95 protein-coding genes, 5 tRNA genes, 1 pseudogene and 1 riboswitch are annotated in these 101,551 nt (G+C 63.5%); of the genes and pseudogenes, 52 read left to right on the top strand and 49 right to left on the bottom strand.

What is annotated here, in order from left to right:
- The 3 genes from garD to VE092_RS20345 all read left to right on the top strand — a co-directional run.
- A partial coding sequence (gene garD / locus VE092_RS20355; protein ID WP_324879787.1) for a galactarate dehydratase occupies window positions 1-1,171 on the top strand: 1,171 nt, incomplete at its 5' end.
- 75 nt (window positions 1,172-1,246) lie between these two features.
- A complete protein-coding gene (locus tag VE092_RS20350; protein ID WP_324879786.1) occupies window positions 1,247-2,347 on the top strand; it encodes a lactonase family protein in 1,101 nt (366 codons plus the stop codon).
- Between the two features lie 276 nt (window positions 2,348-2,623).
- Window positions 2,624-4,381 (top strand): methyl-accepting chemotaxis protein, encoded by a 1,758-nt coding sequence (locus VE092_RS20345; protein ID WP_324879785.1) that lies wholly within the window; start codon window positions 2,624-2,626, stop codon window positions 4,379-4,381.
- 188 nt (window positions 4,382-4,569) lie between these two features.
- Here VE092_RS20345 and kdgD read toward each other — a convergent pair whose 3' ends face one another.
- Both kdgD and VE092_RS20335 read right to left on the bottom strand, forming a co-directional pair.
- A complete protein-coding gene (kdgD, locus tag VE092_RS20340) occupies window positions 4,570-5,490 on the bottom strand; it encodes a 5-dehydro-4-deoxyglucarate dehydratase (RefSeq protein ID WP_324879784.1) in 921 nt (306 codons plus the stop codon).
- A gap of 277 nt (window positions 5,491-5,767) precedes the next feature.
- Window positions 5,768-6,538, bottom strand: a complete 771-nt coding sequence (locus tag VE092_RS20335; protein ID WP_324879783.1) for a FadR/GntR family transcriptional regulator — start codon at window positions 6,536-6,538, stop codon at window positions 5,768-5,770.
- Between the two features lie 340 nt (window positions 6,539-6,878).
- On the opposite strand from VE092_RS20335, the gene iscR reads away from it, so the two are divergent.
- The 9 genes from iscR (at window position 6,879) to iscX (ending at window position 13,337) form a co-directional block, all read left to right on the top strand.
- Window positions 6,879-7,373, top strand: coding sequence for a Fe-S cluster assembly transcriptional regulator IscR (iscR, locus tag VE092_RS20330; protein WP_324879782.1), 495 nt, complete (start codon window positions 6,879-6,881; stop codon window positions 7,371-7,373).
- 16 nt (window positions 7,374-7,389) lie between these two features.
- Window positions 7,390-8,643: an IscS subfamily cysteine desulfurase gene (locus tag VE092_RS20325; protein WP_324879781.1), complete on the top strand. Its 1,254-nt coding sequence runs from the start codon at window positions 7,390-7,392 to the stop codon at window positions 8,641-8,643.
- A 79-nt stretch (window positions 8,644-8,722) separates the two neighbouring features.
- A complete protein-coding gene (gene iscU, locus VE092_RS20320) occupies window positions 8,723-9,121 on the top strand; it encodes a Fe-S cluster assembly scaffold IscU (RefSeq protein WP_008330359.1) in 399 nt (132 codons plus the stop codon).
- 60 nt (window positions 9,122-9,181) lie between these two features.
- Window positions 9,182-9,505: an iron-sulfur cluster assembly protein IscA gene (gene iscA, locus VE092_RS20315; protein ID WP_006712826.1), complete on the top strand. Its 324-nt coding sequence runs from the start codon at window positions 9,182-9,184 to the stop codon at window positions 9,503-9,505.
- A 170-nt stretch (window positions 9,506-9,675) separates the two neighbouring features.
- Entirely contained in the window at window positions 9,676-10,191 is a 516-nt protein-coding gene (gene hscB, locus VE092_RS20310; RefSeq protein WP_324879780.1) for a Fe-S protein assembly co-chaperone HscB, read from the top strand.
- A gap of 16 nt (window positions 10,192-10,207) precedes the next feature.
- Window positions 10,208-10,834 (top strand): LysE family translocator, encoded by a 627-nt coding sequence (locus VE092_RS20305; RefSeq protein ID WP_324879779.1) that lies wholly within the window; start codon window positions 10,208-10,210, stop codon window positions 10,832-10,834.
- 25 nt (window positions 10,835-10,859) lie between these two features.
- The gene (hscA, locus tag VE092_RS20300; protein ID WP_006712822.1) at window positions 10,860-12,725 is read left to right on the top strand and encodes a Fe-S protein assembly chaperone HscA; all 1,866 of its coding nucleotides are present in this window, start codon (window positions 10,860-10,862) and stop codon (window positions 12,723-12,725) included.
- Between the two features lie 44 nt (window positions 12,726-12,769).
- Entirely contained in the window at window positions 12,770-13,108 is a 339-nt protein-coding gene (fdx, locus tag VE092_RS20295) for an ISC system 2Fe-2S type ferredoxin (protein WP_006712821.1), read from the top strand.
- Between the two features lie 34 nt (window positions 13,109-13,142).
- A complete protein-coding gene (gene iscX / locus VE092_RS20290; RefSeq protein WP_077236448.1) occupies window positions 13,143-13,337 on the top strand; it encodes a Fe-S cluster assembly protein IscX in 195 nt (64 codons plus the stop codon).
- Between the two features lie 74 nt (window positions 13,338-13,411).
- On the opposite strand, the gene VE092_RS20285 is transcribed toward iscX, so the two are convergent.
- Both VE092_RS20285 and VE092_RS20280 read right to left on the bottom strand, forming a co-directional pair.
- Window positions 13,412-14,731, bottom strand: a complete 1,320-nt coding sequence (locus VE092_RS20285) for a DUF1501 domain-containing protein (protein ID WP_324879778.1) — start codon at window positions 14,729-14,731, stop codon at window positions 13,412-13,414.
- 19 nt (window positions 14,732-14,750) lie between these two features.
- Window positions 14,751-16,268 (bottom strand): DUF1800 domain-containing protein, encoded by a 1,518-nt coding sequence (locus tag VE092_RS20280; RefSeq protein ID WP_324879777.1) that lies wholly within the window; start codon window positions 16,266-16,268, stop codon window positions 14,751-14,753.
- A 450-nt stretch (window positions 16,269-16,718) separates the two neighbouring features.
- Between VE092_RS20280 and VE092_RS20275 the strand changes: the two genes are divergently transcribed.
- Together VE092_RS20275 and VE092_RS20270 are read left to right on the top strand one after the other, a co-directional pair.
- Window positions 16,719-17,444: a response regulator transcription factor gene (locus VE092_RS20275; protein ID WP_324879776.1), complete on the top strand. Its 726-nt coding sequence runs from the start codon at window positions 16,719-16,721 to the stop codon at window positions 17,442-17,444.
- A 20-nt stretch (window positions 17,445-17,464) separates the two neighbouring features.
- Window positions 17,465-18,169 carry an Hpt domain-containing response regulator gene (locus VE092_RS20270; protein WP_324879775.1) on the top strand — a complete coding sequence of 235 codons (705 nt, stop codon included), beginning with the start codon at window positions 17,465-17,467 and terminating at the stop codon, window positions 18,167-18,169.
- A gap of 17 nt (window positions 18,170-18,186) precedes the next feature.
- Here VE092_RS20270 and VE092_RS20265 read toward each other — a convergent pair whose 3' ends face one another.
- Entirely contained in the window at window positions 18,187-18,648 is a 462-nt protein-coding gene (locus VE092_RS20265; RefSeq protein WP_324879774.1) for a rhodanese-like domain-containing protein, read from the bottom strand.
- Window positions 18,649-19,147: 499 nt separating this feature from the next.
- On the opposite strand from VE092_RS20265, the gene glnA reads away from it, so the two are divergent.
- The 3 genes from glnA (at window position 19,148) to ntrC (ending at window position 23,440) form a co-directional block, all read left to right on the top strand.
- Window positions 19,148-20,563 carry a type I glutamate--ammonia ligase gene (gene glnA / locus VE092_RS20260; RefSeq protein WP_034331334.1) on the top strand — a complete coding sequence of 472 codons (1,416 nt, stop codon included), beginning with the start codon at window positions 19,148-19,150 and terminating at the stop codon, window positions 20,561-20,563.
- Window positions 20,564-20,730: 167 nt separating this feature from the next.
- Window positions 20,731-21,804: a nitrogen regulation protein NR(II) gene (gene glnL, locus VE092_RS20255; protein ID WP_324879773.1), complete on the top strand. Its 1,074-nt coding sequence runs from the start codon at window positions 20,731-20,733 to the stop codon at window positions 21,802-21,804.
- Window positions 21,805-21,940: 136 nt separating this feature from the next.
- A complete protein-coding gene (ntrC, locus tag VE092_RS20250; RefSeq protein ID WP_324879772.1) occupies window positions 21,941-23,440 on the top strand; it encodes a nitrogen regulation protein NR(I) in 1,500 nt (499 codons plus the stop codon).
- 207 nt (window positions 23,441-23,647) lie between these two features.
- On the opposite strand, the gene VE092_RS20245 is transcribed toward ntrC, so the two are convergent.
- The gene (locus tag VE092_RS20245) at window positions 23,648-24,931 is read right to left on the bottom strand and encodes an MFS transporter (RefSeq protein ID WP_324879771.1); all 1,284 of its coding nucleotides are present in this window, start codon (window positions 24,929-24,931) and stop codon (window positions 23,648-23,650) included.
- A 252-nt stretch (window positions 24,932-25,183) separates the two neighbouring features.
- A complete protein-coding gene (gene prpR / locus VE092_RS20240; RefSeq protein WP_324879770.1) occupies window positions 25,184-26,842 on the bottom strand; it encodes a propionate catabolism operon regulatory protein PrpR in 1,659 nt (552 codons plus the stop codon).
- Window positions 26,843-27,174: 332 nt separating this feature from the next.
- On the opposite strand from prpR, the gene prpB reads away from it, so the two are divergent.
- The 6 genes from prpB (at window position 27,175) to VE092_RS20210 (ending at window position 33,004) form a co-directional block, all read left to right on the top strand.
- On the top strand, window positions 27,175-28,065 hold the full coding sequence (gene prpB, locus VE092_RS20235) for a methylisocitrate lyase (RefSeq protein WP_006712799.1): 891 nt from the start codon (window positions 27,175-27,177) through the stop codon (window positions 28,063-28,065).
- 48 nt (window positions 28,066-28,113) lie between these two features.
- Complete coding sequence (gene prpC, locus VE092_RS20230; protein ID WP_324879769.1) at window positions 28,114-29,268, top strand: bifunctional 2-methylcitrate synthase/citrate synthase; 1,155 nt, start codon at window positions 28,114-28,116, stop codon at window positions 29,266-29,268.
- Between the two features lie 216 nt (window positions 29,269-29,484).
- A complete protein-coding gene (locus VE092_RS20225; RefSeq protein ID WP_324879768.1) occupies window positions 29,485-29,913 on the top strand; it encodes a hypothetical protein in 429 nt (142 codons plus the stop codon).
- 322 nt (window positions 29,914-30,235) lie between these two features.
- A complete protein-coding gene (locus VE092_RS20220; protein ID WP_324879767.1) occupies window positions 30,236-32,122 on the top strand; it encodes a propionate--CoA ligase in 1,887 nt (628 codons plus the stop codon).
- 106 nt (window positions 32,123-32,228) lie between these two features.
- Window positions 32,229-32,732, top strand: a complete 504-nt coding sequence (locus VE092_RS20215) for an arsinothricin resistance N-acetyltransferase ArsN1 family B (RefSeq protein ID WP_324879766.1) — start codon at window positions 32,229-32,231, stop codon at window positions 32,730-32,732.
- Complete coding sequence (locus VE092_RS20210) at window positions 32,732-33,004, top strand: hypothetical protein (RefSeq protein ID WP_006712789.1); 273 nt, start codon at window positions 32,732-32,734, stop codon at window positions 33,002-33,004. The genes VE092_RS20215 and VE092_RS20210 overlap by 1 nt, the downstream gene beginning before the upstream one ends.
- A gap of 38 nt (window positions 33,005-33,042) precedes the next feature.
- On the opposite strand, the gene xth is transcribed toward VE092_RS20210, so the two are convergent.
- The 5 genes from xth to VE092_RS20185 form a co-directional block, all read right to left on the bottom strand.
- Window positions 33,043-33,810, bottom strand: a complete 768-nt coding sequence (xth, locus tag VE092_RS20205) for an exodeoxyribonuclease III (protein WP_013235065.1) — start codon at window positions 33,808-33,810, stop codon at window positions 33,043-33,045.
- A gap of 281 nt (window positions 33,811-34,091) precedes the next feature.
- Window positions 34,092-34,664, bottom strand: a complete 573-nt coding sequence (locus tag VE092_RS20200) for an FxDxF family PEP-CTERM protein (protein WP_324879765.1) — start codon at window positions 34,662-34,664, stop codon at window positions 34,092-34,094.
- Between the two features lie 446 nt (window positions 34,665-35,110).
- Window positions 35,111-35,878, bottom strand: a complete 768-nt coding sequence (locus VE092_RS20195; RefSeq protein ID WP_324879764.1) for a MipA/OmpV family protein — start codon at window positions 35,876-35,878, stop codon at window positions 35,111-35,113.
- Between the two features lie 216 nt (window positions 35,879-36,094).
- Window positions 36,095-37,207 (bottom strand): alkene reductase, encoded by a 1,113-nt coding sequence (locus VE092_RS20190; RefSeq protein WP_324879763.1) that lies wholly within the window; start codon window positions 37,205-37,207, stop codon window positions 36,095-36,097.
- A 261-nt stretch (window positions 37,208-37,468) separates the two neighbouring features.
- Window positions 37,469-38,989 carry a leucyl aminopeptidase gene (locus tag VE092_RS20185; protein WP_324879762.1) on the bottom strand — a complete coding sequence of 507 codons (1,521 nt, stop codon included), beginning with the start codon at window positions 38,987-38,989 and terminating at the stop codon, window positions 37,469-37,471.
- 154 nt (window positions 38,990-39,143) lie between these two features.
- Between VE092_RS20185 and lptF the strand changes: the two genes are divergently transcribed.
- From lptF to VE092_RS20170, 3 genes are read left to right on the top strand one after another with little or no spacing between them, the layout of a single operon-like run.
- The gene (gene lptF, locus VE092_RS20180; protein WP_324879761.1) at window positions 39,144-40,274 is read left to right on the top strand and encodes an LPS export ABC transporter permease LptF; all 1,131 of its coding nucleotides are present in this window, start codon (window positions 39,144-39,146) and stop codon (window positions 40,272-40,274) included.
- Window position 40,275: 1 nt separating this feature from the next.
- A complete protein-coding gene (lptG, locus tag VE092_RS20175; protein WP_324879760.1) occupies window positions 40,276-41,406 on the top strand; it encodes an LPS export ABC transporter permease LptG in 1,131 nt (376 codons plus the stop codon).
- Window positions 41,407-41,434: 28 nt separating this feature from the next.
- Window positions 41,435-41,806 (top strand): CbiX/SirB N-terminal domain-containing protein, encoded by a 372-nt coding sequence (locus VE092_RS20170; protein WP_324879759.1) that lies wholly within the window; start codon window positions 41,435-41,437, stop codon window positions 41,804-41,806.
- Window positions 41,807-41,900: 94 nt separating this feature from the next.
- On the opposite strand, the gene VE092_RS20165 is transcribed toward VE092_RS20170, so the two are convergent.
- The 8 genes from VE092_RS20165 to VE092_RS20130 form a co-directional block, all read right to left on the bottom strand.
- Complete coding sequence (locus VE092_RS20165; RefSeq protein ID WP_324879758.1) at window positions 41,901-42,272, bottom strand: tRNA-binding protein; 372 nt, start codon at window positions 42,270-42,272, stop codon at window positions 41,901-41,903.
- Between the two features lie 7 nt (window positions 42,273-42,279).
- A complete protein-coding gene (gene cobA / locus VE092_RS20160; protein WP_324879757.1) occupies window positions 42,280-43,041 on the bottom strand; it encodes a uroporphyrinogen-III C-methyltransferase in 762 nt (253 codons plus the stop codon).
- 38 nt (window positions 43,042-43,079) lie between these two features.
- Window positions 43,080-44,411, bottom strand: coding sequence for a sulfate adenylyltransferase subunit 1 (locus VE092_RS20155; protein ID WP_324879756.1), 1,332 nt, complete (start codon window positions 44,409-44,411; stop codon window positions 43,080-43,082).
- Complete coding sequence (cysD, locus tag VE092_RS20150; RefSeq protein WP_006465662.1) at window positions 44,411-45,346, bottom strand: sulfate adenylyltransferase subunit CysD; 936 nt, start codon at window positions 45,344-45,346, stop codon at window positions 44,411-44,413. Before cysD ends, VE092_RS20155 begins: the two co-directional genes overlap by 1 nt.
- 61 nt (window positions 45,347-45,407) lie before the next feature.
- Window positions 45,408-46,139 carry a phosphoadenylyl-sulfate reductase gene (locus VE092_RS20145; RefSeq protein WP_324879755.1) on the bottom strand — a complete coding sequence of 244 codons (732 nt, stop codon included), beginning with the start codon at window positions 46,137-46,139 and terminating at the stop codon, window positions 45,408-45,410.
- A 30-nt stretch (window positions 46,140-46,169) separates the two neighbouring features.
- Window positions 46,170-46,697, bottom strand: a complete 528-nt coding sequence (locus VE092_RS20140) for a DUF934 domain-containing protein (RefSeq protein WP_006465660.1) — start codon at window positions 46,695-46,697, stop codon at window positions 46,170-46,172.
- Window positions 46,690-48,387, bottom strand: a complete 1,698-nt coding sequence (locus VE092_RS20135; RefSeq protein WP_324879754.1) for a nitrite/sulfite reductase — start codon at window positions 48,385-48,387, stop codon at window positions 46,690-46,692. The genes VE092_RS20140 and VE092_RS20135 overlap by 8 nt, the downstream gene beginning before the upstream one ends.
- 67 nt (window positions 48,388-48,454) lie before the next feature.
- Complete coding sequence (locus tag VE092_RS20130; protein ID WP_006465658.1) at window positions 48,455-49,228, bottom strand: sulfite exporter TauE/SafE family protein; 774 nt, start codon at window positions 49,226-49,228, stop codon at window positions 48,455-48,457.
- A 178-nt stretch (window positions 49,229-49,406) separates the two neighbouring features.
- Between VE092_RS20130 and VE092_RS20125 the strand changes: the two genes are divergently transcribed.
- A complete protein-coding gene (locus VE092_RS20125) occupies window positions 49,407-50,348 on the top strand; it encodes a CysB family HTH-type transcriptional regulator (RefSeq protein WP_324879753.1) in 942 nt (313 codons plus the stop codon).
- 82 nt (window positions 50,349-50,430) lie between these two features.
- On the opposite strand, the gene VE092_RS20120 is transcribed toward VE092_RS20125, so the two are convergent.
- Together VE092_RS20120 and VE092_RS20115 are read right to left on the bottom strand one after the other, a co-directional pair.
- Window positions 50,431-52,332, bottom strand: coding sequence for a chemotaxis protein CheA (locus VE092_RS20120; protein WP_324879752.1), 1,902 nt, complete (start codon window positions 52,330-52,332; stop codon window positions 50,431-50,433).
- Window positions 52,332-53,078, bottom strand: coding sequence for a protein phosphatase CheZ (locus tag VE092_RS20115; RefSeq protein ID WP_324879751.1), 747 nt, complete (start codon window positions 53,076-53,078; stop codon window positions 52,332-52,334). Before VE092_RS20115 ends, VE092_RS20120 begins: the two co-directional genes overlap by 1 nt.
- A 502-nt stretch (window positions 53,079-53,580) precedes the next feature.
- Window positions 53,581-53,862: riboswitch (cobalamin riboswitch) on the top strand.
- Between the two features lie 81 nt (window positions 53,863-53,943).
- Between VE092_RS20115 and VE092_RS20110 the strand changes: the two genes are divergently transcribed.
- The 5 genes from VE092_RS20110 (at window position 53,944) to VE092_RS20090 (ending at window position 59,446) form a co-directional block, all read left to right on the top strand.
- Window positions 53,944-55,920: a TonB-dependent receptor gene (locus tag VE092_RS20110; protein WP_324879750.1), complete on the top strand. Its 1,977-nt coding sequence runs from the start codon at window positions 53,944-53,946 to the stop codon at window positions 55,918-55,920.
- Window positions 55,921-55,966: 46 nt separating this feature from the next.
- On the top strand, window positions 55,967-56,950 hold the full coding sequence (locus VE092_RS20105) for an iron ABC transporter permease (protein ID WP_324879749.1): 984 nt from the start codon (window positions 55,967-55,969) through the stop codon (window positions 56,948-56,950).
- Window positions 56,947-57,729, top strand: coding sequence for an ABC transporter ATP-binding protein (locus tag VE092_RS20100; RefSeq protein WP_324879748.1), 783 nt, complete (start codon window positions 56,947-56,949; stop codon window positions 57,727-57,729). Before VE092_RS20105 ends, VE092_RS20100 begins: the two co-directional genes overlap by 4 nt.
- A gap of 213 nt (window positions 57,730-57,942) precedes the next feature.
- On the top strand, window positions 57,943-58,527 hold the full coding sequence (locus VE092_RS20095; protein WP_324879747.1) for an outer membrane beta-barrel protein: 585 nt from the start codon (window positions 57,943-57,945) through the stop codon (window positions 58,525-58,527).
- Window positions 58,528-58,819: 292 nt separating this feature from the next.
- Window positions 58,820-59,446, top strand: a complete 627-nt coding sequence (locus VE092_RS20090; RefSeq protein ID WP_324879746.1) for a porin family protein — start codon at window positions 58,820-58,822, stop codon at window positions 59,444-59,446.
- Between the two features lie 44 nt (window positions 59,447-59,490).
- On the opposite strand, the gene VE092_RS20085 is transcribed toward VE092_RS20090, so the two are convergent.
- The 4 genes from VE092_RS20085 to VE092_RS20070 form a co-directional block, all read right to left on the bottom strand.
- A complete protein-coding gene (locus VE092_RS20085) occupies window positions 59,491-60,372 on the bottom strand; it encodes a helical backbone metal receptor (protein ID WP_324879745.1) in 882 nt (293 codons plus the stop codon).
- A 3-nt stretch (window positions 60,373-60,375) separates the two neighbouring features.
- Window positions 60,376-61,215 carry a pantoate--beta-alanine ligase gene (panC, locus tag VE092_RS20080; protein WP_077238172.1) on the bottom strand — a complete coding sequence of 280 codons (840 nt, stop codon included), beginning with the start codon at window positions 61,213-61,215 and terminating at the stop codon, window positions 60,376-60,378.
- Between the two features lie 78 nt (window positions 61,216-61,293).
- Window positions 61,294-62,190, bottom strand: a complete 897-nt coding sequence (locus VE092_RS20075) for a segregation and condensation protein A (protein ID WP_006465478.1) — start codon at window positions 62,188-62,190, stop codon at window positions 61,294-61,296.
- Window positions 62,191-62,199: 9 nt separating this feature from the next.
- Window positions 62,200-62,403 (bottom strand): DUF3460 family protein, encoded by a 204-nt coding sequence (locus VE092_RS20070; protein WP_006465475.1) that lies wholly within the window; start codon window positions 62,401-62,403, stop codon window positions 62,200-62,202.
- A 71-nt stretch (window positions 62,404-62,474) separates the two neighbouring features.
- On the opposite strand from VE092_RS20070, the gene bamE reads away from it, so the two are divergent.
- Window positions 62,475-63,002 carry an outer membrane protein assembly factor BamE domain-containing protein gene (gene bamE, locus VE092_RS20065; protein WP_006465473.1) on the top strand — a complete coding sequence of 176 codons (528 nt, stop codon included), beginning with the start codon at window positions 62,475-62,477 and terminating at the stop codon, window positions 63,000-63,002.
- A 6-nt stretch (window positions 63,003-63,008) separates the two neighbouring features.
- On the opposite strand, the gene VE092_RS20060 is transcribed toward bamE, so the two are convergent.
- The 7 genes from VE092_RS20060 to metG form a co-directional block, all read right to left on the bottom strand.
- Entirely contained in the window at window positions 63,009-63,839 is an 831-nt protein-coding gene (locus VE092_RS20060) for a carbohydrate ABC transporter permease (protein ID WP_324879744.1), read from the bottom strand.
- The gene (locus VE092_RS20055) at window positions 63,836-64,711 is read right to left on the bottom strand and encodes a sugar ABC transporter permease (RefSeq protein ID WP_324879743.1); all 876 of its coding nucleotides are present in this window, start codon (window positions 64,709-64,711) and stop codon (window positions 63,836-63,838) included. The genes VE092_RS20060 and VE092_RS20055 overlap by 4 nt, the downstream gene beginning before the upstream one ends.
- A 24-nt stretch (window positions 64,712-64,735) precedes the next feature.
- Entirely contained in the window at window positions 64,736-66,028 is a 1,293-nt protein-coding gene (locus tag VE092_RS20050) for an ABC transporter substrate-binding protein (RefSeq protein WP_324879742.1), read from the bottom strand.
- A 53-nt stretch (window positions 66,029-66,081) separates the two neighbouring features.
- Window positions 66,082-67,122 carry an ABC transporter ATP-binding protein gene (locus tag VE092_RS20045; RefSeq protein ID WP_324879741.1) on the bottom strand — a complete coding sequence of 347 codons (1,041 nt, stop codon included), beginning with the start codon at window positions 67,120-67,122 and terminating at the stop codon, window positions 66,082-66,084.
- Window positions 67,123-67,163: 41 nt separating this feature from the next.
- On the bottom strand, window positions 67,164-68,147 hold the full coding sequence (locus VE092_RS20040; RefSeq protein WP_006465468.1) for a sugar-binding transcriptional regulator: 984 nt from the start codon (window positions 68,145-68,147) through the stop codon (window positions 67,164-67,166).
- A gap of 269 nt (window positions 68,148-68,416) precedes the next feature.
- Window positions 68,417-68,896: a GNAT family N-acetyltransferase gene (locus tag VE092_RS20035; RefSeq protein ID WP_006465467.1), complete on the bottom strand. Its 480-nt coding sequence runs from the start codon at window positions 68,894-68,896 to the stop codon at window positions 68,417-68,419.
- A 42-nt stretch (window positions 68,897-68,938) separates the two neighbouring features.
- Entirely contained in the window at window positions 68,939-71,002 is a 2,064-nt protein-coding gene (metG, locus tag VE092_RS20030; RefSeq protein ID WP_039877121.1) for a methionine--tRNA ligase, read from the bottom strand.
- A gap of 218 nt (window positions 71,003-71,220) precedes the next feature.
- Here metG and apbC point away from each other — a divergent pair, with 218 nt between their 5' ends.
- From apbC to VE092_RS19995, 7 genes are all read left to right on the top strand, one after another.
- Window positions 71,221-72,309 carry an iron-sulfur cluster carrier protein ApbC gene (apbC, locus tag VE092_RS20025; RefSeq protein ID WP_324879740.1) on the top strand — a complete coding sequence of 363 codons (1,089 nt, stop codon included), beginning with the start codon at window positions 71,221-71,223 and terminating at the stop codon, window positions 72,307-72,309.
- Window positions 72,310-72,453: 144 nt separating this feature from the next.
- Entirely contained in the window at window positions 72,454-73,854 is a 1,401-nt protein-coding gene (gene gltX, locus VE092_RS20020) for a glutamate--tRNA ligase (RefSeq protein ID WP_077238180.1), read from the top strand.
- A 73-nt stretch (window positions 73,855-73,927) separates the two neighbouring features.
- Window positions 73,928-74,003, top strand: a tRNA-Ala gene (locus VE092_RS20015).
- Between the two features lie 73 nt (window positions 74,004-74,076).
- Window positions 74,077-74,152 (top strand) — tRNA-Glu (locus VE092_RS20010).
- 56 nt (window positions 74,153-74,208) lie between these two features.
- Window positions 74,209-74,284, top strand: a tRNA-Glu gene (locus VE092_RS20005).
- 109 nt (window positions 74,285-74,393) lie between these two features.
- Window positions 74,394-74,469: transfer RNA gene (locus VE092_RS20000), tRNA-Ala, on the top strand.
- A gap of 73 nt (window positions 74,470-74,542) precedes the next feature.
- Window positions 74,543-74,618 (top strand) — tRNA-Glu (locus VE092_RS19995).
- A 242-nt stretch (window positions 74,619-74,860) separates the two neighbouring features.
- Here VE092_RS19995 and VE092_RS19990 read toward each other — a convergent pair.
- Both VE092_RS19990 and VE092_RS19985 read right to left on the bottom strand, forming a co-directional pair.
- Window positions 74,861-76,738, bottom strand: coding sequence for a TRAP transporter large permease subunit (locus tag VE092_RS19990; RefSeq protein WP_324879739.1), 1,878 nt, complete (start codon window positions 76,736-76,738; stop codon window positions 74,861-74,863).
- Window positions 76,735-77,760 (bottom strand): TRAP transporter substrate-binding protein, encoded by a 1,026-nt coding sequence (locus VE092_RS19985; protein WP_180668250.1) that lies wholly within the window; start codon window positions 77,758-77,760, stop codon window positions 76,735-76,737. Before VE092_RS19985 ends, VE092_RS19990 begins: the two co-directional genes overlap by 4 nt.
- Window positions 77,761-77,989: 229 nt before the next feature.
- Between VE092_RS19985 and VE092_RS19980 the strand changes: the two genes are divergently transcribed.
- The 5 genes from VE092_RS19980 (at window position 77,990) to VE092_RS19960 (ending at window position 82,652) form a co-directional block, all read left to right on the top strand.
- Window positions 77,990-78,910 (top strand): LysR substrate-binding domain-containing protein, encoded by a 921-nt coding sequence (locus VE092_RS19980; RefSeq protein ID WP_324879738.1) that lies wholly within the window; start codon window positions 77,990-77,992, stop codon window positions 78,908-78,910.
- Between the two features lie 214 nt (window positions 78,911-79,124).
- Entirely contained in the window at window positions 79,125-80,474 is a 1,350-nt protein-coding gene (locus VE092_RS19975) for a flagellar biosynthesis protein FlgA (protein WP_324879737.1), read from the top strand.
- Between the two features lie 11 nt (window positions 80,475-80,485).
- Window positions 80,486-80,809, top strand: coding sequence for a putative quinol monooxygenase (locus VE092_RS19970; RefSeq protein ID WP_324879736.1), 324 nt, complete (start codon window positions 80,486-80,488; stop codon window positions 80,807-80,809).
- Window positions 80,806-81,723 (top strand): NAD(P)-dependent oxidoreductase, encoded by a 918-nt coding sequence (locus VE092_RS19965; protein WP_324879735.1) that lies wholly within the window; start codon window positions 80,806-80,808, stop codon window positions 81,721-81,723. Before VE092_RS19970 ends, VE092_RS19965 begins: the two co-directional genes overlap by 4 nt.
- Window positions 81,724-81,857: 134 nt before the next feature.
- Window positions 81,858-82,652, top strand: a complete 795-nt coding sequence (locus VE092_RS19960) for an enoyl-CoA hydratase-related protein (protein WP_324879734.1) — start codon at window positions 81,858-81,860, stop codon at window positions 82,650-82,652.
- A gap of 30 nt (window positions 82,653-82,682) precedes the next feature.
- Here the strand turns inward: VE092_RS19960 and VE092_RS19955 are convergent, their stop codons facing one another.
- The 5 genes and pseudogenes from VE092_RS19955 to VE092_RS19935 form a co-directional block, all read right to left on the bottom strand.
- Window positions 82,683-83,069: a hypothetical protein gene (locus tag VE092_RS19955; RefSeq protein ID WP_324879733.1), complete on the bottom strand. Its 387-nt coding sequence runs from the start codon at window positions 83,067-83,069 to the stop codon at window positions 82,683-82,685.
- Window positions 83,069-83,656, bottom strand: a complete 588-nt coding sequence (locus tag VE092_RS19950; protein ID WP_324879732.1) for a sigma-70 family RNA polymerase sigma factor — start codon at window positions 83,654-83,656, stop codon at window positions 83,069-83,071. Before VE092_RS19950 ends, VE092_RS19955 begins: the two co-directional genes overlap by 1 nt.
- 153 nt (window positions 83,657-83,809) lie before the next feature.
- Window positions 83,810-83,971, bottom strand: a pseudogene (locus VE092_RS19945) (PAS domain-containing protein); the annotation flags it as partial.
- Between the two features lie 687 nt (window positions 83,972-84,658).
- Entirely contained in the window at window positions 84,659-85,240 is a 582-nt protein-coding gene (locus tag VE092_RS19940) for a DJ-1/PfpI family protein (protein ID WP_324879731.1), read from the bottom strand.
- Between the two features lie 78 nt (window positions 85,241-85,318).
- Window positions 85,319-86,242, bottom strand: a complete 924-nt coding sequence (locus VE092_RS19935) for a LysR family transcriptional regulator (protein ID WP_324879730.1) — start codon at window positions 86,240-86,242, stop codon at window positions 85,319-85,321.
- A 235-nt stretch (window positions 86,243-86,477) separates the two neighbouring features.
- Here VE092_RS19935 and VE092_RS19930 point away from each other — a divergent pair, with 235 nt between their 5' ends.
- The 3 genes from VE092_RS19930 to mmsB all read left to right on the top strand — a co-directional run bounded on the left by VE092_RS19930 (window position 86,478) and on the right by mmsB (window position 90,196).
- The gene (locus tag VE092_RS19930) at window positions 86,478-87,710 is read left to right on the top strand and encodes an ABC transporter substrate-binding protein (RefSeq protein ID WP_324879729.1); all 1,233 of its coding nucleotides are present in this window, start codon (window positions 86,478-86,480) and stop codon (window positions 87,708-87,710) included.
- Between the two features lie 73 nt (window positions 87,711-87,783).
- Window positions 87,784-89,292, top strand: a complete 1,509-nt coding sequence (locus tag VE092_RS19925; RefSeq protein WP_077238188.1) for a CoA-acylating methylmalonate-semialdehyde dehydrogenase — start codon at window positions 87,784-87,786, stop codon at window positions 89,290-89,292.
- A gap of 10 nt (window positions 89,293-89,302) precedes the next feature.
- The gene (gene mmsB, locus VE092_RS19920) at window positions 89,303-90,196 is read left to right on the top strand and encodes a 3-hydroxyisobutyrate dehydrogenase (protein ID WP_324879728.1); all 894 of its coding nucleotides are present in this window, start codon (window positions 89,303-89,305) and stop codon (window positions 90,194-90,196) included.
- Between the two features lie 109 nt (window positions 90,197-90,305).
- Here the strand turns inward: mmsB and denD are convergent, their stop codons facing one another.
- The gene (gene denD, locus VE092_RS19915) at window positions 90,306-91,280 is read right to left on the bottom strand and encodes a D-erythronate dehydrogenase (protein WP_324879727.1); all 975 of its coding nucleotides are present in this window, start codon (window positions 91,278-91,280) and stop codon (window positions 90,306-90,308) included.
- 173 nt (window positions 91,281-91,453) lie between these two features.
- Here denD and VE092_RS19910 point away from each other — a divergent pair, with 173 nt between their 5' ends.
- Window positions 91,454-92,290, top strand: a complete 837-nt coding sequence (locus VE092_RS19910; RefSeq protein WP_324879726.1) for a FadR/GntR family transcriptional regulator — start codon at window positions 91,454-91,456, stop codon at window positions 92,288-92,290.
- 84 nt (window positions 92,291-92,374) lie between these two features.
- Here VE092_RS19910 and VE092_RS19905 read toward each other — a convergent pair whose 3' ends face one another.
- Entirely contained in the window at window positions 92,375-92,950 is a 576-nt protein-coding gene (locus VE092_RS19905; protein ID WP_324879725.1) for an elongation factor P, read from the bottom strand.
- Window positions 92,951-93,062: 112 nt separating this feature from the next.
- The gene (gene earP / locus VE092_RS19900; protein WP_324879724.1) at window positions 93,063-94,256 is read right to left on the bottom strand and encodes an elongation factor P maturation arginine rhamnosyltransferase EarP; all 1,194 of its coding nucleotides are present in this window, start codon (window positions 94,254-94,256) and stop codon (window positions 93,063-93,065) included.
- 176 nt (window positions 94,257-94,432) lie between these two features.
- On the opposite strand from earP, the gene VE092_RS19895 reads away from it, so the two are divergent.
- Both VE092_RS19895 and VE092_RS19890 read left to right on the top strand, forming a co-directional pair.
- The gene (locus VE092_RS19895; RefSeq protein ID WP_324879723.1) at window positions 94,433-94,909 is read left to right on the top strand and encodes a MarR family transcriptional regulator; all 477 of its coding nucleotides are present in this window, start codon (window positions 94,433-94,435) and stop codon (window positions 94,907-94,909) included.
- A gap of 242 nt (window positions 94,910-95,151) precedes the next feature.
- Entirely contained in the window at window positions 95,152-95,586 is a 435-nt protein-coding gene (locus VE092_RS19890) for an organic hydroperoxide resistance protein (protein ID WP_006464419.1), read from the top strand.
- Window positions 95,587-95,684: 98 nt separating this feature from the next.
- Here the strand turns inward: VE092_RS19890 and VE092_RS19885 are convergent, their stop codons facing one another.
- The 6 genes from VE092_RS19885 to VE092_RS19860 form a co-directional block, all read right to left on the bottom strand.
- Window positions 95,685-96,236 (bottom strand): DUF2867 domain-containing protein, encoded by a 552-nt coding sequence (locus VE092_RS19885; RefSeq protein WP_324879722.1) that lies wholly within the window; start codon window positions 96,234-96,236, stop codon window positions 95,685-95,687.
- Window positions 96,237-96,299: 63 nt separating this feature from the next.
- Window positions 96,300-96,470 carry a cytochrome bd-I oxidase subunit CydX gene (gene cydX, locus VE092_RS19880; protein ID WP_006464422.1) on the bottom strand — a complete coding sequence of 57 codons (171 nt, stop codon included), beginning with the start codon at window positions 96,468-96,470 and terminating at the stop codon, window positions 96,300-96,302.
- Window positions 96,471-96,506: 36 nt separating this feature from the next.
- Window positions 96,507-97,646 carry a cytochrome d ubiquinol oxidase subunit II gene (gene cydB, locus VE092_RS19875; protein WP_324879721.1) on the bottom strand — a complete coding sequence of 380 codons (1,140 nt, stop codon included), beginning with the start codon at window positions 97,644-97,646 and terminating at the stop codon, window positions 96,507-96,509.
- Between the two features lie 27 nt (window positions 97,647-97,673).
- On the bottom strand, window positions 97,674-99,296 hold the full coding sequence (locus VE092_RS19870; protein WP_324879720.1) for a cytochrome ubiquinol oxidase subunit I: 1,623 nt from the start codon (window positions 99,294-99,296) through the stop codon (window positions 97,674-97,676).
- Window positions 99,297-99,302: 6 nt separating this feature from the next.
- Entirely contained in the window at window positions 99,303-99,593 is a 291-nt protein-coding gene (gene cydP, locus VE092_RS19865) for a cytochrome oxidase putative small subunit CydP (protein ID WP_324879719.1), read from the bottom strand.
- Window positions 99,594-99,596: 3 nt separating this feature from the next.
- Complete coding sequence (locus tag VE092_RS19860; RefSeq protein WP_324879718.1) at window positions 99,597-100,166, bottom strand: GbsR/MarR family transcriptional regulator; 570 nt, start codon at window positions 100,164-100,166, stop codon at window positions 99,597-99,599.
- A 458-nt stretch (window positions 100,167-100,624) separates the two neighbouring features.
- Here VE092_RS19860 and VE092_RS19855 point away from each other — a divergent pair.
- Window positions 100,625-101,551, top strand: a 927-nt coding sequence (locus VE092_RS19855; RefSeq protein ID WP_324879717.1) for an AI-2E family transporter, incomplete at its 3' end; no start/stop codon positions are given.

The raw sequence follows: 101,551 nt of genomic DNA, 5'->3' as shown, positions 1-101,551 counted from the left end.
CAACCTGCTGGCCATCACCACCACCGTGCAATGCGTGGCGGGAGTGGTGGAGCACGCGGTCAAGCGCATCCGCGCCGAACTGTTGCCCAGGTATCCCAATGTGGAAGATGTGGTGGCGCTGGAGCATACCTATGGCTGCGGCGTGGCCATCGATGCGCCCAATGCCGGCATCCCCATCCGCACACTGCGCAACATCAGCCTGAACCCCAACTTCGGCGGCCAGGCCATGGTGGTCAGCCTGGGTTGCGAAAAGCTGCAGCCCAATCGCCTGCTGCCTGAAAACATGATCCCCATCCACAAGGCCGGCGAGCCCTATGTGGTCTGCCTCCAGGATGCGGAGCACGTGGGCTTCAACTCCATGATCGACTCCATCATGAAGATGGCTGAGGCGCGCCTGACCGAGCTCGACAAGCGCCGTCGCGAGACCTGCCCGGCTTCCGACCTGGTGGTGGGCGTGCAGTGCGGCGGCAGCGATGCCTTCTCCGGCGTGACTGCCAACCCCGCCGTGGGCTTTGCCACCGACCTGCTGGTGCGCGCCGGCGCCGCCGTGATGTTTTCGGAAGTGACCGAGGTCCGTGACGGCATCGACCAGTTGACCTCGCGCGCGGTCAACGAGGAAGTGGCGCAGGCCATGATCCGCGAGATGGACTGGTACGACAATTACCTCAAGCAGGGCGGCGTGGACCGCAGCGCCAATACCACTCCCGGCAACAAGAAGGGCGGTCTGGCCAATATCGTCGAGAAGGCCATGGGTTCCATCGTCAAGTCCGGCTCCAGCCCGATCTCCGGCGTACTGTCGCCGGGCGACAAGCTCCAGCAGAAGGGCCTGATCTATGCCGCCACGCCGGCCTCCGACTTCATCTGCGGCACGCTGCAGCTGGCCGCCGGCATGAACCTGCATATCTTCACCACCGGCCGTGGCACCCCCTATGGCCTGGCAGCGGTGCCGGTGATCAAGGTCGCCACCCGCAACGACCTGGCGCGGCGCTGGCACGACCTGATGGACGTCAACGCCGGCCGCATCGCCAGCGGCGAGGCCAGCATCGAGGACGTGGGCTGGGAACTGTTCCAGCTGATGCTGGACGTGGCCAGCGGCAAGAAGCGCACCTGGGCCGAGCAGTGGAAGCTGCATAACGCGCTGACCCTGTTCAATCCGGCGCCAGTGACCTGATCCTTCCTTGGGGCCCGCTTGCGGGCCCTTTTTTTGCGCCTCCCCCAACAACAAGATGATCCGCCAGGAGACACCATGACCAGCCGCACCGCTTCCTCCACCGCACGCCTAGCCACCCTGATCGCCACATCGGCCCTCGGCCTGGCCGCAGCCCAGGCCGGCGCGGCCACGGTGGCCTACGTGGCCAACGCCGACAGCCAGGACATCTACGTGCTGCGCCTCAATGGCGACGGCAGCCTGAACCTGATCGAGCGGGTCGATACCGGCAGTACCGTGATGCCGCTGGCCATCAGCCCCGATCACAAGTACCTGTATGCCGCCCTGCGCGGCCAGCCGTATTCGGTGCTCAGCTATGCCATCGATCCCGCCAGCGGCATGCTCAAGGCGCTGTCCCGCACGCCCCTGGCCGACAACATGGCCAATATCGCCACCGACCACAGCGGACGCTACCTGCTGGCAGCGTCCTACTCCGGCAACAAGATCTCGGTCAACGCCATTGGTGCCGATGGCGTGGTGCAGACGCCACCGCTGGCGGTAATCCCCACCGGCAAGAATGCCCACTCGGTGCAGGTCGATCCGGACAACACCCATGTCTTCGCCAGCAACCTGGGCAGCGACGTGATTCTGCAGTACCGCTTCGATGCCGCCAGCGGCCAGCTCACGCCCAATACGCCGCCGGCGGTCGCCACCCGGCCCGGAGCGGGACCGCGTCATTTCGTGTTTTCGCCGGACCGGCGTTTCGTGTATTCGACCAATGAACTCGATGCCACCGTCAATACCTACGCCTACGATCAGCACAGCGGCACGCTCACGCTGCAGGCCAGTGACTCGGCGCTGCCCGATGGTTTCAAGAGCGCTGAGCAGCTCGCTGCGGCCGACCTGCACCTCACGCCGGACGGGCGTTTCCTCTACGCCAGCGAGCGCACCTCCAATACCCTGACCGGCTATCGGGTCGATCCGGCCAGCGGCAAGCTCAGCCGTATCCTCAACATTCCCACCGAGACCCAGCCGCGCGGCTTCAACATCGATCCGCACGGCCGTTACCTGCTGGCCGTAGGGCAGAAGGCCGGCCTGACCAGCTACGCCATCCACCGCGAAAGCGGCCTGTTGACGCCGGTCTTCCGCTACACCCTGGGCCGCAACCCCAACTGGGTCGAGATCATCGACCTGCCTTGACGGCCCGGCCCGCTCGCCGCCGCATAGGGATGGTCTTGTCAGAATGTTCATCTGACGAGGCCATTTTTACGTCATCTGCACCATGATTGATCCAGAACAGGCGGGCTGCACGCTTGCCGTAGCACAATGCGCCAGCGAAAGCTTGCTGACCGCCCTAACCGGGAAATAGGGTGGTTTTGGTCGGTTTGCCGTCCGATTGGAGGAGGGGCGCCTGCTGTATCGTCGGGGCAATGCTTTCATTACCTGTGTTGTCCAAAAATTAAGCGGAGAGAGGGAATGCGGAATCTTACGGTTCGCTTCAGCCTGATGAGCGCGCTTGCGCTGTTTTCTTGCATGATCGTGGTCGGTGCTGCGGTCGGCATCTTTGCCCTGGGCCGGGCCAATCATGCGACCGAGTACGTGCACGAGATCACCGAGCGCGCCTTGTTGATCAACGATGCCTACAAGGACACCACGCGGACGCGGGCGGCGCAGTCGCGCATCTATTCGACCTTGATGGAAAAGGGCGACCCGGCAGTGATCGAAGCCGCCTTCAAGAGTGCCCAGACCACCTACGAACGCAGCCTCAAGTACCTGGACGACTACGCCAAGTTGCCTGACCTGGAAGGACAGGACCCGGCCACCAAGAGCGAGCTGATCGAATCGGCCAAGGCCCTCAACGAGATCCTGAGGAAGGCTACCGAGGTGCTCAAGGCCGGGGACGCTGCCGCCTATTCTCAGCTCAACAACAACTTCATCAGCAAGGGTGGCGCGCGTTTTTCCACCGCACTGGACACCTATCAGAAGCGCGCCATGGAGCTCAACGACAAGGTCACCACCGAGCGCCAGCGTGAATACAACCTGGTGGTATGGCTGGTCGTGGCCGGCCTGATCGGCGCCATGTTCCTGGTCATCGGGGTGCACTTCATGCTGCGCAATATCGTGCTGACCCCGCTCAACCGGGCCGTGCACCTGCTCGACCTGGTGGCCAACGGCGACCTCACCACCAAGGTGGATGTGCAGAGCAACAACGAGATCGGGCGGCTGTTCTCGGCCATCCGCAGCATGCAGCAGGCCCTGTTGACGACCGTCTCGCGGGTACGCAGCAGCTCCGACAGCATCGACACCAGTGCCAAGGAAATCGCTGCCGGCAACATGGACCTGTCTTCGCGCACTGAGCAGCAGGCCAGCTCGTTGGAAGAGACTGCGGCCTCGATGGAAGAGCTGACCGGCACCGTCAAGCAGAACGCCGAGAATGCCCTGCAGGCCAACCAGCTGGCGCATTCGGCGTCCTCCACCGCCAGCAAGGGCGGCGAGGTGGTGTCGCAGGTGGTCGATACCATGCAGGCCATCAATGATTCCTCGCGCAAGATCGTCGACATCATCAGCGTGATCGACGGCATCGCCTTCCAGACCAACATTCTGGCCCTGAACGCTGCGGTGGAAGCGGCACGCGCCGGCGAACAGGGCCGCGGCTTTGCCGTGGTTGCCTCGGAAGTGCGTTCCCTGGCCCAGCGCTCGGCTGCTGCCGCCAAGGAAATCAAGTCCCTCATCGATGACTCGGTGGAAAAGGTCGAGGCTGGCAGCCAGCTGGTCGAGCAGGCCGGTGCCACCATGAGCGAAGTGGTCACCAGTGTGCAGCGCGTCACCGACATCGTGGGCGAAATCGCCGAGGCCAGCCGCGAACAGAGCACCGGGATCGAGCAGGTCAATCGCGCCATCACCCAGATGGACGAGGTGACCCAGCAGAACGCGGCCCTGGTGGAAGAGGCTGCGGCCGCCGCGCAGTCGCTGCAGGCGCAGGCCACCAACCTGGTGGGAGCCGTCAGTATCTTCAAGATCGAGGCCCATCAGGTCGCCAGCGCCGCCGCCACGCGCCCCACGCCCAAGGCCGCGCCGGTAATGTCCGCCCCCCCCGTGGCGACCGCACCGAAGGCCGCCGCTCCGGCTGCCCCCAAGTTGCCGCCAGCCAAGCCGGCCAAGTCGGCCGCCCCATCGGCCGCCTCGGCCAGCAGCCGCGCCAAGGACGACGCCCAGGACTGGGAAGAGTTCTGAACCCTGTCTCGCCAGCCGGCATGGCCGGCATTGCGGACCAATTGCAACCTCCGTCGCCCCTGGCACCGGAGGTTTTTTTTCGCAGGGGCACTGCGACGTGCCGCCCTTGACGGGGAGCGCCGCAGGCATAAAGGAAAAGGCCGCAGTGTCGCCACTGCGGCCTTTCGTTCATGCTGGTGCCGGCAGATTTATTGCGGACCCAGCTTCTTGATCAGCGCGGCCAGTTCTTCATGCTCTTGCGGCGTGCAGTCGGTCAGCGGGGTGCGCACCGGACCGGCATCGTGACCAACGATCTTGGCACCGGCCTTGACGATGGAGACGGCATAGCCGGCCTTGCGGTTGCGGATCGCCAGGTAGGGCAGGAAGAAGTCGTCGATCAACTTGCCCACGGTGTCGTGGTCGTCCTTGGCGATGGCTTCGTAGAACTGCACGGCCGTCCTGGGGATGAAGTTGAACACCGCCGAGGAGTAAACCGGTACGCCCAGGGCCTTGTAGGCCGCGGCATACACTTCGGCCGTGGGCAGGCCACCCAGGTAGGTGAAGCGGTCGCCCAGTTTGCGGCGGATATGTACCATCGGCTCGATCTCGCCGATGCCGTCCTTGAAGCCGATCAGGTTAGGGCAGCGGTCAGCCAGCTTTTGCAGGGTGTCGGCGTTGAGCTTGCAGACGGCGCGGTTGTAGATGATGACGCCGAAGTTGACCGATTTGCAGACCGCTTCCACGTGGGCGGCGATGCCGTCCTGGCTGGCTTCGGTCAGATAGTGCGGCATCAGCAGGATGCCATGGGCGCCCAGGCGCTCGGCTTCCTGGGCATAGGCGATGGCCGCGCGGGTGGAGCCACCGGCACCGGCGATGATGGGCACCTTGCCACGGCAGGTGTCGACGGCGGTGCGGATGATGTCCGAATACTCGCCCGGCACCAGGGAGAAGAACTCACCCGTGCCACCGGCGGCGAACAGGGCGCTGGCGCCGTACGGGGCCAACCATTCCAGGCGCTCGATATAGGTCTTGGGGCGGAAGTCGCCCTGCTCGTCGAAATCGGTCAGCGGGAAGGACAGCAGGCCGGAAGAGAGGATCTGTTTGAGGTCTTGGGGTGTGTACTGGGACATGGTTTCGCTCGACGCCGTTGGTAATGGGTGGAAATGGAGGCCCGGGTACAAGTCACCGCGACGCCTCCCATCAAAAACTGCATATGACATCAGTCATCGTACAACATAAGATTTCAGAAATCCAGCAATTTATTGTGACGCGTTGGTTCAGAGGGAGGTGCTGCCGGTCAGGGAAAGGCGGAAAAGGCAGGAATGGCGGGGCGCTATGAAGGGCGCACTCCGCTGGCGGCGCTCGCGCTGCCAGCGGAGGGGAAGGGCGGGATGAACCAGGCAGCGATCAGTTGGTGTTGCCGGCTGCGCCCGATTCCGCTTCCTGCTGTGCCCGGCGCAGACGCTCGCGACTGTTGGTCAGGTGATTGCGCATGGCGGCGCGGGCCGCTTCGGCGTCCCCGCGGGCGATGGCTTCATAGATGTCTTCGTGTTCGCGCTGCACCCGGTCCAGGTAGCTGGCCTGCTGGTCGTGGGCCAGCTCGGCCGTATTGATGCGCTTGCGCGGAATCACGCCCATGCCCAGGTGGCTGATGATCTCGATGAAATAGCGGTTGCCGGTGGCATTGGCGATGGCGAAGTGGAAGCGGAAGTCGGGGCCGACGGTGTCGCCGCCGGCTTGCTGGTTGGCGCGGAACAGGTCCAGCGCTTCGCGGATTTCCTGCAGCTGCTCCTCGCTGCGGCGCGCGGCTGCCAGGCCGGCGGTCTCGGTCTCCAGGCTGATGCGCAGCTCCAGCAGGGCCAGCAGGTCACGCATGGTGGTGATGGTGGCCGGATCGATATTGATGTTGGACCCCTTGCGGGCTTCCAGTACGAAGGTACCGATGCCGTGCCGGGTCTCCACCTGGCCGGCGGCCTGCAGGCGCGAGATCGCTTCGCGCACGACGGTGCGCGAGACACCCTGGGTCTGCATGATTTCGGATTCGGTCGGCAGCTTGTCGCCCGGCTTGAGACTGCCGTTGCTGATCATCGCCGACAGCGCCGCCACCACCTCCTGCGACAGGCTCTGGGGCTTGCGGCGCGGGCGCAGCAGCGGATTGGGGGTATCGCTCACATCCATATCGTTCTGTTTCTTGGGAGGGCGGCGCTGGCGGACCCGGCTTGTGTTTTAGTGGGCGGTCCGCATCTGGCCAGGTGAAAATTGTCGCGCCATCTTACCAGATCGCTCAAGAGGGTCGACGCCGATGCCAGCCGTAGCCCAGAGATTAGCCCAATTTCGGCAAGAGGTCAGACAAGTTTCCATCCGATTTGCAGGGAATTTGATCTGGCTGCTTGGTTCTTCCGGAATTCTTCCTGCACGGTACCTGACAGAATTACTCGGGTTTGATATACTTGACTCAAATATTCGGGAATTCAGGGCAACCGGCACCGCTGGTTCATTTGTTTCTGGAGCGAACTCCATGCGTCTTACCACCAAAGGTCGTTTTGCCGTGACGGCGATGATTGACCTGGCCTTGCGCCAGGGCAAGGGCCCTGTCACGTTGTCGGCCATCAGCGAGCGCCAGGAAATTTCTCTATCATATCTGGAGCAGTTGTTCGGCAAGTTGCGACGACACCAGATCGTCGAGTCCGTGAGAGGGCCCGGCGGCGGTTACAACCTGGCCCGCAAGGCCGCCGAGGTCTCGGTGGCCGACATCATCATCGCGGTGGACGAACCCCTGGATGCGACCCAGTGCGGCGGCAAGGAAAACTGCCACAGCGCGTCGCACCCGGGCGGTGCGCGCTGCATGACGCATGACCTGTGGTCTACCCTGAACGAAAAGATGGTCGAGTACCTGGATTCGGTGTCGCTCCAGGATCTGGTCGACCAGCAAAAAGAACCCAAGCCGGCGGACCTGCGCTCCGCCGATTCGCAGAGCGTGGTGGTGATGCACCGCCCGCAAGCCGCAGCCTGATTTGGAGCAAGGACCTATGAACGCACCCCTGGAAAAAAGCCTGCTGGAGACCATCAAGGCTCCGCACTTCCCGATCTACATGGACTACTCGGCGACGACCCCGGTCGATCCGCGTGTGGCCGACAAGATGATCCCCTACCTGCGCGAGCAGTTCGGCAATCCCGCCTCGCGCAGCCACATGTATGGCTGGACCGCCGAGAAGGCCGTGGAAGAGGCGCGTGAAGAAGTGGCCAAGCTGGTCAATGCTGATTCCCGCGAGATCATCTGGACCTCCGGCGCCACCGAGAGCAACAACCTGGCCATCAAGGGCGCGGCGCAGTTCTACAAGTCCAAGGGCAAGCACATCATCACCGTCAAGACCGAGCACAAGGCGGTGCTGGACACCTTCCGCGAACTGGAACGCGTGGGCTTCGAAGCCACCTACCTGCAGCCGCAGGACAATGGCCTGGTGACGGTCGAGCAGATCGCCGAAGCCGTGCGTCCGGACACCATCCTGGTCTCGGTCATGCTGGTCAACAATGAAATCGGCGTGATCCAGCCGGTGCCGGAAATCGGCGAGTTCTGCCGCTCCAAGGGCATCATCTTCCACAGCGATGCCGCCCAGGCCACCGGCAAGGTCAAGATCGACCTGGAAAACTGGAAGGTCGACCTGATGAGCTTCTCCGCCCACAAGAGCTACGGCCCCAAGGGCATCGGTGCCCTGTACGTGCGCCGCAAGCCGCGTGTGCGCATCGAAGCGCAGATGCATGGCGGCGGTCACGAACGCGGCCTGCGCTCCGGTACTCTGGCCACCCACCAGATCGTGGGCATGGGCGAAGCCTTCCGCATCGCCCGTGAAGAAATGGACAGCGAACTGGCCCACATCCGCGCCATGCGCGATCGCCTGGCCAAGGGCCTGCAAGAGATCGAAGAGACCTATATCAACGGTGACATGGAACACCGCGTGCCGCACAACCTGAACGTAAGCTTCAACTACGTGGAAGGTGAATCGCTGATCATGGCCATCAAGGATATCGCCGTCTCTTCCGGTTCGGCCTGCACTTCGGCCAGCCTGGAACCGTCCTACGTGCTGCGCGCACTGGGTCGCAGCGACGAACTGGCGCATAGCTCGATCCGCTTCACCATCGGCCGCTTCACCACCGAGGAAGACATCGATTTCACCATCGAGCTGATCAAGAGCAAGGTCGGCAAGCTGCGCGAGCTGTCCCCGCTGTGGGACATGTACAAGGACGGCGTGGACCTGTCCACCATCCAGTGGGCGGCCCACTAACCAGGACTCTGCCAGCCATCGCCAGCAGCCACAGCAGGGCAGGGGCGATGGTCGAAACCATCATCTAGGGAGCAAGAACATGTCTTATTCGGAAAAAGTACTCGATCACTATGAAAATCCCCGCAACGTCGGCGCCTTCGAAAAGGGCGACGAGACCGTCGGCACCGGCATGGTCGGCGCCCCGGCCTGCGGCGACGTGATGAAGCTGCAGATCAAGGTCGGCGCCGATGGCGTGATCCAGGACGCCAAGTTCAAGACCTACGGCTGCGGTTCGGCCATCGCCTCCTCCTCGCTGGTGACCGAGTGGGTCAAGGGCAAGACCCTGGACGAAGCGCTGTCCATCAAGAACACCCAGATCGCCGAAGAATTGGCACTGCCGCCGGTGAAGATCCACTGCTCGATCCTGGCCGAAGACGCCATCAAGGCAGCGGTGCAGGACTACAAGGCCAAGCACGGCGCGGAACAGAAGGCTGCCTGATCGGCCTTTTGCGACAGCAGGTATCCGCTCCGCGGTTTTCGATTTCGTAAGGCAAGCATCATGGCAATCACGTTGACAGAGAAGGCAGCAAAACACATCAGCCGGTACATGGAACGCCGTGGCAAGGGCATCGGCCTGCGCCTGGGCGTACGTACCACCGGCTGCTCCGGCCTGGCGTACAAGCTGGAGTACGTGGATGAGCAATCGTCCGAAGACACCGTCTTCGAGTCGCATGGCGTGCGTGTCTTCGTCGATCCCAAGAGCCTGCCCTACATCGACGGTACCGAACTGGACTTCGCCCGCGAAGGCCTGAACGAAGGTTTCAAGTTCCAGAACCCCAACGTCAAGGACGAGTGCGGCTGCGGCGAAAGCTTCCGTATCTGAACGCCGTTCCTTGTTGATGCCGTCGCGCCGGCCCAGCCGCGAGGCGGCCAGTGCTTAGCCGATACCGTGACAGCCTCGTGATCGCTCCCTGCGGAGCTGACCCGGTCACCGTTTGCCGTCCCTGATGTGCCAAGCCTGTTGCAGTCCGACAGGCTTTTTATTTTTCAGCCATGCAAAACCACTACGACCTGTTCCAGTTGCCGCAACGCTTCGCCGTCGACCAGAAGGCGCTGGAGCAGGCTTACCACCAGGTGCAGAGCCAGGCCCACCCGGACAAGTTCGCCCACGCCAGCGATGCCGAAAAGCGCGTGGCCATGCAGTGGGCCACCCGCGCCAACGAGGCCTACCAGACGCTGAAGAACCCCTTGAAGCGCGCCCGTTACCTGTGCGAACTGCACGGCGTGGACCTGCAGACCGAATCCAACACCGCCATGGCACCGGCCTTCCTGATGCAGCAGATGGAATGGCGCGAAACCCTGGACGACGCCAAGTCCGGCAAGGATCTCGATGCGCTGGAACAGCTCAATACCGAACTCCTGAACGAGAAGAAGGCCGAGATCGGCCGCATCGAAGCACTGCTGGACACGGGCGACTACGCCGGCGCCGGCCAACTGGTGCGCCAGCTGATGTTCCTGGACAAGTTCGGCGCCGAGATCGGCGACGCCTTCGCCCTGATCGAAGGCTGATTGCGGAGCCGCCACCATGCCCAACCTGTTCCTCTTCCTGCTGGCCGCGATGACGCTGACCCTGGCCCCCGGCCCGGACAACATCTACGTGCTCACGCGCGGCATCGCCCAGGGCCGCAAAGCAGGTCTGGTGGCCGCTGCCGGCTTCAGCTCGGGACTGATCTTCCATACCCTGCTGGCGGTGCTGGGTTTCGCTGCCGTGATCAAGGCCTATCCTCCCGCCTATCACGCCCTGCAATACGCAGGTGCGGCTTATCTCGGTTACCTCGGTTATCGCACCTTGCGCTCGGCCTCTGCCGGTATCGCGCTGGCCGGCGAAGGGCAGGGTACGGCCGCCGTACCGCTGCGTCGCATCTACTGGCAGAGCGTCCTGGCCAACATGCTCAATCCCAAGGTGACCCTGTTCTTCATCGCCTTCCTGCCGCAGTTCGTGCAGCGCGAAGCCGGTCACGAAGCCCTGCAGATGCTGGTGCTGGCTCTGGTGTTCATTGCCCAGGCCTTCCTCATCTTCAGCGCCATCGCATTGTTTTCCGGCACGGTCGGCGCCTGGTTCCGTCGCCGCGCCAACGCCTCCGTCCATCTGAACCGCCTTGCAGGTTGTGCCTTCATCGGCCTCGGCATCCGGATGGCCTTACCTGAATAACGCATCACGACGAGTCACATCACCTATGGCTTTACTGCAGATTTCCGAACCGGGCATGTCCACCGCGCCGCACCAGCGTCGCCTGGCCATCGGCATCGACCTGGGCACCACCAATTCGCTGGTGGCCACCGTGCGCAACAGCATCCCCGAAGTGTTGGCCGACGACGACGGCCGCGTGCTGCTGCCCTCGGTGGTGCGCTACCTGCCCAACGGCCACGCCAACATCGGCTACAAGGCACAGGCCGCGCAGACCACCGATCCGCGCAATACCATCATCTCGGTCAAGCGCTTCATGGGCCGCGGCCTGAAGGACATCGCCCACGCCGAGAACATGCCCTATGACTTCCAGGACCAGCCCGGCATGGTGCAGATCAAGACCGTGGCCGGCGTGAAGAGCCCAGTGGAAATCTCGGCCCAGATCCTGGCCACGCTGCGCCAGACCGCCGAAGACGCCCTGGGCGACGACCTGGTGGGTGCCGTCATCACCGTGCCGGCCTACTTCGACGATGCCCAGCGCCAGGCCACCAAGGATGCCGCGCAACTGGCCGGCATCAACGTGCTGCGCCTGCTGAACGAACCGACGGCGGCCGCCATCGCCTACGGCCTGGACAATTCCTCCGAAGGCATCTTCGCGGTCTACGACCTGGGTGGCGGTACTTTTGATATTTCCATCCTCAAGCTCACCCGTGGCGTCTTCGAGGTGCTGGCCACCGGTGGCGATTCGGCCCTGGGCGGCGACGACTTCGACCACCGTCTGTTCTGCTGGATCAGCCACGAAGCCCAGCTGCAGCCGCTGTCGGACGAAGACACCCGTCTCCTGATGGTGAAGGCACGCGAGGTCAAGGAACTGCTCTCCACCAAGGACGAAGTGCAGATCGACGCCGTGCTCCGCTCCGGCGAGGAAGTGCATCTCTCCATCACCGCCGCGCAATTCAACGAGATCACCCAGCACCTGGTGGCCAAGACCATGGCGCCGGTACGCAAGGCCCTGCGCGACGCCAGCCTGACCGTGGAAGATGTGGATGGCGTGGTGCTGGTCGGTGGTGCCACCCGCATGCCGCACATCCGCCGCGCCGTGGGCGAGTTCTTCAAGACCAATCCTTTGTCCAACATCGACCCCGACAAGGTGGTGGCGCTGGGCGCGGCCGTGCAGGCCAACCTGCTGGCCGGCAACCGTGCGCCGGGCGACGACTGGCTGCTGCTGGACGTGATCCCGCTGTCGCTGGGCATCGAAACCATGGGCGGCCTGGCCGAGAAGGTCATTCCGCGCAACTCCACCATTCCCTGTGCGCGTGCCCAGGAATTCACCACCTTCAAGGACGGCCAGACCGCCATGGCCATCCACGTGGTGCAAGGCGAGCGCGAGCTGGTAGCCGACTGCCGTTCGCTGGCGCGCTTCGAACTGCGCGGCATTCCCCCCATGGCGGCCGGTGCGGCGCGCATCCGCGTGACCTACCAGGTCGACGCCGACGGCCTGCTGGCCGTGTCGGCCCGCGAGATGACCTCCGGCGTGGAAGCCTCCATCACCGTCAAGCCGTCCTATGGCCTGGCGGACGACGAGATCGCCCGCATGCTGCAAGAGTCCTTCAGTTCTGCCGATGAGGACATGCAACGTCGTGCCTTGCGGGAAGAGCAGGTCGAAGCCGAACGCATCGTCCTGGCCACGCGCTCGGCGCTGCAGGCCGATGCTGCATTGCTGTCCGAACAGGAGCGTGCTGACATCGAAGCACAGATGGAAGCCGTCACCGCCGCTGCCCAGGGCAACGATCACCTCGCCATCAAGGCCGCGGTTGACGCCCTGGCCCATGGCACCGAAGAATTCGCCGCCCGCCGCATGGACCGCAGCGTCCATGCCGCACTGGCCGGCAAGAAGCTGGATGAAGTCGCCTGAGCGACGTCCTGACCCGAACACTGTAGAAAGACCCGAGAGCCACCATGCCCCAGATCGTTATCCTCCCCCATCCGGTCCTCTGCCCCGAAGGCTCGGTGATCGACGCCCCGGCCGGCAAGACCCTGTGCGACGCGCTGCTGGACAGCGACATCGACATCGAGCACGCCTGCGAAAAATCCTGCGCCTGTACCACTTGCCACGTGGTCATCCGCGAAGGCTTCAATTCGCTGGACGACCCCACCGACAAGGAAGAAGACCTGCTGGACATGGCCTGGGGCCTGGAAGCTACCTCCCGCCTGTCCTGCCAGGTGGTGCTGGGTGAAGAAGACCTGACCGTCGAAATCCCCAAGTACACCATCAACCACGCCTCCGAAAACCATTGAGCGGGCACGGCATCGGCCGTGCCGGGAGATCGACATGAAATGGACCGACACCCAGCAGATCGCCGAGGAACTCTATGACAAGTTCCCGGACACTGATCCCAAGACCATCCGCTTCACCGACCTGCATCGCTGGGTGATGGAGCTTGATGGCTTCGAGGACGATCCCAACCGCTCTGGAGAGCGCATCCTCGAAGCGATCCAGGCGGCCTGGATTGCCGAGGCGGAGTGAGCCACTGTGCTGCTCCCATCATGAAAAAACGCATCGACATCGATGCGTTTTTTTTGTCCCACGATTAGCGCACTTCAGATGAACAGGTTCGGTACACCTCTGGCGTCACTGGCATATTGCGGAAAAACCTTGTCCAGTGCCCGATCCGGGATGCGCATATGCCGCTCGGCCAATGCGCACAGCACGGCCCGGTAATCCGTCGTGATGGCCAGGTCGCGTCCTTCATTCAAGGCCGCCTGGTTCAAGCCCGGCCATTCTCCGTAGATCTTGCCGCCGCGCAGGTTGCCGCCCATCAGCCACATCGCATTGCCGTGACCGTGATCGGTGCCACCGTTGCCGTTCTCGCGGAAGGTGCGGCCGAATTCGGACATCACCACGATCACCGTGTCGTCGAAGGCCGGTCCCAGTTCCTGCGCCAGTGTCGCCAGTCCGGTGGCCAGCGGCGAAAGGCGGCCGGCCAATTGTCCGGTGCCATTGCCCTGGTTGATGTGGGTATCCCATCCCCCGACGGCCAGGAAAGCCAGGCGGATGCGCGGGTCGTGGCGCATCAGGCGACCCAGGCGGGCGGTGTCCAGCGACAGGCCGTTGGGCAGCGGCGCGCCGTTGTTGGCCATCTGCTGTTCCTGGCTGTTGATCTCGGCAATGAGTTGCTTGCGCGCTGCCATGCCGTCGCGGTAGGCCTTGCCCAGGGCATCGTCGGCGCCGTAGAGCGGGTCGAAGACCCGGCTCCAGCGCGCTTGGTCGATCATGCCGGGGCGGGTGGCCTCGCGTCCGCTCTGCAGGTTGGCCACCATATTGTGGCCGCTGAGGATGCGCGGCGTGGCGCTGCCGACGTTGAGGGCCTGCAGCGGTGACTCGGCGGGCGGCAGGTAGTCCATTACCCGGTTGAGCCAGCCGTCGCGTGTGTTGTGCTGGCCGGGCGTCCCGGTTTCCATGGTGTCCTGAGCCTCGAAGTGCGAGCGCGATCCGTCGGGCGAACCGGAAGCATGTACGAAGGCCAGCCGGCCACTGTTCCAGTACGGCAGCAGCGGCTGCAACGACGGATGCAGACCGAAGTAGCCGGTCAGGTCCAGTGCTCCATTGGCCTGACCGGGACGCGCCACGGCGATGGTCGGACGGGCCTGGTAATACAGCGGATCGCCATGGGGTACCACCACGTTGAGGCCATCCACCGCACCGCGCAGGAACACCACCACCATGCGTGGTGCACCGTCGCCATCGGCATGCGCGCGCGGGGCGGGGGAACCGTAGGCCACCTGGCCCGGCGCGTGGCCGGCACGGCTGGTGTGCTGGTCCTCGCCGGGGACGACGGCGCAACCGGACAATCCGATCGGCACCAGCACGGCGCCACTGCCGGCGGCGCCCAGGTAACGGATGAAATCGCGACGGTTCATGGGAGTCCTCGAAGGTGGATCAACGTTTCATGAAATCGGGGCTGCCCAGGATCAGCGCGGTGCGCTGGTTCGCCGGCGCGGCATCGATGCGGGCGGCAGCCTGAGGCGTGATGGCCGGGCCCAGTGTGCGCAGCAGTTGTTGCGGGTCGGGCGGCCGGGCCTCGCTGTCCGAAGGCTGCGGTGCACCTTCCACACGCGCGATCGGCGACTTGCCACCGGCCAGACTGCCGGCGAAGTTGATCCGGCGCAGCAAGGCATCCGGATTGAGCCAGGCGGCCTGCGAATACTTGTAACCCTCCGGCGTCAGCCAGCCATACAGCGGCATGCCGAACTGCGCCAGTGCACCGCTGACCGGCTTGCCGTTGCGCACGGGGATGTCACTTGCACGCAGGGCCGACACCACGAATTGATAGGGGGTCTTGAATTGCGTCTGGTAATTGCTGCGTGCCCAGAATTGCGGGCTGTCGAACAGTTTCTGCAAGACTGCGCGGATATCGCCGCGGGTCGCGAGGAAGGTCTGCGAGAGCTGCCTTACCAACGCCGGATCGGGCTGGTCGGACACGAAATACTGCGCCAGCTGGGTAGCGATGAAGCGCGCGGTCGCCGGTTGGCTGGCCAAGATGTCCAGCGCAGCCTCGCCTTCCTGGTAGCCGCTGGCGGCCAGCGGCTTGCCCAGCAAGACCTTGGGTCCGCTATCGTGACGCTGGGCGGCGAAGGAGAAGGGCGCGGCACCAGCCTTCATGGCGTTGACGTCGATGGTCCAGCCCGAGAGGATGCGTGCCAGCGAGATGACGTCGGCCTGCTGGTAACCACCCTCCACGCCCAGGGTGTGCAATTCCATCAGCTCGCGTGCGTAATTCTCGTTGAGCCCCTTGAAGCGGCCCTTCGCGCCGGGCGTGCCGGCGCCGCTGGAGAGCCAGTTGTCGAGGTAGTACAGCATCGCCGGGTGGTGCGCCACCGCACCCAGCAGGTCGCGGAAGTGGCCCAGCGCGTAGGGACGGATGGCATTCTTTTCATAGTCGCCGACCCAGTAGCGTACCCAGTCCTTGCCTTCGAAGACGTTGAAGTGATTGGCCCAGAATTCGGTCATCACCTCTTCCAGCTGGCGCGGGCTCTCGGTGGCCTGCAGCAGCCGCGCCATGTGGAACTGCGGCGTCAGCTCGCGCGGCGCCCGCTGGCGCGCGGCCTGCTGTTCTTCCTTGCTGGCGTTGCGGTCGAAGGAGGGCGGGCCATAGGTGACGAACAATTGCGAGGCGCTCATCTGCAGGCCCGGAAGAGCGTCCAGGCGCGCCTGCAGGTCGTCCGGCAGGGCGATGCGTTCGGGATGCAGCTGCTGTGCGATGTAGGCCGGCACACCCATGCGCTCGACCTGTTCCAGATCACCCGGGCGGGGGCCGTAGGCCAGCCGGTTCAGCACGTGCAGCGCGCGTTCCTGCGGCGACAGCGCAGTATCAGCGCCTGCGCTGGCGGCGTGGGCCAGGCTGCATGACAGGTAGGCCAGCATCAGCAGGGCCTGCGAATGGCGTAGCGGGCGCATGAATGGGCCTCGTGGTATCGAAATTTGTGGAGAAATTCCTGTTGCAGTATGCGCAAAGGCCTTGTTGACGGCTGTAAGAAAGTGTAATGGCCCGCGTACGCGCGGCGTATTCACCGAGGCTGGATTCTGCCCCGGATGGGGGCCGCAGCGCACCTGGCGAGCGCGCACGGTGGTTGTGATGCTTGGCGAGTTTTGCGATGGCAGAAAGCAGGTCCGGCGCGGATCGCCCGGTTTTTGCGCATTGGGCGCGTTTTTCAGACGATTCTTATGCGCCGTAGGGCGACAACTCCACCACAATAGCGCCTTCGATACCGGGACGGAATTGGCTTGCCGGCATGCGGCCCACCCATCACAATGACGCCCCGCCCGGCCAGCCGCGCTGCCAGGGCGCTGGCGCGTGGGCGGGTTGGGCGCACAGCAGGCGGCAATGAGAGAGGACAGAGGGCAAGGATGACATGGACACTGGCGTCGGCGATGCGCATCGCCCTGCTTGACGACCACGCGGTGGTCCGTTACGGCCTGGCCAAGCGACTGGCCGAGGAGCCTGATTTCGAAGTGGTCGGCGCCTTCGCGACCAGCAAGGAGCTGATGACCGCATTGCGCGCTTCGCCGGCCGACTTGTTGCTGATCGATTATTCGCTGGGCAGCAACGACATCGATGGCCTGAACCTGATCCGCGCGCTGCGGGTGCGCTTCCCGCGCAGCAAGATCCTGGTGACGTCGGCCCACAGCAGCGCGGCCACCGTGGCCATGGCGATGAAGGCCGGGGCCCGCGGTTTCGTGGGCAAGTCGCAAGAACTGGACGAACTGATCCAGGCCATCCGTACCATCGGCCTGGGGCGCGAATACCACAATGCCGCCATGACCCGCGAACTGGCGGCCATGCAGCAGGTGGCGGACCCCGCCGTGCGGGGCAAGACCGAAGCGCGGCCGGCGCGCCGTGCCCGCACGTCGCCACCTTCCTCGGATTCCCTGTCGGACATGCCCAACCTGTCGCCGCGCGAACGCGAAGTCTTGCGCTGCTGCCTGGATGGCCTGTCCGTGACCGACATTGCCGACAAGTTCGCGCGCAGTGTGAAGACCATCAGCGGCCAGAAGCAATCGGCCTTCCGCAAGCTGGGCGTACGCAGCGATAACGAACTGTTCAAGATCGAATACCAGATCAAGGACCTGTAGAGCGCCACGAAGGGATAGCAATGATGAAGCACAGTAGGCCGCGGGTGCTGCTCGTCGATGATTCGGCGACGATCCGTTATGCCATGCAAAGCCGGCTGCAGCGGCTGGGTTGCGAGGTGGACAGCGTGGCCGAAGGCCGTGCGGCGCTGGCGGCGATCCAGGCCCGGCGCTACGGGCTGGTGTTGCTGGACTGCTTCCTGCCGGACATCCTGGGCCAGGAAGTGGCGCGCGAAGTGCGACTGCTGGAGCAGGCCCGGCCGGAACGGCCCTACACCCCGCTGATCGGCATTTCGGCCGAGGCCGATCCGGGCCACGTGCAGCGCTGCCTGGAGTGCGGCATGGATGGCATGCTCGACAAGCCGCTGCAGACCCAGGCCATTCGTCGTCTGCTTGCACTGTGGTGTGATCACGAGCTGGGCGAGGAGGCCGCATCCGGCAGCGCCGGCGAGGCCCACGAGCAGGATCTGGCACGGCTGTTCGTCAGCACTTCCCGGCATGATCTGGACGCCATGCAGCAGGCCCGCGAGGCCGGCGACCTGGCGCAGATGGGCCGGCTCACGCATCGCATGAAGGGCGCCGCGCTGACCATGGGCAGAAACGAGATCGTGGCCCTGCTGGAATGCGTGGAGGAAGCCCTGCGCGGCGGGCCCGGCGCCACCGATGCCCTCGGTCTGCTGCTGCAGTCACTGGGCAACGCCCTGCAGGCGAGCAGCCAGCCAGTCTGACGCTGACCGGCTGGACCTCAGGCGCCCACCCAGGGCAGTCCTGCGTGGCACCAGCCTTCCACGGTCTTGCGGTGTCCGGCTGCATCTTTGTTGCCCTCGAAGCCTTCCAGGATATCGAAACACCGGGTATAGCCCTGTTCCGTAGCCAGCTTGGCCGCATGCTTGGAGCGCACGCCCGAGCGGCACAGGAACAGCAGCACGTCGTCTGGCAATGTCACTTCCTTCAACTGCAGCAGGAATTCCGGATTGGGTCTGCCTTCCGGATACAGATTCCATTGCACGGCCAGGTGCTGCGCCGCCGGGATCTGCACCGTGCCGATCCAGTCACGCTCGGCGCGGGTGCGCACATCCACCAGCTTCACGGACGGGTCGGCCTGGATCAGGGCCAGCGCTTCCTGCGGCGTCACGGCCCCGGCATAGGGCAGTTGGCCTTCGCGGGCACGTTGCTGGGCGGTATCGAGAATGTCTTGGAGTTTCATGGCAATCGGTCTCTGGAAGTTGGGAGGAACGGCAAGCCGGTCATCAGGACCACGGAAACGAAAGCTGATGCACCGGGTTAGCAAGGATGAGCTGATCGGAAAGACCTGATTCTAAACAATATCAACGTGTCGGCAATTTCCCGGCCTGCAATTCCTGCGGATGCCGGTCGGCCCGGGCCCATGCCCCAGGACGGAGCACGCACCATATTCGTGCAAAACAAGGATGTACTCGCCATGATGCACTTATATTGTGCATTAAACAGATTTTGCACCGCGATGATGCGTGTGCGGGGTCTTCTTGCACCGTGGGGAACGGCCGCTGAGCCGCGTCCTCCCTAAAATATTCCATTATCGGGGTAGGCCAAAGGTTGGTGGCATGGAATCTGCTATCATCCGCGACTGAGTTCGGCGCAAGACCGTTGTATCAAATGCAAAGATCCAGTCGCAGAAAACGGCTCACACCCCAATTTATACTACTTCCTCGTTTTAGGAGATTCGCATGGCAAGGACGGCCGCAGAGGTTTTGAAGATGGTGAAGGACAACGAAGTCAAGTTTGTTGACTTCCGTTTCGCTGACACCCGTGGCAAGGAACAGCACGTTTCCGTGCCTGTTTCGCATTTCGACATCGACAAGTTCGAATCCGGTCACGCCTTCGACGGTTCGTCGATCGCCGGCTGGAAGGGTATCGAAGCCTCCGACATGCTGCTGATTCCGGACCCGAACACCGCCAACATCGACCCGTTCATGGAAGAGACCACCCTCTTCATGCAATGTGACGTGATCGAGCCGTCCGACGGCAAGGGCTACGACCGTGATCCGCGCTCCATCGCCAAGCGCGCTGAAGCCTACCTGAAGTCCTCCGGCCTGGGCGACACCGCCTACTTCGGTCCGGAACCCGAATTCTTCATCTTCGACGGCGTGCGTTGGGGTGCTGACATGTCCGGTTCCTTCGTCAAGATCGACTCCGAAGAAGCTTCCTGGAGCACCGGCGCCAAGATCGAAGGCGGCAACTCCGGCCACCGTCCGACCGTCAAGGGCGGCTACTTCCCGGTTCCCCCGGTCGACAGCTTCCAGGACATGCGTTCGGAAATGTCCCTGATCCTGGAATCCCTGGGCATCCCCGTCGAAGTGCACCACCACGAAGTGGCTGGCGCTGGCCAGAACGAACTGGGCACCAAGTTCTCGACCCTGGTCGAGCGCGCTGACTGGACCCAGACCCTGAAGTACGTGATCTGGAACGTCGCCCACACCTACGGCAAGACCGCTACCTTCATGCCCAAGCCCCTGGTCGGCGACAACGGCTCCGGCATGCACGTGCACCAATCCGTCTGGAAGGATGGCAAGAACCTGTTCGCAGGCGACGGCTACGCCGGCCTGTCGGAATTCGCGCTGTACTACATCGGCGGCATCATCAAGCACGCCAAGGCTCTGAACGCGATCACCAACCCCGGCACCAACTCGTACAAGCGTCTGGTCCCCGGCTTCGAAGCCCCGGTCAAGCTGGCCTACTCGGCCCGTAACCGCTCGGCCTCGATCCGTATCCCCCACGTCGCCAACCCGAAGGGCCGTCGTATCGAAACCCGCTTCCCGGATCCTCTGGCCAACCCGTACCTGTGCTTCTCGGCTCTGCTGATGGCCGGTCTGGATGGCGTGCAGAACAAGATCCACCCGGGCGAAGCTGCGACCAAGGACCTGTACCACCTGCCGCCGGAAGAAGACAAGCTGATCCCGACCGTCTGCGCCTCGCTGGACGAAGCGCTGGAACACCTGGACAAGGATCGCGAGTTCCTGACCCGTGGTGGCGTGTTCACCGACAGCATGATCGATGCCTACATCGAGCTGAAGATGCAGGAAGTCCAACGCTTCCGCATGACCACGCACCCGATCGAATTCGACATGTACTACTCGCTGTAATCGAATCCGCATCCGGAGAAAAAGGGGAAGCTTGCTTCCCCTTTTTTTTTATGCGCAGCGGCGCGGCCCATGGCAGGGAAGCGCGCCCGAAAATTGCTAGACACACTGGTCAATGACTGCACTAGCCCGAGCAAGACGACATGACCCCTGGCATCACGAATCCTCCCATGAAGACACCTCTTCCTTCCCTCGATGGTCTGGACCTGCTGGCCTCGGCCGTCATCATCCTGGACGCTGCCGGCGGCATCGTCTACGCCAACGCTGCCGCCGAGAACCTGCTGGAGAGTTCCTTCAAGGTGCTCTCGCAGCAGAAGCTCTCCGAGCTCTTCCTCAATGGCAAGGAGCTGACCGCGCTGTTCTACCAGGCCATCGAACACCAGTTCGCCGACAAGCGCCTGGACCTGGTGCTGGAACGCTCCAACCGCGAACCGCTGCAGGTGCATACCATCGTCACACCGCTGGACAGCCCGGCCATGCCCGTCCTGCTGGAGCTGCGCGAGAACGTCCAGCAACTCAAGCTGGACCGTGAAGAGCGCATGTTCGACCAGAGCCAGGCCAACAAGGAACTGATCCGCAACCTGGCCCACGAGATCAAGAACCCGCTGGGCGGCATCCGTGGCGCAGCCCAGTTGCTGGAGCTGGAACTGCCCGAGCGCCACCTCAAGGAATTGCGCGAATACACCCAGGTCATCATCAAGGAAGCCGACCGCCTGCAGACCCTGGTCGATCGCCTGCTGGCACCGCACCGTCATCCCCACATCGTGGGCGACGTCAACATCCACGAAGTGTGCGAGCGCGTGCGCAGCCTGGTGATGGCCGAGTTCCCGCAGGGGCTGACCATCAAGCGCGACTATGATCTTTCCATCCCCGAATTCCGCGGCGACAAGGAACAGCTGATCCAGGCGGTATTGAACATCGTCCACAACGCGGCCCAGGCCCTGGCCGACCGCATCCGTGCCGGTGACGCCGAACTGATCCTGCGCACCCGCGTTTCCCGCCAGGTGACGCTATCCAAGGTCAGATACCGGCTGGCACTAGACTTGCATATCATCGATAACGGTCCGGGTATTCCGCCAGACATCCAGGAAAGAATCTTCTATCCCCTGGTGTCGGGTCGGGAGGGTGGTAGCGGACTGGGGCTGACCCTGGCGCAGACCTTCGTGCATCAGCACATGGGCGTGATCGAATGCGACAGCCGGCCGGGTTGTACCGATTTCAGAATACTTATACCGCTGCCGTGAGCCCATGGCCGCAGGCGGCGCGCCAAAGCCGGAATGACGGAAGGCATCCCGTCATCATGGGGGCTGTGGCACGGCGCCAGAAGCGTCGTGGCCGCGGGAGCATTAACAGCATGACCAACGCAGGAAGAAGTTATTTATGAAACCGATCTGGATTGTTGACGACGACGAATCGATACGCTGGGTGCTGGAGAAGGCACTGGCCCGAGAAAATCTCGCCACGCAGAGTTTTTCCAGCGCACGCGATGCCATGGCGGCCCTGCAGAACGGCACGCCGCAAGTGCTGGTTTCCGACATCCGCATGCCCGGCGCCTCCGGGCTGGAACTGCTGCAGACCGTCAAGGCCAAGCACCCCGGCATTCCGGTGATCATCATCACCGCCTTCTCGGACCTGGACTCGGCCGTCTCGGCCTTCCAGGGCGGCGCCTTCGAATACCTGGCCAAGCCCTTCGACGTCGACAAGGCGGTCGAACTGATCCGTCGCGCCCTGGATGAAAGCCTGCGCGAAACCGATATCGAGCAAGGTGCCGCACAGACCCCCGAAATCCTCGGCCAGGCGCCTGCGATGCAGGACGTTTTCCGCGCCATCGGGCGCCTGTCGCAATCGAACGTGACGGTGTTGATCACCGGTGAGTCCGGCTCCGGCAAGGAACTGGTGGCACGCGCCCTGCACAAGCACAGCCCGCGCGCCAGCCAGCCCTTCGTGGCATTGAACACGGCCGCTATCCCGAAGGACCTGCTGGAATCCGAACTGTTCGGCCATGAACGCGGCGCCTTCACCGGCGCGCAAGCCATGCGCCGTGGCCGCTTCGAGCAGGCCGAGGGCGGCACCCTGTTCCTCGATGAAATCGGCGACATGCCGCTGGACCTGCAGACGCGCCTGTTGCGCGTGCTCTCCGACGGCCACTTCTATCGCGTCGGCGGCCATCAATCGCTCAAGGCCAACGTGCGCGTCATCGCCGCCACCCACCAGAACCTGGAACACCGGGTGCGCGAAGGCCTGTTCCGCGAGGACTTGTACCACCGCCTCAACGTCATCCGTCTGCGCCTGCCCAGCCTGCGCGAGCGCAGCGAAGACATTCCCATCCTGGCGCGCTACTTCCTCACCCAGAGCGCCCGCCAGCTGGGCGTGGAAGCCAAGCGCCTGTCACCGCAGGCCATGCAGTTCCTGTCGCAACTGGAATTCCCCGGCAACGTGCGCCAGCTGGAAAACCTGTGCAACTGGATCACCGTCATGGCCCCCGGCCAGACCGTGGAAATCAAGGACCTGCCGCAGGACCTGGTGGAAGAACGCGTGCATGCACCGCAACCGGCGCAGATCGTGGCGGCACCGGCCTCGGCTGCCGGAGCGCCTGCACCGCTGGCCCAGCCCGAGCTGTCGGCAGGCGCGGTATCGGCTGAAGCCGTCGCCGGCAACTGGATCTCGCTGCTGGAAACCGAAGCCGCGCAGATGCTGGCCTCGGAGCAGCCGGAGGTGATGGATATCCTCGGCCGCCAGTTCGAAGCCGCGCTGATCAAGATCGCCCTCAAGCACACCCACGGCCGCAAGAACGACGCCGCCGTGCGCCTGGGCATCGGCCGCAACACCATCACCCGCAAGATCCAGGAGCTGGGTATTGGCGGTGCCGAGGACGATTGACCGGCTAGCGCCGGATCACATCTGATCCAACTCGAGTCAAGCAGGGGAGGCCTGCCCGCGTGCCGCCGCGTGGGCAGGAGCAACAAGGGGAAGAGGCGGCGGCAAACAAAAAAGGAAATGGCCTGGATCTCGCGATCCAGGCCATTTTTATTTTCTCCCGCCACACTGACGGGGGAAACGATTTATATCATTTACGCGATTCGCCGTTTAGCGCAGCTTCAGCACGAAGCGCGCCGCCGCCGAAGCGATCAGGCTCAGCACCGCGCCGAAGATGACGAAGTAGCTCACCGACAGTTTGTTGCCGGTGAAGTCGATCAGCCAGGTGATGATCAGGCCGGCGAAGCCACCGAAGATGGTCACCGCGATGTTATAGGCCAGCGACATGCCGGTGCCGCGCGTGGCCACCGGGAAGATGTCGGCCAGCAGGGCCGGCATGGCGGCGAAGTACATGGTCATGAGCACGCCGATCACGGTCTGCAGCAACAGCAGCTGCAGGAAGCCCGGCGAATTGGTCAGGAACACGAACATCGGATAGGTCAGCACGATGTACAGGGCGCTGCTGACGATCATGAAGGGGGTGCGGCCGATCTTGTCGGAGGCTGCGCCCACCAGCGGCGAGCCGATGAACATGATCAGGCCGGCCACCGACATCGCGGCGAACGACGACCATGCCGGCAGGCCCAGCTGCTTGACCGCGTAGGTCGGGATGTACAGCGACAGGTAGACCGAGACGGTAGCCATGATGACGCTGCCCGAACCGATCAGCAGGCGCAGCTTCTGGCTGGCGAAGGTATCGCGCAGGGGCGCATTGGTCTTTTCGCTGGACTCCTTGAATTCCGGTGCTTCATCCAGGTGACGACGGATGTAGATGCCGGCCGGTGCGATCAGCAGGCCGAAGAAGAACGGCACGCGCCAGCCCCAGGAAGCCAGTTGCTCGGGCGTGAGCATGTTGTTGAGCACGGCGCCGAAGATCGCCGCCAGCAACAGGCTGATGCCCTGGCTGGCTACCTGCCAGCTGGAGAAATAACCACGGCGATGCGGTGCGTGTTCCACCAGGAAGGCGGTGGAGCTACCGAACTCGCCACCGGCCGAGAAGCCCTGGATCATCTTGCCCAGTGCAATGCCGGCCGGTGCCAGCAGGCCGATGCTGGCATAGCTGGGCATGAAGGCGATCATGGCGGTGCCGATGGTCATGAGCATGATCGACAGCATCAGTGCCGCCTTGCGGCCGGCGCGGTCGGAATAGGCGCCCAGCACCACCGCGCCCAGCGGTCGCATGAAGAAGGACACGCCGAAGGTGGCGAAGGTCAGCAGCAGCGAGACGTTATCGTCGCCGGTGGGGAAGAACTGCTTGGCGATGACCACGGCGAAGGCGCCGTAGATCAGGATGTCGAACCATTCGAGCGCATTGCCGATGGAAGACGAGATGATCGCGCGCCGCGCCTGCGGGTGCGTGGTGGCGGCGCCGGGCGCCGTGGTGTTGCTGGTCATGGAGACTCCCTGATGGATGGCTGTGTGGATGGAGGAGCAGCGCGCCGGTGTCGCCCGGGCGGGGCGGACGATGGCCCTGGTTGATTGATGGTTATAGGCTCCCTGTTGCGCTCATGGGCGGCTGGGGCCGGCCTTGGGCGTTACAGCGGGCGAGCATAGGCGGCGCAGTGCGGGGCTGTCAAGGCGCGCTGCGGTGGATTATCAGGACGCAGGAAGCCTGTCGCATCGGGTAAATGATTTACACCCGATGGCTCATTGCTGAGTTTCGTCGACCGCATCCGATAACTGCTTCAGGCGGCGCCACAGGGTGGTCCGGCTCATCCCCAGATGGCGTGCGGCGGCAGCGCGATTGCCGCGATAGCGGCGCAGCACGGCCTGGATCTGCGCATCGTCAGGCGCGGCCGTGATGACATCTGGCTCCTGCACGGTCGCGCTGGCCATGCTGGTGTGCTGCCCCAGTTCCGGTGCGACCCGCAGGATCAGGGCCGGCGTCAGCGCCTGCAGCGGTTCGGCCGCCAGGAACAGGGCCAGCCGTTCCATCAGGTTGCGCAGTTCGCGCACATTGCCCGGCCAGCCGTAGGCGCGCAGCAGTGGCGAGCAGCGCAGGATTTCCGCCGACAGGTTGGCGTGCGGCCGCGTATCCAGCGCCGCCAGCGCATGCTTGAGATGCCACTCGGCCAGTGCCGGCACGTCCTCGCTGCGCGCACGCAGCGGCGGCAGGGGCAGGCGCAGCACGCTGAGCCGGTAATACAGGTCGGCCCGGAAACGGCCCTCGCGCACCCTGGCCTCCAGGTCGCAATGGGTGGCGCTGATGATGCGCACCTGCACCGGGATCGGCCGCGTGCCACCGACGCGCACCACCTCGCGCTCTTCCAGCACGCGCAGCAGGCGGGTCTGCAGGGGCAGCGGCATCTCGCCGATTTCATCCAGCAGCAGCGTGCCGCGATGGGCCGCCTCGAACACGCCGGCGCGGCCGCCCCGGCGCGAACCGGTGAAAGCGCCTTCTTCATAGCCGAACAGTTCGGACTCCAGCAGCGACTCCGCCAGCGCACCGCAATTGATGGCCACGAAGGGATGGCTTGCGTGGGTCTTGCCCTGCATCAGCGGATGGGCGCGATGGATGGCTTGCGCCGCCAGCTCCTTGCCGGTGCCGGTCTCGCCCTGGATCAGTACGCTGGCCGGTGAGCGGGCAAACAGCGTGATCGATTGCCGTACCGCTTCCATGGCCGCCGAGTCGCCGCGCAGGTCCTTCAGGTGATGACGTGCGCGCAGGCTGTCGGCCACCGGCAGGAGCGCGCCACGCGTGCTCTCCAGTTGCGTCAGGCGCGCCAGTTCCAGTGCATCCTCGAAGGCCTGGCGTACCGTGGCCGAGGAATACAGGAAGATGCCGTGCATGCCGGCCTCTTCGGCCAGGTCGGTGATGAGGCCGGCACCCACCACGGCCTCGATGCCACCGGCCTTCAATTCATTGACCACGGCCCGCGCATCTTCCTCGGTGGCATAGGTACGCTGGGCGATGTCCATGCCGAACATCTGCTGGAACTCGGTCAGCGCCGGCATCTCTTCCTGATAGCTGACCAGGCCGATACGCGTGGTGATCTGGCGCGCCCGTGCCAGCGCCTGCATCACGTCGAAGCCGCTGGCACGCGCCACCACCACCGGCACCGGCAGCCGGCTCTTGAGATAGGCGCCGTTGGAGCCGGCCGAGATGACCACGTCACAGCGCTGCGTGGCCAGGCGCTCGCGGATCTCGCGCACGGCCTCATCGAACCCCAGATGGATGGGTTCGATGTCGGCCAGGGCGTCGAACTCCAGCGTGATGTCACGGAACAGCTCCGACAGGCGCGATACCGAGGCGGTCCAGATCACGGGTTTGTCGGCGTGGCGGTCGGTGGGGGCAGGGCGTTTCATGGGCGTGGCGTGGGGGAGGCTGAAGGTGACTGATGGCGGCTGGAGAGGCTTAAAGCCAGCCAGGAAGAAACGTTCACCATGTTTCAGTGAAACGTCAGTGTAACACTGATGAAACTGGGTGGCACGGCTCCGGGGCCCCCTTCTGGTCCACCTGTTGCGGTGGCAAGCCAGGCAGGTTTTGTCCGCAAGTCATTGATCTGGAAGGAAGTTTCATACAAGCCCCAAACAGGCCGCCCAGGTTTTGCAGGATGTTGCAGTGCGATGGCACGGCCGTTGCAATAAGGCCCTCCATAGTCCGCCACATCCAGCAACCCTTACAGAAGGTGTCCATCATGGCTCTCCACTCCGCAGGCGCAGCGTTCCGCCAGGCCGTCCAGGAAGAATCTCCCTTGCAAGTCATCGGCGCGATCAACGCCAATCACGCCCTGCTGGCCAAGCGCGCCGGCTTCCGTGCCATCTACCTGTCCGGCGGCGGCGTCGCGGCCGGTTCCCTGGGCTTGCCCGACCTCGGCATTTCCAATCTGGACGACGTGCTCACCGACGTGCGCCGCATCACCGACGTGTGCGACCTGCCGCTGCTGGTGGATGTCGATACCGGCTTCGGCGCCTCGGCCTTCAACGTGGCCCGCACCGTGAAGTCGATGATCAAGTTCGGTGCCGCCGCCATGCACATCGAAGACCAGGTCGGCGCCAAGCGCTGCGGTCACCGTCCCGGCAAGGAAATCGTCAGCAAGCAGGAAATGGTGGACCGCATCAAGGCTGCCGTGGATGCCCGTACCGATGAGAACTTCGTCATCATGGCGCGTACCGATGCACTGGCCGTGGAAGGCCTGGAGGCCGCCGTGGAGCGCGCCGTGGCCTGCGTCGAGGCCGGCGCCGACATGATCTTCCCGGAAGCCATCACCGACCTGGGCATGTACAAGCAGTTCGCCAATGCGGTGAAGGTGCCGATCCTGGCCAACATCACCGAATTCGGCTCGACCCCGCTGTTCACCGTGGACGAACTCAAGGGCGCCGACGTCGGCCTGGTGCTCTATCCGCTGTCGGCCTTCCGCGCCATGAACAAGGCGGCCGAAAACGTCTATCAGGCGATCCGCCGCGACGGTACCCAGAAGAACGTGGTCGATACCATGCAGACCCGCATGGAACTGTACGACCGCATCGACTACCACAGCTACGAGCAGCGCCTGGATGCGCTGTTTGCCCAGCAGAAGAACAAGTAATCCCTTCCGACAATTCAGTTTCACCGAACACGCTACGAGGAGAACACGATGAGCGAACAACAAGCCGCAGGTTTCAAGCCCAAGAAGTCCGTTGCCCTCTCCGGCGTCACCGCCGGCAACACCGCCCTGTGTACCGTCGGCAAGACCGGCAATGACCTGCACTATCGCGGCTACGACATCCTGGACGTGGCCGACAGCTGCGAGTTCGAAGAGATCGCCCACCTGCTGGTGCATGGCAAGCTGCCCACCAGCGCCGAACTGCGCGCCTACAAGGCCAAGCTCAAGGCCCTGCGCGGCCTGCCGGCCAACGTCAAGGCGGCGCTGGAGTGGCTGCCTGCGGCCTCGCATCCGATGGATGTGATGCGTACCGGCGTCTCGGCCCTGGGTTGCGTGCTGCCGGAGAAGGATGACCACAACACCCCCGGCGCGCGTGACATCGCCGACCGCCTGATGGCCTCGCTGGGTTCCATGCTGCTGTACTGGTACCACTACAGCCACAACGGCAACCGCATCGAAGTGGAAACCGATGATGATTCCATCGGCGCCCACTTCCTGCACCTGCTGCACGGCGAGAAGCCCTCCGAGTCCTGGGAAAAGGCCATGCACACCTCGCTGATCCTGTATGCGGAGCACGAGTTCAATGCCTCCACCTTCACCGGTCGCGTCATCGCCGGTACCGGCTCGGACATGTACTCAGCCATCACCGGCGCCATCGGCGCGCTGCGCGGCCCCAAGCACGGTGGTGCCAACGAGGTGGCCTTCGAGATCCAGAAGCGCTACGACAATCCGGATGAAGCCGAAGCCGACATCCGCCGTCGCGTCGAGAACAAGGAAGTGGTGATCGGTTTCGGTCACCCGGTCTACACCATCTCCGACCCGCGCAACAAGGTCATCAAGGAAGTGGCGCGCAAGCTCTCCAAGGAAGCCGGCTCGACCAAGATGTTCGACATCGCCGAACGCCTGGAAACGGTCATGTGGGACATCAAGAAGATGTTCCCCAACCTGGACTGGTTCTCGGCCGTGTCGTATCACATGATGGGCGTGCCCACCGCGATGTTCACGCCGCTGTTCGTCATCGCCCGCACCTCGGGCTGGGCCGCGCACATCATCGAGCAGCGCATCGACAACAAGATCATCCGCCCGTCGGCCAACTATGTCGGCCCGGAAGATCTGAAGTTCGTGCCCATCGGCAAGCGCAAGTAAGGCGAGCGGGCAGCAGGGTAGGGGAAGGGCGCAAGGGAGGCGTGCAGCAATGCAGTCGATGGAAGCGACGGCCAGCGCGAGCGGGCGGCGCCTTCCGGATTTGTAACAAGCGTTACATGTGGTCGAGTCCGGTGCAATTACTTGCTAAGATGCGGTCGGGCCGTTTTCGGCTCGTTTCAGGCCCATCTCCGCCCCCGACTCTCCATGGATCATCCGATGATTGCTGCCATCGCTTCCCGTCGTTTTTTCAAGCAGGTCTGCCTGTGCGCGGCCGCCAGTTCCGTGCTGGCCGCCTGTTCCTCCAACACCCCGGTGCCGGTCAGCGACACCAAACCGGTCTTGCCGCAGTTGCTGCAATCGCCGGCTGCGACCCAGCCCAGCTGGGCCACCCAGTTGAAGACCGGCGCCTTCAGCTGCGAGATGGGCAACAAGGTCGAGATCCGCATGGATGGCCGCGTGACCGATGGCGTGACCCTGGTGTGGAAGGGCAGCAGCTACATGATGAACCCGGTCAGCACCTCGACCGGTGCAGTGCGCCTGGAGAACAAGGGCGAAGGCCTGGTGTGGATCCAGATTCCGTCGAAGTCCATGCTGCTCAATTCCAAGATCGGGCAGCAGCTCGCCAACGATTGCCGCACGCGCTGATTGCATCCTCTATGCAGCGTGCCGTGGCGATGAGCTGACCGCGGCGCGTTTCTCCCTCCTCCTTCGTTTCCTCTTCTTCTGGCATGTCGCCGGTCTCGCACCGGTGACATCGCTTCCGCTTTTTTCGTCGCCGCGCTTGATCTGCATCAGCCGCAAAGCGGCGCCGGCTGGGCGAATTCAGCCACCCGTAAGCTTCAGGTGCAAGACTGGTTCCAACGTCGCATGAAGGCCATGTAACAGCGCCGCACCGACCATCGACCCGCAGACCACGCATGTCCAGGGCGACCACAGTTTTCCAATACGAAAGACATGAGGAGACGTCATGCAATACGAGGATTTCTATCGCCGCTCCATCGAGCATCCCGACACCTATTGGGCCGAAGAAGCACAACGCATCCACTGGGAGGAGCCCTTCACCCGCACCCTGGATTATTCGCGCGCGCCCTTTGCGCGCTGGTTCATCGGCGGCAAGACCAATCTCTGCTACAACGCCGTCGATCGTCACCTGGCCGAACGCGCCTCGCAAGCCGCGCTGATCGCCATCTCCACCGAGACCAACAGCGAGCGCGTCTATGACTTCGCCGAACTGCATCGCGAGGTCCAGGCCATGGCCGCCACCATGCTGGCCCTGGGCGTACAGCGCGGCGACCGGGTGCTGATCTACATGCCCATGATCGCCGAGGCGGTGTTCGCCATGCTGGCCTGCGCCCGCATCGGCGCGGTGCATTCGGTGGTGTTCGGCGGCTTTGCGTCCAACAGCCTGGCCTCGCGCATCGATGACGCGCAGCCGCGCCTGATCGTCTCGGCCGATGCCGGCTCGCGCGGTGGCAAGGTGATTCCCTACAAGGGCCTGCTGGACGATGCCATCCAGTTGGCCCAGCACAAGCCGCAGCGTGTGCTGCTGGTCGATCGCGGCCTGGCGCCGATGGCGCGCACGCCTGAGCGCGATGTCGACTTTGCCGGCCTGCGCGCACAGTACCTGGACCAGCCGGTCCCGGTGAGCTGGCTGGAGTCCAATGAGACCAGCTACGTGCTCTACACATCCGGCACCACCGGCAAGCCCAAGGGCGTGCAGCGCGACGTCGGCGGCTATGCGGTGGCGCTGGCCTCGTCCATGCAGCACATCTTCTGTGGCAAGCCGGGCGAGACCTATTTCTGCACCTCCGACATCGGCTGGGTGGTGGGCCACTCCTACATCGTCTATGGCCCGCTGATCGCCGGCATGGCTACCGTGCTGTACGAAGGCCTGCCGATCCGGCCTGACGCCGGCATCTGGTGGAGCATCGTCGAGAAGTACAAGGTGACCCGCATGTTCTCCGCACCGACGGCCATCCGCGTGCTCAAGAAACAGCCGGCTGAATGCATGGAGCGCTACGACACCTCTTCGCTCAAGGCACTCTACCTGGCCGGCGAACCGCTGGACGAGACCACATCCAGCTGGATCTCCGGTGCGTTGAAAGTGCCGGTGATCGACAACTACTGGCAGACCGAATCGGGCTGGCCCATCATCTCGATCGCCAAGGGCATCAGCGACAAGCCGACCCGCCTGGGCAGTCCCGGCGTGCCCATGCCGGGCTACCGCCTGGCCATCCTCGACGAGGCCAGCGGCGAGCCCTGCGCGGCCGGCCAGAAGGGGGTGGTCGCCATCGAAGGCCCGCTGCCGCCGGGTTGCATGCAGACCGTGTATGGCGACGACGCGCGCTTCGTCAACACCTACTGGCGCAGCCTGCCGCGCGAGGTCTACTCCACCTTCGACTGGGGCATCCGGGATGAGGATGGCTATTACTTCATCCTCGGCCGTACCGACGACGTCATCAACGTCGCCGGCCACCGCCTGGGGACCCGCGAAATCGAGGAGAGCATCTCCAGCCATCCCAATGTCTCCGAAGTGGCCGTGGTCGGCGTCGAAGACAAGCTGAAGGGGCAGGTGGCGATAGCCTTCGCCATCGCCAAACAGGCCGACGCGATTGCCACCCCGGAGCAGAGGAAGGCGCTGGAAGCCGAGATCATGGGTGTGGTCGACAAGCAGATTGGCGCGGTCGGCCGTCCGGCACGGGTGTTCTTCGTCACCGGCCTGCCCAAGACGCGCTCCGGCAAGCTGCTGCGACGGGCCATCCAGTCCATCTGCGAAGGTCGTGACCCGGGCGACCTGCCCACCATCGAGGACCCGGCAGCGCTGGAGCAGGTGCGGCTGGCGCTGCGCGACTGATCCCTGCCATCAAGCGGCGGCCGATACCGGACCTGGCCGCCGCTGATGCCGTAATTTGGTTACACTGGCAACTTCATCCCATCGTCCCTCTTCAAAGCTTCCGGTCATGCATCCCTCAATCCGCCCGGCCACTGCCGCCGACGCCGCTGCCATCTGTGGCATCTACAACCACTACGTCGACACCACCGTCATCAGCTTCGAGACCGAAGCCGTGACGGTCGAAGGCATGACCGCCCGCATTGCGGAGGTGCAGTCGCAGTTTCCCTGGCTGGTGTTCGAACAGGAGGGGGAGGTGCTGGGCTATGCCTACGCCAGCAAATGGAAGCCGCGCGCGGCCTACCAGCGCTCGGTGGAAAGCTCGGTCTACCTGCGTCACGACGCCGGCGGACGCGGCATCGGCAAGCTGCTGTACGCTGAGCTGTTCGCGCAGTTGAAACCCCTGGGCGTGCATCTGGTCATCGGTGGCATCGCCCAGCCCAATGCGGCCAGCGTGGCCCTGCACGAGAGCCTGGGCTTCGTGAAATGCGGCGTCTTCAGCGAGGTCGGCTACAAGATGGGACGCTGGATCGACGTCGGTTACTGGCAGCTCAAATTGCAAGAGGCCCAATGATGAGATCGACCCGCGCCGCCAGCGCCATCGAGCGCCTGAACAACCGCACCGAATCGCGCGAGTATTCCATGCTGCGCACCTCCGATGAACGCTTCATCCTGACCCGCCGCGTGGCCGGCCAGCCGCTGGAAAAGCTCAACGAAGCAATGGAACTGGACGACTTCGTCAGCTTCGTCAACGCCCAGGGGCCGCAAAAGGCCAAGCGCGTCAGCAAGCTCGATGTACAGTTCGAAAAGAACATGCGCAACAAGAAAGAACAAACGCCACCCTGAGGTGGCGTCCATCGATACTGGCTGGCCCGTGGGCGGCGTCAGTCGGCCAGGGTGGCAATCACCGGCGCATGGTCGGAAGGCTGTTCCCACTTGCGCGGCACCTTGTCGATGACGCAGGCGGTACAACGCGGCACCAGCTCTTCGGACAGCAGGATGTGGTCGATGCGCAGGCCACGATTGAGGCGGAAACCCATCTGCCGGTAATCCCACCAGCTATACATCTTCTCCGGCTGTTCGAACAGCCGGTAGGAGTCGGTCAGGCCCAGCGCCTGCAGCTTGCGGAAGGCCTCGCGCTCCGGCTCCGACACCAGCACCTGACCTTGCCAGGCCACCGGATCGTGCACATCGCGGTCTTCGGGCGCGATGTTGTAGTCGCCCAGCAGGGCCAGGCGCGGGTTCTTCGCCTTCTCCTGCGCCAGCCACTCGTGCAGCGCCGCCAGCCAGTTCAGCTTGTAGGGATACTTTTCGGACTCCAGCGACTGCCCGTTGGGAATATAGGCGCAGACATAGCGCACGCCCTCGATGGTGGCGGCGATGATGCGCTGCTGCTCGTCGGGGAACAGCGGGTTGTTCTTGACCACGTCATTCATCGGATGGCGCGACAGGATGGCCACGCCGTTATAGGTCTTCTGACCCGAGAACTCGACCAGATAACCGGCGGCCGCAATCTCGGCGGCGGGAAACTTGTCGTCGGTGAGCTTGGTTTCCTGCAGGCAGAGCACGTCGACCGGATTTTCTTCCAGCCATTTCAGGACCTGCGGCAGGCGGACCTTGAGGGAGTTGACGTTCCAGGTGGCGATTTTCATGAGTGTGCGCAATCCTTGTGTAGTGCGGGTGTGCGCCGCAAGCATGGCAATCGTGGGACGATTGCCGGATCACCACAGGGAGATGCATGCCGGCGCAACAATGAGCGTGGACGGCACTATAGCACCAGCGACCAGGCTTGGTTGCTTCCGCATGGAGTGCAGAGAGTGTGAGGGCTCATTTCCCGCCGAGATCCTGTACACCGATGACGTCTCCCGACGTGACAAGGGGAACGCCCTTGCGGACGTTCCCCTCGCGATTGCCTTCGATCAAACCGACGCGATTACGCCGGCATCATCTGCGCGCTGGTCATCTGCGCGCCCTCGTCACCGGCTTTGCGGCGGCGACGGTAGGCGGCGAAGCCGATCAGGCCCAGGCCGCCGATCATCATGGCGGTGGTCGAGGCCTCCGGCACCGGTGCCACGCTGATGTTGCCGGCAAAGCTGCCGCCCGCCGAACCCAGCACGGTGCCGGCCACCGACAGGGTGTACAGACCGCTGGTCAGACCGTTGGTGCGCAGGCTGAAGGTCTGCAGGTCACCGCTGGAGAGTTGGGTGCCGGTGTAGGTCTGGCCATTGCCGCTCAGTGTGAAGCTACTGATGCCCACGCGGGAGAGACCATCCAGTGCGATCGAGACCAGGGCGGACGACACCGCAGTGCCAGCACCGCCGACGTTGAAGGTGAAGTTTTCCAGGAAGGTCTGACCCGTGGTGCCATCGCCATAGCGGGCATTGAAGGTCGACGTGGCGTCGGTCCAGACCAGTTCGCGCGTACGTTCCATATCGGCCGCGCTGGCCGAGGAAGCCATGGCGACGAATGCGGACGCGATCAGGAAACTGCTCAACAGTTTTTTCATTTCGTACCTCTTTCCAGTTCGATTGATTGGTTGATTGCGAAAGCACTGCAAGGGGGATTTTCGCGACGACGGTTTTTCTTGTTGATGTTGGCGAGGTCGTCGCTGGGGGCGTCCCTGTTTTTGATTTTTGTTCGACGGGACGTGCAGAGGATAATAGAAAATTACTAACTATTACAACTGATTCTTACGTTTTTCCCGTAAGCGGCGTTGCGTTGTAGGATTCCTGGAAGTCGCACTGGTAAAGGGTTTCCGACGGCAGAGCTTAATTTCCTTGCGGACTTATTTGGCTACGGAAACTAAGTTTTTTTGAAATGCTGAATGCTTCCCGTCAGATGGAAATCGGGGCGGGAAAAAGCGCAGGAAGGAGGGGATCCGAGAATGGTCGAGCTGGAGCGTGGCCAAGCTCTGCAGTAGAAGGCTATATCTGCAGAGCCGGGCGGGAGGAATTACTTGAAGTGGTAGCTGAGGGCGATGATGGCGGTGTCATCGGTGTGGCGATGGATCAGCGGGCTGTCGCTCACGCTGTGGTCCAGCCACTTGCGGCGCCAGTGCAGGTTCAGGTGCCAGTCCGCGCTCAAGGGAAGCTCGGCCGCCAGTCCCAGGATGGGACTGGTCGAGGCACCAGCACGATATTGCCGCACGCCGCTGGCGGCCGATTCGCTGGCCGAGACGCCGAAGAAATAATCGTTGTAGCTGCCGCTGCGATGTTCCACACCCACCTCCGGATAGAAGCTCATCGGTCCGGCGTCGATCTGCGCTGCGTAGATGGCTTCGGCCAGGGTGCCGTGGGACTTGTTGAAGTCGCGGAAGACGTTGAGGAAGAAGGCGCCAAATGGCGTTTCCTGATAGGTGCCCAGGCCCAGCGGGATGGGGTCCGAGCGGCGATGTAGGCCATGGTCGGCATCGAAGCCTTCGAAATTGACGCGGCCGGCCAGTTCCAGGTAGCCATAGCCCAGGCGCGCGGTCTTGATGCCGAAAGTATCCACGCGGGCGAAGAAGCGGCCATAGTCAAAGTAGGCATAGGGCAGCACGTCGTTGCGGGCGTGCCGGTTCAGGCCGTTGCGGTCGAGTCGGTACATGCCGACACCGAGGTCGCCGGTGATGCGGTCATGCAGCTGCAGCGGATCGTTGCTGCTGTCGGTGGGGGCGGCTTGCTGGGCCAGGGCGGGCAGGGCACAGCAGGCCAGGGTCAGGGCGGCGAATATTGTTTTCATGATCGGCAATGATGGTGGAGGCAGATGGGCATTGTAGCGGTCGCCAGCGCGCCCCGGCGGCTCGCGTGCCGGGGCGGCTTGCCGGGTGCGGCCGGACAGCAACAGCGGCAATGATGCGACCACGCACAATGGCCTGCCATCGGGCAGGCCATTGTCGGCGCAGGTCGGCCTTCGTCAGCCGGTTCGTGCTTCTCAGGCTTCGGCGGCGACGAAGCCTCAGGACGCTTGCATCGGTGGATAGTCGGTATAACCTTCGGCGCCGCCACCATACAGCGTGGCCTGGTTCAGGCTGGCCAGCGGGGCGCCGGCCTTGAAACGTTCCACCAGGTCGGGGTTGGCGATGAAGGGGCGGCCGAAGGCCACCAGGTCGGCGAAATTGCGTTGCCGCGCCTTGACCGCCATCTCCAGGTCATAGCCGTTATTGGCGATGTAGAGGCCCTTGAACAGGTCGCGCAATACCTGCAGGTCGAAGCCGCCTTCCACCTCGCGCGGACCGCCGGTAGCCCCTTCCACGACGTGCAGGTAGACCAGCTTGTAGCGGTTCAATTGCTCCACCACGTAGCTGAATAGGGCCTTGGGGTCGCTGTCGGCAATGTCATTGGCCGGGCTGATCGGGGACAGGCGGATGCCCACGCGTTCGCTGGGGACCACCGAGGTGACGGCGGCCACCACTTCCAGCAGCAGGCGGGCGCGGTTTTCGATGCTGCCGCCATAGGCGTCGCTACGCTGGTTGGTCTTGTCGCGCAGGAACTGGTCCAGCAGGTAGCCGTTGGCGGCGTGGATTTCCACGCCGTCGAAGCCGGCCTGCATGGCGAGCTGGGCGGCGCTCTTGTATTGCTCGACGATAGCGGGCAGTTCCGAGAGTTCCAGTGCGCGCGGTTCGACGAAGGGTTTGAAGCCGCTTTCGGTGAAGGCATTGCCTTCGGGCTTGACGGCCGAAGGGGCCACCGGCAAGGCGTTGCCCGGCTGCAGATCGGGGTGGGAGATGCGGCCCACGTGCCACAGCTGCAGGAAGATCCGGCCACCCTTGGCATGCACGGCGTCGGTGACCTTCTTCCAGCCGGCCACCTGGGCCTGGTCGTAGATGCCGGGAGTCCAGGCGTAGCCCTTGCCCTGCGGCGAGATCTGGGTGGCCTCGGCGATGATCAGGCCGGCGCTGGCGCGCTGGGCGTAGTATTCGGCCGCCAGTGGCGTGGGGACATCGCCGGCCAGGGCGCGGCTGCGCGTAAGCGGGGCCATGACGATACGGTTCTGCAGCTGGACTGCGCCCAGTTGCATCGGCTTGAAGAGGTCACTGCTGGCGTGGACGTTGGCATTGGCATTAGTCATGCTGTTCCTTTCTTGTTGGCATTGAAGGGGACGACAGTGGTCGACCCTGTTACCGACCACGGCGGGTCGACAGCGTTCCGGAAATGGATCGACAGTCTAGACGGGAACTGCGTTGACTGCTGGTGAGCACCCCGCAGGAAGCGCCGTGCTTGCCAGAGGGCAATCTGTGAAAGAGGGCCGAAAAAAAACCACCGCTTGCGCGGTGGCCTTGTCAGCGCTGGGCCGGCAGGCGGGCCCGGTCGGCGGCCCGCCCGTGCCGCATCAGGCGCGTGCCGAGCGGGTGCGCGCCTGGTTCAGCAGCCAGGTGGTCAGCAGCGGCACCGGGCGGCCGGTGGCGCCCTTGGCCGCGCCGCTCTTCCAGGCGGTGCCGGCGATGTCCAGGTGCGCCCAGGTGTACTTGCGGGTGAAGCGCTCCAGGAAGCAGGCGGCGGTGACGCTGCCGGCGGGCTGACCGCCGATGTTGGCGATATCGGCGAAGTTGGACTTCAACTGCTCCTGGTAGACCTCCTGGATCGGCATGCGCCAGGCGGTGTCTCCACTTTCGCGACCCGCTGCCAGCAGACCATTGGCCAACTGGTCGTGGGCCTCGTCCTCACGGGTGAACAGGCCGGTGTTGTGATGGCCCAGGGCCACCACGCAGGCGCCGGTCAGGGTGGCGATGTCGATCACGGCGGCCGGCTTGAAGCGCTCCACGTAGGTCAGGGCGTCGCACAGGATCAGGCGGCCTTCGGCGTCGGTGTTGAGCACTTCGATGGTCTGGCCGGACATCGAGGTGACGATGTCGCCCGGCTTGGTGGCGCGGCCGGAGGGCATGTTCTCGCAGGTCGGGATGACGCCGATGACGTTCATCTTCAGGCCCAGTTCGGCGATGGTGCGGAAGGTGCCCAGTACGGAGGCGGCGCCGCACATGTCGTACTTCATTTCGTCCATGTTCAGGCCCGGCTTGAGCGAGATGCCGCCGGTATCGAAGGTGATGCCCTTGCCCACCAGCACTACCGGGGCGTCCTTGGACTTGCCGCCCAGGTGCTTCAATACGATGAACTTGGGCGGCTGGTCGCTGCCGTTGGTGACCGACAGGAAGCTGCCCATCTTGAGAGCTTCGAGCTGCTTGCGGTCCAGCACTTCCACGCCCAGCTTGAATTCCTTGGCCAGCTTCTTGGCGGTATTGGCCAGGTAGGTCGGGGTGCAGACATTGCCGGGCAGGTTGCCCAGTTCCTTGGTCAGCGCCATGCCGTTGGCTAGGGCCACGGCTTCGCCCAGGGCGGCCTTGGCGGTCACGCCGTCGGCGGCGTTCACCAGCAGGGTGATCTTCCTGACGCCAGTGGGAGCGGGGTCCTTCTTGCTCTTCAGGGTATCGGAACGATAGACCGCATCGCGGCCGGCCAGCACCACGTTGCGGATGGCCCAGGCCAGGTCGCGGCCCTTGATGCCATCGAAGGGCAGGGCCAGGGCGGCGTCGTCGCAGCCCAGGGTGGCCAGGCAGCGCACCAGGGCGGCGCTGGCGGCGGCAAAGCTCTTGTCGGCGATCTCTTCCTCGGCGCCCAGGCCCAGCAGCACGATGCGTTCGGCGGCGATGCCGGTGACGCCGCGCAGCAGCAGGGTCGAGCCCGGCTTGCCGGAAATGTCGCCCGACTTCAGCGCGGCGCTGATCGCGCCCAGCTTGTCCAGCGCCCCGGCTGCCTTGGACAGCTTGCGGTTTTCATAGATGCCAACGACCAGCGCGCCGGTCTTGACGGCGGTCACGGCGTTTTTTGCGTCCAATGTTTTTGTGCTAAAGTCCATCGTTCGTCCTTTGTATGAATTACCTGGCGATTATAGAGCCCATTTCGACGCCACGCGCGCGTGAGTTCGCGCCAGAGCGGCCAGTGCCGGATGCGTCGCAGGGCCAGGCCACCGATTCATTGACCCCGATACCAGAGACAATTCCAGCATTCCCATGATTTTCCAGCGCGCTCTGCGTCGCGAACTGACCAGCACCGCAGGTGGGGTCTTCACGACGCTGTTTACCATCACGCTGACCGTGATGCTGATCAAGATCCTCGGCCAGGCCGCCGGCGGCCAGGTGGCTTCGCAGGACGTGATCGCCCTGATCGGCTTCCAGTCCCTGAATTACATGCCCATCATCCTGATCCTGACCGGCTTCATCTCGGTCCTGCTGGTGATGACCCGCAGCTACCAGGATTCCGAGATCGTGGTCTGGTTCGCCTGCGGTCTGTCGCTTACGCGCTGGATCGTGCCGATACTGAAATTCGGCTGGCCCATCGTGGCCCTGGTGGCGGCCTTGTCCTTCGTGGTCACGCCCTGGGCCAATGAACAGAGCAGCGAATACCGCAGCCGCTTCGAGCAGCGCGAGGACATCGCGCGCGTCTCCCCCGGCAAGTTCCAGGAATCGGCCGCGGCCAACCGCATCTTCTTCGTCGAAGGCATTTCCGGCGACGCCTCCAAGGTGCGCAATATCTTCGTCAACACCATCAATGCCGACGGCAAGAACAGCGTGGTGGTGGCCAAGGAAGGCGAGACCGTCATCGATCCCGATGGCGAGAAGTTCGTGGTCATGAACAAGGGCCGCCGCTATGACGGTTCGCCCAGCCTGCCGGATTTCCAGATCGTCGACTTCGAACGCTATGGCCTGCTGATCGGCAACCAGTCGCAGGCGGCTGCCGGTGAGCGTTCGGCGCGGGCGTTGCAGATGGGGGAGCTGGTGGCCAAGAGCGACGGCTACGCGCGCGGCGAACTACTGTGGCGCATCGCCTTGCCGCTGATGGCACTGGCCCTGATGCTGCTGGCCATTCCGCTGTCCTTCGTGAACCCGCGTGCCGGCCGTTCGCTGGGGCTGCTGGTGGCGTTGCTGCTGTTCGTTGTCTACAGCAATACGGTCAGTGTTTTTCAGGCTTCGGTGGCGCAACAGCGCACCAGTTTCATGATGGCCTGGTGGCCGGTGCACGTGATCGTGGCGGCCCTGATCGTGGGTATGTTCGTGCTGCGCCTCAACATCAACCATCCCTATCATCCATCCCGGTTGTGGAGCCGTATGCGCCGCGCCATGACGTTCCAGCGCGAGGCCTGAGATGAGAGTCATCCAACGTTACTTCACTTCCGAGATCACGCGCTCGGTGCTGTTCGCGCTGGCCGCCTTCCTGGCGCTGTTCGCCTTCTTCGAAATGATGGGCCAACTGGAGCAGGTCGGCCGCAATGGCTACAAGCTGCAGGAGGCGGTGTTCTACGTGCTCATGGGCTTGCCCGGCAACGTCTATGAACTGATGCCCACGGCGGTGCTGATCGGCACCATCTATACCTTGTCGCAACTGGCGGCGCGCTCCGAATTCACTATCATGCGGGTCTCCAGCATGTCCACCGGCATGGCGGCCAAGGTGCTGTTGCGCATCGGCGTGGGCTTTGCTGTACTGACCATCGTCTTCGGCGAACTGATTGCGCCCAAGGCCAGCGAGTGGGCCGAGAAGCTCAAGCTGCAGGCCCAGGGGGCGTCGATGTCCTCACAGTTCCGCTCGGGCATGTGGGCCAAGGACGTGATCAAGGACAAGGGCCTGGAAGGCAACGTCACCGGCAGCCGCTTCATCAACATCCAGACCGTGCAGCCGGATGGCCGCATCGAGGGCGTCAAGCTCTATGAGCTGGATACCGACTTCCACATGGCTCGCATGATCACCGCCAAGTCCGGCATCTATGAAGGCAACCACCAGTGGGTGCTCAATGAGGTGGTGCAATCCGATTTCACTGGCGGCCGTGACCGCAAGATCACCGAGCCGGTCAAGACCGTCAAGACGGCGCAGATGAAGCTGGTCTCGGAGGTGACGCCGGAAATCCTCTCGGTGCTGTTCGCCGATCCGGACCGCATGTCGGCCTATGATCTGCTGGCCTATACCAAGCACCTGGAAGCCAACAACCAGCGCACCGATCGCTATGAAATCGCCTTCTGGAAGAAGATCGTCTACCCGCTGTCCATCTTCGTGATGCTGGCGCTGGCACTGCCCTTCGCCTACCTGCATTTCCGCGCCGGTGGCGTGAGCCTGAAGATCTTCACCGGCATCATGATCGGGGTGTGCTTCCAGCTGATCAACAGCCTCTTTTCGCACCTAGGCCTGCTCAATACCTGGCCGGCCTTCGTTACCGCCGCCCTGCCCAGCCTGTTGTTCATGGTGCTGGCGATAGGCGCGCTGTGGTGGGTGGAACGTACCTGATTTCGTCTCAACCTGAACCGACGTCCTTATGCAACAAAGCCTGATCCTCTTCGCCCATGGCGCCCGCGACCCGGCCTGGGCCGCACCCTTCGAACGTCTGCGCGCGCTGACCCGCGCAGCCATGCCGGTCGTCGGCGTGGAGCTGGCCTTCCTGGAACTGATGCAGCCCGACCTGCCCAGCGTGGTGGCGCAGCAGGTGGCCGCCGGCAGCCGGCGCGTGACGGTGATCCCGGTATTCCTGGGGCAGGGTGGCCATGTAAGGCGCGACCTGCCGCAATTGCTGGAGCAGTTGCGCCAGGCGCATCCGGAGGTGGAAATCCGCACCGTGCCGGCAGTGGGCGAGGATGAGGCCGTGTTGCAGGCGATTGCCACCTATTGCATCGGGACCTTGCAAAGCTGAGTAGTTCGCGCCACCGGCAGTACAGAAGAAAGATGGCCCGTCCTGAATGAACGGGCCATCTTCTTTTGGGGCAGTTGACCTGGCGGTGGCCGGATCAGAATAGGCGCGCGCCGTTCGGCACTGCCTGGTCGGGCTTGAAGAGCACCACCTCGCCCTGGGCATCGGGGAAGCCCAAGGTCAATACTTCGGACATGAACTTGCCGATCTGGCGCGGCGGGAAATTGACCACCGCCGCCACCTGCCGGCCTACCAGCTGGTCCGGTGTGTAATGCGCGGTGATCTGGGCGCTGCTCTGGCGCACGCCGATACCGGGCCCGAAGTCGATCTTCAGCTTGAAGGCCGGCTTGCGGGCTTCGGGAAAGGCGTCGGCGGCAAGGATGGTGCCGATGCGGATATCGACCTTGAGGAAGGCGTCGAAATCGATGGCGTCGGCGGCAGGGGCGTTGGTGTCGTGCAGGAGGTGCATGGCGTTCTCATTGACGGTCGGCCAGCGCCGGACCGATCATCACCAGCACCGGTCCGCTGCAGGCCTGCAGTCCGGCTTCCAGGCCGGCCAGTTGCAGGTGGTAGATATGCTGGTCGGGGCGGCTGCAGTTTTCCACCACCACCACCGGAGTATCGGGCGCATGGCCCAGCGCCAGCAAGCGTTGCGCGGTGGCCGTGGCTTCGCGGCCGCCCATGTACTGCACCAGCGTATCGCCATTGGGCATGCGCACTTCATCCGGTTCATCCACCCCCGTGCTCGATGTGAACAGGGAGACGCTGCGGGCAATCCCGCGCCGCGTCAGGGGACGCTTGGCAGCCGAGGCGGCGGCCAGGGCAGCGGTGATCCCGGGGACGATTTCGTAGGGAATGTGATGGGCTTCCAGCGCCCGCATTTCCTCGTCGGCGCGACCGAAGAGCATGGGGTCGCCACCCTTGAGGCGCACCACGCGGCGGTATTGCTGGGCAGCTTCCACCAGTTTCTGGTTGATGACCGGCTGGGCGGTGGAGCGCTGGCCGCTGCGCTTGCCCACCGACACCTGCACCGCCTGCGGACACAGGGCCAGGATTTCTTCGGTGACCAGGGCGTCGTGCAGCACGATGTCGGCCTGCGCCAGCAGGCGCGCGGCGCGCACCGTCAAGAGGTCAGCCGCGCCGGGGCCGGAGCCGATCAGCCACACCTGGCCCGGATGGTCCGGGCTGGGTGCGGGAGTGTCGGAAGAGGATGGGTTTGCTGCCTGTTCGGTGGCCATGGCCTTGCTACAAGGTACGATTGCGGATCGAAGGAAAATCAGTCGATCCGAATCATACCAGCGGCGACCGTCTGGTGGCTCACTTCGTCGATCAGGATGAAGGCGCCGGTGGCGCGGATATCCTGATAGGCATCGGCGGCGATGGGCTGCTGCACGTTGACGCTGATGCGGGCGATGTCGTTGAGCTTCAGGGTCTCGGCCGGGCGGCGTTCCTGGGTGTTGATGTCCAGCAGCGTATCGACCTTGGCCACCCGTGCCGCCACCTGCTTGGTGGTGTGCTTGAGCCAGTACTTGCGGCGCAGGTCCAGCGGTTCCTCGGAGAGCCAGCAGACGTCGGCGTTGACGGTCTTGAGGATGGTCGAGGGCTGGGCGGCGGCGGCCAGCAGGTCGCCGCGCGAGATGTCCAAATATTCGTCCAGCAGGATGGTCACTGACTGGCCGGCCGTGGCCGATTCCAAGGAGCCGTCCAGGGTCTGTATGTCCTTGACCGTCGCGCTCTGGCCGCTGGGCAGCACCACCAGCTTGTCCCCCTTGGCGACCTTGCCGGCTTCGATGCGGCCCATGTAGCCACGGAAGTCATTGGCTTCGTGACCGTTGTGGCGCGCCACCAACTGCACCGGGAAGCGGAAGGCTTCCTCGTGGGCGTCTTCGTAGACCGAGAGCGACTCCAGCAGGGTGATCAGGGTCGGGCCCTGGTACCAGGACAGGCGCTCGCTGGCAGTGACCACGTTGTCACCGGCCAGGGCCGACAGCGGAATGGCGTGCACATCCTTCAGGCCCAGTTGCTGGGCGAACTGCTGGTAGGCGCCGACGATGCGGTCGTAGACGGTCTGGTCGTAATCCACCAGGTCCATCTTGTTGACGGCCACGATCACGTGCTGGATCTGCAGCAGGTGGGCGATGGTGGAGTGGCGCTTGGTCTGGGTCAGCAGTTCCACGCTGCCATCGTCGCCCAGCTTCACCTTGGAGACGTCCACCAGGATGATCACCGCGTCGGCCGTGGAGGCGCCGGTGACCATGTTGCGGGTGTACTGCTCGTGGCCCGGGGTATCGGCGATGATGAACTTGCGCTTGGGCGTGGCGAAGTAGCGGTAGGCCACGTCGATGGTGATGCCTTGTTCGCGCTCGGCTTCCAGGCCATCGGTGAGCAGCGACAGGTCCACCGTGTCGCCCACGGTGCGCTTGTGCTTGGCGCGCGAGATGGCGTCGAGCTGGTCGGCGAAGATGCCCTTGCTGTCGAACAGCAGGCGGCCGATCAGGGTGCTCTTGCCATCGTCCACGGAGCCGGCGGTGATGAAGCGCAGCAGGCCGCGTTCGTGCGCGGGCGCGGCGGCGTTGGCCAGTTGTTCTTGGGTTGCGGCGGCGTTCATCAGAAATATCCTTCCTTCTTGCGTTTTTCCATCGAGGCTTCGGACGTCTGGTCGTCCATGCGGGTGGCGCCGCGCTCGGTAATCTGGGTCACTGCGGTCTCGGCGATGATGGCTTCCACGGAAGCGGCGTCAGAGGAGACCGGGCAGGTGCAGGAGATGTCGCCCACGGTGCGGAAACGCACCACCTGCTTTTCCACGGTCTCGCCTTCGCGGGCCGGGGTCAGGTCAGTCAGTGGCACCAAAAGGCCATTGCGCGGGATCACTTCACGCTCGTGGGCGAAGTAGATCGAGGGCAGGGCCAGCTTCTCGCGGGCGATGTATTGCCACACGTCCAGTTCGGTCCAGTTGGAGATGGGGAAGACGCGCATGTTCTCGCCCGGATGCACGCGGGTGTTATACAGGTCCCACAGCTCGGGGCGCTGGGCCTTGGGGTTCCATTGGCCGAATTCGTCGCGGAAGGAGAAGATGCGTTCCTTGGCACGGGCCTTTTCCTCGTCGCGGCGCGCGCCGCCGATACAGGCGTCGAACTTGAATTCCTCGATGGTTTCCAGCAGCGTCACCGCCTGGGCCGCATTGCGCGAATCGGTCAGCGGATTGCGCAGGCGCACGGTGCCGCGCTTGATCGAGTCTTCCACCGAACGCACCACCAGGCGCTCGCCCAGTTCAGCGGCGCGGCGGTCACGGAATTCGATCACTTCCGGGAAGTTATGGCCGGTGTCGATGTGGACCAGCGGGAAGGGGAACTTGCCCGGGCGGAAGGCCTTCTCGGCGATGCGCAGCAGTACCACCGAGTCTTTGCCGCCGGAGAACAGCAGCGCCGGGTTGCTGCACTCGGCCGCGACCTCGCGCATGATGTGGATGGCTTCCGATTCCAGCCAGTCGAGGTGACGGTTGCTGGCGTTGTCCAAAAAGAGTTTGTCTACCGCTGTGTTCATGCCGGGCTTTCCGTTGCTTTGCTTGTTGTGGCTTTGATTGTTGCTCTGGTTGAATTCTTGATCAGCCCGCTGCGTGTGCCTTGATGCGCACCAGCTTGCCATCGACCACGTGCAGGCCGCATTCCTTGGAATCCGGGTTCTCCCACCACCAGCGGCCGGCACGGATGTCTTCGCCGGGCTGGATGGCGCGGGTACAGGGCTCGCAGCCGATGGACGGGTAACCCTGGTCATGCAGCGGGTTGTAGGGCACGTCGTTGGCGCGGATGTAGTCCCAGACGTCCTGTTCCGACCAGTCGGCCAGGGGATTGAATTTCTCCATGCCGTGGGCGTCATCGCGTTCCTGCACGTGCAGTTCGGCGCGCGTGACCGATTGCGCGCGGCGCTGGCCGGTGACCCAGGAAGCCTTGCCCTGTAGGGCGCGATTGAGCGGCTCCATCTTGCGGATGTGGCAGCACTCCTTGCGCAGTTCCACGCTGTCGTAGAAAGCGTTGGCGCCGTTTTTCTGCACGTAGGCTTCTACCGCCTCGGGCTGCGGACGGTAGGGTGCGACTTCGTAATCGTAGGTCTCGCGGATGCGGTCCAGCATGCCCACGGTTTCCTTGTGCAGGCGGCCGGTTTCCAGGGTGAAGATGCTGATCTTGTCCTGCAGCTTGCCGCGCAGGATCAGGTCGGTCAGCACCATGTCTTCGGCCGCCAGGCTGGAGGCCAGCGCCGCCGGAGCGTACTCGGCGGCGATGCGTTCCAGCGTGGCCTGGGTCTTGGCGATCAGTTCTTGCAAGCCTGGGTTAGCCATGGGCTGTCCTTCCTTGTCCAATAGGGCCGTTCAGTCGGCGGCTTGCACCGCTTCGCGCTTGACGCGGCGGAACAGCGGGTTCTTCTCGTCCCAGGAGGTCTGGTACTTCTCGGAGAAGTCGGTCAGGCCCTTGACGGCGTCATGGATGTTCTTGTCGGCGCGCACGGCAAAGGCATCGAAGCCCACGCGCTGCATGTAGAACAGCTGGTCGCGCAGCACGTCGCCGATGGCGCGCAGCTCGCCGGCATAGCCCAGGCGGGCGCGCAGGTTGTAGGCGATGGAATAGCCGCGGCCGTCAGCGAACTTGGGGAAGTCCACGGCGACCACCCGGAAATTCTCCAGCTGGCCCTTCAGCTCTTCGGCGCGCTCGTCGCTGGCCAGCCAGACGCCGATCTCGGGGCGCGACTTGAGTGCCTCGCCCTGTGCCTGCCAGACCTTCAGCGGCACGATCACGCGGCCTTCGGGGATGGTCACGCTCTCTGCGCTCTCGCCTTCAGCCAGGCGCAGCACGCTCCAGTCGTCACTGACGACGGTCTTGTTCTTGATGATTTCAGGCATTGGCGTCTTCTCCTGCGACATATTCGGCCGAACGGATCGGCGTTGCGTATACGAATTCCTTGAACGGGGTCACACCGATGCGGCGCACGGTATCGATGAAGCGTTCTTCCTCATTGCGCTGCTGCACGTAGACCTGCAGCAGGCGATCGATCACGGTAGGCATCTGGGTGGCCGAGAACGAGGGGCCGATGATCTTGCCGATCGAGGACTCGTTGCCCTGGGCACCGCCCAGCGAGACCTGGTACCACTCGGAACCGTCCTTGTCCACGCCCAGGATGCCGATGTTGCCCACGTGGTGGTGACCGCAGGCGTTGATGCAGCCGGAGATGTTGAGTTCGATGTCGCCGATGTCGTGCTGGAAATCGATGTTCTCGAACTTCTCTGCGATGGCCTGGGCGATCGGGATCGACTTGGCATTGGCCAGCGAGCAGAAATCGCCACCGGGGCAGCAGATGATGTCGGTCAACAGGCCAATGTTGGGCGTAGCCAGGCCGTGCGACTTGGCGGCCTTCCACAGCGCATACAGTTCGGACTGCTTGACGTCGGCCAGCACCAGGTTCTGTTCGTGGGTCACGCGCAGTTCGCCGAAGCTGTACTGGTCGGCCAGGTCGGCGGCGAAGTTCATCTGGTCAGCCGTGATGTCGCCCGGGGGCACGCCCGGCTTCTTCAGCGACAGCAGCACGGCGGCATAGCCGGGCTTCTTGTGCGCCTTGACGTTGCGCTTGATCCAGTTGGCAAAGCCACGGTCTTCTGCCTTCAGACGTTCATATTCCGCATCCACGGCAGGAAGGTTTTCATAGGCCGGGTCGGTGAAGAACTTGGCCACGCGCTGCAGTTCTTCCTCGGTCAGGGTGGAGGGGCCGTCCTTGATGTCGGCCCATTCGGCCTCGACCTGGCGCGCAAACTCCTCGGGGCCGATGGCCTTGACCAGGATCTTGATGCGGGCCTTGTACATGTTGTCGCGGCGGCCATGCTGGTTGTAGACGCGCAGGATGGCTTCCAGGTAGGACATGGCGTGCTTCCAGGGCAGGAAGTCGCGGATGACACTGCCCAGGATCGGGGTGCGGCCCATGCCGCCGCCGACCAGCACGCGGAAGCCCACTTCGCCGGCCTCGTTCTTGATCACGTGCAGGCCGATGTCGTGCACGGCGGTGGCAGCACGGTCTTCGGCCGCGCCGCTGATGGCGATCTTGAACTTGCGCGGCAGGTAGGCGAACTCGGGGTGGAAGGTGCTCCACTCGCGGATCAGTTCGGCGTACGGGCGCGGGTCCACGATCTCGTCGGCGGCCACGCCGGCCAGCTCGTCCGAGGTAGTGTTGCGGATGCAGTTGCCGGAGGTCTGGATGGCGTGCATTTCCACGCTGGCCAGCTCTTCCAGGATTTCCGGGGATTCTTCCAGCTTGATCCAGTTGAACTGGATGTTCTGGCGGGTGGTGAAGTGGCCATAGCCGCGGTCGTACTTGACGGCGATCTCGGCGAACTTGCGCAGTTGCTTGGAGGCCAGCATGCCGTAGGGGATGGCGATGCGCAGCATGTAGGCATGGCGTTGCAGGTACAGGCCATTTTGCAGGCGCAGGATGCGGAATTCGTCTTCGGCCAGCTCATCCGACAGGCGCCGACGCACCTGGTCCCGGTATTGTGCGACTCGCTCTTTGACGATCAGGTGATCGTATTGGTCATAGCGGTACATCTTGTTTTCCCTGTTAACGTCTTGATGGGCGACCCGTGAAGCAAGGTGCGCCCGATTGAAAATCAGCCTACCAAATCAGCTTGACTGCAACGCTCGTCAGCGTAATGGCCAGCAGGCCACGCAAGAATTTCTCCGGCACCGCCCGCGCCGCGAGCGAACCGATGGTGATGCCCGGTACCGACCCCAGCAGCAGGGTGGCCAGCAATTCCCAGTTGATCGACCCCAGCCACCAGTGACCCAGTGCGGCAATGGCGGTCAGCGGGACGGCATAGGCGATGTCGGTGCCGGCGATCTCGGCCGGCGTCAGGCGAGGATACAGCAAGACCAGCAAGGTCGCGCCCACCGCACCGGCGCCGATGGAGGAGATGGTCACCAGCGTGCCCAGCAGGACGCCGGCGGCAATGGTGGCGTTGGACAGGGTAGCGCCTTGCAGCTGGCGTTGCGGGTTGGCATTGAGCCAGGCCTGCATGCGCGAGCGGAACAGCAGCGCGATCACGGTCAGGAACACCGAGATGGCGATCGAATAACGGATGGTCAGGGCGATACCCTCGCTGACGGCGCCGAAATGCTTCAGCAGCAGCGTGGTCACCAGCGCGGCAGGCAGGGCGCCATAGGACAGGCGGCGCACCACATCCCAGCGCACCGTGCCCTTGAAACGATGGGCCAGGGTGCCGGCGGTCTTGGTGGCCGAGGCAAAGGCCAGGTCGGTGCCGACCGCCACGGAAGGGTGGATACCGAACAGCAAGGTCAGCAGAGGCGTCATGAGCGAGCCGCCACCGACCCCGGTCAGTCCGACCAGCAGTCCTACGGCAAATCCGCTTACTACATAAGAAACAGTCATAACACCTCGCCCATTAGTCTGCGAATCGTAATAAACTTATGCTTCAAACCAAACTACATAGTATTTATTTGCTTATATACGCCTTTGGCATATGGAAATGCGGCAAATGAGGCAGGCGCACGTCGCAAACACAAACACATGCGGGCGCCGCACTAGGTAGAAGCGAAGGAATTCCCACATGAATCTTCATCAGTTCCGTTTCGTACGCGAAGCGGTAAGGCAGAACTTCAACCTGACGGAAGCCGCCAAGGCGCTGTATACCTCGCAGCCGGGCGTCTCCAAGGCCATCATCGAGCTGGAGGAAGAGCTGGGGGTGGACATCTTCACCCGCCACGGCAAGCGCATCCGCGGCCTGACCGAGCCAGGCCGGGCAGTGCTGCGCTCGGTGGAGCTGATCATGCAAGAGGTGGATGGCCTGAAACGCATCGGCAAGGAGTTCGCCGCGCATGACAGCGGCAGCTTTACCATCGCCACCACCCACACCCAGGCGCGTTACGCCTTGCCCAAGGTGGTGCAGGCTTTCACCCAGAAGTATCCGAAAGTGCATCTTTCATTGCTACAGGGCAATCCCAAGCAGATCACCGAGATGGTTCGCAACGACCAGGCCGACATCGCCATTGCCACCGAAGCCCTGGCTTCCGGCGAGGGTCTGGTCTCGCTGCCCTGTTATCAATGGGAACACGTGGTGGTGGTGCCGCCCGAGCACCCGCTGCTGCAGTCCAGGAGCCTGACGCTGGAAGAGATCGCGGCCAACCCGCTGATCACCTATGACTCGGCCTTCAGCGGCCGCAGCAAGATCGATCACGCCTTCTCGTTGCGCCAGTTGAAGCCCGACGTGGTGCTGGAAGCCATCGACGCCGACGTCATCAAGACCTATGTGGAACTGGGCATGGGCGTGGGCATCATCGCCGGGATCGCCTTCGATGCCGAGCGCGACCGTGGCCTGCGTGCGATTCCGGCGGGGCACCTGTTCGGTACCAATGTCTCGCGCGTGGCCTTGAAGCAGGGCGCCTACCTGCGCGGCTATGTCTATACCTTCATCGAATTGCTGGCGCCGACCCTGAACCGCAAGCTGATCGCCCAGGTGATGGAGGGAGAGAAGGACATGTACGAACTGTAGGCAGGAATGTGAATGATCAAAAACAAAACGGCCGGATCGATGAAGATCCGGCCGTTTTGCCTTGCCCGTACTGCAGTGCGGCTTATGCCACGGCAGTGCGTTCCATGTCGCGACAGCCGTCCAGCAGGAAGGACAGGCCCACCACCAGCACCAGTTCGCCCTCGGCCGAACGGGCCGTACCGGTGATGCCGGCGGTGTGGATCGCGGTCAGCGGCTTGATCACCAGGTCGGCCGTGCCTTCCACCGACTCCACCCCCAGGATGTAGGGGTGCGGTACCGCCATGACGATGCCCACGCGCTCATTGCCCGGCTCGTAGCCCAGGACCCCCGCCAGTGAATTGACCGGCAGCGGCCGACCCTGATCGCGCAGTACCGGGGCACCGCCGACTTCGTCGAAGGTCTCCGGCAATTCCACCACGCGTTCGACCACCGCCATCGGCAGCGCCAGCGGGGCGCCGGCGCAACGCACCAGCATGGTCGGGATGATCGACAGCTCGATCGGCAGGCGGATCGAGAACTTGGTGCCCTTGCCGATGGTGGATTCGATGCGGATGGTGCCGCGATGCTTTTCCACGGCGGTCTTGACCACGTCCATGCCCACGCCGCGTCCGGAGACACTGGAGGCCACTTCCTTGGTCGAGAAACCGGGCAGGAACACCAGTTGCAGCGCCTCGTCCGAGGTCAGCGCCTGGTGTTCGGTGATCAGACCCTTGGCCAGCGCCTTGTTGCGCAGCATGTCCGGATCCATGCCCTTGCCGTCGTCGAACACTTCGATCATGACGCTGCTGCCGGCTTGCCAGGCGTGCAGCGAGATGGTCGCCTTGTTGGACTTGCCGGCGGCGGCGCGGTCCACTTCGATGCCGTGGTCCAACGAGTTGCGCAGCATGTGCACCAGCGGGTCGTAGAGGCTGTCCACCACCACCCGGTCGACTTCGGTATCGGCACCGGTGATGACCAGGTCCACGTCCTTGCCCAGGTCCTTGGCCAGTTCGCGCACCAGTCGCGGGAATTTCTGGAACAGGCGACCCACCGGCTGCATGCGGGTGGACAGGGTGGCGCGCTGCAGCTCGCTGGAATAACGCGAGGCGCGGCCCAGGGTTTCGGCCAGGGTCGACATCAGCGCGGCAGCCGTGCCTTCGAACTTGAACTGTTGCAGCTTTTCAAGGAGCACGGCGGCCTGGTTGGCGGCCTGCACCGATTCGCCGGCCACTTCCAGCAGGGCGTCGAGCTTGCCGGCATCGATACGGATGCTTTCTTCCTTGGCGCTGCCGGCGGTGTCGCTGGCGCGGCGGTTGTGCTGGGCGGGCGCTGCGGCCTTCGGTTCACCATCGGCAGCCGGAGCAGCCGCTGCCGCTGCCGCCACAGGGGCTGCTGCCGGCGCGGTGTCGGTCGCAGCCTCAGCCGCGGGCGCGGCCACTGCGGCGCCGGGGACCAGGGCCTGGTACAGCGCGGGCCAGTCCAGTTCGCCATTCTTCATCACGCTGGCGCTGCCATCAATGGCAGCTGCCGGGGCACTGGTTGCGACTTCGGCCACTGGTGCGGCTGCCACTGGTGCGGCCGCCGCAGGGGCCGCAGCCGCTGCCGCAGGAGCCTCGCTCTTGCCTTCGATGGCCTGGGTCAGGATGTCCTTCAGTTCTGCCGGCATCGAAGCCAGGCTGTCGGGCGCGGCACCGTTGGACAGTTCGTTCAACTGGTCGGCCACGAAGCCGCTGGCCTGCAGCGCCGCTTCGATGGCCAGCGGTGTCACCGGCGCCTTGCCGGTGCGCAGGGCATCGAACAGGTTTTCGGTCAGGTGACAGGCCGACACCATGGCCGGCAGGTTCACGAACCCGGCGCCGCCCTTGATGGTGTGGAAGGCGCGGAAGACCGCATTGAGGATTTCAAGGTCATCAGGATGTCGTTCGAGCGTCAGCAGATGCTCTTCCACGTTGGTAGCAAGCTCCAACGCTTCAACGACAAAATCCTTGAGCATTTCGTCATCCATTAGAACCCCAGGCTATCGAGTAAGTCGTCCACATCGGTCTGGCCCATGGCGGTACCCGGCGCGGCCGGGCCGTTCATCAGGCTGGCCGGCTTTTCCGCCTCGATCTGGGCGCGCACCTCGGCCGGCGCGTTGTCGCGCAGCAGCTGGGCCAGTTCGCGCTCGGCGGTGGCGGTGATGGCCACGATCTTCTTGATCAGCTGGCCGGTGATGTCCTGGAAATCCTGGGCCATCATGATTTCCAGCATGCGGGCCTTTTCCGCCTCGGTCGATTCGACCACCGAGGACGAGAATTTCTGCGAGTCGCCCGCCAGCTTCTTGAATTCGTCGATGGACATCTGACCGGCATAGAGCTTGGTCCAGCGCTCGTTGATGTCCTTGGCCTGTTCCTGCAGGCGGTCCTGGGCCGGCATGCCCGAGTCCAGTGCATTGAGCACCTTGTTGGCGGCCTGTTCGGTGAGGGTGGCGATGTGCTCCAGGCGGCTCTGGGCGTCGCCGATCTGCTCGGCCACGTCGTTCAGGGAGCGGTCATAGCCCAGTTCGCGCATCGAATCATGCAGCAGACGCACGATGCCGCCCAGGCGCTCGTACATGGGCTTGTCGCTCTGGTCTTCCTGCGCCGGCTGGGCATTGTCGCCGGCGCTGGCGGCGCCGCTGGCACTCTCGGTGCCGTCACCGGCAGTCATGCCAGGTAACGTCTGCGCGGAAATTTCGTCAAACAATGCTTCCAGATCAACGTCGTCGCTCATGATTACTGATTCTCCCAACAAATTTGGTGCGCGCAGCAGCGCACTGCTATGCAAAGTTGCCCGTAGGCGGATCAAATGCGTCGTTCCGGGAGGCACAGCAACCGTCCCATCCGGGGATATCACAAGGATATCGGCAGGCCAGGGCGGAGTCTGAAGGCTCGCAGACCACGACAACGATTCAGGGATGACAGGTGAGGCCAGCAGACCAGACGGTCCACGGGTCGACGATGCCATGGCGGCGAGTATAGGGCCGGCCAAGGCCATCTCATCGGCCAAACAGCGAGTGAAATCCCCCCATTTGTTTCGTTTTTTCGCCCCTTGCCCGGACCCCGACCGGGACGATTCTCCGAAATAAATTCGTACAAATCTCGAATTCTTTCGATATAGCTTCGAATTCTATCTCTCTTTTTCTTGAAAGCAATACGCATGCCGGGCTTGTGCTGATTTACATCACGATCGGCCTTCGTCTCTGCGTTTGGCTTGTGGTGCGCGCGGGGCGCGCCTACAATTGCGCGGTTTTGGTGCCCGCCGGCGCGTTCTCGCCGGCAGTTAAACGGGAAACACGCGCCAGTGCGCCGGCCTCGGCAGGCGGCGCTGGTCAAGGTGTGCTGCCCCCGCAACGGTAACCAGGCGCCGGTGTGGTGCGGCCAGACGATGCGCCGCGTATCGCCGGCAATCTCCTCTTCCACGCCACTGTGTTTTTGCGCGATCGTTCATATCGCCACATGGGAAGGCCGAGGACGACGCCTGCAGCCCGGAGACCGGCCGGAACAGGAGGCGCCCGCACAGGCAGTGTCGATGCGGGTTGCCGTTGCTTGCAACATGCGGGGAGGCATGTTGCACCCATTCATCGACTGTCTTTTTCATGCATATCGCTTATTTCCAGGCCCGCTGCGGCGGTTCTCGCCCCCGGTTTGCCCTGCGCACGCTCAGCGCCTTGATCCTCTCGGCCCTGGCTGTGGCCGGCCATGCCGCCGATACCGCCCAGCCGCTGTCGGCGGTGGTGGTCTCGGCATCGCGTTTTCCCAACGATCCGACCTTCCCGCCGGTGGCGGCCACGGTCATCACCGCCGAGCAGATCCGTGATGCCGGTATCGACAATGCCAATGAAGCCATCCGCAAGCTGGGCGGGGTGTATGGCCGCCAGAGCCTGGCCGGCCCGCGCGACTTTCCGCTGGACCTGCGCGGCTTCGGCCCCAACGGCGACCAGAACATGGTGATACTGCTGGACGGGGTGCGCATCTCGGAAAACGAACTGAGCACGCCGCTGCTGTCCTCCATCCCCATCGATAGCATCGAACGCATCGAAATCGTGCGCGGCGGCAGCAGTGTGCTCTATGGCAGCGGTGCCACCGGCGGCAGCATCCAGATCATCACGCGCCGGCCGCAGGCCAACAGCGGCCACGGCTCGCTGGTGGGAGAGGTCGGCAGCCAGGGACAGCGCGGTGCGCGCGCCCAGGTCTCGCGTGGCTGGGACAACATGTCCATTGACGCCAGCTATGCCAAGTCGCGCAGTGACAACTGGCGCGACAACGCCCAGTCCAGCCAGGAAAACCTGAGCACCACGGTGCAGTGGTTCGCCAGCGACTGGCGCTTCGGGCTGCGCGCCAGCCTGGCCCGCTCCGACTTCGGCCTGCCGGGCAGCCTGAGCCAGGCGCAATATGAGGCCAACCCGCGCCAGAGCACCAAGCCGCAGGATCGCGGCTCCTATGATAACGACAGCGTGACTGCCTTCCTGGAGCGTCGTTTCGGTGCCTTCGACGTCGCCGCCGAACTGGCGCACCGGGAAAAGTTCTCACGCGCCAACTACCTCAGCAGCGGCTCCAGCGCGCAGGTCAATATCAGGGGCACTCAATTCTCGCCGCGTTTGCGCCATGTATTGACCCAGGGCGACTGGAAGAATGAAGCCATCGCCGGCATCGACCTGGCCGAGTGGACGGCCTATAACAATGCCAGCTATGGCGACAGCGACGCCGCCCAACGCTCCAAGGCGCTGTACCTGCGCGACGAAATCGAATTCGCCCGCAACGCCCGTCTGGCCGGCGGGGTGCGGCGCGAACTGTTCACGCAGCAGAGCGATTCCGGACAGTACGACCGCAACAGCGCCGTCCATGCCTGGGACCTGCAGGCCAGCTATGCCCCATTGCCGCTGCTGCGCGCCTTCGCCAAGACCGGGCAGAGCTACCGCCTGGCTACGCCGGATGAAAACGGCTATACCGCGCTGCCCACCGGGGCCGTGCTCAAACCGCAGGTATCGCATGACCTGGAACTGGGCGCCACGGTGGGCAACAGCGGCCGCCAGGTCACGGTGCGCTGGTTCCGCCATCGCCTGCGCGACGAGCTGTACTACGATCCCACCGCCAATGGCGGCTTCGGTGCCAACAGCAACCTGGCGCCCACGCGCCACCAGGGGGTGGAGGTCGAAGGGCGCATGCAGTTGAGCGAGACACTGGCCCTCAACGCTTCCTACCAGCACATCGACGCTCGCTTCGAAGACGGGGCCAACAGCGGCAAGCAACTGGCGCTGGTGCCGGCCAACACCCTGAGTACCCGGATCAGCTGGAAATCCGGGCAGCAGAGCGCCGATGTCGGCGCGCGCTGGGTGGACCGGCAGCGCATGGGCAATGATTTCGCCAATACCTGTGCCAGGATGCCTTCCTTCACCACCTTCGACGCCCGCTACGCGCTGCGTGTAAGTGCCTGGGAACTGGCCGTGACAGGGACCAACCTGGCCGATCGCAAGTATTACTCGCAGGCCTATGACTGCAGCGGCGGCGCCGTGTCGGGCATCTACCCGGAAGACGGTCGGGCGGTAAAATTCACGGCCCGTTACGACTTCTGATGGACGTCCTGACGCCGAACTTCTGCTGACCCGAGCCCTCCCCCTGATGCGACGTTACCTGCCCGTGCTGTGCACCTTGCTGCTGCTGTCCCTGCTGGCCTTGTCGGCAGCGGCGCTATGCGGCAGTACGGGCTGCCTGCGCCCATCGGCCTCGGCCGACAACGTGGCGTTGCTGCTGTCGCTGCGCGTACCGCGCGCGCTGACCGCCTTCGCCGTGGGCGGCGCGCTGGCGCTGGCGGGGGCGCTGATGCAGGTGCTGCTCCGCAATCCCCTGGCCGATCCCTATGTCCTGGGGCTTTCCGGCGGATCGGCGGCAGGCGCCTTGCTGGCCATGCTGGCTGCCTTGCGGCTGGGCTGGCCGCTGCAGGCGGTGACCGCGCCCGGCGCCTTGCTCGGGGCGGCGCTGGCCATGCTGTTGCTGTTCGGACTGGTACGTCAGTCGCTGCGGCATCTGTCGATGTCGCCCTTGCTGTCCAGCCAGCGGCTGTTGCTGACCGGCGTGATGCTGGCCGCCGGCTTCGGTGCCCTGATCTCCCTGGCCCTGTCGATTGCGCCCGATGCGCAATTGCGCGGCATGGTGTTCTGGCTGATCGGTGATCTGGACGATGCGCGCCTGCTGCCGCTGACGGCGCTGGTGCTGGTCCTGGCCTTGCTGTGGACGCTGCGCTTCGCGCCGGCCCTGAACCTGCTGGCGCGCGGCGATGCGTTTGCCCAGTTGCTGGGGGTGCCGGTGCTGCGTCTGCGCGTGATGGTGCTGTGCACGGCGGCGGCCTGTACCGCAATGGCGGTGGCCATGGCCGGCACCATCGGGTTTGTCGGGCTGGTGGTGCCGCATGGCCTGCGCCTGTTGATTGGCAACGACCAGCGACTGCTGTTGCCCGGTGCCATGTTGGGCGGCGGTGCGGCGCTGACACTGGCCGACCTGCTGGCGCGCACGGTGGTGGCGCCGGTGCAGTTGCCGGTGGGGGTGATCACGGCACTGATCGGGGTGCCGGTGTTCCTTTGGTTGCTGACACGCAGTCGCGTATGAGCGATCCTGACGACATGGTCTTGCAGGCCCGGCAACTGGAGGTCAGGGTGGGCCAGCGCGCCCTCCTTGCGGGTCTCGATTGGAATGTGCGCGCAGGCGAGTTCTGGTGCGTGCTGGGGCGTAATGGCATCGGCAAGAGTACGCTGCTGCATGTTGCCGCCGGCCTGCAACGCCCGCATGCAGGGGAAGTACTGTTATGTGGACAATCGCTGTTGGAGATGTCCGTGCCAACGATGGCTCTGCACCGGGGTTTGTTGCTGCAACAGCAGCACGATGCCTTCTCCCTGCCGGTGCGGGAGGCCGTGCAGGCCGGAGGTTTTGCCCAGGGCCGCGGCTGGGCTCAGCCGGCCGACAATGATGAACGGGTGCGCGCTGCGTTGGAACAGGTTGGCCTGTCTTCTCAGGCCGAGCAGGATTTGCTGCAGCTGTCGGGGGGGGAGCGGCAGCGGGTGGCGCTGGCCACGCTGCTGGTTCAGGATCCGGACTTGTACCTGCTCGATGAGCCTACGTCACACCAGGATATCGCCGCCCAATTGCAGATCATGCAGTTGCTGCGCGGGCTGGCTGGGCGAGGCAAGGCGGTGGTGGCAAGCTGTCACGATATCAATCTGGCTTGGCGGTTTGCGACCCATGTGCTGCTGCTGGGACCGGACAGGCCGCTCGCCGGGACTGTGAATCAGGTGATGGTCCCGCCCCTGCTGGAAGCCGCCTTCGGCTGCCGTTTCAGCCTTGCTGCGCTCAGTCGGGATGGCAGCAGCGTCTTTCTTTCCAGCCTCTAGCCAGCGTACTTGGCTCAATGCTGAGGTGTCTGACGTGTTATTCGCGGGGTGGGGGCGCTGGTTTTTGTCCAAGCAATCAGGCTTCAGAGAGTAGTGGCTTAACAGATATTGCCGAATGCCATCAATCGATATAATTGCGGCGGGGAATACCCGCTAAAACACTAACTATATCTCTAGGGATTATCAATAATGAAAAAGCCTATCGCAGTAGCAATGGTAGTAGCCGCAATGATGGCCACCGGTCCGGCAGTTGCGCAGACGTCCGACAATGGCGTGTACGTAGGTGTGGAAGGTGCATGGGTGACGGTCAATTCGATCACTCGCCCGAGCAACGCTGTCAATGTTTCCGAAACCACCGATGTCGGTGCCTTGCGTGGACTGGTTGGCTATCAGTTCAACAAGAACCTCGCTCTGGAACTGGGTTACTTTGCGACCGATGACTTCAAGCAGTCCGGCGGTATCAGCGGTTCGGCCACCACCTATGACCTTAAGATCAACGTCAAGGGCACTGACCTGGCCGTGATCTACAAATTCACCGAATTCCTGCCTGGCCTGTACCTGAAGGCCGGTGCGGTCTACTCCAAAGTCTCGGGTAGCGTGACGGCGCGCAACGGTTCGGTTTCCGCCAGCGCCAGTGACTCCGTCAGTGGCACCGGTTATCTGTACGGTCTGGGCTATGACTTCAACGTCGCGCAGAACGTCGGCATCCGCGTTGGCTACACCCGCTACGAAAAGCTGGGTGGGGAAAGTGACAACAAGGGCAACATGTACTCTGCCGGTGTGAAGTACAAGTTCTAAGCGAACATGCCTTAGTATCCGGTACGCGAAAAATCCCTCCGCTTGCGAGGGATTTTTTTTGCCTGGGTATGTCGGGCAGTGTGATTTTTTCTACACATGAAGCCGCATTTCTTCACTTGTTGCTCAATTTTTTTCCGTACTCACTTCGAATAGTGACGACTTTCTAAATTCGTTCTTCGATCTCTTCGGCCTTTTCCGGCCTTCGCTTTTATCATCGCCCGGCTTCACGTCCAGTGCTGCGTTGATGCAATGGGTTGTGAAGATCCAATTAACTTTCGAGGTGAAGAGACCTATGAAGAAAATGCATTTATTGGCCGTCGGTATGCTGCTGACGGCGTCGTCCGTTTCCACTTGGGCCCAGGCAGTGAAGTCCGACCGCGGCGTCTATATCGGCTTCGAGGGAGGCATCGGTAGCTATCACATCGGCGGAGAGGATGCATCCTCCAGCGAGAATTATACGGATTCGCGAAACGCAAGTGCCTTGCGCGCCTTGATAGGCTACCGCTTCAGCCCAAACTTTTCGGTGGAGGCAGGCTACCTGAGCTTGGGTAGTTACAAGCGCGAGCTTATCCACGGTAATCATCGCTGGAACCTAAAGGCGGATACCGATGCATTCGATTTGAGCATCGTCTATAAATTTACCCAGTTCGTGCCTGGGTTGTATGTCAAAGGCGGGTTGATGAACTCCAAGGTATCAATCCAGACCGTCGGCGAGGGCCCTGGCCGCAACCGGAGCACCAGAGACTCCTCCCGTTCTGGCAATGGCTATCTGCTGGGCCTGGGTTATGAATATGACCTGACTCCGAACTGGAGTGCCAATGCGGGTTTCACACGTCTGCAACGTATTGGTGGCTCCTGGGAAGATGGCGTGAGTGTCGACGCCAACCTGTACAGCGCCGGCCTGAAATACCGCTTCTAGACCTTACTTCCCTTTTCATCATCCCTCCGAAGTCGGAGGGATTTTTATTTCATGACGGATCTCGCCTGGTCTAGGTGGACACACACTTCTGCCGCCGCATCAAGGACTCGCGGCCCGGCCCGGTTCATCCAGTCCGCATTGATCGTGTATAGCTGCCCGTCGCGCACTGCGCGCAGGCGCGGGAACTGCTTCCAGCGTTCCAGCGGCTGGTCACGAGCGTCACCGGGGGTGAGGATGACCTGGGGATCGGCTGTCAGCACGGCTTCCACGCTGATGGTGGGCGCCAGTTGCGGCAGGTCGGCGAAGATGTTGCGGCCACCGCACAGGCGCAGCACCGCCGAGGCCATGTGCTGGCCGTTGAGCGTCATCAGCGGCTGACTCCAGATCTGGTAGAACACGCTCACCGGCGCACGGCCCTGGTAGTGCGTGGCCAGTTCTTGCCAACGGGCGCGGAAGCCCGCAGCCGCAGCTTGTGCGGCGGTATCGCTGCCCGCCAGGTGACCCAGCTTTTCCAGAGAGCTTGCCACCATGCCGAAGTCGGCCGGCTGGCTCTCATAGACGGGGATGCCGAAGCTGCGCAGGCGCGCCAGCTGCAGCGGCTTGTTGCCGCTGTGCCAGGCCACGATCAGGTCCGGCTTCAGGCTGAGGATGCGCTCCATGTCGAGCGCGTTATAGCCACCCAGGGTGGGCAGGCTGGCTGCTGGCGGAGGATAGTCGCTATGGTTGCTCACGCCAACCAGTCTGGCGCCGGCACCGGCCGCATAAAGCAGTTCGGTCACGTGCGGTGCCAGGCTGACGATGCGCTGCGCAGGTTGCGCCAGGGTCACACTCTGGCCCAGGTCGTCCTGCACCGTGATTGCCGCCTGGGCGGCAACGCTGCTGAGCAGGGCCAGGACGGCCAGTCCGAATGGCGCGGCCACCCGCACAGGTCAGACTTCGAGGTTGTCGATCAGACGGGTCGCGCCCAGCTTGGCAGCCGACAGCACCACCAGCGGCGTACCCTGTTCCATGTCGGCAGCGGTCGGCGGTTGCAGGTCGATGCGCTTGCGCACGGCCACGTAGTCGGGCTGCCAGCCACGACCGGCCAGGCGTTCCATGGCCAGCTGCTCCACCAGCGCCACATTGTGCTGGCCACCGCGCACTTCATTGGCGACGTCGTTCAAGACCTTGTAGAGCAGGGGCGCCTCGGCGCGTTCGGCCGGCGACAGGTAGCCATTGCGCGAGGACAGCGCCAGGCCGTCCTCGGCACGATAGGTTTCGGCGCCGACGATCTCGGTGGGCAGGGCGAACTGCCGCGCCATGTTGCGCACGATCATCAGCTGCTGGTAATCCTTCTTGCCGAACACCGCCACGCGTGGCTGCACACAGGAGAACAGCTTCATCACCACCGTCGATACGCCGGTGAAGAAACCCGGGCGGAACTCGCCCTCCAGGATGTTGCCCAGGTCGTTGGGCGGCTGCACGCGGTATTCCTGCGGCTCCGGATACATGTCCTTTTCGGTCGGCGCGAAGAGCACGTAGACACCTTCCTTCTCCAGCTTTTCGACGTCAGCCTGGAAGGTGCGCGGATACTTGTCGAAGTCCTCGTTGGGGCCGAACTGCAGGCGATTGACGAAGATCGATGCCACCACCGGGTCGCCATGGGTGCGCGCCAGGCGCATCAGCGAGAGGTGGCCTTCGTGCAGGTTGCCCATGGTCGCCACGAAGGCGGTGCGCAACTGGCCGCGCAGGTGGTCACGGAGTTCTTCGATGGAGGAAATGATTTTCATGCGGAGTCTCTGGTTGCGGGGCGGACGGCGCGGCTGCCATGTGCGCGCTGCCCGGGGATGTCAGTGATCCTCGCCAGCCTAGCTGGGCGAGTACGACAGTCTGACATAGATGGGGGCGAAGGCTTCGGCCTGGGTGATTTCGATCAGCGTCTCCTTGGCCAGCTCGAGCAGGGCGATGAAGTTGACCACCACCACCGGCACGCCGCGCGAAGGATCGAACAGGTCCGAGAACTCGACGAAGCGCGCCGTCTGCAGGCGGCGCAGGATGCCGGTCATGTGCTCGCGCACCGACAGTTCCTCGCGGCTGATGTGGTGGTGCTGGGTCAGCTTGGCGCGCTTGAGGATATCGGCCCAGACGGCCTTGAGGTCGTCCATGTTGACCTCGGGCCAGCGGGTGACCACGGTCTGCTCGATATGCACCTGGGTGCGTACGTAATCGCGGCCGACCTGCGGCAACTGGTCCAGTTCCTGGGCGGCCAGCTTGATCTGCTCGTATTCCAGCAGGCGGCGCACCAGCTCGGCGCGCGGGTCTTCGGGTTCCTCGCCGGGCTCGGCCTTCTTGGCCGGCAGCAGCATGCGCGACTTGATTTCGATCAGCATGGCCGCCATCAGCAGGTATTCGGCGGCCAGTTCCAGGTTCTGCTTGCGGATCTGTTCGACGTATTCCAGGTACTGGGCGGTGACCTGCGCCAGCGGGATGTCGAGGATGTTGAAGTTCTGCTTGCGGATCAGGTACAGCAGCAGGTCCAGCGGCCCCTGGAAGGCTTCCAGGAACACCTCCAGCGCATCCGGCGGGATGTAGAGATCATTGGGCAGCTGGAACAGCGGTTCGCCATACAGACGTGCCAACGCCACGCCGTCGATCACATCGGGCGTGCTGTCCTGTCGTCCTGCGGGGGTGATGTCGATGGCGTCGGCGCTGGGTTCCGCGCCGGCCTGGCCGGCGGATTCGGCGCCACCTGCTTGAGCCGTCATGCGAAAAGCTTAGTGGCTCTGATAGACGTAGGGCTGTTGCGCCACGCGCGAGGCCTTCTCACGGGCGGACTTGTCCAGGTCCAGCGGTTCCTTGTCCCACAGCAGGGCGCGGCCGGCGCGCTGCGATTCTTCCAGCTTCGGGTTCTTCGTCTTCAGTTCGTCGATGAACTGGGTGATCTCAGATACGTAGGTGGTCTTTTTTCCGAAGAGCATGATATTTTCAGGCCAAATGTTACACAGAGGCCGTATTTTACCTTGTCTTCATCAGGGATAATCAAATACCTATGCGTGAACCCTTATTCATACGCCTGCGTCGCCATGCCGGCAAATTCGGCGCTTTTCTTGCTGCTTTGGCAATGTTTGGCTGCGACCGCAACGGCAATCCCATCCAGGAGTTCGGTTTGGACAAGCTGCAGAAGGGCATTTCCAGCGAGGCCGACGTGCGCGGCGTCATGGGCCAGCCCGATACCATCTGGGACGACGGCAACGGCGCCCGCACACTGGAATATCCCAAGGGGCCGGAAGGCATCCGCACCTGGATGTTCGCCATCGGCGCCTCCGGCACCCTGGTCGATTACACCCAGGTCTTGACCCAGGAACATTTCGACACCATCCGCCCGGGCATGAGCGCCGAGCAGATCCGCCGCCAGTTCGGCCGCCCACGCAGCGTGGTGCAGTTTGCCCGCAAGAATGAGGAAGTGTGGGACTGGAAATACCACTACGTCCATGAGGATCGCCTCTTCAATGTCCATTTCGACATGACCACCCGGAAGGTGGTGCGGATGTCGATTTCAGAGATATCAGGCCACTGAAGCCGATCAGCGTATCCCCGCCCGCATGAACGACTGCACGAACTGCCGCTGGAACAGCAGGAAGGCCAGCAGCAGCGGTGCCGAGGTCATCAGCGTGGCGGCGGTGATGATGGACCAGTCCACCCCCTGGTCGGTGGAGGAAAACACCTGCAGGCCCACCGTCAGCGGCCGCGACTGCACCGAGTTGGTCACGATCAGCGGCCACAGGAAGTTGTTCCAGTGGGTGCTCACCGATACCAGCCCGAAGGCGATGTAGATCGGCCGCGCCAGCGGTACATAGACCTGCATCAGGATCTGCCAGGCCGAGGCGCCTTCCACGGTGGCGGCTTCATCCAGTTCGCGGGGCACCGTCTTGAAGGTCTGGCGCAGCAGGAAGATGCCGAAGGCCGAGGCGAAATAGGGCAGGCCGATGGAAAGGATGGTGTCGCGCAGGCCCAGCAGGTTCATGGTCTGGTAGTTCTCCACGATGAGGATGTCGGGCATCACCATCAATTGCAGCAATACCAGCATGAACATCACATTAATGCCACGGAAAGTGAAGCGCGCGAAGGCATAGGCGGCCAGCGTGGCCAGTACCACCTGGGCTGCCAGGATCATCGTCACCAGCAGGAAGGTATTGAGGAAGTAACGCAGGAACGGCGCTGATTGCCAGGCATTGACGAAGTTCTGCAAGGTCAGCGGCGCATCCGGCACGAAGCGGGTGGCGTATGCAGCCGGGTGGAAGGCGGTCCACAGCGCATACAGCAGCGGCAGCAGCCACAGCAGCGCCAGCACCCAGGCGGACAGGGTTTCCAGCACGCGGTGGTGCTGGCCGAAGGGGGAGCCGGGGGCGTTCATTGATAGTGGGTCCTGCGGTCGAGAATGCGGAATTTCACCAGCGCGATGAGACCCAGCAAGGCCAGCAACACCACCGTCAGGGCCGCCGCGTAGGACGAATCCCAGAAGGCGAAGCCGACTTCATAGATGTAGTACAGCAGCAGCGAACTGGCGTTGTCGGGGCCGCCCCGGGTCATGACCACGATGTGATCCACCAGGCGGAAGGCATTGATCAGGGCGTTGATCAGCACGAACAGGGTGGTCGGCATCAGCAGCGGGAATTGCACCCGCCAGAAGTATTGCCAGCGCGATGCCCCCTCCAGCGCCGCCGCCTCGGCCAGCACCGGCGAAATCTGTTGCAGCGCGGCCAGGTAGAAGATCATGAAGAAGCCGGCTTCCTTCCAGATCGCCACCACCATCAGCGCAGCCAGTACGCTATGCGGATTGCCCAGCCAGTTGTGCGAGGGCAGGCCGAGCGCGCCGGTGATCTGCTCCAGCAGGCCGTACTGCGGCGTGTAGAAGAACAGCCAGATATTGGCCACGGCGATCATCGGCAACACCGTGGGGGTGAAATAGGCCAGGCGCAGCACGCCGCGCCCGACCAGTTTCTCGTTGACCCACAGCGCCATCAGGATGGCCAGGGCGATCGCCACCGGGATGGTCCCCAGGGCGAACCAGAGGTTGTTGCACAAGGCCTGCCAGAACACCGGGTCCTCGACCATGAGCCGGTAATTGTCCAGGCCGACGAAGACCGACGGCCTTGCTCCCTTGGGCGTGGAAAAGAAGCTGTGCCAAAGGGTCGCCAGCGCCGGATAGTGCGTGAAGGCGATCAGCAGCACCATCGCCGGCGACAGCAGCAGCCAGGGCAGCACGGAGGAGGGCAGGCGTTTCATCGGCAGGCCTTGTGCAGGCGGCGCTTAGCGACCGTAGGTGCGCAGGATGCGCTCGGCTTCGCGCTGGGCGTCCTTCAGGGCGGCGTCCGGGGTCTTGGTGCCGGACAGCGCGGCCTGCAGGTTGTCGTTCAGGGCCTTGGTCACGCGCTGGTTGTCGTGGGTGGAGAGTTCGGCCACGCCATATTTCATCTGTTCGCGGGCGACGTCGGCGGCCGGGACGTCCTGCAGATACTTCTTCATTTCCGGCGTATCCCAGGCGTCCTGGCGCGGTGCCACGTAGCCGGTGGCGATCGACCACTGGGCTGCGCGCGCCGGTTCGGTGGCGAAGCGGATGAACTTCATCGCCGCCTGCTGCTCGGCCGGGGAGGTCTTGTTGAAGACATAGAAGTTGCCGCCGCCGGTGGGGCTGCCCGGATGCTTGATGCCCGGCAGCATCGCCACGCCGAAGGGGAAGCTGGCGTTGGTGCGGATATTGGTCAGGTTGCCGGTGGTGGTCCAGACCATGGCGGCCTTCTGTTCCAGGAAGTCCTTGGGGGTGGTGCCCCATTCGATGGCGCCGGCCGGCATCACCTTGTCGCGCGCGGCCAGGTCGACCCAGTGCTGCAGGGCCTGCACCGCGCCGGGCTTGTCGAAATAGGTCTTGGTGCCGGCACTGTTCATGAGAAGGGTGTCGTTGGAGGCCGTCATGGCCTGGAACATCCAGTAGCCGAAACCGGTGGAAGGAATCTTCACACCCCACTGGCTGACGTTACCGGCGGCGTCGCGCTTGGTCAGCTTCTTGGCGGCGTCCACCATCTCATTCCAGGTGGCGGGCGCCTTCTCGGGGTTCAGGCCGGCTTCCTTGAACAGGGTCTTGTTGTAGTACATCACGATGGTCGAGCGCTGGAAGGGAATGCCCCAGGTCTTGCCTTCGGTCTGGCTGTTTTCCATGAAGCCCTTGTAGAAGCCGTCGATCCACTTCTTGTCTTCGGCGCTGTTGGCCAGGCTGTCGATGGCAACGATGGCGTTTTCGTCGATCAGGGTGAAGAGGTCGGTGGAGAGCAGCACGGCCAGGGTCGGCGGGGTGCCGCCCTTGAAGGCGGTCAGCGCCTTGACGATGCTTTCCTGGTAGGTGCCGGCATAGATGGCCTTGACCTTGATGTCGGGGTTGGCCTTTTCGAAGTCGGCCACCATGCTGTCGATGGTCTTGGTCACCGCGCCGCCGACGGCGACCGGGTAATAGAAGCTGATCTCGACCGGGTTGGCGGCCAGGACCGGGGCGCTGAAAGCGGCGCTGACGGCCAGTGCGGCCAGGGACTTGAGGAAGGTTCTACGCATGATGCATCTCCATGAGGTGGAAGGTTGGCTTGCTGCGGAAATCGGTAAGTCGGTCAGGGGCGGCGTCGGCCGCTGTCGCCTTCGAAGAAGGTCTGGTCATGTTCATCCCAGGCCAGGTGTACGGTCTCGCCGGTGGCCAGCCGGTGCTGGCCGGGAGCGCGCACCAGCAGGGCGGCCGCGCCGATGCGCACACCCACGATGGTGTCGGCACCGAAATACTCGACCGTCTCCACCTGCGCCGGCACGCCCTGGTCGGCCAGGCGGATGTGCTCGGGACGCAGACCCAGCTGCAGGGGCAACTGGCCGGCGGCGGGGATGACCACCGTGCTGCCGCTGATGGCCATGCCCTGGGGATGCGGCGCCAGCGCCAGCAGATTCATCGGCGGCGTGCCGATGAAGCGGGCGGCGAAGGCGGTCGCGGGCCGGGCATACAGCTCGGCCGGTGGCGCGTCCTGTTCGATGTGGCCTTCGCGCAGCAGGATCACCTGGTCGGCCATGCTCATGGCTTCGGTCTGGTCGTGGGTGACGTAGATCATGGTCATCTGCAGTTGCTGCTGCAGGGTGCGGATTTCGCGCCGCATTTCCTGGCGTAACTGGGCGTCGAGGTTGGACAGCGGCTCGTCCATCAGGCAGACCGGGGCATCGGCGATGATGGCCCGCCCCAGCGCCACGCGCTGTTGCTGGCCGCCGGACAGCTGTGCCGGGCGGCGTTCCAGCAGGTGGCTCAGGCCGAGCAGTTCGGCCACGCGCTGCAGGCGCGCCGCATGGTTGCTGCGCGGCTCCTTGCGCACGCGCACGCCGAACAGGATGTTGTCGCGCACCGTCAGGTGCGGGAACAGCGCATAGGACTGGAACACCATGGAAATCTTGCGCTGCGCCGGTGCCAGTTGCGTCACATCCTGGCCGTCGATATGAATGCTGCCGCTGCTGGGTTTGTCCAGCCCGGCGATCAGGCGCAGGGTGGTGGACTTGCCGCAACCGGACGGCCCCAGCAGGACCGTGAAGTCGCCCGACTTCACCTCGAAATCGATGTCCTTGACTGCCTGGGCCTGGCCCCATTGTTTGCCGACGCCGCGCAGGGAAATCGCTGCCATGTGCTGTTCCTCGTGATGGACTCAGGATGCGGGCCGGGCGATCAGGCCGCCGCCGCGCCGCTGCGGATCTGCTCGACCAGCAGGCGTGCGCTGGTTTCGTCGATGATCAGCTCGTTGATGAAGCCGCCCCGCAGCGCCGCCTTCAGACCGGGCAGCTTGCCGGTGCCGGAGACCACGCACAGCGCGTGGGCGGCGCGGGCGAAGCAGTCCATGTCCGGCCCGCTGTTGCGGCCGTTGAAGGCGACGTCGCGCCAGCTGCCGTCGGCGCGGAAGAAGACCGTGGCGATGTCGCCCACCAGACCGTCTTCGCGCAGGATGCGGCGCTCGTCCGCGCCCAGGTAGCCGGCGGTGTGGATGTAGCTGCCGGTGGCTTCGGCACCGATGGAAAAGAGCAGGATGGAGGCGCGTTCTTGCAGGTCGCGGATGGCCTTGATGCTCTTTTCGCGCCACAGCGCACTGCGCGTCTCGGGATAGTCGAAGAAGGCCGGTACCGGCAGGTGATGGGCGCGTGCTCCGTAGTTCTGGGCAAAGCGGGAGACGATGGATTCGCTGAAGCTGTTGATGAAGCTGGCGCCGCTGCCGGAGCCATTGAGCGCCACCACATCCACATCATGCACATGGCGCGGCAGCAACTGGTCGGCGATCTGCGCCACCGTGGTGCCCCAGGCCAGGCCGATGACGGTGCCTGGTGTCACCAGCGAATTGACATAGGCGGCGGCATGGCAGGTCACGCGCTGCAGGGTCTCCTTCTCGGTGGCAGCGGCGGCCACCGGTACCACCTGGATGGAACGCAGGCGGTAGTGGTGGGCGAGGGCGGCTTCCAGGCTGCCGGAGACCTGCTGCGGGTCGTGCACGCGGATTTCCACCAGGCCCCGGTCCAGCGCATAGGACAGCAGGCGTGAGACGGTCGCGCGCGAGGTGCCGATCTCGTCGGCAATGGCCGCCGTGGTCATGTTCTGGAAATAGTAGAGGCGCGCCACGCGCACCGCCATGTAGGCGGTTTCCTGTCGATCCGCTTGGGCCATTGTTCTTTTCTGAAGAGCGAAATTGCGAAAAAGTGAAGAAACGGACCATGCGCCCGACCCGCCCCCGGCAGGCCAGGCGGGACGGCCGCCTGACAACGTTTTCACGATGGTAGCGAGCGATTGTTACGGCTTGATGAACATCTGTTCCAGGCTGGGTTTGGTGGCGTAGAGCCGGGGGAAGGGATAAGGGCGGGGCAGTGCAAAAGAAAAGCGACGCACCAGGGCGTCGCTTGTTCGGGAGGAGAGGGCGGGAGTGCTTCGGTGAGGCCCTAGTGCCGCATCACCCGGCGCATCACGATCGGCGCTGCCTCGTGCGGATTGGCGCGGGTGTACTCCAGTTCCGGTGCGATCTCGAAACCGAAGGCGGCATACAGGTCCACCAGTTGCGCCTGGTCGGTGCGCACCGCCAGGCGCAGCTCGCGCACGTCGGCCGACTGGGCGCGATGGATCAGGGCTTCCATCAGGTGCTGCGACAGGCGCTCGCCACGGAAGGCCGGGGCGATGCCCATGCGGCGGATTTCCCAGACGTCGCTCTCGGTATCGAGCGGCAGCCAGCGCACCGAACCGGCCGGCGTTTCGCCGCGCAGCAGGATGAAGGCGCCGCCGTGCTGCAGGTCTTCCACCACATGGTCGGCCGCCTCGCGGTGGCCGGAGGAAGTGGGCGCCACCTTGTTGGCCCAGCTATGCCGGGTCAGGTCGGCGATCAGGGTGGCGTCTTCCGATGTGGCTTCACGTATCAGGAAATCCATAGGCTGTCTCCTCCAGTGCAGGCGATCCGGTGCCGGTCGTGCTCAGCGCACCCGCATGCCCGGCTCGGCGCCCGGCCACGGGTTGAGCACGTAGATGCCCGGCTTGGCCTTTTCATCCTTGGCCGAGGCGGCCAGCACCATGCCTTCGGAGATACCGAACTTCATCTTGCGCGGCGCCAGGTTGGCCACCATCACGGTCAGCTTGCCGACCAGTTCTTCCGGCTTGTAGGCCGAGGCGATGCCGGAGAAGACATTGCGGGTGCGGCCTTCGCCGGCATCCAGGGTCAGGCGCAGCAGCTTGGTGGAGCCTTCGACGGCTTCGCAGTTGACGATCCTGGCGATGCGCAGATCGATCTTGGCGAAGTCGTCGATGGAGATTTCCGGGGCCAGTTCTTCGATAGCGCTCTCTTCGACTGCAGGCGCTGCCGCAGGGGCTTCCGGCGCCTCGAACAGGGCATCCAGCATCTTGGGATCGACGCGCTGCATCAGGTGCGAGTAGGCATTGATGACGTGGCCATCGGCCAGCGGCGTGGTCACGTCGCTCCACTGGAAGGGCTGTACCTTGAAGAAGGCTTCCACCTGGGCGGCCAGTTGCGGCAGTACCGGCTTGAGGTAGATGGTCAGGATGCGGAAGGCTTCCAGCAGGCGGCTGCAGACTTCGTGCAGTTGCGCGTCCTTGCTGCTGTCCTTGGCCAGCTCCCAGGGCTTGTTGGCGTCCACGTAGGCGTTGATGGCGTCGGCCTGTTCCATCACCAGGCGCAGGGCCTTGCCGTATTCGCGCTGTTCGTAGAGGCTGCGGATTTCATCGGCCACGCCGCGCAGCTTGCCCAGGAAGGCGTCGTCGGCGGTCGCCCATTGTGTGGAGACGCGACCTTCGAAGCGCTTGGCGATGAAGCCTGCAGCACGGCTGGCGATGTTGACGTACTTGCCGATCAGGTCGGCATTGACGCGGGCGACGAAGTCATCCGGGTTGAAATCCACGTCCTCGACCTTGGCGTTCAGCTTGGCGGCGATGTAGTAGCGCAGCCATTCCGGGTTCATGCCGATGTCCAGGTAGCGCAGCGGCGAGATGCCGGTGCCGCGCGACTTCGACATCTTCTCGCCGCTGACCGTGATGAAGCCGTGCGCGAAGACGTTGTTGGGCGTCTTGCGGCCGGCGAATTTCAGCATGGCGGGCCAGAACAGGGTGTGGAAGTAGGTGATGTCCTTGCCGATGAAGTGGTATTGCTCGGTCTTGTCATCGGCCATGAAGGCATCGAAATCACGGCCGGTCTTGACGAAGTAGTTCTTCAGCGAGGCCAGGTAGCCGATGGGCGCATCCAGCCAGACGTAGAAATACTTGCCCGGAGCGTCGGGAATCTCGATGCCGAAGTAGGGCGCGTCACGGCTGATGTCCCAGTCGCCCAGGCCGCCTTCGCCGTCCAGCCATTCGCGGGCCTTGTTGGCCACTTCCGGTTGCAGGCGGTTGCTGTCGAGCGCCCATTCGCGCAGGAATTCCACGCATTTCGGGTCGGACAGCCTGAAGAAGAAGTGTTCCGAGGACTTCATCACCGGCGTGGCGCCGGACAGCGTCGAGTACGGGTTCTTCAGGTCGGTCGGGGCATAGACGGCGCTGCAGTTCTCGCAGGAGTCGCCGTACTGGTCCTTGGTACCGCACTTGGGACATTCGCCCTTGATGTAGCGGTCCGGCAGGAACATGTTCTTGACCGGGTCATAGAACTGGTCGATGGTCTTGGTCGAGATCAGCTGGGCTTGGTCGCGCAGGGCGCGGTAGATCTCCTGCGACAGCTCGTGGTTCTCCGGGCTGTCGGTGGAGCTCCAGTTGTCGAAGGCGATGTGGAAGCCGTCCAGATACTGCTTGCGACCGGCAGCGATGTTGGCCACGAACTGCTGCGGCGTGATGCCGGCCTTTTCGGCCGCGATCATGATGGGCGCGCCGTGGGCATCGTCGGCGCCCACGAAGTGCACCTCATTGCCCTGCATTCGCTGGAACCGGACCCAGATGTCGGCCTGGATGTATTCCATGATATGGCCGATGTGGAAAGCGCCGTTGGCGTAGGGGAGTGCGGTCGTGACGAAGAGTTGGCGAGGTGCTGAAGTGCTCATTGGCGATACGGACGATGCAAGAGGGTTGATTGAGGCAGCCGGAAACTGCCATGAAAGAGGGGCATTCTATCAGCCAGCGGCCCTTGGGCGCAGTAGTTGCTCCATTGCAATGGCTTTGGCTTGCCTGGGGGCGGTGGTGCGGCCCCCGGTTTGATCCCGCGCCGGGGCGGCACGGGCCCGATTGGTTTAGACTTGCGGGTTCTGAGCAAGGAGAAACAATGAGCATTACCGTGGAAGAGATCAAGGCGGCCCTGTTGCAGGTGATCGACCCCAATACCGGCCGTGACCTGATCCGGGGCAAGGAAGCCCGCAACATCCGCGTCGAGGGCGGCCGCGTGCTGCTGGACGTGGAACTGGGTTACCCGGCGGCCAGCCAGGTCGCACCGATGCGCCAGCGGGTCGAAGAGGCGCTGGGCAAGCTGCCCGGCGTGACCGCCGTGGAAGCCAACGTCTATTTCAAGATCGTGGCCCATGCGGTGCAGCGCGGCATCAAGCTCAAGAGCAACGTCAAGAACATCATTGCGGTGGCTTCCGGCAAGGGCGGCGTAGGCAAGTCCACCACGGCGGTCAACCTGGCGCTGGCACTGTCGGCCGAGGGCGCGCGCGTGGGCATCCTGGATGCCGATATCTACGGCCCCTCCCAGCCCATGATGATGGGCATCTCCGGCCAGCCCGAAACCAAGGATGGCAAGACCATGGAGCCGCTGGAAAACCACGGCCTGCAGGTCTCCTCCATCGGCTTCATGATCGACCCCGACGAACCCATGGTCTGGCGCGGCCCCATCGTCACCCAGGCCCTGCAGCAATTGCTGGACCAGACCAACTGGCGCGACCTGGATTACCTCATCGTCGACATGCCCCCCGGCACCGGCGACGTGCAGCTGACGCTGTCGCAGAAGGTGCCGGTCACCGGCGCCGTGATCGTGACCACGCCCCAGGACATCGCCCTGCTGGACGCGCGCAAGGGCTTGCGCATGTTCGAGAAGGTCGGCATCCCCATCCTGGGCATCGTGGAAAACATGAGCATGCACGTCTGCTCCAACTGCGGCCACGCCGAGCCCATCTTTGGCGTGGGTGGCGGCGAGAAGATGTGCGCCGACTTCGGCGTGGACTTCCTGGGCGCCTTGCCGCTGACCATGGAAATCCGCCAGCAGACCGACTCCGGCACCCCCACCGTGGTGGCCGATCCGCAGGGCAAGGTGGCCGAGATCTACAAGGCCATCGCCCGCAAGGTGGCCGTGAAGGTGGCCGAGAAGGCACGCGATATGTCCAGCAAGTTCCCCAGCATCGTGGTGCAGAACGACTGAACGTTGCCGGTTGAGCCTCCCGGGCGGGCCGCCGGCATGGCGTGCCCGCCTGCAAAGGCGTTAAAATGACGCCTTTCCGATTCCATCCCTGACCGTTGTACGGCTTTGGCGTGCCAAGGCCGTTTTGGTTTTTCATTCCCGATCATGACTGCCACTCAAGTACGTACCCGTTTCGCTCCCAGTCCCACCGGCTATCTGCACCTGGGCGGCGCCCGCACGGCGCTGTTCTCCTGGGCCTATGCCCGTCGCTTCGGCGGCACCTTCGTGTTGCGCATCGAGGATACCGACGTCGAGCGTTCCACCCCGGAAGCGGTGCAGGCCATCATCGAGGGCATGCAATGGCTGGGTCTGGAGCATGACGAGGGTCCGTTCTATCAGATGAAGCGCATGGATCGCTATCGCGAAGTGATCGGCCAGATGCTGGCGCAGGGCACGGCCTACCACTGCTATTGCACTCCCGAGGAAGTGGAAGCCATGCGCGAACGCCAGCGCGCTGCCGGCGAAAAGCCGCGTTACGACGGCACCTGGCGCCCGGAGCCGGGCAAGACCCTGCCGGCCATCCCCGCAGAGCGCAAGCCGGTGGTGCGCTTCAGGAACCCGCAGGACGGCGAGGTCAGCTGGAACGACGTGGTCAAGGGCCCCATCACCATCTCCAACCGCGAGCTGGACGACCTGGTGATCGCCCGCCCGGACGGCACCCCGACCTACAACTTCTGTGTGGTGGTGGACGACTGGGACATGAAGATCACCCACGTCATCCGTGGTGACGACCATGTGAACAACACGCCGCGCCAGATCAACATCCTCAAGGCCCTGGGCGGCACGCTGCCGGAATACGGCCATGTCCCCATGATCCTGGGCGCCGATGGTGAGAAGCTGTCCAAGCGCCACGGCGCGGTCAGCGTGATGGACTACCCGGCTCAGGGCTACCTGCCCGAAGCCATGCTGAACTACCTGGCCCGCCTGGGCTGGAGCCACGGCGACGACGAGATCTTCTCGATGCAGCAGTTCTGCGAATGGTTCGACCTGGACCACCTGACCAAGGCCCCGGCGCAATTCAACCCGGAAAAGCTGAACTGGCTAAACAACCACTACATCAAGCTGGCCGACAACACCCGCCTGGCCGGCCTGGTGCGCCCGCTGCTGGAAGCGCAGGGCGCCGTCTTCGAAGGCGCGCCGGACCTGGCGGCCGTGATCGGCTTGCTGAAGGATCGCGCCAATACGGTCAACGAGATCGCCGCTGCGGCACTGATGTTCTACCGCCAGCCGGCCCCCGATGCAGCGCTGGTGGCCCAGCACATCACCGACGCCATCAAGCCGGCCCTGGCCGACTTCGCCCAGCGCGTGGCCACGGTGGAGTGGACCAAGGAAGCCATCGCCCCGATGATCAAGGAAGTCCTGGCGGCGCATGGCATCAAGATGCCGCAGCTGGCCATGCCCTTGCGCCTGATCGTCGCAGGTCAATTGCAGACCCCGGCCATTGACGCCGTACTGCAATTGTTCGGCCGTGAGGCTGTTCAGGCACGTTTGGCGGCATATGTTTGAGAAAAGGAAATAATTCTTCAAAAAGATGTTGTCTTTTGAAAATAGGTATTGCATAATCTCGCTTCTTCGCAACGGGGGTATAGCTCAGCTGGGAGAGCGCTTGCATGGCATGCAAGAGGTCAGCGGTTCGATCCCGCTTACCTCCACCAGCGACCCGCAGATGTTTGGCGGTGATATTTCAGGCGAAGCTTGAGATGTAGAAGTGAATTGAAGTACCTGCTTGTCCCCTTCGTCTAGAGGCCTAGGACATCACCCTTTCACGGTGAGTACGGGGGTTCGAATCCCCCAGGGGACGCCAGATTCTGATATCTGTGCTGTCACCCAGCAAGCAGCACAGGTATGAAGCAGTACGTTGTCCCCTTCGTCTAGAGGCCTAGGACATCACCCTTTCACGGTGAGTACGGGGGTTCGAATCCCCCAGGGGACGCCAGGTAGAAAAATAGTCCGATTGCCGTCGGGCTGTTAAAAGTTGAAGTAGTCTGATTGTTCAGGCTACCTTGAGGTTGGATAGTCCGGAGTTTGGGACTTTTCCTTTCGCAGGGGGTATAGCTCAGCTGGGAGAGCGCTTGCATGGCATGCAAGAGGTCAGCGGTTCGATCCCGCTTACCTCCACCAGCGACCCACATGGATATGTGGGGTGAATTAGTGGAAGAGCTGATTCGAGGAATTTTGCAGTTGTAACCGTTTTGTCCCCTTCGTCTAGAGGCCTAGGACATCACCCTTTCACGGTGAGTACGGGGGTTCGAATCCCCCAGGGGACGCCAAATAGAAAAGCCCGCGCAAGCGGGCTTTTTTGTTTGGCGGCACCTAGCGATGTGCTTGAGCACATCGCGGGGGGATTCGAAGGGTTTCGCTTGCAAGCGAAACCGGGCCCGCGGCACGTGAGCGAATCCCTCGCTCGCGCAGCGAGCGTTAGCCGACGGCTGAACGCGCACCGAAAGCAATCCAGGCCAAGCAGGTAACCGGAAGCCCGCGCAAGCGGGCTTACTTATATCCCCATCCCCACTCAAAGAAAACAAGTAGAAATCCACGGCACAAACGTAATAGCCACCAGCCCCACCAGCAGCACTCCCAGATACAACCAGATCCTGCGCAAGGCGACCTCCGGTGCCACCTGGCCGATGATGCAAGCCGCGTAATAGCACAGACCGAAGGGGGGAGCGAACACGCCCAGTCCCATCGCGAGAATTACCACCATCGCATAGTGGATCTCATGGATGCCCAGCTGATGCGCCACCGGGAACAACAGCGGTGCAAACAGCACGATGGCGGGAATGCCCTCCAGCACGCTGCCCAGCACGATGAAGGCAGCGATCGACACCAGCAGGAAGCCGGTGGCGCCGCCCGGCACGTGCGTCATCATCTGCGCCAGGTCATGCGAGAACCCTGATTGCGTCAAGGCCCAGCCCATGGCGCTGGCAGCGCCGACGATGAACAGGATCGCCCCCGACAAGGCCGCCGTCTGGATCAGGATGGGCATGGCCATGCTCCACTTCAGGCTGCCACGATAGATCAGCAGGCCGACGATCAATGAATAGCCGATGCCGATGGTCGAGACTTCGGTTGCCGTGGCAACGCCCTCGACGACCGCAGTGCGGATCACGAAGGGCAGCAGCAATGCCGGGAAGGCGATGGCCAGCGTACGCAGTACCTGGCGTGCCGGGGCACGCGGCTTTTCTTCATGATCGCGTCCGGCGCGCCACCAGGCTACGACCGCCAGTACCAGCGCCAGCACGATGGCCGGCAGGATACCCGCCGTAAATAACGCTGCAATCGAGATGCCGGTCACCGAGGCAATGGCGATCAATACTAGCGAGGGCGGAATGGTCTCGCTCATCGCTCCGGAAGCCGCCAGCAGTGAGATCAGCTCGCTGTCCTGCACCCCGCGCTTGCGCATCTCGGGAAACAGCACCGGCGCCACCGCCGCCATGTCGGCCGTCTTGGAGCCGGAGATGCCCGATACCAGCAACATCGCGCCCAGCAGCACATAGGACATGCCACCCCGCACGTGGCCCACCAGCGATGCCAGGAATTCCACCATCACTCGCGCCAGCCCGGTGGCATGGACCAGCTGTCCCAGCAGGACGAACATCGGCACGGCCAGCAGGATCAGGCTGCTCATGCCTTCATCCATGCGTCCCACCACGATCACCAGCGGTGTCGAGGTCGTGCACAGCAGGTAGGCGCTGGTGGCCATGGCGAAGGCAAAGGCTATCGGCGCCCCGGCCATGACCGCCATTCCCAGCATGCCGAGGAAGAACACCGGCAGGGCGCGCTGCCCCATGGACGTGAGCATCGGCGCACCCAGATAACAGGCGCCAGCGAGCAATGCCAGCAGCAGCCCGACGGTCAACAGATCGCGCTTGCCATGCTGCAGCAGTCGCAGTGCGCAGCTGGCCAGGGCGACCGCAAAGCCCACCGGCAGGGCCAGCGCCCGCACCATGCCGCTCCAGCCCAGGGCCGGCGTTTCCACGAAGCCCTGATCTTCCACATAGTCGATACTGGGATGCAGCAGCAGTGCCAGCATCACCAGTGTCACGCCCACGGCCAGGGTTTCGGCCCACACCTGCATGCGCGGCGAGAGCTTGGAGACGAAGAAGCTCAGGCGCATATGGCAGTTTTTCTGTACCGCCAGCGCCGAGCCCAGCATGGCCAGCCATAGGAAGAGAATGGAGGCCAGTTCGTCACTCCAGATCAGCGAACTGTGCAGCACCGAACGGGCGATGATGCCGGCCATCAGGATCACTACCTCGGCCACCAGCACCACCGCCGCCAGCGATTCCACCCCTTTCTGCAGCCAGTGCTGGCAACTGTCGATCACACTGCGCGGCGCACCCTGGTGGCCCAGCGCAGCCCCGGAGGGCAGGCTGTGCACGGCGCTCATGCCATCTTCCCCACGACGGCTTCCAGCGCTGCCCAGGGGGCGGCACCGAACTTGTCCTTCCATTCCTTGTAGAAACCGGCTTCGGTGAGGGCCTTGCGGAAGGCGTCGCGATTGGCGGTGTCGAAGGTGATGCCTTTCTTGATCAGCTGGTCTTTCAGGGACGCGTTAAGTTGCTCCACATCGCCACGCTGCTCCATGCTGGCGCGGTCGAATTCGCGTCGCACGATGTCCTTGAGATCGTCCGGCAGTGCCTGGAAGGCACGCCGGTTGCCCAGCAGCCAGAACGGATCCCAGATGTGGTTGGTCTGGCTGATGTATTTCTGCACTTCGTAGAGCTTGCCGGCATCGATGGCGACCAGGCCGTTTTCCTGGCCATCGACCAGCTTGGTCTGCAAGGCGGTATAGAGCTCGTTGAAATTGATCGAGGTCGGATTGGCGCCCAGCGACTTGAACAGCGAGGTGAACATCGGTGATACCGGCACCCGGATACGATAGCCGGCCAGGTCGGCGGGGCTCTTGATCGGTTTGGAGGAAGAGGAAATCTGCCGGAAGCTGTTGTCGGCCGCCTTGGAGACCGAGATCATGCCGGTCTTTTCGATCTGGGCGCGGATCAGCTTGCCCAGTTCGCCATCCACGCTGGACCAGACCTGCTGGTAGTCGGAGTAGGTGAAGCCGACATTGGTGATGGCCGCCAGCGGGACCACGGTGGAAATGACCGAGCCGGCCAGGTTGAGGAACTCAACGCCCCCGGTGCGCACCTGGGTCAGCAGGTCGGTATCCGATCCCAGCTGGCTGGCCGGGAAGAAGCGGATGTCCAGACGCCCCGAACTGGCTTCGCGGATGCGGTCGGTGGCTTGCTTCAGGCGTGCGTTGATGGGCTGGTCCAGCGACTGGCCGGTGGCCAGCTTGTAGTTGAATTCGGCAGCGCGTGCCGGCTTGCTCCAGATGCTCACCAGTGGCAGCGCGGCGGCGGCAGCCAGGACGGAACGGCGCGACATGCCGCGGGGGGAAATCTTGCTCATGCTGGGTCTCCTGTTTTCTTGTATCGGAGGAGCGCCGCCGCCGGTCCGGCCGGGCCGGTCGGTCTTGCGACGCATCCAGGTAAGACAGCTCTGCGGCTGTGCCTGCACCGGCCTGCAATGCCATTCCAGCGACATCGATCCGAGTGCGTGACTGAATTTAAAAGCTTTATTGGTGAAGTACAATTAATTTATTTTTCATCAATCTGTAGAAAATTTAAACGGTGAGCCTATGTATCTCCCTCTGCGTGCCATCAGCGTGTTCCATGCCGCCGCCCGCTCCGGCAGCATCTCGGCGGCTGCCGAGGAGCTCAACGTCACGCCCTCGGCGGTGAGCCAGCAGATCCAGTCGCTGGAAACCCACCTGGGGACCTCGCTGATGGTCAAGGTCGGGCGCGGGGTGGCCCTGACCGAGGCCGGGGAGCGCTACTTTTCCATGATTGCCGAGGAGATCGACCGTATTTCCGAAGCCACCCAGAGCATTCGCGGCCTGCGTCCGGTGACCCTCCTGACCGTGCGCGCCACGCCCACGCTGTCGAGCAAGTGGCTGCTGCCGCGCCTGAAGGGATTTCTGGATGCCAATCCGGACCTCGAAGTACGTCTCAACGGGACCAATGAAGTCACCGATTTCACCCGCGAGACGGTGGACGTCGAAATCCGTCACGGCCGGGGCCAGTGGCCGGGTCTCTACACGGAAGGGCTGGCCGAGGAACTGTTCTTCCCGGTCTGCCGCCCGGACTATGCCGGCGCCGCTAGCCTGAGCGCGGAGGAGCTGGTCCATCATCGCCTGATCCAGTCGGTGAAGTCCCAGGTGCAGTGGCCGACCTGGTTTTCGCTCAATCGCATCACCCCGCCCAACCAGATGCGCCGCGTGCTGTTCGACCGCAGCCACATGGCCATCGATGCGGCGGCCGACGGCATTGGCCTGGCGCTGGAAAGCTCGCTGATGATGTGGCGCGAACTGCAGGAAGGGCGCCTGGTCTGTCCGGTCGCTGATCCGCCCCGGGTGGCCCAGACCACGCAATGGGTGGTCTGCCCGGTGGATAGCCTGCGCAAGAAGAAAGTCAGTCTGTTCCTGGACTGGCTGCGCGAGGAAGTCCGGCAATGGCAGGCGCAACAGTGGCTCCCGTCGGGCTTGAGAGAACTCAGATAGATTAGAAAATCTACACTTTCTTCTCGTAAATGTTAATTGTTTTAACAAAACCGGCTGATTACACTTTTTCGCACGGGTTGGGTATGCAGTCGCTACTGCAACTCCCCCGCAAAAAAGCGGACATGGTCAGGCATTGCGCCTGCCGGATCTGACCTCCAGTCGCAGCGACGGCTACCGATGGGACGGCCGTCGTCCATTACGAGAAGGAAGAGACATGAATCTGTACAGCTTGCTGCGCGAGCGCGCGGCGGCCGGCCGCCCGGTGCGCGTCGGCCTGATCGGCGCCGGTAAGTTCGGCTCCATGGTGTTGGCCCAGGCGCAGCATATCGAAGGGATGCACATCATCGGCGTGGCCGACCTCAACGTGAGCAAGGCCCATGCCGCGCTGGAGCGTGTGGGCTGGTCCAAGGAGCGGTATCTGGCCAAGAGCCTGGGCGAGGCCGTCAAGAACGGCACCACCTGCGTGCTGGAAAATGCCGCCGCGCTGGCCGATTGCGAAGAGATCGAATGCATCATCGAAGCCACCGGTCATCCCATCGCCGGGGTGCGCCATGCACTCGACGCGATTGAGGGCGGCAAGCATGTGGTGATGGTCAACGTCGAAGCGGACTGCATGTGTGGTCCCCTGCTGGCCGCGCGCGCCAAGGCCAAGGGACTGGTCTACAGCATGGCCTATGGCGACCAGCCGGCCATCATCTGCGAACTGGTGGACTGGGTGCGCTCCTGCGGTTTCGAGCTGGTCTCGGCGGGCAAGGGCATGAATTTCGAGCCGCGCTATCGCTATTCGACGCCCGATACCGTGTGGAGCTACTTCGGCTGGACCGATGAAGAAGTGGCCAAGGGCGATTTCAATCCCAAGATGTACAACTCCTTCACCGACGGCACCAAGGCTGCCATCGAAATGGCGGCAGTGGCCAACGGCACCGGCCTGGATTGCCCGGACGACGGGCTGGCCTTCCCGCCCACCGGTCTGCATGACCTGGCCGGGGTATTCAAGCCGGCGGCCGAAGGCGGGCGCCTGGCCCGTGCCGGGCTGGTCGATATCGCCGCCAGCCAGGAGCCGGATGGCCGCGAAGTCTTCAACAACATCCGCTATGGCGTCTTCGTCACCTTCAAGGCACCGACCGAATACGCCCGCGCCTGCTTCAAACAATATGGCCTGCTGGTGGACAAGTCCGGCTGGTATGGCTCGATGTGGCGGCCATTCCACATGATCGGCCTGGAGACCAGCATCAGCGTGCTGTCGGCCGTGCTGCGGGGTGAATCGACCGGCTGCTCCAAGGAGTTCCGGGGTGATGCCGTGGCGACCGCCAAGCGCGATCTGAAGCCCGGCGAATTCCTTGACGGCGAAGGCGGGTATGCGGTCTGGGCCAACGCCATCCCGGCCAGCAAGAGCCTGGCCATCGGCGCCTTGCCCATCGGCCTGGCCCACAACGTCAAGCTCAAGCGCGCCGTGGCCAAGGACAGCATCGTGCGCTTCGAGGATGTGGAACTGGTCAACGACCTGGATGTGGTGGCCCTGCGCCGCGACATGGAACACCAGGCCCGCGGCAACCTGCGCTGACGGGAACGAGCATGACGAGTGCCAGCGCATTCGTCGTGATCGCCGAGTTCGAGGTCAAGCCGGCCTGCATGGCGGCTTTTCTCGCACTGGCCGATGACGACGCCCACCATTCCATCCATGACGAACCCGGGTGCCAGCGCTTCGACGTGGTCGCGCTGCCGGGTTCGGACCACGTACTGTTCTATGAACTCTATGATGACCGCCAGGCCTTCGACCGGCATCTGGAGACGCCACATCTGAAGCGCTTCCAGGCGGGTTTCCCGGCACTGGTGGTACGTGAGCTGCCGGTGCGGCTGGGTCACCTGCAGCGTCCGGTGACGGGAGCGCGGGCATGAGTACGTCCGCTAACGCTCCCCGCAATATGCAAGATATCGGTTTCGTCGGTACCGGCATCATGGGCTTGCCGATGGCCGGCCATCTGGCGCGAGCCGGTCTGCGGGTGCGCGCCTGGAACCGCACGCCGTCCAAGGCGGCCCCGCTGGCGGCGCTGGATGTGCAACTGGTGGTTCAGGCGCGTGAAGTGGCCGCCGGCAGCGACGCGGTGATCTGCATGCTCAGTTCCGGTCCCGCTTGCGACGAGGTCTTGCTGGGGCCCTCCGGCCTGATTGCAGCCATGCGCCCGGGCGCCTTGCTGGTGGTGATGAGTTCGATCCCGGTGGCAACCGCGCAGGAACAGGCGCGCGTGGCCGGCGCGCAGGGCGTTCACTACATCGATGCACCCGTCTCCGGTGGCGAAAAGGGCGCACGCGAAGCCGCGCTGGCCATCATGGCTGGCGGCGATGCTGCGGCCTGGTCGCTGGCCGAGCCGCTCTTGCGTCTCATGGGACGGCCGACCCATGTGGGGCCGGCCGGTTGCGGCCAACTGGCCAAGCTGGTCAACCAGATGATGGTGGCCGCCAATATCACCAGCGTGGCCGAGGCCATGTTGATGGCCGAGCGTGGCGGCGCCGATCCGGCGCGCGTGAGGGAGGCGCTGCTGGGTGGCTTTGCCGATTCCACGGCCCTGCGCCAGCATGCCCTGCGCATGATCCAGGCTGACTTCAAGCCCGGCGGGCCGGCCAAGTACCAGCTCAAGGACACCCGCACCGCCGTGGCCATGGCAGGGACACTGGGTTTGTCGCTGCCGATGCTGGAGACGGCCGACAGGCTCTTTGACGACATGGTGGCCAGTGGCGATGGCGAGCTGGATCACAGTGCCATCATCGAACAGCTTAGGCGCATCAATACCGTAGGGCCTGTTCACATTTAATCTACGAGTGCGAGAGGTCGCCAAGGGGCTCCCGATTGTCGGCGTCGCAACATTGTCGCCTTGTGTTTTGCGCTATCCTGCGGGCTCCTGCGCAGCCTTGACCGCTGCGCAGCAAGACCAACACAGGAGCCCCCATGAGCAGCGCAGCCCATCTCGACATCGATTCCCGTGGCCTGGCCACGCTCACGCTGAACCGGCCGGACGTGCACAACGCCTTCGACGACCAGTTGATCGCGCTGCTGATCGACCTGATCACCCAGGCCCGCGATGATCCCCGCACCCGGCTGCTGTTGCTGAGCTCGACCGGCAAATCCTTCTCGGCCGGTGCCGACCTGGCCTGGATGCGGCGCATGGCCGATGCTTCGCGCGAGGACAACCTGCGCGACGCCCGCAAACTGGCGCTGTTGATGGAAACCCTCAACGGCTTCCCGGCACCGACCCTGGCCAAGGTGCAGGGCGCAGTCATGGGCGGGGGCGTGGGGCTGGTGTCGTGCTGCGATATCGTGGTGGCGTCGGAAGAGGCCTTCTTCGCGCTCTCGGAGGTCAAGCTGGGCCTGGCGCCAGCGGCCATCAGCCCCTATGTGATCGCCAAGATGGGGGTGTCGCAGGCCAGGCGCTTCTTCGTCTCGGGCGAGCGTTTTTCCGCCGTGCGCGCCGCTGCCATCGGCCTGGTCCACGAAGTGACACTGGCCTCCGAGCTCGACGGCAAGGTGCTGCAATTGATCGATACCTTGCTGGCCAACGGGCCGCAGGCCATGCGCGCGGCCAAGCAACTGGTGCAGGTGGCCAATCCCCTGCAGGTCACGCCGGCGCTGTCGGAATACACCGCCGGGGTCATCGCCGACCTGCGCGCATCGGACGAGGGAAGGGAGGGTTTGCGGGCCTTCCTGGAAAAGGGAACGCCTTCGTGGGTCGTTGGTGATCGCTAGTCGTTAGTCGCTCGCCTTCGAACGTCGGGGTCAGCGTTCGCCGCGGCCACGGCAGAACATGCGGCCGCGACGACCGCAGCGTTCACGTTCTTCGGGTGTCATGGCTTCCCAGCGTGCGCGCATGAAGCGGCGCTTCTCGTGCCAGCCGCCGTGGCGGCCCCGGAAACCACCGAACAGTATCCGGCACAGGGCCAGCAGGCCCACCGCACGCCAGAAGCCGATCGGATTGACCCCGGGGAAAGTCGGCGGCATCACCCAGTTCCACAACAGCATCACCACCACGCCCAACAGCGGCAATACCAGCAGGCAGAGGATCATCTTGCCCAGCCACCAGCGGCGGCCGGTGTGGCGCCAGCGGGCAGGATCTTCCGTTGCCGGGCCGGTGGGGCGGGGTTCCATCTCGTTCATCTGTTCCATTACATCTCCAATTCGTCATAGACCGCCTGCAGGCGTTCGCGCAGGTGCAGGACGGCGTAGCGCTTGCGCGCCAGCAGGGTATTGAGGCTGGTGCCACTGTCGGCAGCCATTTCCTTGAAACTCTTGCCATCGAGTTCGTGCGCGATGAAGACTTCGCGCTGTGCCTCGGGCAATTCCTCCAGCGCTTCCTGCAGGGCAGTGATCAGGGCGGCGCGGGCATAGGCTGCCTCCGGTCCATCTTCGCTGGCCGGCAGCAGCAGGTCCAGTCGCCAGGCCTGGTCGGCGCCGTCGAAGTCTTCGGCATCGCGGGACTCGGGCAGCGGTTCTTCCTTCTTCTTGCGGAAGCGGTCGATGATGCGGTTGCGCGCCACCCGGAACAGCCAGGCGCTGACCTGTTCGATGGGCTCCGGCAGGCGGTAGGCCTGGACGAACTCGTAGAACACTTCCTGCAGGATGTCTTCGGCTTCGCCCGCGTCGGCCACCCGGCGGCGGATGAAGCCGCCCAGCCGGCTGCGCTCGCGCATGACGGTGGCGGTGATCTCGCGGTCCTGGTCGCTCATCGGGGAAAGTAGGGAAGTGGGCTGCATACCCTGAAGACGGGTCAGCGCCGCCGATATTGTGTTCTCGGCGAAAAACGCAGCGGAACCGCGATTCTAGCGGTTCCGCCGCCAGCCCGGGGGAGGGCTGCAGGGGGGGGGCAGGGAGGGGCGTCAGTCGTGCTCGAACACCTTGATCGCCTGGCGCAAGGCGGCCCACATGTCGGCGAAAGCTTCACGCGGCAGGTCAGGATGGCGAACGATATTGTGTGGCGGGCCGATCAGCTGGTCGCGGGAAAAGCCGCTGATGTCGACGAAGCTGGAGTTGGCATAGGTCAGCACGCTGCTGGTGTCGGTACTGGACATGAGCGTGGCCTGGGCCGGGAAGGGGGGGCGGCCTCGTCATCGGCCGCCGTGCCGACGAGGCCGGCCTTTGGATGGAGCCGGGCGGGCGGCTTGGCCTGGCTGGTGCGGTGGTGGGGCAGATCGTGGGATGGGGCGGCACCTTGGTCGACACGAAGGACCAGGTCCTGGGGCAAGTCGTTGATCTTCATGGGCGTAAGACGATGGCAATGGCGATGGGAATGGCAAAACGATGCCCGGTCCGCTGGCCGGATGGGCCTGTGGATGGCGTGGGTGTGAATGGGAATGAGTGGTCCGGTGCTTCGGCGATCCATCGGGTCGGATCAGGCAGGGACGCGCCTGGTGGGTGGCCGGGTCAGCCGTCCAGGATATGCACGACGATCATCTGATTTGTTCTCCAGCTGCGTGGGTGTCGCCTGCCGAACTTGCAGACGCGTTTCCGGTTGCACGCCGTGCAACAAGAAAGGCTGGCTTTATAAGGTGAACGCGACACCCACCGCCTGGGACTGATTACGATATGCCAAAACGTGAGCAAAATTCATTTTGGCAATCTTTCCTTGTGGAGTGAAGCCTTATTCATCAATGATCTTCTTCCTCATAATTGCTCATCTGAAAATGCGAATGATCTTTCGTTGGAAATGAAAAAAGCGCATCCCGCGGGATGCGCTTTCGTCACGGCTACAGCTGTCTTCAGAGTTCGATGCGCGTCCCCAGCACCTGCAGGAATTGCGCGAGCCAGGCCGGATGGGCGGGCCAGGCCGGGGCGGTGACCAGCTTGCCATCCGTGATGGCGGCATCTACGGCGATCTCGGCGAACTGGCCGCCAGCCAGTTTCACCTCCGGTGCGCAGGCCGGGTAGGCCGAGACCTTCTTGCCTTCCAGCACGCCAGCGGCAGCCAGCACCTGCGGGCCGTGGCAGACGGCGGCGATGGGCTTGTCGGCCTTGGCGAAGGCCTGCACCAGTTCGATCACCTTGGGGTTCAGGCGCAGATATTCCGGGGCACGGCCACCGGCCACCACCAGGGCGTCGTAGCCGGCCGCGCTGACCTCGTCGAAACTGGCGTTGAGGGCGAACTGGTGGCCGGGTTTCTCGGTATAGGTCTGGTCGCCTTCGAAGTCGTGGATGGCGGTCTTGACCTTGTCGCCGGCCTTCTTGCCGGGGCATACCGCGTGTACGGTGTGGCCCACCATCTGCAGCGCCTGGAACGGCACCATGGTTTCGTAGTCTTCGGCGAAATCGCCGGTCAACAGCAGGATCTTCTTTGCAGCCATCATCATCTCCTTGGGGGAAGGACCGCCGGGCGCGGGGAGGGCGCGCAGCGGCCGGGTTGGAACGGATGTCTTGTCGATCTACTGCGCGTCCAGCCAGCGCATCTGCCGCGACTGGCCCATCAGGAAGTCGCGGTTCAGCTCCACGCATTCGCGCAGATAACTCCACAGCGCCGAGACCCGCGCCACATGCCGCTGCTCGCTGGAGGCCACCAGCCAGAAGGTGCGCGTGATGGCGATCTCGTCGGGCAGCACCGGCACCAGTTGCTCGGACTGCTGGGCCAGGAAGCAGGGCAGGATCGCCAGCGCGCGCCCGGCGCAGGCCGCCGTGTACTGCGCCACCACGCTGGTGCTGCGGAAGGCGCGGAAGGCGTCCGGCGCCACCGTATCCTTGTAGCGCAATTCTTCACTGAAGACCAGATCGTCGATGTAGCCGATGAAGTTATGTTGCGCCAGATCAGACACGGTGTGAATGGTCGGGTGCTGGGCCAGGTACTCACGTGAAGCATAAAGCTTCAGGACATAGTCGGACAGTTTTGTGACCACGTAATTACCCGACAAGGGCCGCTCGATGGAGACGCTGATGTCGGCCTCGTGCTTGGACAGGTTCACAAAGCGCGGCATGGGCAGCATGTCCACCGTGATATGCGGATTGCGGGCGCAGAAGTGGGCAATGTGCGGCGCCAGGACGTAGGTGCCGAAACCTTCGGTGGCACCCAGGCGGACCTGGCCGGAGAGCTTGCTGTTGTGGCCGCCCAGTTCCTCGGTGGCAGCGTAGAGGGTGCTTTCCACCTGTTCGGCGTATTGCACCAGCCGATAGCCCTCGGCGGTCAGCTTGTAGCCGTGGTTGTTACGGTCGAACAGCTGGCTGCCGACCTGTTCCTCGAAGCGCTTCATCCGGCGCGAGACGGTGGAGTGGTCGATGCCCAATTTCTTGGCCGCATCCACCAGCCCCTGGCTGCGCGTGAGTTCGAGGAAGACCCTCAGGTTGTCCCAGTCCAGCATGGTGTCTCCATGGCGTTGCCTGATCTTGGATTTGCATTGATGCAAAAGCGTTTTGTCTTTGTGGTTATTGTATCGATAAATTCGCACATGCAGAATAGCGGGGCCGCAATGGCACCCAAGTGGTGCAGAGGTCGCCAGGCGGCAGGAGGATCACGGCAAGGTTCGGCATTGAGGCCTGCAAGCTTCGATACCCACCGGGCGCTGCCGACAACAATCACAAGATCAAGGAGACAAGATGCGCAAGAACGCTTTCGGCCGTTCCCTCTCGGCGGCCGCGGTGGCCTGTACCGTTTCGCTGGCGGCCACCGTCGCGCCGGCGATGGCGCAGGATGCCAACACGGTCAAGATCGGCGTGCTGACCGACATGTCCGGCCCGTATTCGGCCATGGGCGGCCAGGGCTCGGTGGTGGCGGCCAAGATGGCCGTGGAGGATTGCCTCAAGAACGAATGCAAGGGCATGAAGATCGAGGTGCTCTCGGCTGACAACCAGAACAAGCCCGATGTGGGCGTGACCCGTGCCCGCGAATGGCTGGATCGCGACAAGGTCGAGGCCATCGCCGACCTGACCAATTCCTCGGTGGCGCTGGCAGTGCAGAAGCTGATCAAGGACAAGGGCGGCATCGCCATGTACAGCGGCCCGGCCACCGGTGCGCTGACCACCGCCGAATGTGCGCCCAACGGCTTCCACTGGATGTTTGACACCTACTCCCAGGCCGCTGGTGCGGCTGCCGCGCTGACCAAGCTGGGCAACAAGTCCTGGTACTTCGTGACGGTGGACTATGCCTTCGGTCATTCGCTGGAGAAGGATGCCTCCGATGTGGTCAAGGCCAACGGCGGCACGGTGGTGGGTTCGGTGCGCCATCCGCTGAACGCCTCGGACTTCTCGTCCTTCCTGCTGCAGGCGCAGGCGTCCAAGGCACAGGTGATCGGCCTGGCCGATGGTGGCACCGACGTGGTCAACGCCATCAAGCAGGCGCGCTCGTTCGCTATCGGCGGCAAGGACCAGCGTCTGGTGGCGCTGCTGGTGTTCCTGTCGGATGTGCATGCGCTGGGCCTGGAGGCGGCGCAGGGGCTGGTCTATACCGATGGGTTCTACTGGGATTACGACGAGCAGACGCGCGCCTTCTCCAAGCGCTTCGAATCGCAGTTCAAGAACATCAAGCCGACCATGGTGCAGGCGGGTGTCTATTCCAGCGTCTATCAATTCCTGAAGGCGCGCTCTGCCGCCAAGACCTCCGACTGGAAGGTGGTTTCGCAGAAGATGCGCGAGATTCCGATCTCCGACGCCGTCATGCGCAATGCCTCCATCCGTCCCGATGGCCGCGTGATCCACGACATGTACCTGTACCAGGTCAAGACCCCGGCCGAATCCAAGGGCGCCTGGGATTACCTGAAGCTGTTGTCGGTGATCCCGGCGCAGCAGGCCTTCCGTCCGATGGATGCGGCCTGCCCGCTGGTCAAGCAGTAATCGTTCAAGCCGGGAGCGCTGCTCCCGGCCGTGCTCTCCTCACCTCTCCCACCTCTTCACACTGGAAACCGCAATGAGCCAAGCCAATATCCCCAACGTTCCCCTCTACCTCAACGGTGAAAAGGTGCAGTCCACTTCCAAGGAGTGGCGCGACGTGCTGAACCCGGCCACCCAGGAAGTGGTGGCCCGCGTTCCCTTCGCCACCAAGGAAGAAGTCGATCGCGCCGTCGCCAACGCCAAGGAAACCTTCAAGACCTGGCGCAATACCTCGCTGGCGCAGCGCATGCGCATCATGCTCAAGTTCCAGCAACTGCTGCGCGAGAACATCGCCCCGCTGGCCGAACTGATCACCCGTGAACACGGCAAGACCCTGCCGGACGCTGAGGGTGAAGTCATGCGCGGCCTGGAAGTGGTGGAGCACGCCTGCTCGATCACCTCCCTGCAACTGGGCGAGCTGGCCGAGAACGTGGCCGGCGGGGTGGACGTCTACACGCTGTACCAGCCGCTGGGCGTGGGGGCGGGCATCACCGCCTTCAACTTCCCGGTGATGCTGCCTTGCTTCATGTTCCCCATCGCTGTGGCCTGCGGCAATACCTTCGTGTTGAAGCCCTCCGAACAGGACCCCACCTCGTCGCTGTTCCTGGTCGAGCTGGCCAACCAGGCCGGCCTGCCACCGGGCGTGCTCAACGTGGTGCATGGCGGCCCCGACGTGGCCAACATGATCTGTGACCATCCGGATATCAAGGCGGTCTCCTTCATCGGTTCCACCCATGTCGGCACCCATATCTACCGTCGCGCCAGCGAAGCCGGCAAGCGCGCCCAGTGCATGATGGGCGCCAAGAACCACTGCATCGTGCTGCCCGATGCGCCCAAGGACCAGGCCATCAACAACCTGCTGGGTGCGGCCTTCGGTGCGGCCGGCCAGCGCTGCATGGCCAACTCGGTGGTGGTGCTGGTGGGCCAGACCCGCGAGTGGATTCCCGAGATCGTCGAACGCTCCAAGGCCATGAAGGTCGGCCCGGGCACCGACCGCAAGGCCGATGTCGGCCCGCTGGTGTCGCAGGCGGCCAAGCAACGCGTGGAGCGCCTCATCGCCAGCGGTGTGGAGCAGGGTGCCAAGCTGCTGCTGGATGGCCGCAATTGCACCGTGGCCGGCAACGAGAAGGGCAACTTCGTCGGCCCCACCGTCTTCACCGGCGTCAAGCCCGAGATGGATATCTACACCCAGGAAATCTTTGGCCCGGCCATGTGCATCGTGGAACTGGAGACGCTGGACGAGGCGATTGCCTTCATCAACGCCAATCCGAACGGCAACGGCACCTCCATCTTCACCAGCTCCGGTTATGCGGCGCGCAAGTTCCAGAACGAGATCGACGTCGGCCAGGTCGGCATCAACGTGCCCATCCCGGTGCCGGTGGCGTACTTCAGCTTCACCGGTTCGCGTGCTTCCAAGCTGGGCGACCTCGGTCCCAACGGCAAGCAGGCAGTCACCTTCTGGACCCAGACCAAGACCGTCACCGCGCGCTGGTATGCGCCCGATGAAGAGGCTGGCCAGGTCAACACCACCATCACCCTGAAGTGAGGAGAGCAGCATGAGCGCCAACATCGTCTTTATCGGCCTGGGCAACATGGGGTTGCCGATGGCGCAGAATCTGGTCAAGGCCGGCTTCTCGGTCAGCGGTCATGACCTGGTCAAGGCCAGCGTGGACAAGCTGGTCGAGACCGGCGGCAAGACCGAGGCCGATTCCATGGCGGCGGTGGCCAAGGCCGACGTGGTCATCACCATGCTGCCGGCCAGCCGGCACGTGGAGTCGCTCTACCTGGGCGAGGCCGGCGTACTGGCCTCGGCCAAGCCCGGCACCCTGCTGATCGACTGCTCCACCATCGCGCCGGAAGCGGCACGCAAGGTGGCCGCAGCGGCCCGGGAGCGTGGTTTCGAGATGCTGGATGCGCCGGTTTCCGGTGGCACCAACGGCGCCACCGCCGGCTCCCTGACCTTCATGGTGGGCGGCAGCCAGCAAGCCTTCGAGGCGGCCCAGCCCTATCTGCAGAAGATGGGAAAGGCCATCTACCATGCCGGCGAGAGCGGCAGCGGCCAGACCGTCAAGGTCTGCAACAACATGCTCCTGGGCATCCTGATGATCGGGACCTCGGAAGCCATCCGCCTGGGCATTGCCAATGGCATGGACCCCAAGGTGTTGTCGGAGATCATGTCCAAGAGCTCCGGGCGCAACTGGACGCTGGAAGTCTATAACCCTTGCCCCGGCGTGATGGAGACTGCGCCGGCCTCCAAGGGCTATGCCGGCGGCTTCGGGGTGGACCTGATGCTGAAGGACCTGGGCCTGGCCGTGGAAAACGCACTGGCGACCAACTGCGCCATCCCGCTGGGGGCGACGGCGCGCAATCTGTACGACATCCACAGCATGAATGGCGCCGGCAAGCTGGACTTCTCCAGCATCTTCAACATGCTGGGCAAGGCGCAGTAAGCCAACCGAAAGAGGCTGCCAACGAAAAGGGACGACCTGCGGGTCGTCCCTTTCTTCGTGTTGCTGCATGGAGAGCTGCAGCTAGTCCCTTCACTTGCTGCTCATTTCCTCACTTCTTTACTTCATCCTCGATATGGGCGCGGATGATGTCGGCGAAGCTGGCATCTGCGGTGAAGCCCAGGGCCTTGGCGCGCTTGGCTTCGAACTGGCCGGGCCAGGAGTTGACGATGCGCTTGATGGCTTCGTCTTCCTTCCATTCGATCAGCTTGACCACGTCCGCGCCGGCCACCTGTTCCAGGGCATCGACCATGTCCTTGACGGTGACGCACAGGCCGTCGATGGACAGGAAGCGTGCCAGGCCCAGGTCGGCGCCATTGATTTCATGACCGTGGATCAGGTTGGCGATGGCCTGGCGCGGCGACATCAGCCACATGCGGGTGTCCGGGGTGACCGGGCAGACCGAGGGCTGGCCATTGAGCGGTTCGCGGATGATGCCGGAGGCAAAGCTGGAGGCCGCCTTGTTGGGCGCGCCCGGGCGCACCGAGATGGTGGGCATGCGCAGGGCGCGACCGTCGATGAAACCCTTGCGTGAATAATCCTGCACCAGCAGTTCACCCATCACCTTTTGCGCGCCGTAGGAGCTTTGCGGCATCAGCAGGGTGTTGTCCGGCACCACGGCCGGCAGTTCGCCACCGAACACCGCCACCGAGCTGGTGAACACCACGCGCGGCTTGCTGCCCACGGCGCGGGCACGTTCCAGGATGACACGGGTGGCGTCGAAGTTGATCTTCATGCCCAGTTCAAAGTCGGCCTCGGCGTGGCCGCTGACGATGGCGGCCAGGTGGAAGATGGATTGCGTCTCGGCGGTGATGACGCGCTCGATCACGGCGGCGTCGGCGATGTCACCGGTGACCGCTTCGATGCGCGGATCATTGAAGCCCTGGGCCGGCACCACGTCCAGCAGGGTGATGCGCTTGATCTCCTGCTGCTGGCCGTCGCGGCCGGTGAGGGTGCCGCGCTGCAGCAGCTGGCGTGCCAGTCGGCTGCCCAGGAAGCCGGCGCCGCCGGTGATGACGATATGCATGTGTTCTCCTCGTGGTCTGTGGTCGCTGGTCTGGGTCGGGGGACCTGACACCAGGCGCATGGTTGCAGTCTCTGGGCTATCAGCCCGTCGTTCGACAGCGATTATAGCAAAGTTGTAATACAACTTTGTGCGCGTTTGAAAGAAGTCGCAAAAGCCAAAGATGGCGCGGTATCATGCGCGCCATGAAGACATCCTCCTCCTCCAGGCCGCAGGGATCGGCCCTCGCATCGATGGCGGCGAACGTGCGCGGCAAGACCACGCTGGCTGACCATGTCACCAGCGTCCTGGCGCAGCAGATCCGGGGCGGCGAGTTTGCACCCGATGCGCGCCTGCCTTCGGAGATGGAGCTGACCGAACGCTTTGCGGTGAGCCGCACAGTGATCCGCGAGGCGATTTCGCGGCTGAAGTCAGAAGGCCTGGTCGGTTCGCGGCGGGGCAGCGGGACGGTCGTGTTGCCGGTGACCCAGACCACGCCGTTCCGGCTCGATCTGGGCGGGGATGATGGCCGCGATTCCATCCAGGCCGTGCTGCGGGTGATCGAGTTGCGGCGTGGGGTCGAGGGTGAGATGGCGGCGCTGGCCGCGCAGCGCCGCAGCAAGGCGCAGAACCAGGCCATCCAGCTGGCCTTGCAGGCCATCGATGCGGCTGCGGCGGCTGGCCGCGATGGCGTGCAGGAAGACTTCGCCTTCCATGCGGCCATTTCCAATGCTTCGCATAATCCGCTCTATACCTCGCTGGTGCAGTTCCTGAGCCAGTTCCTGCATGCCGCCATCCGCGTGGCGCGCATGAACGAGGCGCGCAGCAGCGAGTTCGTGCAACAGGTGCGCGCCGAGCATGCGGCGCTGGCTGCGGCCATCAGCGCGGGCGATGCTGACGCGGCGCGCACGGCGGCCTTGCTGCATATGGAAAATTCGGCCAAGCGCATCCAGGCGGCGGACAAGGCGTTCTGGGCCAGTGCCGAAGGGCAGGCGGCGGCACGGGACCTGGCGCGGATGAAGAGCGGGAATTGACTGCGGAAGGGCGCCGGGATGGCGGCTGAACGGGCATAAAAAAACGCTGCACGAGGCAGCGTTTTTTATTGGCATCGGCAAGGATCAGCCGCGCACGACCTTCTTGTATTCGTTGGTGCGGGTGTCGATTTCGATGTCGTCATCCTGGCTCACGAACAGCGGCACCATCACGGTGAGCTGGTTGGCTTCGATGGCGTTTTCGATCTTGGCTTCCTTCAGGACGTTGCCCGAGGTGTTGCCCTTGACGGCCGGTTCCGAGTAGGCCACCTTGCGCACGATGGTGGTGGGCATTTCGACCGAGATGGCCTTGCCGTCGTAGAACACGGCTTCGCACTGCATGCCGTCCTTCAGGTAACCGATGGCATCGCCCATGTTCTCGCCTTCGATTTCGTACTGGTTGTACTCTTCGTCCATGAAGACGTACAGCGGGTCAGCGAAGTACGAGTAGGTCACCGGCTTCTTGTCCAGCACCACGACGTCGAACTTGTCGTCGCCACGGAAGACGCTTTCCTGGGGGCTGTTGGTCAGCAGGTTCTTCATCTTCCACTTGTAGGTGAAGCCGGTACGGGAAGAACCGTTGACGTCCGAGCGCAGGACGATCATGGGCTTGCTGTCGACCATAATGATGTTGCCGACGCGGATTTCTTTTGCAAATTTCATAGCGATGTGTCGTGAAAAGTAGGTTTTTTCAAACTGTCAGTAGCCCACTGGTAAAACTTCACCGCAAGCCCACGTACGATTGAATGCCAAACTGCGTTAAAACTGTAGCCCGCTATTTTAACCCATTTTCAGCGCTGTTCCACTCCTGCTCGACCAGCTGACGGGCGAAGCGGAGCAAATTGTCCATCCAGTCGCCATTTGCCAACATCTCCTGCAGCCACTGCCCAGCTGCCCCGGTCACGGCCGGCAGCTCGGCCTGGACCGCGCGCCAGTTGGCATGCCAGTCGAGTTCGCCGGGATAGGCGCCGTTCCAGGCCCGGTTCAGGTCGGCAATCGCGGCCGTGGCCGGGTGGTAGATCTTCAGGAAGGCGTTGAGCTTGGTGTGGTGAAGGTTCTTGTCCTGGTGATAGATGTTCCAGATGAAGGGCTTGCCGGCCCATTGGGCGCGTACGAAGGAATCTTCACCCCGGACGAAATTAAGGTCGCAGCTCCACAGCAGGCGGTCGTAGTCGGTCTGGGCCACGAAGGGCAGCACCCGCACACTCAGGGCGCCGCGTGTGGCGCCCGCGCCGGGAACCATGGGCGAACCCAGGAATTGCTCGACGGCGGCACGGCCCACGCCCTCCGGCACAAGGCAGGTCACAGGCACCGGGGAATCTTGCCAGCTTGCAAACAGTTCGCGGATGGGCGCGTACTCATAGCAGAATAGCGAGACCTTGCAGCCCTGCATCTCCTGCGGCGTCACACCCAGGCGCGCCAGCAGGGTGGCGCCTTCGTTACTGGCCAGGAAAGCCTGCCGTTGCGCTTCCAGTCCGGCCTCGACCGTGAGGCCGCCAGTACGCTGGTTGAAGCCGGGGAAAAAGAAATACTTGGTCAGCTTCAGCGAGCGATGCGGCGAGGGCAGGGTGTGGCACCCCTCGACCCAGGTCTCGGCCGACAAGCCTTCCAGGTTGAACCAGACCGGCTTGACCGGACGCTGTGCCATGGCCTCCACGTAGCCGGGAGGAATCTCGCAACCGAAGAACTCGACGACGATGTCGGCCACGTCGGCCGGCCCGTAGCTGCCATCCTGCCCGCGCCAATGCTGCACGGTCACGCCGGCCAGCTCCTGGGTGGCGACATCGGCCCGTACACCCGGCCAGATCCGCTGGAAGCTCACCAGGTCATCCACCCACAGCCGTACCGCCAGGCCATGCTCCTGCGCCAACTGTCGCGCCAGCCGCCAGCAGATGCCGATGTCCCCATAGTTGTCGACGACCTTGCAGAACAGGTCCAGGGAGTGCAGGGGATTGCGGGCGGCAGGCATAGGGCGGGTCAGGGAATGGAGATAGACGGTAAGCAGATAAACAGCAGCAGGGCTGCATGATACCCATTTGTGGAGACGGCAGCTGCACGGCAGTTGTACGGCCTTGAACAACACACTCAAGATTTTTCAAATTAAATAGCTTGCAATTTAATTTTGAGCGGTTTAATATTCGATCCATGGACAAGACGCACACAACGACGCTACCGGATGCCTTGATCGACGAAGCCCTGCTTCTCGACAACCAGCTCTGTTTCGCGATGTACTCTGCGTCGTTGGCAATGACCAAGGCCTACAAGAAGATCCTGGCCCCGCTGGAGATCACCTATCCGCAATACCTGGTGATGATGGTCTTGTGGGAAAAGGATCAGGTGACCGTATCGGAGCTGGGCAGCCGCCTGTTCCTGGATTCTGGTACGCTCACCCCGCTGCTCAAGCGCATGGAAACGATGGGTTTGTTGCATCGTAACCGCGACGCCGGTGACGAGCGCCGGGTGGTGGTGAGCCTGAGCGATGCCGGCCGCGCCCTGCGCGAAAAGGCCAAGGCCGTGCCGCTGCAGATGAGCTGCATGTTGCCCGCGCTGGATCAGGTCAGGCAGCTGGTGGTGGAGCTGAAGGAAGTCCGCAAGGGTTTGTATGGCGCCGAAGAGCAGTGATCGGGCCTGTTACACTGGTTTTTATATTGCGCGCAATAATATAGTGAATTATTTATAGCATTATCGCAGCAGGCAGCAAAACGAAAGCATCACACGTCATACACGCATCACGCAGTAGCAGAAGTCGCTGAAGTAGCAGGATGATTTAGCAAGTCGATGGTGATCGAAAGCGAATCTTTCGACGCCATGCCCCTCAAACGGAACCCGCTAGGGTTTTAACCTGAACATTGAAAGGAAAGACCATGCCCTCGAACAAGATCGAAAAAGCCCTGTACACCGCCACCGCCACCGCTACCGGCGGCCGTGAAGGTTCTGCCAAGTCCTCCGACGGCGTCCTGGACGTCAAGCTGTCGACCCCCAAGGAACTGGGCGGCGCCGGCGGTAACGGCACCAACCCGGAACAACTGTTTGCCGCCGGCTACTCGGCCTGCTTCCTGGGCGCGCTGAAGTTCGTCGCCGGCCAAGCCAAGGTGGCCCTGCCGGCTGACGCCAGCATCACCGGCAAGGTCGGCATCGGCCAGATCCCGGGCGGTTTCGGCATCGAAGCCGAGCTCAACATCTCGCTGCCGGGCGTGGACAAGGCCGTGGCGCAAGACCTGGTGAACAAGGCTCACCAAGTCTGCCCGTACTCCAACGCCACCCGCGACAACATCAACGTGACCCTGAACCTGGTGTAATTGCTTGATGCAGCCGTTTCCCTGTACGGGAAGCGCGCATGAAAAAATCGCCGCTGCGACTTCGGTCCCAGCGGCGATTCTTTTGGGAATGCGGCGGCTCAGCCGGTCCCGGAAGGTTCGCGCAGCAGCCCCTGCAGCAGGGTGCGGGCCACGCAGCGATGGAAGGGCATGATCGCAGCCAGATAGAACTCGCCCAGCCAGCGCTTGGTGCGCACTACCGTGGTGACGGTCAGCCACTGGTCGCCGACATCGTCGACATTGCCGACATCATTGGCATCACTGGTCGCCTCCGCAGCATGGCCGGATGACTTTTCCACGCAGAGGCGGAAGTCGAGGTGGCTGTCATCAAGCCCCATCACCACCCGGCGCGGCTCGGCCATCAACAGCGGGAATCCGGCCGGCGCGCCGTTGTCCGACGCGCGCTTCAAGCCCAGCGGTGCCACCAGCCGGTCGCGCAGTGCCAGCAGGGCGCTGATCCAGGCCGGTTGCGCGGCCATCATCCTGGCGGTGATCTCGGTGGTGTTCAACTGTGCCAGTTGCGGCGTAAGCCGGATGCGGAAGCTGTCGGCGAAACCGGCGCCGGGCAGCAGGGCCCAGTGGCGCGGGGCAGGAGCGATCTCTTCGGTGTGCTGGAAGCGCGATGCAGGCATGATGACCTCGAAGCGGGTTGAAAAAAAAGCCGGTAGCAGGGCTACCGGCTTGCTCCTCCGAGCCTACTTGCCGTTGCGCCGCTGCTTTTCCGCCGCGCGGGCGCTGGCGAAGCGCTCGTGGGTTTCCTCAGCCTTGCGGCGTCCGAAGGCGTAGTTGGCTTCCAGCCACATGACATTGATGATGCCGAAGGCCAGCGCCAGGCCGATGCCGAGTATCCAGGCGAAATACCACATGATGTTCTCCTTGTTCCAGATTGCGATTGCGCGTAATCAATACGCCGTATGTTCGTTGTCGTGAATGTCCTTGGCCGTGATCTTGCCCTTGACCACGCGATACACCCAGCCAGTGTAGAGAATGATCAGCGGCAGGAAGATCAGCGCCATCCAGAACATCAGGCCCAGGGTCTTGTGGCTGGAGACCGAATCCCACAGGGTCAGGCTGCTCTTGGCGTCCAGCGAGGAGGGCATGATGAAGGGGAACAGCGACATGCCGGCGGTGAGGATGATGCCGGTCACCGACAGGCCGCTGGCAATGAAGGCCAGGCGGGCACTGCGCACCATGGCCAACAGCGCTGCCAGCACCGCACCGGCCACACCCAGCGCCGGGAACAGCTTGGTCGCGGGCCACTTGGCGTAGTTGTCGAACCAGGCTCCGGCGACCACTTCCACGGTCTTGGCCAGGGGCGTGAAGGCGCTGTTGGCGTCGGGCATGGAGGTGATGCGATAACCCGGCATCTGGGCTACCCAGAAGCCACCGGCCACGAACAGCAGGACCGTCGCCAGGGCAGCGCCCATGATGGTCTTGCGCGAACGTTCGGCCACCACGGCATCGGTCTTGACGAAGGCGAAGGCGGCGCCATGCATCAGCAGCATGGCCACCGACAACAGGCCGGCCAGCAGGCCGAAGGGGTTCAACAGGGCGAAGAAGCTGCCGGTGTATTCGACCCGCATGGTGTCGTCATAGTGGAAGGGCACACCCAGCAGCAGGTTGCCGAAGGCCACGCCACAGATCAGGGGCGGCACGAAGCCACCGATGAACAGGCCCCAGTCCCAGGCATTGCGCCAGCGCGGATCGGCCACCTTGCTGCGGTAGTCGAAACCGACCGGGCGGAAGAACAGCGAGAACAGCAACACCATCAGGGCGATGTAGAAGCCCGAGAAGGCGGTGGCATACACCAGCGGCCAGGCCGCGAAGGTGGCACCGCCGGCGGTGATGAACCAGGTCTGGTTGCCTTCCCAGGTGGGGCCGATGGCGTTGATCAGGATGCGCCGTTCGGTATCGGTGCGGCCGGCAAAGGGCAACATCATGCCCACGCCGAAGTCGAAGCCATCGGTGAGCGCAAAGCCGATGATGAGTACGCCGACGAAGGCCCACCAGATCAGCTTGAGTGTTTCGTAATCGAAGATCATTCTGCTTTCCTCATTTCTTCTGGTGGCTTAGTGGCTGCCGGCATTGGCCGACGGATTCAGGGGCGGCGGCAGGACATCTCCGGGGCCGCTTTCTCTACCCTTGGTTTCCCAGTGGTATTGGCCGGTATGCAGGCTGCTGGGGCCCAGGCGGGCATACTTCACCATCAGGATCATTTCCACCACCAGCAGGAAGGTATAGAACAGGATGAATCCGGCCAGGCTGAAGTAGAGGCTGCCCGGCTGCAGCGAGGAGGCCGACAGGTGGGTCGGCAGGATGCCGGCAATCGTCCAGGGCTGGCGGCCGTATTCGGCCACGATCCAGCCCAGTTCGGCGGCGATCCAGGGCAGCGGGATAGCGATCACGGCCAGGCGCAGCAGCCAGCGCTGCGGCGCCAGCTGCTTCTTGGCCAGGAACCAGAACGAGGCGGCGAAGATGAACAGGAACAGGAAGCCCAGCGCCACCATGCCGCGGAAGGCCCAGAACAACGGCGCGACCTTGGGGATGGTGTCGTTCACGGCCATGCTGATCTGCTCCGGCGTGGCATCGACCACGTTGTTGGTGTACTTCTTCAACAGCAGGCCGTAGCCCAGGTCCTTCTTGAGCTTGTCGAACTCGGCGCGGGCCTCGGGCGACTTGTCGCCGGACTTCAGCCGGGTCAGCGCGGCATAGGCCAGCATGCCGTTGCGGATGCGCGCTTCGTGTTCCTTCTTCAGATCCTTGATGCCCAGCACCTGGGTATCGGCCGAACGGGTGGCGATCAGGCCCAGCACGTAGGGAATCTTGACGGCGTAGTCGGTGCGTTCTTCCTTGTCATTCGGCAGGCCGAACAGGGTCAGGCCGGCCGGGGCGGGGTGGGTGTCCCACTCGGCTTCGATGGCGGCCAGCTTGACCTTGTTGACTTCACCGGCGGTGTAGCCCGATTCATCCCCCAGCACGATCACCGAGAGCGTGGCGGCCAGGCCGAAGCCTGCAGCCACCGCAAAGGAGCGCAGCGCGAAGGCGGTGTCGCGGGCCTTGAGCAAGTACCAGGCCGAGACGCCCAGCACGAACATCGATGCCGTCACGTAACCGGCGGCCACGGTGTGCACGAACTTGACCTGCGCCACCGGGTTGAAGATCACCTCGGTCATGCTGACCAGTTCCATGCGCATGGTCTCGAAGTTGAATTCCGCACCCACCGGATTGTTCATCCAGCCGTTGGCGATCAGGATCCACAGCGCCGACAGGTTCGAGCCCAGCGCCACCAGCACGGTGACGATCAGGTGCTGCTTGCGGGAGAGCTTGTCCCAGCCGAAGAAGAACAGGCCGACGAAGGTCGATTCGAGGAAGAAGGCCATCAGTCCTTCGATGGCCAGTGGCGTGCCGAAGATGTCACCGACGTAGTGCGAATAGTAGGACCAGTTGGTGCCGAACTGGAATTCGAGCGTGATGCCGGTGGCCACGCCCATGGCGAAGTTGATGCCGAACAGCTTGCCCCAGAAGCGGGTCATGTCCTTGTAGATCTGGTTGCCGGTCATGACGTAGACCGACTCCATGATGACCAGGATCCAGGACAGGCCTAGCGTGAGGGGAACGAACAGGAAGTGATAGAGCGCCGTGACGGCGAACTGCAGCCGTGACAGCGAGACGACTTCATCGATGGGGACCATGTTGGGTTACTCCGGTTGTTTTGTGGCTTCAGGTAATGCGGAATTGGCTGGGCTTGAGGAACTGGCGGGAAGGGGGAGAGCGCCCGGCGTGGCGGCCGGCGACGGTGCCAGGATGCGCTGCTCCACGCTTTGCAGCGGCATGCGCATGTGCTTGGCTTCGGGATGGGCGAAGAAGGTCTTGGCCAGGACCGTGATCAGGCCGATCTTGATGATCAGCAGCAGGGTGATCTCGACGCCCAGCGGCAACTGGGTCAGGCGCGGCCATTGCCATTTGCGGGGTGTGTGCGTCAGTTGCATGGCTTACTCCTTGTCGCTGGCGCCAACGACACGGAACTTGTCGCGCACATCCAGCAGTTTCTTGACCTTGGAACCCATCTTCATGAGCGACACCAGCGTCTCCGGCGAGAGGCGCTGTACGTCGTCGAACCAGGAACTGGACAGTTCGATCAGTTCATACATCTCGCGCATGCGCTTCTGGACTTCCTTGTCGTCGCGTCCGCCGGGCGACTCCAGCAGGGCGTCGCGCAGCATGGACAGGGTAGGTTCGATCTCGCGGCGGCGGCGTTCTTCCAGCAGCACCTTGAAGATGTCCCAGATATCGCCGGGCGGTTCGAAATATTCGCGCCGGTCGCTGGGTTTATGCAGCAGCTTCACCAGGCGCCAGGACTGCAGCTCCTTGAGGCCCATGCTGACGTTGGAGCGCGAAAAACTGAGGTACTCGGCAATCTCGTCGGCATTGAGTGCCCGCCCGCAGATGTAGAGCAGGGCATAGATCTGGCCGACCGTGCGATTGATGCCCCAGCGGCTGCCCATTTCGCCGAAATGGCTGATGAAGCGCTGCATGAGCGGGCTGAGTACGTTGTTTTCCATGTTCGTAACTTTTGAAATTTCAGTAATTACTGAAATTTAAAGCAGTTGCTTGTCCCATCGCAATGTCAGGCACCTGATTATTTCCTGATAACAGTCATCACGGATGAGAATGACCCGCTCCCGGTGCGGCTGCGCGGGGCGTGGTGTTATGCGGTCACCAGACAGGGTGTGAACGAAACGTCACGAAAGCATCGCGTCTTGTGGACTTCCCGGTTCCTCAAGAGCGCAGTCCTGTGTTGCGCTGCATGAAGTTATTTTCACTCTTTCCTACAGCTACAGAAGAACTTGGCTGATAGAAAACATGATACGGATCAAATAAGGTGCGATTGCAGCTCATCCGTAGCGATGATGAGCCCCGTACCGATGGGCTCGCCCGGGACGCACCGCAGGGCCGGGAGGGCCGTCCTGCTACCGTGTGCACTGGCGCGCCGCCAACCGATTTCCAAGGATGAACGTTTATGCTGGGTTTCGATTTCCGCGTGGCCAGGATCGTCTGGACCGTCTTCCTGGTGGCGTTGTTGCTCTACGTCACCTATACCATTTCGGCCACCGTGCTGGTGCTGGTGTTCGCCGTTTTCTTCAGTTATCTGGTCTATCCGCTGGTGGAGCAGATCGAGCGGGTACGTCCGCCCCGGGTGCCGCGCACGGTGTCCATCGCTGTGGTGTTCGTGCTGGCCATCGGCATTGTGGCGGCGGTGGCGACCATTTTCGGGGCGCGCATCCAGGAGGAGGCCTTGCGCCTGTCCGAGCAGTTGCCGGCGCTGCTGCGCTCCAACGACGCCGTCGCCAATATCCCGCTGCCGGGGTTTGCCGAGCCGCTGCGCGCCCGCATCCTGGGCTTCGTACGCGACCAGTTGGCCAATGGGACCGACCAGGCCATGCCGCTGGCCAAGCAGTTCGGAGTAGGCGTGATGCACGCGGCCAGCAACCTGATCTACCTGGTGCTGGTGCCGGTGATCAGCTTCCTGCTGATCAAGGAGGCGCCGGCCATGCGCGACGAGATGCTGTCCTGGATGAATCGTTCCAACCGCAAGCTGTGGGACGGCATCATCAAGGACCTCGATGTGCTGCTCTCGCGCTACGTGCGGGCGTTGTTGTTCCTTTCCATTGCCACCTTCGTGGCCTACAGCATCGCCTTTTCGCTGATGGGCGTGCCGTACGCGATGTTGCTGGCGGGCCTGGCGGCGGTGCTGGAATTCATTCCCTTCGCCGGTCCGCTGGCGGCCAGTGCGGCGGCGCTGGTGGTGGCCGGTTTCAGCGGTTATGACCACCTGCTGTGGTTGGTCGGCTTCATCGTGGCGTATCGGGTGTTCCAGGACTACGTGCTCAATCCCTACCTGATGAGCGAGGGGGTGGAAGTGAGTCCGCTGATGGTGATCCTGGGC

This window comes from Herbaspirillum sp., from assembly GCF_035644555.1.
Lineage (GTDB): Bacteria > Pseudomonadota > Gammaproteobacteria > Burkholderiales > Burkholderiaceae_D > Herbaspirillum.
Note: the sequence above shows the minus strand (reverse complement) of the source record. Positions and strands in the feature narration are given on the sequence as shown.

What these genes read in the sequence shown, in the direction of transcription:
- VE092_RS20350 (WP_324879786.1), top strand. Translation starts at nt 1,247, where the DNA reads ATGACCAGCCGCACCGCTTCCTCCACCGCACGCCTAGCCACCCTGATC.
- VE092_RS20345 (WP_324879785.1), top strand. Translation starts at nt 2,624, where the DNA reads ATGCGGAATCTTACGGTTCGCTTCAGCCTGATGAGCGCGCTTGCGCTG.
- kdgD (WP_324879784.1), bottom strand. Translation starts at nt 5,490, where the DNA reads ATGTCCCAGTACACACCCCAAGACCTCAAACAGATCCTCTCTTCCGGC.
- VE092_RS20335 (WP_324879783.1), bottom strand. Translation starts at nt 6,538, where the DNA reads ATGGATGTGAGCGATACCCCCAATCCGCTGCTGCGCCCGCGCCGCAAG.
- iscR (WP_324879782.1), top strand. Translation starts at nt 6,879, where the DNA reads ATGCGTCTTACCACCAAAGGTCGTTTTGCCGTGACGGCGATGATTGAC.
- VE092_RS20325 (WP_324879781.1), top strand. Translation starts at nt 7,390, where the DNA reads ATGAACGCACCCCTGGAAAAAAGCCTGCTGGAGACCATCAAGGCTCCG.
- iscU (WP_008330359.1), top strand. Translation starts at nt 8,723, where the DNA reads ATGTCTTATTCGGAAAAAGTACTCGATCACTATGAAAATCCCCGCAAC.
- iscA (WP_006712826.1), top strand. Translation starts at nt 9,182, where the DNA reads ATGGCAATCACGTTGACAGAGAAGGCAGCAAAACACATCAGCCGGTAC.
- hscB (WP_324879780.1), top strand. Translation starts at nt 9,676, where the DNA reads ATGCAAAACCACTACGACCTGTTCCAGTTGCCGCAACGCTTCGCCGTC.
- VE092_RS20305 (WP_324879779.1), top strand. Translation starts at nt 10,208, where the DNA reads ATGCCCAACCTGTTCCTCTTCCTGCTGGCCGCGATGACGCTGACCCTG.
- hscA (WP_006712822.1), top strand. Translation starts at nt 10,860, where the DNA reads ATGGCTTTACTGCAGATTTCCGAACCGGGCATGTCCACCGCGCCGCAC.
- fdx (WP_006712821.1), top strand. Translation starts at nt 12,770, where the DNA reads ATGCCCCAGATCGTTATCCTCCCCCATCCGGTCCTCTGCCCCGAAGGC.
- iscX (WP_077236448.1), top strand. Translation starts at nt 13,143, where the DNA reads ATGAAATGGACCGACACCCAGCAGATCGCCGAGGAACTCTATGACAAG.
- VE092_RS20285 (WP_324879778.1), bottom strand. Translation starts at nt 14,731, where the DNA reads ATGAACCGTCGCGATTTCATCCGTTACCTGGGCGCCGCCGGCAGTGGC.
- VE092_RS20280 (WP_324879777.1), bottom strand. Translation starts at nt 16,268, where the DNA reads ATGCGCCCGCTACGCCATTCGCAGGCCCTGCTGATGCTGGCCTACCTG.
- VE092_RS20275 (WP_324879776.1), top strand. Translation starts at nt 16,719, where the DNA reads ATGACATGGACACTGGCGTCGGCGATGCGCATCGCCCTGCTTGACGAC.
- VE092_RS20270 (WP_324879775.1), top strand. Translation starts at nt 17,465, where the DNA reads ATGATGAAGCACAGTAGGCCGCGGGTGCTGCTCGTCGATGATTCGGCG.
- VE092_RS20265 (WP_324879774.1), bottom strand. Translation starts at nt 18,648, where the DNA reads ATGAAACTCCAAGACATTCTCGATACCGCCCAGCAACGTGCCCGCGAA.
- glnA (WP_034331334.1), top strand. Translation starts at nt 19,148, where the DNA reads ATGGCAAGGACGGCCGCAGAGGTTTTGAAGATGGTGAAGGACAACGAA.
- glnL (WP_324879773.1), top strand. Translation starts at nt 20,731, where the DNA reads ATGAAGACACCTCTTCCTTCCCTCGATGGTCTGGACCTGCTGGCCTCG.
- ntrC (WP_324879772.1), top strand. Translation starts at nt 21,941, where the DNA reads ATGAAACCGATCTGGATTGTTGACGACGACGAATCGATACGCTGGGTG.
- VE092_RS20245 (WP_324879771.1), bottom strand. Translation starts at nt 24,931, where the DNA reads ATGACCAGCAACACCACGGCGCCCGGCGCCGCCACCACGCACCCGCAG.
- prpR (WP_324879770.1), bottom strand. Translation starts at nt 26,842, where the DNA reads ATGAAACGCCCTGCCCCCACCGACCGCCACGCCGACAAACCCGTGATC.
- prpB (WP_006712799.1), top strand. Translation starts at nt 27,175, where the DNA reads ATGGCTCTCCACTCCGCAGGCGCAGCGTTCCGCCAGGCCGTCCAGGAA.
- prpC (WP_324879769.1), top strand. Translation starts at nt 28,114, where the DNA reads ATGAGCGAACAACAAGCCGCAGGTTTCAAGCCCAAGAAGTCCGTTGCC.
- VE092_RS20225 (WP_324879768.1), top strand. Translation starts at nt 29,485, where the DNA reads ATGATTGCTGCCATCGCTTCCCGTCGTTTTTTCAAGCAGGTCTGCCTG.
- VE092_RS20220 (WP_324879767.1), top strand. Translation starts at nt 30,236, where the DNA reads ATGCAATACGAGGATTTCTATCGCCGCTCCATCGAGCATCCCGACACC.
- VE092_RS20215 (WP_324879766.1), top strand. Translation starts at nt 32,229, where the DNA reads ATGCATCCCTCAATCCGCCCGGCCACTGCCGCCGACGCCGCTGCCATC.
- VE092_RS20210 (WP_006712789.1), top strand. Translation starts at nt 32,732, where the DNA reads ATGAGATCGACCCGCGCCGCCAGCGCCATCGAGCGCCTGAACAACCGC.
- xth (WP_013235065.1), bottom strand. Translation starts at nt 33,810, where the DNA reads ATGAAAATCGCCACCTGGAACGTCAACTCCCTCAAGGTCCGCCTGCCG.
- VE092_RS20200 (WP_324879765.1), bottom strand. Translation starts at nt 34,664, where the DNA reads ATGAAAAAACTGTTGAGCAGTTTCCTGATCGCGTCCGCATTCGTCGCC.
- VE092_RS20195 (WP_324879764.1), bottom strand. Translation starts at nt 35,878, where the DNA reads ATGAAAACAATATTCGCCGCCCTGACCCTGGCCTGCTGTGCCCTGCCC.
- VE092_RS20190 (WP_324879763.1), bottom strand. Translation starts at nt 37,207, where the DNA reads ATGACTAATGCCAATGCCAACGTCCACGCCAGCAGTGACCTCTTCAAG.
- VE092_RS20185 (WP_324879762.1), bottom strand. Translation starts at nt 38,989, where the DNA reads ATGGACTTTAGCACAAAAACATTGGACGCAAAAAACGCCGTGACCGCC.
- lptF (WP_324879761.1), top strand. Translation starts at nt 39,144, where the DNA reads ATGATTTTCCAGCGCGCTCTGCGTCGCGAACTGACCAGCACCGCAGGT.
- lptG (WP_324879760.1), top strand. Translation starts at nt 40,276, where the DNA reads ATGAGAGTCATCCAACGTTACTTCACTTCCGAGATCACGCGCTCGGTG.
- VE092_RS20170 (WP_324879759.1), top strand. Translation starts at nt 41,435, where the DNA reads ATGCAACAAAGCCTGATCCTCTTCGCCCATGGCGCCCGCGACCCGGCC.
- VE092_RS20165 (WP_324879758.1), bottom strand. Translation starts at nt 42,272, where the DNA reads ATGCACCTCCTGCACGACACCAACGCCCCTGCCGCCGACGCCATCGAT.
- cobA (WP_324879757.1), bottom strand. Translation starts at nt 43,041, where the DNA reads ATGGCCACCGAACAGGCAGCAAACCCATCCTCTTCCGACACTCCCGCA.
- VE092_RS20155 (WP_324879756.1), bottom strand. Translation starts at nt 44,411, where the DNA reads ATGAACGCCGCCGCAACCCAAGAACAACTGGCCAACGCCGCCGCGCCC.
- cysD (WP_006465662.1), bottom strand. Translation starts at nt 45,346, where the DNA reads ATGAACACAGCGGTAGACAAACTCTTTTTGGACAACGCCAGCAACCGT.
- VE092_RS20145 (WP_324879755.1), bottom strand. Translation starts at nt 46,139, where the DNA reads ATGGCTAACCCAGGCTTGCAAGAACTGATCGCCAAGACCCAGGCCACG.
- VE092_RS20140 (WP_006465660.1), bottom strand. Translation starts at nt 46,697, where the DNA reads ATGCCTGAAATCATCAAGAACAAGACCGTCGTCAGTGACGACTGGAGC.
- VE092_RS20135 (WP_324879754.1), bottom strand. Translation starts at nt 48,387, where the DNA reads ATGTACCGCTATGACCAATACGATCACCTGATCGTCAAAGAGCGAGTC.
- VE092_RS20130 (WP_006465658.1), bottom strand. Translation starts at nt 49,228, where the DNA reads ATGACTGTTTCTTATGTAGTAAGCGGATTTGCCGTAGGACTGCTGGTC.
- VE092_RS20125 (WP_324879753.1), top strand. Translation starts at nt 49,407, where the DNA reads ATGAATCTTCATCAGTTCCGTTTCGTACGCGAAGCGGTAAGGCAGAAC.
- VE092_RS20120 (WP_324879752.1), bottom strand. Translation starts at nt 52,332, where the DNA reads ATGGATGACGAAATGCTCAAGGATTTTGTCGTTGAAGCGTTGGAGCTT.
- VE092_RS20115 (WP_324879751.1), bottom strand. Translation starts at nt 53,078, where the DNA reads ATGAGCGACGACGTTGATCTGGAAGCATTGTTTGACGAAATTTCCGCG.
- VE092_RS20110 (WP_324879750.1), top strand. Translation starts at nt 53,944, where the DNA reads ATGCATATCGCTTATTTCCAGGCCCGCTGCGGCGGTTCTCGCCCCCGG.
- VE092_RS20105 (WP_324879749.1), top strand. Translation starts at nt 55,967, where the DNA reads ATGCGACGTTACCTGCCCGTGCTGTGCACCTTGCTGCTGCTGTCCCTG.
- VE092_RS20100 (WP_324879748.1), top strand. Translation starts at nt 56,947, where the DNA reads ATGAGCGATCCTGACGACATGGTCTTGCAGGCCCGGCAACTGGAGGTC.
- VE092_RS20095 (WP_324879747.1), top strand. Translation starts at nt 57,943, where the DNA reads ATGGTAGTAGCCGCAATGATGGCCACCGGTCCGGCAGTTGCGCAGACG.
- VE092_RS20090 (WP_324879746.1), top strand. Translation starts at nt 58,820, where the DNA reads ATGAAGAAAATGCATTTATTGGCCGTCGGTATGCTGCTGACGGCGTCG.
- panC (WP_077238172.1), bottom strand. Translation starts at nt 61,215, where the DNA reads ATGAAAATCATTTCCTCCATCGAAGAACTCCGTGACCACCTGCGCGGC.
- VE092_RS20075 (WP_006465478.1), bottom strand. Translation starts at nt 62,190, where the DNA reads ATGACGGCTCAAGCAGGTGGCGCCGAATCCGCCGGCCAGGCCGGCGCG.
- VE092_RS20070 (WP_006465475.1), bottom strand. Translation starts at nt 62,403, where the DNA reads ATGCTCTTCGGAAAAAAGACCACCTACGTATCTGAGATCACCCAGTTC.
- bamE (WP_006465473.1), top strand. Translation starts at nt 62,475, where the DNA reads ATGCGTGAACCCTTATTCATACGCCTGCGTCGCCATGCCGGCAAATTC.
- VE092_RS20060 (WP_324879744.1), bottom strand. Translation starts at nt 63,839, where the DNA reads ATGAACGCCCCCGGCTCCCCCTTCGGCCAGCACCACCGCGTGCTGGAA.
- VE092_RS20055 (WP_324879743.1), bottom strand. Translation starts at nt 64,711, where the DNA reads ATGAAACGCCTGCCCTCCTCCGTGCTGCCCTGGCTGCTGCTGTCGCCG.
- VE092_RS20050 (WP_324879742.1), bottom strand. Translation starts at nt 66,028, where the DNA reads ATGCGTAGAACCTTCCTCAAGTCCCTGGCCGCACTGGCCGTCAGCGCC.
- VE092_RS20045 (WP_324879741.1), bottom strand. Translation starts at nt 67,122, where the DNA reads ATGGCAGCGATTTCCCTGCGCGGCGTCGGCAAACAATGGGGCCAGGCC.
- VE092_RS20040 (WP_006465468.1), bottom strand. Translation starts at nt 68,147, where the DNA reads ATGGCCCAAGCGGATCGACAGGAAACCGCCTACATGGCGGTGCGCGTG.
- VE092_RS20035 (WP_006465467.1), bottom strand. Translation starts at nt 68,896, where the DNA reads ATGGATTTCCTGATACGTGAAGCCACATCGGAAGACGCCACCCTGATC.
- metG (WP_039877121.1), bottom strand. Translation starts at nt 71,002, where the DNA reads ATGAGCACTTCAGCACCTCGCCAACTCTTCGTCACGACCGCACTCCCC.
- apbC (WP_324879740.1), top strand. Translation starts at nt 71,221, where the DNA reads ATGAGCATTACCGTGGAAGAGATCAAGGCGGCCCTGTTGCAGGTGATC.
- gltX (WP_077238180.1), top strand. Translation starts at nt 72,454, where the DNA reads ATGACTGCCACTCAAGTACGTACCCGTTTCGCTCCCAGTCCCACCGGC.
- VE092_RS19990 (WP_324879739.1), bottom strand. Translation starts at nt 76,738, where the DNA reads ATGAGCGCCGTGCACAGCCTGCCCTCCGGGGCTGCGCTGGGCCACCAG.
- VE092_RS19985 (WP_180668250.1), bottom strand. Translation starts at nt 77,760, where the DNA reads ATGAGCAAGATTTCCCCCCGCGGCATGTCGCGCCGTTCCGTCCTGGCT.
- VE092_RS19980 (WP_324879738.1), top strand. Translation starts at nt 77,990, where the DNA reads ATGTATCTCCCTCTGCGTGCCATCAGCGTGTTCCATGCCGCCGCCCGC.
- VE092_RS19975 (WP_324879737.1), top strand. Translation starts at nt 79,125, where the DNA reads ATGAATCTGTACAGCTTGCTGCGCGAGCGCGCGGCGGCCGGCCGCCCG.
- VE092_RS19970 (WP_324879736.1), top strand. Translation starts at nt 80,486, where the DNA reads ATGACGAGTGCCAGCGCATTCGTCGTGATCGCCGAGTTCGAGGTCAAG.
- VE092_RS19965 (WP_324879735.1), top strand. Translation starts at nt 80,806, where the DNA reads ATGAGTACGTCCGCTAACGCTCCCCGCAATATGCAAGATATCGGTTTC.
- VE092_RS19960 (WP_324879734.1), top strand. Translation starts at nt 81,858, where the DNA reads ATGAGCAGCGCAGCCCATCTCGACATCGATTCCCGTGGCCTGGCCACG.
- VE092_RS19955 (WP_324879733.1), bottom strand. Translation starts at nt 83,069, where the DNA reads ATGGAACAGATGAACGAGATGGAACCCCGCCCCACCGGCCCGGCAACG.
- VE092_RS19950 (WP_324879732.1), bottom strand. Translation starts at nt 83,656, where the DNA reads ATGCAGCCCACTTCCCTACTTTCCCCGATGAGCGACCAGGACCGCGAG.
- VE092_RS19940 (WP_324879731.1), bottom strand. Translation starts at nt 85,240, where the DNA reads ATGGCTGCAAAGAAGATCCTGCTGTTGACCGGCGATTTCGCCGAAGAC.
- VE092_RS19935 (WP_324879730.1), bottom strand. Translation starts at nt 86,242, where the DNA reads ATGCTGGACTGGGACAACCTGAGGGTCTTCCTCGAACTCACGCGCAGC.
- VE092_RS19930 (WP_324879729.1), top strand. Translation starts at nt 86,478, where the DNA reads ATGCGCAAGAACGCTTTCGGCCGTTCCCTCTCGGCGGCCGCGGTGGCC.
- VE092_RS19925 (WP_077238188.1), top strand. Translation starts at nt 87,784, where the DNA reads ATGAGCCAAGCCAATATCCCCAACGTTCCCCTCTACCTCAACGGTGAA.
- mmsB (WP_324879728.1), top strand. Translation starts at nt 89,303, where the DNA reads ATGAGCGCCAACATCGTCTTTATCGGCCTGGGCAACATGGGGTTGCCG.
- denD (WP_324879727.1), bottom strand. Translation starts at nt 91,280, where the DNA reads ATGCATATCGTCATCACCGGCGGCGCCGGCTTCCTGGGCAGCCGACTG.
- VE092_RS19910 (WP_324879726.1), top strand. Translation starts at nt 91,454, where the DNA reads ATGCGCGCCATGAAGACATCCTCCTCCTCCAGGCCGCAGGGATCGGCC.
- VE092_RS19905 (WP_324879725.1), bottom strand. Translation starts at nt 92,950, where the DNA reads ATGAAATTTGCAAAAGAAATCCGCGTCGGCAACATCATTATGGTCGAC.
- earP (WP_324879724.1), bottom strand. Translation starts at nt 94,256, where the DNA reads ATGCCTGCCGCCCGCAATCCCCTGCACTCCCTGGACCTGTTCTGCAAG.
- VE092_RS19895 (WP_324879723.1), top strand. Translation starts at nt 94,433, where the DNA reads ATGGACAAGACGCACACAACGACGCTACCGGATGCCTTGATCGACGAA.
- VE092_RS19890 (WP_006464419.1), top strand. Translation starts at nt 95,152, where the DNA reads ATGCCCTCGAACAAGATCGAAAAAGCCCTGTACACCGCCACCGCCACC.
- VE092_RS19885 (WP_324879722.1), bottom strand. Translation starts at nt 96,236, where the DNA reads ATGCCTGCATCGCGCTTCCAGCACACCGAAGAGATCGCTCCTGCCCCG.
- cydX (WP_006464422.1), bottom strand. Translation starts at nt 96,470, where the DNA reads ATGTGGTATTTCGCCTGGATACTCGGCATCGGCCTGGCGCTGGCCTTC.
- cydB (WP_324879721.1), bottom strand. Translation starts at nt 97,646, where the DNA reads ATGATCTTCGATTACGAAACACTCAAGCTGATCTGGTGGGCCTTCGTC.
- VE092_RS19870 (WP_324879720.1), bottom strand. Translation starts at nt 99,296, where the DNA reads ATGGTCCCCATCGATGAAGTCGTCTCGCTGTCACGGCTGCAGTTCGCC.
- cydP (WP_324879719.1), bottom strand. Translation starts at nt 99,593, where the DNA reads ATGCAACTGACGCACACACCCCGCAAATGGCAATGGCCGCGCCTGACC.
- VE092_RS19860 (WP_324879718.1), bottom strand. Translation starts at nt 100,166, where the DNA reads ATGGAAAACAACGTACTCAGCCCGCTCATGCAGCGCTTCATCAGCCAT.